General features: G+C 42.5%; 106 protein-coding genes, 1 tRNA gene and 2 pseudogenes (2 of these 109 running past the window's edge). 64 read left to right on the forward strand and 45 right to left on the reverse strand.

All coding sequences use genetic code 11. The features are described from left to right. From FHW88_RS12410 to FHW88_RS12430, 5 genes are all read left to right on the forward strand, one after another. On the forward strand, positions 1-200 hold the 3' end of the coding sequence (locus tag FHW88_RS12410; protein WP_176625739.1) for an FKBP-type peptidyl-prolyl cis-trans isomerase. Its footprint begins 256 nt before the window's first position; the window shows 200 of its 456 coding nt (coding positions 257-456); its start codon lies beyond the left edge, outside the window; its stop codon occupies positions 198-200. A 207-nt stretch (positions 201-407) separates the two neighbouring features. Continuing rightward, positions 408-1,007 carry a tRNA-(ms[2]io[6]A)-hydroxylase gene (locus tag FHW88_RS12415; protein ID WP_317171366.1) on the forward strand — a complete coding sequence of 200 codons (600 nt, stop codon included), beginning with the start codon at positions 408-410 and terminating at the stop codon, positions 1,005-1,007. Positions 1,008-1,380: 373 nt separating this feature from the next. Next, complete coding sequence (locus FHW88_RS12420; protein WP_090532092.1) at positions 1,381-2,082, forward strand: LytR/AlgR family response regulator transcription factor; 702 nt, start codon at positions 1,381-1,383, stop codon at positions 2,080-2,082. A 59-nt stretch (positions 2,083-2,141) separates the two neighbouring features. Beyond that, positions 2,142-3,083 (forward strand): acyltransferase family protein, encoded by a 942-nt coding sequence (locus FHW88_RS12425; protein WP_176625741.1) that lies wholly within the window; start codon positions 2,142-2,144, stop codon positions 3,081-3,083. 239 nt (positions 3,084-3,322) lie between these two features. After that, on the forward strand, positions 3,323-5,239 hold the full coding sequence (locus tag FHW88_RS12430) for a gliding motility-associated C-terminal domain-containing protein (protein ID WP_176625743.1): 1,917 nt from the start codon (positions 3,323-3,325) through the stop codon (positions 5,237-5,239). Positions 5,240-5,301: 62 nt separating this feature from the next. Here the strand turns inward: FHW88_RS12430 and FHW88_RS12435 are convergent, their stop codons facing one another. Continuing rightward, entirely contained in the window at positions 5,302-6,915 is a 1,614-nt protein-coding gene (locus FHW88_RS12435) for an FAD-dependent monooxygenase (RefSeq protein ID WP_176625746.1), read from the reverse strand. After that, positions 6,912-7,628: an SAM-dependent methyltransferase gene (locus FHW88_RS12440; protein WP_176625748.1), complete on the reverse strand. Its 717-nt coding sequence runs from the start codon at positions 7,626-7,628 to the stop codon at positions 6,912-6,914. Before FHW88_RS12440 ends, FHW88_RS12435 begins: the two co-directional genes overlap by 4 nt. Positions 7,629-7,682: 54 nt before the next feature. Here FHW88_RS12440 and FHW88_RS12445 point away from each other — a divergent pair, with 54 nt between their 5' ends. From FHW88_RS12445 to FHW88_RS12470, 6 genes are all read left to right on the forward strand, one after another. Then, entirely contained in the window at positions 7,683-8,399 is a 717-nt protein-coding gene (locus FHW88_RS12445) for a hypothetical protein (protein WP_176625750.1), read from the forward strand. Positions 8,400-8,836: 437 nt separating this feature from the next. After that, a complete protein-coding gene (locus FHW88_RS12450; RefSeq protein WP_176625752.1) occupies positions 8,837-10,741 on the forward strand; it encodes a glycoside hydrolase family 97 protein in 1,905 nt (634 codons plus the stop codon). Between the two features lie 18 nt (positions 10,742-10,759). Continuing rightward, on the forward strand, positions 10,760-11,683 hold the full coding sequence (locus FHW88_RS12455) for an ROK family protein (RefSeq protein ID WP_176625754.1): 924 nt from the start codon (positions 10,760-10,762) through the stop codon (positions 11,681-11,683). Positions 11,684-11,696: 13 nt separating this feature from the next. Then, a complete protein-coding gene (fucP, locus tag FHW88_RS12460; RefSeq protein ID WP_176625756.1) occupies positions 11,697-12,929 on the forward strand; it encodes an L-fucose:H+ symporter permease in 1,233 nt (410 codons plus the stop codon). Then, positions 12,929-13,093, forward strand: a complete 165-nt coding sequence (locus tag FHW88_RS12465; RefSeq protein ID WP_175490065.1) for a hypothetical protein — start codon at positions 12,929-12,931, stop codon at positions 13,091-13,093. The genes fucP and FHW88_RS12465 overlap by 1 nt, the downstream gene beginning before the upstream one ends. Before the next feature lie 4 nt (positions 13,094-13,097). Continuing rightward, a complete protein-coding gene (locus FHW88_RS12470; protein WP_218117188.1) occupies positions 13,098-14,750 on the forward strand; it encodes a hypothetical protein in 1,653 nt (550 codons plus the stop codon). A 216-nt stretch (positions 14,751-14,966) separates the two neighbouring features. Here the strand turns inward: FHW88_RS12470 and FHW88_RS12475 are convergent, their stop codons facing one another. Continuing rightward, positions 14,967-16,946 carry a thiamine pyrophosphate-dependent enzyme gene (locus FHW88_RS12475; protein WP_176625758.1) on the reverse strand — a complete coding sequence of 660 codons (1,980 nt, stop codon included), beginning with the start codon at positions 16,944-16,946 and terminating at the stop codon, positions 14,967-14,969. 59 nt (positions 16,947-17,005) lie between these two features. On the opposite strand from FHW88_RS12475, the gene FHW88_RS12480 reads away from it, so the two are divergent. Next, positions 17,006-17,857, forward strand: coding sequence for a DUF4198 domain-containing protein (locus FHW88_RS12480; protein WP_176625760.1), 852 nt, complete (start codon positions 17,006-17,008; stop codon positions 17,855-17,857). Positions 17,858-17,959: 102 nt separating this feature from the next. On the opposite strand, the gene rsmA is transcribed toward FHW88_RS12480, so the two are convergent. Then, the gene (rsmA, locus tag FHW88_RS12485) at positions 17,960-18,739 is read right to left on the reverse strand and encodes a 16S rRNA (adenine(1518)-N(6)/adenine(1519)-N(6))-dimethyltransferase RsmA (protein WP_091167303.1); all 780 of its coding nucleotides are present in this window, start codon (positions 18,737-18,739) and stop codon (positions 17,960-17,962) included. Positions 18,740-18,976: 237 nt separating this feature from the next. Here rsmA and pdxA point away from each other — a divergent pair, with 237 nt between their 5' ends. Both pdxA and FHW88_RS12495 read left to right on the forward strand, forming a co-directional pair. Then, positions 18,977-20,032 carry a 4-hydroxythreonine-4-phosphate dehydrogenase PdxA gene (gene pdxA / locus FHW88_RS12490; RefSeq protein ID WP_176625762.1) on the forward strand — a complete coding sequence of 352 codons (1,056 nt, stop codon included), beginning with the start codon at positions 18,977-18,979 and terminating at the stop codon, positions 20,030-20,032. An 82-nt stretch (positions 20,033-20,114) separates the two neighbouring features. Continuing rightward, entirely contained in the window at positions 20,115-21,302 is a 1,188-nt protein-coding gene (locus tag FHW88_RS12495; RefSeq protein ID WP_176625764.1) for a DUF5009 domain-containing protein, read from the forward strand. Positions 21,303-21,311: 9 nt separating this feature from the next. On the opposite strand, the gene FHW88_RS12500 is transcribed toward FHW88_RS12495, so the two are convergent. Further along, positions 21,312-23,222, reverse strand: coding sequence for a DUF4153 domain-containing protein (locus FHW88_RS12500; RefSeq protein ID WP_176625766.1), 1,911 nt, complete (start codon positions 23,220-23,222; stop codon positions 21,312-21,314). 189 nt (positions 23,223-23,411) lie between these two features. Here FHW88_RS12500 and FHW88_RS12505 point away from each other — a divergent pair, with 189 nt between their 5' ends. Next, positions 23,412-24,395 (forward strand): pyruvate dehydrogenase complex E1 component subunit beta, encoded by a 984-nt coding sequence (locus tag FHW88_RS12505; RefSeq protein ID WP_090532123.1) that lies wholly within the window; start codon positions 23,412-23,414, stop codon positions 24,393-24,395. Positions 24,396-24,563: 168 nt separating this feature from the next. Next, positions 24,564-25,052, forward strand: coding sequence for a hypothetical protein (locus FHW88_RS12510; protein ID WP_176625768.1), 489 nt, complete (start codon positions 24,564-24,566; stop codon positions 25,050-25,052). Positions 25,053-25,138: 86 nt separating this feature from the next. Here the strand turns inward: FHW88_RS12510 and FHW88_RS12515 are convergent, their stop codons facing one another. After that, positions 25,139-25,795 carry a metal-dependent transcriptional regulator gene (locus tag FHW88_RS12515; RefSeq protein ID WP_090532127.1) on the reverse strand — a complete coding sequence of 219 codons (657 nt, stop codon included), beginning with the start codon at positions 25,793-25,795 and terminating at the stop codon, positions 25,139-25,141. A gap of 137 nt (positions 25,796-25,932) precedes the next feature. Here FHW88_RS12515 and FHW88_RS12520 point away from each other — a divergent pair, with 137 nt between their 5' ends. Continuing rightward, positions 25,933-26,370 (forward strand): DUF5990 family protein, encoded by a 438-nt coding sequence (locus tag FHW88_RS12520; protein ID WP_176625769.1) that lies wholly within the window; start codon positions 25,933-25,935, stop codon positions 26,368-26,370. Between the two features lie 87 nt (positions 26,371-26,457). On the opposite strand, the gene FHW88_RS12525 is transcribed toward FHW88_RS12520, so the two are convergent. The 5 genes from FHW88_RS12525 to FHW88_RS12545 all read right to left on the reverse strand — a co-directional run bounded on the left by FHW88_RS12525 (position 26,458) and on the right by FHW88_RS12545 (position 31,168). Continuing rightward, on the reverse strand, positions 26,458-27,000 hold the full coding sequence (locus FHW88_RS12525) for a hypothetical protein (protein WP_217633192.1): 543 nt from the start codon (positions 26,998-27,000) through the stop codon (positions 26,458-26,460). Between the two features lie 373 nt (positions 27,001-27,373). Beyond that, on the reverse strand, positions 27,374-28,249 hold the full coding sequence (locus tag FHW88_RS12530) for a flagellar motor protein MotB (protein WP_090532131.1): 876 nt from the start codon (positions 28,247-28,249) through the stop codon (positions 27,374-27,376). A 252-nt stretch (positions 28,250-28,501) separates the two neighbouring features. Beyond that, on the reverse strand, positions 28,502-29,008 hold the full coding sequence (locus FHW88_RS12535; protein WP_176625771.1) for a hypothetical protein: 507 nt from the start codon (positions 29,006-29,008) through the stop codon (positions 28,502-28,504). A 129-nt stretch (positions 29,009-29,137) separates the two neighbouring features. Continuing rightward, a complete protein-coding gene (locus FHW88_RS12540; RefSeq protein ID WP_317171367.1) occupies positions 29,138-30,889 on the reverse strand; it encodes a S41 family peptidase in 1,752 nt (583 codons plus the stop codon). A 63-nt stretch (positions 30,890-30,952) separates the two neighbouring features. Next, complete coding sequence (locus FHW88_RS12545; RefSeq protein WP_090532134.1) at positions 30,953-31,168, reverse strand: hypothetical protein; 216 nt, start codon at positions 31,166-31,168, stop codon at positions 30,953-30,955. A 192-nt stretch (positions 31,169-31,360) separates the two neighbouring features. On the opposite strand from FHW88_RS12545, the gene FHW88_RS12550 reads away from it, so the two are divergent. Further along, a complete protein-coding gene (locus FHW88_RS12550; RefSeq protein ID WP_176625773.1) occupies positions 31,361-31,933 on the forward strand; it encodes a porin family protein in 573 nt (190 codons plus the stop codon). Between the two features lie 185 nt (positions 31,934-32,118). Here FHW88_RS12550 and FHW88_RS12555 read toward each other — a convergent pair whose 3' ends face one another. Together FHW88_RS12555 and FHW88_RS12560 are read right to left on the reverse strand one after the other, a co-directional pair. Then, positions 32,119-35,541: a ThuA domain-containing protein gene (locus FHW88_RS12555; protein ID WP_176625775.1), complete on the reverse strand. Its 3,423-nt coding sequence runs from the start codon at positions 35,539-35,541 to the stop codon at positions 32,119-32,121. Between the two features lie 584 nt (positions 35,542-36,125). Continuing rightward, positions 36,126-36,237, reverse strand: a tRNA-Asp gene (locus FHW88_RS12560). Positions 36,238-36,388: 151 nt separating this feature from the next. On the opposite strand from FHW88_RS12560, the gene FHW88_RS12565 reads away from it, so the two are divergent. The 11 genes from FHW88_RS12565 to FHW88_RS12615 all read left to right on the forward strand — a co-directional run bounded on the left by FHW88_RS12565 (position 36,389) and on the right by FHW88_RS12615 (position 46,054). Continuing rightward, the gene (locus FHW88_RS12565) at positions 36,389-36,865 is read left to right on the forward strand and encodes an Lrp/AsnC ligand binding domain-containing protein (RefSeq protein WP_090532141.1); all 477 of its coding nucleotides are present in this window, start codon (positions 36,389-36,391) and stop codon (positions 36,863-36,865) included. Between the two features lie 503 nt (positions 36,866-37,368). Continuing rightward, the gene (locus FHW88_RS12570; protein WP_176625777.1) at positions 37,369-38,307 is read left to right on the forward strand and encodes an FAD:protein FMN transferase; all 939 of its coding nucleotides are present in this window, start codon (positions 37,369-37,371) and stop codon (positions 38,305-38,307) included. A gap of 186 nt (positions 38,308-38,493) precedes the next feature. Next, complete coding sequence (locus FHW88_RS12575; RefSeq protein ID WP_176625779.1) at positions 38,494-38,835, forward strand: hypothetical protein; 342 nt, start codon at positions 38,494-38,496, stop codon at positions 38,833-38,835. Further along, positions 38,825-39,733 carry a hypothetical protein gene (locus FHW88_RS12580; protein ID WP_139160022.1) on the forward strand — a complete coding sequence of 303 codons (909 nt, stop codon included), beginning with the start codon at positions 38,825-38,827 and terminating at the stop codon, positions 39,731-39,733. The genes FHW88_RS12575 and FHW88_RS12580 overlap by 11 nt, the downstream gene beginning before the upstream one ends. Positions 39,734-39,742: 9 nt before the next feature. Further along, positions 39,743-40,426, forward strand: coding sequence for a response regulator transcription factor (locus tag FHW88_RS12585; protein ID WP_090532151.1), 684 nt, complete (start codon positions 39,743-39,745; stop codon positions 40,424-40,426). Positions 40,427-40,430: 4 nt separating this feature from the next. Then, a complete protein-coding gene (locus FHW88_RS12590) occupies positions 40,431-41,765 on the forward strand; it encodes a sensor histidine kinase (RefSeq protein ID WP_176625781.1) in 1,335 nt (444 codons plus the stop codon). Positions 41,766-42,021: 256 nt separating this feature from the next. Then, positions 42,022-42,702, forward strand: coding sequence for an OmpA family protein (locus FHW88_RS12595; RefSeq protein WP_090532155.1), 681 nt, complete (start codon positions 42,022-42,024; stop codon positions 42,700-42,702). Between the two features lie 173 nt (positions 42,703-42,875). Beyond that, positions 42,876-43,265: an HYC_CC_PP family protein gene (locus FHW88_RS12600; protein ID WP_090532157.1), complete on the forward strand. Its 390-nt coding sequence runs from the start codon at positions 42,876-42,878 to the stop codon at positions 43,263-43,265. Between the two features lie 69 nt (positions 43,266-43,334). Then, the gene (locus tag FHW88_RS12605) at positions 43,335-43,835 is read left to right on the forward strand and encodes a heavy-metal-associated domain-containing protein (RefSeq protein ID WP_090532159.1); all 501 of its coding nucleotides are present in this window, start codon (positions 43,335-43,337) and stop codon (positions 43,833-43,835) included. Between the two features lie 24 nt (positions 43,836-43,859). Then, positions 43,860-44,660 carry a hypothetical protein gene (locus FHW88_RS12610; protein WP_176625783.1) on the forward strand — a complete coding sequence of 267 codons (801 nt, stop codon included), beginning with the start codon at positions 43,860-43,862 and terminating at the stop codon, positions 44,658-44,660. A gap of 11 nt (positions 44,661-44,671) precedes the next feature. After that, entirely contained in the window at positions 44,672-46,054 is a 1,383-nt protein-coding gene (locus tag FHW88_RS12615) for a hypothetical protein (protein WP_176625785.1), read from the forward strand. A 189-nt stretch (positions 46,055-46,243) separates the two neighbouring features. On the opposite strand, the gene FHW88_RS12620 is transcribed toward FHW88_RS12615, so the two are convergent. Beyond that, positions 46,244-47,161: a hypothetical protein gene (locus FHW88_RS12620; RefSeq protein WP_176625787.1), complete on the reverse strand. Its 918-nt coding sequence runs from the start codon at positions 47,159-47,161 to the stop codon at positions 46,244-46,246. Positions 47,162-47,498: 337 nt separating this feature from the next. Between FHW88_RS12620 and FHW88_RS12625 the strand changes: the two genes are divergently transcribed. Beyond that, entirely contained in the window at positions 47,499-49,061 is a 1,563-nt protein-coding gene (locus FHW88_RS12625; RefSeq protein ID WP_176625789.1) for a glycoside hydrolase family 10 protein, read from the forward strand. 150 nt (positions 49,062-49,211) lie between these two features. Here FHW88_RS12625 and FHW88_RS12630 read toward each other — a convergent pair whose 3' ends face one another. The 3 genes from FHW88_RS12630 to FHW88_RS12640 all read right to left on the reverse strand — a co-directional run bounded on the left by FHW88_RS12630 (position 49,212) and on the right by FHW88_RS12640 (position 52,046). After that, positions 49,212-50,000 (reverse strand): DUF1835 domain-containing protein, encoded by a 789-nt coding sequence (locus FHW88_RS12630; RefSeq protein ID WP_176625791.1) that lies wholly within the window; start codon positions 49,998-50,000, stop codon positions 49,212-49,214. Between the two features lie 110 nt (positions 50,001-50,110). Beyond that, a complete protein-coding gene (locus FHW88_RS12635) occupies positions 50,111-50,617 on the reverse strand; it encodes a DUF4440 domain-containing protein (protein WP_112656106.1) in 507 nt (168 codons plus the stop codon). Positions 50,618-50,741: 124 nt separating this feature from the next. Then, entirely contained in the window at positions 50,742-52,046 is a 1,305-nt protein-coding gene (locus tag FHW88_RS12640) for an amidohydrolase (protein WP_176625793.1), read from the reverse strand. A 454-nt stretch (positions 52,047-52,500) separates the two neighbouring features. On the opposite strand from FHW88_RS12640, the gene FHW88_RS12645 reads away from it, so the two are divergent. Both FHW88_RS12645 and FHW88_RS12650 read left to right on the forward strand, forming a co-directional pair. Further along, on the forward strand, positions 52,501-52,908 hold the full coding sequence (locus FHW88_RS12645) for a DoxX family protein (RefSeq protein ID WP_176625795.1): 408 nt from the start codon (positions 52,501-52,503) through the stop codon (positions 52,906-52,908). Positions 52,909-53,038: 130 nt separating this feature from the next. Next, positions 53,039-53,872, forward strand: coding sequence for a hypothetical protein (locus tag FHW88_RS12650; protein ID WP_176625797.1), 834 nt, complete (start codon positions 53,039-53,041; stop codon positions 53,870-53,872). Positions 53,873-54,216: 344 nt separating this feature from the next. On the opposite strand, the gene FHW88_RS12655 is transcribed toward FHW88_RS12650, so the two are convergent. The 3 genes from FHW88_RS12655 to FHW88_RS12665 are packed head-to-tail and all read right to left on the reverse strand — an operon-like array spanning position 54,217 to position 59,812. Beyond that, on the reverse strand, positions 54,217-55,173 hold the full coding sequence (locus FHW88_RS12655) for a DUF1735 domain-containing protein (RefSeq protein ID WP_176625799.1): 957 nt from the start codon (positions 55,171-55,173) through the stop codon (positions 54,217-54,219). A 16-nt stretch (positions 55,174-55,189) separates the two neighbouring features. Continuing rightward, positions 55,190-56,638: a SusD/RagB family nutrient-binding outer membrane lipoprotein gene (locus FHW88_RS12660; protein ID WP_176625801.1), complete on the reverse strand. Its 1,449-nt coding sequence runs from the start codon at positions 56,636-56,638 to the stop codon at positions 55,190-55,192. Between the two features lie 21 nt (positions 56,639-56,659). Further along, positions 56,660-59,812: a SusC/RagA family TonB-linked outer membrane protein gene (locus FHW88_RS12665; protein WP_176625803.1), complete on the reverse strand. Its 3,153-nt coding sequence runs from the start codon at positions 59,810-59,812 to the stop codon at positions 56,660-56,662. A gap of 228 nt (positions 59,813-60,040) precedes the next feature. Here FHW88_RS12665 and FHW88_RS12670 point away from each other — a divergent pair, with 228 nt between their 5' ends. The 3 genes from FHW88_RS12670 to FHW88_RS12680 all read left to right on the forward strand — a co-directional run bounded on the left by FHW88_RS12670 (position 60,041) and on the right by FHW88_RS12680 (position 65,061). Next, positions 60,041-60,373, forward strand: coding sequence for a PadR family transcriptional regulator (locus FHW88_RS12670; RefSeq protein ID WP_090532189.1), 333 nt, complete (start codon positions 60,041-60,043; stop codon positions 60,371-60,373). Positions 60,374-60,398: 25 nt separating this feature from the next. Next, a complete protein-coding gene (locus tag FHW88_RS12675) occupies positions 60,399-62,081 on the forward strand; it encodes a PspC domain-containing protein (protein WP_176625805.1) in 1,683 nt (560 codons plus the stop codon). A 532-nt stretch (positions 62,082-62,613) separates the two neighbouring features. After that, positions 62,614-65,061 (forward strand): outer membrane beta-barrel family protein, encoded by a 2,448-nt coding sequence (locus FHW88_RS12680; protein ID WP_176625807.1) that lies wholly within the window; start codon positions 62,614-62,616, stop codon positions 65,059-65,061. Positions 65,062-65,210: 149 nt separating this feature from the next. Here FHW88_RS12680 and FHW88_RS12685 read toward each other — a convergent pair whose 3' ends face one another. Then, complete coding sequence (locus tag FHW88_RS12685; protein WP_176625809.1) at positions 65,211-67,718, reverse strand: M14 metallopeptidase family protein; 2,508 nt, start codon at positions 67,716-67,718, stop codon at positions 65,211-65,213. A 236-nt stretch (positions 67,719-67,954) separates the two neighbouring features. Here FHW88_RS12685 and recQ point away from each other — a divergent pair, with 236 nt between their 5' ends. Continuing rightward, entirely contained in the window at positions 67,955-70,132 is a 2,178-nt protein-coding gene (gene recQ / locus FHW88_RS12690; protein WP_176625811.1) for a DNA helicase RecQ, read from the forward strand. A 173-nt stretch (positions 70,133-70,305) separates the two neighbouring features. Then, positions 70,306-71,661 (forward strand): UDP-N-acetylmuramoyl-tripeptide--D-alanyl-D-alanine ligase, encoded by a 1,356-nt coding sequence (locus FHW88_RS12695; protein ID WP_176625813.1) that lies wholly within the window; start codon positions 70,306-70,308, stop codon positions 71,659-71,661. A gap of 5 nt (positions 71,662-71,666) precedes the next feature. On the opposite strand, the gene FHW88_RS12700 is transcribed toward FHW88_RS12695, so the two are convergent. Next, positions 71,667-72,614, reverse strand: coding sequence for a hypothetical protein (locus FHW88_RS12700; protein WP_176625815.1), 948 nt, complete (start codon positions 72,612-72,614; stop codon positions 71,667-71,669). Positions 72,615-72,856: 242 nt separating this feature from the next. Here FHW88_RS12700 and FHW88_RS30405 point away from each other — a divergent pair, with 242 nt between their 5' ends. Then, a complete protein-coding gene (locus tag FHW88_RS30405; RefSeq protein ID WP_223266147.1) occupies positions 72,857-72,919 on the forward strand; it encodes a YSIRK-type signal peptide-containing protein in 63 nt (20 codons plus the stop codon). Here FHW88_RS30405 and FHW88_RS12705 read toward each other — a convergent pair. The 5 genes and pseudogenes from FHW88_RS12705 to FHW88_RS12725 form a co-directional block, all read right to left on the reverse strand. Continuing rightward, positions 72,913-75,225 (reverse strand): annotated as a pseudogene (locus FHW88_RS12705) (ABC transporter permease); the annotation flags it as partial. The gene FHW88_RS30405 and the pseudogene FHW88_RS12705 sit on opposite strands and share 7 nt — an antisense overlap. Before the next feature lie 139 nt (positions 75,226-75,364). After that, complete coding sequence (locus tag FHW88_RS12710) at positions 75,365-77,731, reverse strand: ABC transporter permease (RefSeq protein ID WP_176625819.1); 2,367 nt, start codon at positions 77,729-77,731, stop codon at positions 75,365-75,367. Positions 77,732-78,067: 336 nt separating this feature from the next. Next, the gene (locus FHW88_RS12715; protein ID WP_176625821.1) at positions 78,068-78,343 is read right to left on the reverse strand and encodes a hypothetical protein; all 276 of its coding nucleotides are present in this window, start codon (positions 78,341-78,343) and stop codon (positions 78,068-78,070) included. A gap of 4 nt (positions 78,344-78,347) precedes the next feature. Then, positions 78,348-79,139 (reverse strand): SDR family NAD(P)-dependent oxidoreductase, encoded by a 792-nt coding sequence (locus FHW88_RS12720; RefSeq protein ID WP_176625823.1) that lies wholly within the window; start codon positions 79,137-79,139, stop codon positions 78,348-78,350. A gap of 2 nt (positions 79,140-79,141) precedes the next feature. Then, positions 79,142-80,122: an NAD-dependent epimerase/dehydratase family protein gene (locus FHW88_RS12725; protein ID WP_176625825.1), complete on the reverse strand. Its 981-nt coding sequence runs from the start codon at positions 80,120-80,122 to the stop codon at positions 79,142-79,144. A gap of 79 nt (positions 80,123-80,201) precedes the next feature. On the opposite strand from FHW88_RS12725, the gene FHW88_RS12730 reads away from it, so the two are divergent. The 4 genes from FHW88_RS12730 (at position 80,202) to FHW88_RS12745 (ending at position 82,953) form a co-directional block, all read left to right on the forward strand. After that, positions 80,202-80,615, forward strand: coding sequence for a TM2 domain-containing protein (locus FHW88_RS12730; RefSeq protein WP_255485324.1), 414 nt, complete (start codon positions 80,202-80,204; stop codon positions 80,613-80,615). A gap of 32 nt (positions 80,616-80,647) precedes the next feature. Beyond that, complete coding sequence (locus FHW88_RS12735; protein ID WP_176625827.1) at positions 80,648-81,745, forward strand: Nif3-like dinuclear metal center hexameric protein; 1,098 nt, start codon at positions 80,648-80,650, stop codon at positions 81,743-81,745. Continuing rightward, complete coding sequence (locus FHW88_RS12740; RefSeq protein WP_090532210.1) at positions 81,745-82,488, forward strand: zinc ribbon domain-containing protein; 744 nt, start codon at positions 81,745-81,747, stop codon at positions 82,486-82,488. The genes FHW88_RS12735 and FHW88_RS12740 overlap by 1 nt, the downstream gene beginning before the upstream one ends. 81 nt (positions 82,489-82,569) lie before the next feature. Further along, positions 82,570-82,953 carry a DUF2809 domain-containing protein gene (locus tag FHW88_RS12745; RefSeq protein ID WP_176625829.1) on the forward strand — a complete coding sequence of 128 codons (384 nt, stop codon included), beginning with the start codon at positions 82,570-82,572 and terminating at the stop codon, positions 82,951-82,953. Here the strand turns inward: FHW88_RS12745 and FHW88_RS30410 are convergent. The 6 genes from FHW88_RS30410 to FHW88_RS12775 form a co-directional block, all read right to left on the reverse strand. Beyond that, positions 82,934-83,227: a PIN domain-containing protein gene (locus tag FHW88_RS30410; protein WP_176625831.1), complete on the reverse strand. Its 294-nt coding sequence runs from the start codon at positions 83,225-83,227 to the stop codon at positions 82,934-82,936. The genes FHW88_RS12745 and FHW88_RS30410 overlap by 20 nt on opposite strands. Before the next feature lie 39 nt (positions 83,228-83,266). After that, positions 83,267-83,452: a hypothetical protein gene (locus FHW88_RS12755; RefSeq protein WP_176625833.1), complete on the reverse strand. Its 186-nt coding sequence runs from the start codon at positions 83,450-83,452 to the stop codon at positions 83,267-83,269. Between the two features lie 48 nt (positions 83,453-83,500). Then, the gene (locus FHW88_RS12760; protein ID WP_176625835.1) at positions 83,501-84,571 is read right to left on the reverse strand and encodes a PA0069 family radical SAM protein; all 1,071 of its coding nucleotides are present in this window, start codon (positions 84,569-84,571) and stop codon (positions 83,501-83,503) included. Positions 84,572-84,600: 29 nt separating this feature from the next. Further along, positions 84,601-85,242, reverse strand: coding sequence for a response regulator transcription factor (locus FHW88_RS12765; protein ID WP_176625837.1), 642 nt, complete (start codon positions 85,240-85,242; stop codon positions 84,601-84,603). Beyond that, on the reverse strand, positions 85,208-86,038 hold the full coding sequence (locus FHW88_RS12770; protein WP_176625839.1) for a sensor histidine kinase: 831 nt from the start codon (positions 86,036-86,038) through the stop codon (positions 85,208-85,210). Before FHW88_RS12770 ends, FHW88_RS12765 begins: the two co-directional genes overlap by 35 nt. A gap of 667 nt (positions 86,039-86,705) precedes the next feature. After that, positions 86,706-87,077 carry a hypothetical protein gene (locus tag FHW88_RS12775; RefSeq protein WP_176625840.1) on the reverse strand — a complete coding sequence of 124 codons (372 nt, stop codon included), beginning with the start codon at positions 87,075-87,077 and terminating at the stop codon, positions 86,706-86,708. Between the two features lie 150 nt (positions 87,078-87,227). On the opposite strand from FHW88_RS12775, the gene FHW88_RS12780 reads away from it, so the two are divergent. Next, complete coding sequence (locus FHW88_RS12780) at positions 87,228-88,313, forward strand: metallophosphoesterase (protein ID WP_176625842.1); 1,086 nt, start codon at positions 87,228-87,230, stop codon at positions 88,311-88,313. 118 nt (positions 88,314-88,431) lie between these two features. Here FHW88_RS12780 and FHW88_RS12785 read toward each other — a convergent pair whose 3' ends face one another. From FHW88_RS12785 to rsfS, 3 genes are all read right to left on the reverse strand, one after another. Beyond that, positions 88,432-89,070 (reverse strand): lactate utilization protein C, encoded by a 639-nt coding sequence (locus FHW88_RS12785; RefSeq protein WP_176625844.1) that lies wholly within the window; start codon positions 89,068-89,070, stop codon positions 88,432-88,434. A 56-nt stretch (positions 89,071-89,126) separates the two neighbouring features. Then, entirely contained in the window at positions 89,127-91,238 is a 2,112-nt protein-coding gene (gene ftsH / locus FHW88_RS12790; RefSeq protein WP_176625846.1) for an ATP-dependent zinc metalloprotease FtsH, read from the reverse strand. A 90-nt stretch (positions 91,239-91,328) separates the two neighbouring features. Further along, positions 91,329-91,703 carry a ribosome silencing factor gene (gene rsfS / locus FHW88_RS12795; protein ID WP_176625848.1) on the reverse strand — a complete coding sequence of 125 codons (375 nt, stop codon included), beginning with the start codon at positions 91,701-91,703 and terminating at the stop codon, positions 91,329-91,331. A 47-nt stretch (positions 91,704-91,750) separates the two neighbouring features. Here rsfS and FHW88_RS12800 point away from each other — a divergent pair, with 47 nt between their 5' ends. The 4 genes from FHW88_RS12800 (at position 91,751) to pfkA (ending at position 95,896) form a co-directional block, all read left to right on the forward strand. Next, positions 91,751-92,524 carry a biotin--[acetyl-CoA-carboxylase] ligase gene (locus tag FHW88_RS12800; protein ID WP_176625850.1) on the forward strand — a complete coding sequence of 258 codons (774 nt, stop codon included), beginning with the start codon at positions 91,751-91,753 and terminating at the stop codon, positions 92,522-92,524. A gap of 15 nt (positions 92,525-92,539) precedes the next feature. Next, positions 92,540-92,992: a protein-disulfide reductase DsbD domain-containing protein gene (locus tag FHW88_RS12805; protein ID WP_176625852.1), complete on the forward strand. Its 453-nt coding sequence runs from the start codon at positions 92,540-92,542 to the stop codon at positions 92,990-92,992. 23 nt (positions 92,993-93,015) lie between these two features. Then, on the forward strand, positions 93,016-94,773 hold the full coding sequence (locus FHW88_RS12810; protein WP_176625853.1) for a protein-disulfide reductase DsbD family protein: 1,758 nt from the start codon (positions 93,016-93,018) through the stop codon (positions 94,771-94,773). Between the two features lie 145 nt (positions 94,774-94,918). Beyond that, on the forward strand, positions 94,919-95,896 hold the full coding sequence (pfkA, locus tag FHW88_RS12815; RefSeq protein WP_090532241.1) for a 6-phosphofructokinase: 978 nt from the start codon (positions 94,919-94,921) through the stop codon (positions 95,894-95,896). A gap of 55 nt (positions 95,897-95,951) precedes the next feature. Here pfkA and FHW88_RS12820 read toward each other — a convergent pair whose 3' ends face one another. Together FHW88_RS12820 and FHW88_RS12825 are read right to left on the reverse strand one after the other, a co-directional pair. Beyond that, on the reverse strand, positions 95,952-97,304 hold the full coding sequence (locus FHW88_RS12820) for a PAS domain S-box protein (RefSeq protein ID WP_176625855.1): 1,353 nt from the start codon (positions 97,302-97,304) through the stop codon (positions 95,952-95,954). Positions 97,305-97,358: 54 nt separating this feature from the next. Then, positions 97,359-97,895, reverse strand: coding sequence for a 5' nucleotidase, NT5C type (locus tag FHW88_RS12825; RefSeq protein WP_129568986.1), 537 nt, complete (start codon positions 97,893-97,895; stop codon positions 97,359-97,361). Between the two features lie 231 nt (positions 97,896-98,126). Here FHW88_RS12825 and FHW88_RS12830 point away from each other — a divergent pair, with 231 nt between their 5' ends. From FHW88_RS12830 to trmD, 8 genes are all read left to right on the forward strand, one after another. Next, positions 98,127-98,648, forward strand: coding sequence for a 30S ribosomal protein S16 (locus FHW88_RS12830; RefSeq protein WP_090532249.1), 522 nt, complete (start codon positions 98,127-98,129; stop codon positions 98,646-98,648). 123 nt (positions 98,649-98,771) lie between these two features. After that, positions 98,772-99,299: a ribosome maturation factor RimM gene (gene rimM / locus FHW88_RS12835; RefSeq protein ID WP_176625857.1), complete on the forward strand. Its 528-nt coding sequence runs from the start codon at positions 98,772-98,774 to the stop codon at positions 99,297-99,299. Between the two features lie 154 nt (positions 99,300-99,453). Continuing rightward, on the forward strand, positions 99,454-99,888 hold the full coding sequence (locus FHW88_RS12840) for a hypothetical protein (protein WP_090532254.1): 435 nt from the start codon (positions 99,454-99,456) through the stop codon (positions 99,886-99,888). A 68-nt stretch (positions 99,889-99,956) separates the two neighbouring features. After that, positions 99,957-100,394 (forward strand): hypothetical protein, encoded by a 438-nt coding sequence (locus FHW88_RS12845; protein WP_176625859.1) that lies wholly within the window; start codon positions 99,957-99,959, stop codon positions 100,392-100,394. Further along, the gene (locus tag FHW88_RS12850; protein ID WP_176625861.1) at positions 100,391-100,591 is read left to right on the forward strand and encodes a helix-turn-helix transcriptional regulator; all 201 of its coding nucleotides are present in this window, start codon (positions 100,391-100,393) and stop codon (positions 100,589-100,591) included. The genes FHW88_RS12845 and FHW88_RS12850 overlap by 4 nt, the downstream gene beginning before the upstream one ends. A 16-nt stretch (positions 100,592-100,607) precedes the next feature. Next, complete coding sequence (locus FHW88_RS12855; RefSeq protein WP_176625863.1) at positions 100,608-100,997, forward strand: VOC family protein; 390 nt, start codon at positions 100,608-100,610, stop codon at positions 100,995-100,997. 52 nt (positions 100,998-101,049) lie between these two features. Next, a complete protein-coding gene (locus FHW88_RS12860) occupies positions 101,050-101,421 on the forward strand; it encodes a VOC family protein (RefSeq protein WP_176625865.1) in 372 nt (123 codons plus the stop codon). A gap of 106 nt (positions 101,422-101,527) precedes the next feature. Further along, positions 101,528-102,208: a tRNA (guanosine(37)-N1)-methyltransferase TrmD gene (trmD, locus tag FHW88_RS12865; RefSeq protein WP_091167128.1), complete on the forward strand. Its 681-nt coding sequence runs from the start codon at positions 101,528-101,530 to the stop codon at positions 102,206-102,208. Here the strand turns inward: trmD and FHW88_RS12870 are convergent. Further along, positions 102,205-103,500 (reverse strand): ArnT family glycosyltransferase, encoded by a 1,296-nt coding sequence (locus FHW88_RS12870; protein WP_176625867.1) that lies wholly within the window; start codon positions 103,498-103,500, stop codon positions 102,205-102,207. The genes trmD and FHW88_RS12870 overlap by 4 nt on opposite strands. A gap of 912 nt (positions 103,501-104,412) precedes the next feature. Between FHW88_RS12870 and rplS the strand changes: the two genes are divergently transcribed. Next, a complete protein-coding gene (gene rplS, locus FHW88_RS12875) occupies positions 104,413-104,760 on the forward strand; it encodes a 50S ribosomal protein L19 (protein ID WP_090532282.1) in 348 nt (115 codons plus the stop codon). A 720-nt stretch (positions 104,761-105,480) separates the two neighbouring features. On the opposite strand, the pseudogene FHW88_RS12880 reads toward rplS, so the two are convergent. The 4 genes and pseudogenes from FHW88_RS12880 to FHW88_RS12895 all read right to left on the reverse strand — a co-directional run. Continuing rightward, positions 105,481-106,134 (reverse strand): annotated as a pseudogene (locus FHW88_RS12880) (phosphatidylserine decarboxylase family protein); the annotation flags it as partial. Between the two features lie 26 nt (positions 106,135-106,160). Then, a complete protein-coding gene (locus tag FHW88_RS12885; protein ID WP_090532284.1) occupies positions 106,161-106,967 on the reverse strand; it encodes a phosphatidate cytidylyltransferase in 807 nt (268 codons plus the stop codon). Beyond that, positions 106,964-107,176: a DUF2007 domain-containing protein gene (locus FHW88_RS12890; protein ID WP_090532286.1), complete on the reverse strand. Its 213-nt coding sequence runs from the start codon at positions 107,174-107,176 to the stop codon at positions 106,964-106,966. Before FHW88_RS12890 ends, FHW88_RS12885 begins: the two co-directional genes overlap by 4 nt. Further along, the gene (locus FHW88_RS12895) at positions 107,177-108,121 is read right to left on the reverse strand and encodes a CPBP family intramembrane glutamic endopeptidase (RefSeq protein ID WP_176625869.1); all 945 of its coding nucleotides are present in this window, start codon (positions 108,119-108,121) and stop codon (positions 107,177-107,179) included. A gap of 39 nt (positions 108,122-108,160) precedes the next feature. On the opposite strand from FHW88_RS12895, the gene dusB reads away from it, so the two are divergent. Both dusB and apaG read left to right on the forward strand, forming a co-directional pair. Further along, a complete protein-coding gene (gene dusB, locus FHW88_RS12900) occupies positions 108,161-109,153 on the forward strand; it encodes a tRNA dihydrouridine synthase DusB (protein WP_176625871.1) in 993 nt (330 codons plus the stop codon). A 45-nt stretch (positions 109,154-109,198) separates the two neighbouring features. Further along, positions 109,199-109,585 (forward strand): Co2+/Mg2+ efflux protein ApaG, encoded by a 387-nt coding sequence (gene apaG, locus FHW88_RS12905; protein ID WP_090532292.1) that lies wholly within the window; start codon positions 109,199-109,201, stop codon positions 109,583-109,585. 134 nt (positions 109,586-109,719) lie between these two features. Here apaG and FHW88_RS12910 read toward each other — a convergent pair whose 3' ends face one another. After that, a complete protein-coding gene (locus tag FHW88_RS12910) occupies positions 109,720-110,661 on the reverse strand; it encodes a YXWGXW repeat-containing protein (RefSeq protein WP_218117189.1) in 942 nt (313 codons plus the stop codon). Positions 110,662-110,868: 207 nt separating this feature from the next. Then, on the reverse strand, positions 110,869-111,597 hold the full coding sequence (locus tag FHW88_RS12915) for a zinc metallopeptidase (protein WP_176625873.1): 729 nt from the start codon (positions 111,595-111,597) through the stop codon (positions 110,869-110,871). Between the two features lie 150 nt (positions 111,598-111,747). Here FHW88_RS12915 and FHW88_RS12920 point away from each other — a divergent pair, with 150 nt between their 5' ends. The 6 genes from FHW88_RS12920 to FHW88_RS12945 form a co-directional block, all read left to right on the forward strand. After that, the gene (locus tag FHW88_RS12920; protein ID WP_176625875.1) at positions 111,748-112,890 is read left to right on the forward strand and encodes an NAD(P)/FAD-dependent oxidoreductase; all 1,143 of its coding nucleotides are present in this window, start codon (positions 111,748-111,750) and stop codon (positions 112,888-112,890) included. Positions 112,891-113,192: 302 nt separating this feature from the next. Continuing rightward, a complete protein-coding gene (rpmB, locus tag FHW88_RS12925; RefSeq protein WP_022830076.1) occupies positions 113,193-113,426 on the forward strand; it encodes a 50S ribosomal protein L28 in 234 nt (77 codons plus the stop codon). Positions 113,427-113,507: 81 nt separating this feature from the next. After that, positions 113,508-113,690, forward strand: coding sequence for a 50S ribosomal protein L33 (rpmG, locus tag FHW88_RS12930; RefSeq protein ID WP_022830075.1), 183 nt, complete (start codon positions 113,508-113,510; stop codon positions 113,688-113,690). Between the two features lie 83 nt (positions 113,691-113,773). Next, entirely contained in the window at positions 113,774-113,938 is a 165-nt protein-coding gene (locus FHW88_RS12935; RefSeq protein WP_090532298.1) for a DUF4295 domain-containing protein, read from the forward strand. Between the two features lie 206 nt (positions 113,939-114,144). Further along, positions 114,145-115,110 (forward strand): signal recognition particle-docking protein FtsY, encoded by a 966-nt coding sequence (gene ftsY, locus FHW88_RS12940; RefSeq protein WP_176625877.1) that lies wholly within the window; start codon positions 114,145-114,147, stop codon positions 115,108-115,110. A gap of 41 nt (positions 115,111-115,151) precedes the next feature. Continuing rightward, a protein-coding gene (locus FHW88_RS12945) for a GxxExxY protein (RefSeq protein WP_090532301.1) crosses the window boundary here: on the forward strand, positions 115,152-115,343 show its 5' portion. It continues 186 nt past the right edge of the window; the window shows 192 of its 378 coding nt (coding positions 1-192); its start codon is at positions 115,152-115,154; the stop codon falls past the right edge of the window.

Consider the following 115,343-nt stretch of genomic DNA (forward strand, 5'->3'; position numbering starts at 1 on the left):
CTACATTTGACTCGGGCACCATTAACCAAAGCCTGCAGGGCCTTATCAAGGGTTGGCAATCGGGCCTGCCGTATGTAAAAACCGGCGGTCGGATTATTTTGTTGATTCCCTCAAGAGAAGGCTACGGCAATAGTGCGGCCGGAAGCATCCCTGCAAATTCGGTTTTGGTATTTACAATTGATCTGCTTAGTTTTAGTTGATTTAATTGATGGTATAGAAAAACTTAACTGTTATGGTTTTTACTGCCGGCATGATGTGCTAAACACGGCAACCGGTACTCATACCGGATCAAGCGCTAATAACGAAGACTATCCCACAAAGATGGTCTTCATTTTTTTATCTCCACGGTAAAAATACCTTTTACCTTTCGCCTTTAACCTTTCACCTCCAAAAACTATCTTTGTGCTGTGAGTGAGAAAACCATCCTAAAACTGCAGTTGCCTACCGATCCGCTTTGGGTTAAAAACGTGGTAGAGAGCAATATTGAAGAAATTTTGACCGACCATGCTTTTTGTGAACAAAAGGCAGCCAGCAATGCCATTACGCTTATTGTTCAAAATCCCAACCTGAGCGAATTGGTACAGGAAATGGCCCTGCTGGTGCAGGAAGAAATGGATCATTTTAAACGCGTACATGATATTATATTGAAACGCGGTTATATTCTCGGCCGCGAGCGGAAGGACAACTATGTGAACGAGCTCAGAAAATTTATCATCACAGGCGGTGGCCGCGAAGCTCAGCTGATTGACAGGCTGCTATTTTCGGCTATGATAGAAGCCAGGAGCTGTGAACGCTTCAAAGTGCTGTCCGAAAATATTAATGATGAACAACTGGCAACTTTTTACCACGAACTAATGGTAAGCGAAGCAACCCACTACTCTATGTTTATTCGGCTGGCCAAAAAATACGCTGAAGAAATTGATGTTGAAGCCCGCTGGAAACAATTTCTGGAGTATGAAGCCCAGGTAATTCAGAACTACGGTAAAGGTGAAACTATTCATGGGTAAGTTTTGAGTCTGAATCGAAGCTTTGACGTGTTGACCTGTACGCTTCACTTACTACTTAAACTACAGACTTTTAACTTAAGACTGTTCATGGCCTTTCCGCTGTTTTTTTAAATACCCGGGGCCAGTGCAAATATGGCGTAAGCAAGCGCGAACCTGCTGCTATTGATATTAGAATTAATATTAATGAGCGCAATATTTCATTTTACTGCAAAAACCGGGTTTTTGGTTTACGGAAAAGTGATTACCAGCATACCGGCATCGGCATAAACAACACCAAACAGCGCCTGGACATTGATATCCTGGCAGGCATTTGTTCAATATAAGCAGCCTGAATAATGAGTATATTGTTCAACTTACTTTACAAACTTAAATTATGGTGCTTAAATGTATAGCCATTGATGATGAACCGCTGGCCTTAAGGCTTATAAGCGAATATGTATCACGCTTCCCGGCATTGCAAATGGTTAATACTTTTGAAGATGCTATAACCGGCGCCGAATTTTTAAAAAACACCCCAATAGATCTTCTTTTTGTTGATATCAACATGCCCGATGTTACCGGTATTGACCTTGTGCGCTCTTTGCAGACTAAACCCATGGTAATATTTACTACCGCCTATAAAAAGTTTGCGTATGAGGGTTTTGAACTGGAAGCGATTGATTATATTTTAAAACCGATAGATATTAAACGCTTCACCAAAGCTGTTGAAAAGGCGTTTGATTACTACAAGTACAAAAACAAGCCCACCGACGACGAAACTGACGAAAGCCTGTATGTATACTCCGAATACCGCATGGTTAAAATAGATCTGGATACTATTGAATATATTGAAAGTATGGAGGATTATATCAAGATCCATATCACTAATGATAAAACCATCCTTACGCTGATACCCATGAAAAAGGTATTGGAGAAATTGCCCTCCGCCAAATTTCAGCGCATTCACCGCAGCTATATCGTACCTGTCAACAAGATCCGGTCTATTCAAAATCGTAAGGTGCGGCTTACAAATGTTGAGCTGCCGGTAAGCGAAAGCTATAATGATTTTGCACGCAACTGGTCGAAACAGAAGTAAAATGAACGCAATTCTCTTGATTGGCTTATCAATAAAATTAATCAACTGGCTTTTATATAATGACTTTAACAGAGAATAAAACCAGGCAACATATCCAGCAGGTTGATTATATCAGGGCAATAGCTTCATTGGCGGTAGCTTTGTTTCATCTTGGCGGCAAATCATTACCCGGCCTGCACTACGGCTGGCTGGGCGTTCAAATGTTTTTCCTGTTGTCAGGCTTTATAATTTGCTGGGCTATTCCTGAAAATTATAGCTGGGCCTTATTCCCCAAGTACATTTTAAAAAGAATAACACGCATTGAGCCGCCTTACATAGCCTCCATATTATTAACCATTTTGGCCGGGTATTTATTAAACACAAATTATCGGCCCGATATCAGTAACATATTAACCCACTTAGCTTATATCAACAATTTTACTGGTCGCCCATACCTAAACCCCGTTTACTGGACGCTGGGGATTGAGTTTCAATATTACCTGTTCATCGGCGTTTTCTTTCCAATTATTATAAAAAAATGGGGCGCCATCTCCCTGCCCCTGATTTGCTTATTGCCTTTATTTATACCCGTACCCGGATCAACACTGTTAAACGTTTTTCCTTTTTTTGCTCTTGGGATATTATATTACCTGTACCTGACAGGTAAAAGAGGGTTAACTGAAGTTTTGATATATGGCGTAGCTGTAACTGCCATTGGTTTATATGGTGCAGGGTGGCTTCCTATGGCTGCCGGCCTTACGGCACTTGCCCTTTTAATATTGCCGTTAAAACGCCACCCGGTTATTGCGTTTTTTTCCAAAATCTCTTTTTCGTTATACCTTACCCATGATGTTGTTGGGAGCAGTCTTGTAGCTTTTATGGGTATGCACCTGCCAAAAACATTTGGATTCAGGGCGTTTGAATTTTTAACAGGCATCGCTGTAAGTATCAGTTTTGCTTACCTGTTTTATCGCCTGGTAGAACTGCCCTGTTTACGGTTATCCAAACGGATCAGGTATTGATTATCCGGTTATTTACAAGCGTTTTAAACTCTTTTGCAAATCCTTTTTACATTCACCAATACAAAAGCGCTATTCATCGATACATTATTGATGAAAACCAGCTTTGTCCCAATATTTATATCATAAACCAATTATAACCCCATAAATGGTTTATTAATACCCCTTTTCATAATAGTTGCGATAGTAGCGTCTGTGTGTTAGTAGTTACATGCAGGCGCTTTTTTAAAAACAGTATTCCGTTGGAAGCAAAAAAGTTACTCCCCCTAATCAGCTTTTTTCTCATTATATTAGTTCGTAAAACAAACGCGCAAAGCCTTGGCGATCCTGTGGTGAGCATTACCTTTGGCTCAGGCAGTTCAACACATTCCGGTGCCTTGCCTGCCGATTCGGGCTCAACCAGTTATACATATAGCAGTGCCAATTTCCCAAGCGACGGCTCGTATACAATTGAAAATACTACCGCGGGTGCAGGCAACGTCTGGTGGTCGGCCACAGACCATACAGGCAATACAGGCGGCTATATGATGGTGGTAAATGCCAGCGTATCCAAAACCGATTATTTTTATAAGCGCGCCATTACCGGTTTATGTTCCAATACCACCTACCAGTTTTCGGCCTGGGTAGTGAATTTGTTAAGGAGCAATGATATCAGCCCGCCTAACATCACTTTCGCCATCGAAAAAACTGACGGAACAATTATTCAAAGCTTTAATACCGGCACCATTGCCCGCACAAGCAACAATTATGAATGGGTGCAGGAGTCGTTCAATTTTACGCTACCGGCTGGTGTCGGCGATGTGGTGATCAAAATGATCAATAACAGCGCCGGCGGTGCCCCTGCCAATGACCTTGCCATTGATGATATTGTTTTCAGACCTTATGGCCCTGTGATAGAGGCCAGCTTCAGCACTTCAAACTCAGCCAATACAGCATCGGCCTGTTCAGATGTTCCGCAAACCTATACACTCAATACGACCATCCCCAATGGCTATATCGTTTTATGGCAATACAAAAACGGCGGTGGGGCCTGGACGGATCTTACCGGAGCAAATAACACCAGTTCAAATTACCAGATAACATCGCCATCAGTGGCTGGTACTTATTACTACCGGGCAGTAACGGCGCAGGCGGGTAATATTAATTCGGCCCTTTGCCGGTCTGCATCAAATGTGCTTACACTTACGGTTGGCGCACCGCCTCAATCAACAGCAACGGCCAATACACCGGTTTGCGCAGGCACAACGTTAACGCTAAGTGCATCAACCGGGGTGAGCTATCAATGGACAGGGCCAAATGGTTTTACATCGGCCATTCAAAGCCCAACTATCAGCAATGTGACCGCTGCTGCTGCAGGAACATATCATGTTACGGTTAAATCATCCTCTAACTGCGAGGTTGTGGTGCCAGTGACAGTGGTAGTAAACGCCCAGCCCGTTGCGGCTGTTGATGCGGTTGAGCCAATTTGCGAGGGGAGTTCGGTTACATTAAATGCCAGCGGAGGCTCAACCTATTCATGGTTGCCGGCAACGGGCCTTTCAGATGCCAGTATCGCTAACCCGGTAGCCAGCCCAACAGATAATACACTTTATACTGTAACAGTAAGTAACGGCACTTGTACCTCGACAGCCACAGTACAAGTAGATATTATAAAAAAGCCTGTGGCCAATGCCGGGCCCAACAGGTACATTACCCAGGGCCAGTCAACAACACTTAACGGCAGCACCAAAGGAACCAACGTAAGCTATTACTGGACACCGACCGATAACCTGAGCAGCAGCCTTGAGCTTACGCCTACAGCTTCACCAATGGAAGATATCACCTACACCCTGCACGTGGCATCAAACTCGGGCTGCGGTGACGAAGCAACCGACCAGGTATTTGTGCGTGTTTATAAAAAAGTAGTTATCCCCAATACTTTTACACCCAATGGTGACGGGGTTAATGATACCTGGGCGATAGAGGCGTTGAATACTTACCAAACCTCGACAACGCAGGTATTTAACCGCTATGGCGGACTGGTGTTTAAAAGCACAGGCTATCCTGAAGCCTGGGATGGCAGATCTAACGGCCAGGATATTCCGTCAGGAACATATTATTATGTGATAGATTTAAAGAATGGCAATGTAATGAGCGGCTGGGTGATGGTGGTTCGTTAGTTCATGGTTGATGGTTCATGGCGAAAATACGCAGGCAGGAACAATTCGCAGGCAACCATGATCTATGAACCATGAACTATGATCGGCTTCACCCCCACTACATTCAGCAAATAATTATCCATCATATCAACATCCACCACATCATTTAAAAAACCGATATGCATATCCGGGCGGATGATGAGGGCTTTCTTTTGGTTTTCTTTGATGGCGAAAGCATCGAAAATGTGTTGATTTCTTGCTGATGGCGGCAGGTAAAAAAAGTTGAGACTGGCCCCATAGTTTTGGGTGATCCATTTGGCGATGGTAAACAGGTCGAGCTCTTTGAGCTTGCCTAAACAGATGAGCGTAAAACCCGGTTTATTGCACCATTCATGCAGGTCAGTTTCCACCTCCCGTTTTTCGTCGAACACTTTGAGGTAAGGCAGCCTGTCGCCTGCTTTGATTTGGCCGGCATGGCTTAAGTTAAGGTTTATGGTGCTGTCGCGATAGGAGATACCGGTTTGCGATACCCGTTTAAAAAAGGCTTCGCGAAGGCTGGGTTTCCTCCATACCCATTTTAAAACAACAGGCAGCAAATATTTCTTTAGTAAGTTAATGAACCAGTTACGCGACAGGATCATTTTAAAGATCCGGTCGGTAGTATTGAGCAATTCTTTTGCTACAGGCATCCTTTCCCGCGCATAGGTATCTAACACCGATACCTTAAGCTGGTTATTAATTACACCTGCCAGTTTCCAGGCCAGGTTATAGGCATCCTGCAAACCGGTATTCATCCCCTGTCCGCCAACCGGCGAGTGGATATGCGCGGCATCGCCAATTAAAAAGCAGCGCTGCTCCCTGAATTTATCGGCCATTCGGTGATGCAGGCGGTAGGTAGTGAACCAGTTGGTATGTTCAACAATGATTTGTTGTTGGGTTACATCCCGCAAATGTGGTAACACCTCTTCAATTTGAAGCTCGTCTTTTTTATCAAACTTATCGGGCAGGTTGCCTACCACACGATAACTCCGTTCATCGGGCATGGGGAAAAAGCCCGCGAAACCTTTTTTTGAGAGGAACAGGTTAACCTTATCGCCAAAGTTGGCATCTATTTTAATATCTGCTAAATAAAACTGGTGTTGGTAGGTATCGCCATTAAAAGGAATGCTCAGTTGCTTGCGCACAGTGCTGTGAGCGCCATCAGCCGCAACCAGCCAGTCGCAGGTAATGGTTTGTTTATCCTCGCCGCTTTGCAGCTTCAATGTTACCTTACCGGTATCCTGGCTTAGTGACAGCAGCGATGTGTTCCAGTATACCGGGCAGCAGTTGAGGGTAATAAAATCCAATAATAACCGCTCATTTTTGCTCTGCGGGTACATCTGGATAAATGGAAAAACCGTTTGCGTTTCGCCAACATTGGCAAGCGAAAGACTGGCAACCTCTTCACCGTCCTGGTTAAACTGTACACCTCCTCCCCGTTTACCATCATTGAGCACTTTATCGACAATGCCCATCTGCCGGTAAATCTCCATAGATCGTGCCTGAACGGCAAGCGCCTTTGAACGTGTGGTTGGCCCCTGCCTGCTATCAACAATTACCGGCTGCACACCATAGCGTAAAAGCTGGGCGGCCATCATCAAACCTGACGGACCGGCGCCCACTATTACAACTGGGGTATGCTGCTGGCTTATGGTCATTTATTGCCGTGATAGAGTAAAAAGATGGTTGGGCGCTTGTGCAGATCAGGCACTTTCTTTTGCCATTCGGCAATGGTTTTAGTTTGCACAAACTCGGTTGGGGAGGTTAGGTCGCAGGCTATACAAAGCTTGGTTTTGGGATTGCCTGTTTTCAGGATCTCCTCCAGCATGGGGTTATTGCGGAAAGGTGTTTCGATAAATAGCTGGGTTTGATCAAGCTTTATGGCTGTGCTTTCCAGCTCTTTGATCTTTTTAGCACGAAGCACTTTATCAATAGGCAGATAGCCGTGAAATGCAAAACTTTGTCCGCTGAAGCCTGAAGCCATCAGCGCCAGCAAAATAGAACTTGGGCCAACCAGGGGTACAACCTTAATGCCCATGCGGTGGGCTTTATCCACAATCTCGGCACCGGGATCGGCAACACCGGGACAGCCGGCTTCGCTCATCAGCCCAACATCATTACCTGCTTGCAGGCCTTTAAAAAAATCGGCCTTACCCATGTCGCGATTATGCTTGCCATAATCATGGATCAAAAGCTCGCTTTGCGGGGTTTTCAAGCCAGCCTCTTTTAAAAAGCGACGGGCGGTTTTTTCATTCTCCACGATGTACTCTTTGATACTGTTTATGGTATCAGTAAGGTAGGGCGTAAATGATTTTGCGGCCGCGTCATCGGCCAGCGGTACGGGAATTAAATAAAGGGTTCCATAGGGCATATTGCAAAGTTGGTGTTTTTTGTTTAATTTAAGCTATCAAAAGGAGGCTGAAAAATGAGGCAATTAGGCGCAAACTGGTTTATTGAAGGTCATATTGATTTTGAATACAAAAAATATATCCTGTTAAGCTACCTGCAGGAAATTAACAGTCACTTTGATAACAGCCGGTTATATCCCAACCTGGCCGACCTGATATTTCATTATAACAACCTCATCGATTTTAAAAAAAATAAATCGCTGCTACAGCAGGCCTTTCCGCAACGCTTAACACAGGCTGATATCGACGCAGTAAAGCTTACCTATCAAAAGATCATTATGGATGATCAAAGCATGCGGGAGATAGAGCAGATCATTACCTATGCCTTAGGCAAAATGGACCCGGCTATAAAAACCGGCAGGGACATTTATGATTTTGTAGAAAGCCATGTGAATATCGATCCCGTAGGCATTATCCCTTTAATGCCCTATCACGGTTATTTTTCGTTACAGAATGGCAAAGAACGCACCAACCGGATCTACGAGTACCAGATCACTATTTTTGAAGGTAAGGATGATAAATACCGGGGCATTAACGTAGCTTTTGTTGATGCCTACGAACAAAGTATCACCAATACCCCCGAAAGTATTAAACTGCATCTCATAAACCGGAACAAGTTTATGCCCAACCCCGCGGTTTACTATGTACACAGCGATATCACTTTTCCGCTTGAACAAACACTGCTGCCGGTGGCCAAAAGAAGCCTGGTGAAGTATATTTCGAATGCTGCGTAAGTGCTTATCAAATTATTTTTATTCAGGAAGCAAGGGTGGCACTGTTGCCCATTACGTTTACCTATCGGGCAAACCTTGAATCGTGCATGAAACAACGCTCCTCCCGGTTAGGCTTTTGCAACGTTAAGAGCTTATGGCAAGCCCGGGCATTTAAGATGAGAGTTTGATGAACTCTCCGGAAGGAGAATCATACCATGGGCCGAAATTCAACCTTGAAGGCTGCCAATGGGCGGTTAAAAGTGGCCGGTTCAATTTGCACATGCTCGCACAGGTCAGGCTCTCACTTTTTTAGCTCCTATTTACCTACCCTTACCTATCTGCAATATACTATCTATCAGTAAGATCCAAATCCTCTTTATAATTATTACTGCTAATTGCTTTTCATATGATTATAAATCGCGAAATTATTTGTCTTACCTGGATAAATACTATCTGACATGAAAAAAAACGCAATAATATTGATTACGGGTTTATGGTTAAGCTGCTTTATCAGTGTGGTTCGGGGACAGGGAATAAAAGATTCTGTACTTAGCCTTCGGTCGCCGGATAAAAATATAACATTCAGGTTCCGTCAAAAAGTTGAGGCCGGGAAGCGTGCCATGTACTATAGCGTGGATTATAAAAACAAACCGGTAATTCTGGAGTCGGTCCTCGATCTGCAACTGGATAATAACCTTTCAGAAAAAGCAATGGCGCTGAAGGTAGATCAGCATAAAAACTGGTGCGAAAACCTGTTGACCACTGGCGTTGATTCCTCCCGGCATGATACCACATGGGCACCAGTTACCGGAGAGCGGGCTATGATCAGGGATCATTACAACGCAATGAATATTACGCTGGTAAAGGATGACAATCCCATTTATGTAATGCAGGTTCAGGTAAGGGTTTATAACGAAGGGGTAGCGCTCCGGTATTATTTCCCCGAAAACCCTAAAGGAACCTACTACAACATCACTGCGGAAAACACCGAGTTTCACCTGCCTGAAGGCACCCAGGCCTGGTTTGCCAATTGGGCACAAGCGCCATATTACAAACTGCCGCTAAAAAACTGGCCCGGCGAAAGCGAACGGCCGTTAACCATCGAATTGCCTAACGGCCTTTTTGCAGCGCTGGGGGAAGCACAACTAACTGATTATGCACGCACCAAATTTAAGCTGAGTGCCGATAAGCCATCCACCCTGGTAACCTCTATGTTTGGCGGGGCGCAGCTCATCTCGCCTGTAGGCACGCCATGGCGGGCAATCATGATAGCTGAAAAACCGGGTGACCTGATTGAACATAATTACATGATGTTGAATCTTAATGAGCCATCGGCAATAGCTAACACCAATTGGATTAAACCCGGTAAGATCATGCGGGTAATGGCCATGACAACAAATGAGGCAAAAACAACTATTGATTTCGCGGTAAAGCATAACCTGCAATATATTCTGTTTGATTGGAAATGGTACGGACCGGCGTTTAGCTTTAGCTCGGATGCTACCAAGGTTGCTATACCTGATTTTGACCTGCCCGGTATAATCAAATATGGCAATGATAAAGGCGTTGGCGTTTGGTTGTATGTTAATCAGCAAGGTTTATTGGCCCAAAGTGATAGTTTATTTGCTGTTTATCATAAATGGGGAGTTAAAGGCGTAAAGTTTGGTTTTGTGCAGCAGGGCTCTCACCGCTGGACAACCTGGGTGGAAAAAGCAATTCAACAGGCGGCCGCTGCCCAAATCATGGTAAACATTCATGACGACTGGCGGCCAACCGGCGAGCAACGTACCTGGCCAAACCTGATGTCGGCCGAAGGGATCCGTGGTAACGAGGAAATGCCCGATGCCACGCACAATACTGTACTGCCTTTTACGCGGTATATTGCCGGAGCAGCCGATTATACCTTCTGTTATTTTAATAAACGTATTAAAACTACCCATGCCCATCAATTGGCGCTGGCCGCGATTTATTACAGCCCGCTGCAAACCCTGTATTGGTATGACAAGCCGTCGGCGGAGCATAATGAGCCCGAACTGGAATTTTGGGACAAGATCCCAACCACATGGGACGAAACAAAAATAGTGCAGGGAATACCCGGCGAATACATTTCTACAGCCCGCAGGAGCAGAAAAGATTGGTTTGTAGGTACTATCACCAACAATGATGCTCGTGAAATTAAACTTGATCTGAATTTTTTAGAACCCGGTAAAAAGTATAAAGCGACTATTTACAGCGATGACCCGTCGGTGAATACTGAGACGCATGTTAGGGTCAGCAGTAAAAGTGTTAATAGTAAAACAGTATTAAAATTCACACTGCTGCCATCAGGCGGAGAGGCGGTGTACCTCACTCCGGAAAAATAATCCATATATATATCATACATGAGTCAACAGCGTAAAAATAATTATGTAATCAGTGCAGATATCGGCGGTACGCATATTACAGCAGCGGTCATTGATCTGGAAAAAAAAATGATCATTGGAGATACCCGTACCCGGTTAACTGTGGACTCCCATGGAACGGCAACTGAAATACTTAAAACCTGGGCGGAAGCATTAACACAGGCTTATGAAAAATTCGGATCTCCGGCTCAGCAGGTTGCCCTGGCCATGCCTGGCCCATTTGATTATGAAAATGGGATTTCACTGATCAAAGACCTGCATAAGTATGAGGCCATTTATGGTTTAAATATTAAGTTATACTTGTCGGAACAGCTCGGGATAGATGCTGCAGATATCCTGTTCCGAAATGATGCCGAAGCATTTTTACAAGGGGAAGTTGTAGCGGGAGCAGGCACCGGCTCCCGTAAGGTTCTTGGGCTTACGCTGGGCACAGGGTTTGGTTCAGCTTTGAGCATTGATGGCATTGTGAAAGATTTAAACCTGGGCGGCGGACCTTATAAAGATAGCATTGCAGATGATTATTTCTCTACAAGATGGTTCTTACGGCGATATCATGAAACAACCGGACTGTCCGCTACCGGAGTGAGCTCGTTGATATCAATGTCCAAACACAGCGCTGTGGTCAGGAACATCTTTGATGAGTTTGCGGTCAACCTGTCGTTATTCCTCCGGGATATTATCCAAACCGAAGGTCCTGATGTGATTGTTATTGGTGGCAATATCGCAAAAGCGTCGGGCATGTTTCTGGATGAACTTACCGCCAGGTTAACAGCATATGCTGAAAGTTTAAAAATAAAATTAGCTTTATTGGGAGAAGACGCGGCGCTGATGGGTGCTGCTGCGGCTTTTGATAGCAGGCGAGGACTTAATATCTTATTTAACGCCAATCATCCAGGTAATTAATTTTAACAACAATATGACCAATAAACCAGCTTTTACCGAGAAAAAATTCATCGTAACCTTTGTATTTGTTACCTCCCTGTTTTTGATGTGGGGATTGCTGCACTCCATGAGCGATGTGCTGAACAAGCATTTTCAAAATGTGCTTAATCTCTCCAAATCTCAATCCGGCTTAATCCAGTTCTCCGTGTTTGGGGCTTATTTTATTATGAGTATCCCCGCAGGATATTTTCTAAAGAAGTTTGGTTATAAACCGGGCGTAATCCTGGGCCTGATTTTATTTGCCCTGGGTTTATTTCTTTTTGTCCCTGCAGCCAACGCGGCTTCATTTACTTTTTTCAGGATAGCCTTATTTATTATGGGCTGCGGTATGGCTACTTTAGAAACTGTTGCGCATCCCTTTGCAGCCGCCCTGGGCGATCAGCGCCGGAGCGACCAGCGTGTAAACTTCGCGCAAACATTTAACGCGGTAGGTACCATGATCGGTCCGGCCATCGGTTCTTATTTCCTTTTAGGTTCGGACACGGTGCGTTCAACCGATCTTACCTCTGTAAAAACGCTGTATGTGGCCATTGGTTGCGTGATTATACTTATAGCGGTTGCTTTTATGTTTTTGAAAATTCCGGTTTTAACAGATCCTCATGCAGAAACTACGGCCATCGATCCTGATGCGGTTAACGTGGACGTGGAGCCATCAAAAAAACTATATCAGCATTCGCATTTTGTATGGGCAGTTGCGGCACAGTTTTTTAACGTGGCGGCACAGGCCGGCACCTGGGCATATTTTATCAACTACGGTGTGGATATTATGCATTTCAGTAATGAAAAGGCCGGTTACTTTATGATTATTTTTATGGGGATGATGGCGCTGGGACGTATTGTGGGCACTTCATTAATGACTTATATAGCGCCCAATAAATTATTAGCGGCATTTGCCTGCGGCAGCATCTTAATGTGCCTGATAGTTGCACAGAGCCTGGGCTGGACGTCATACATCGCCCTGCTCATGATCAACTTCTTTTTTAGCATTATGTTCCCCACCATTTTTAGTTTGGGGATCAAAAACCTGGGCAGTCATACACAACAGGCTTCATCTTTTATAGCGATGGGGGTAGTAGGAGGCGCGGTATTTCCAATGATAATGGGGCAGATAGCCAATCATAGTGTCGCTCACGCTTATTACCTTCCGATCATCTGCTACGCGGTGATCTTTTTATTCGGCGCTAAATTTTATAAAGTTAAACACTAATGAAAAGTGCCCGGAGAAACATATCAACCCACATATTGCCTGCACACCATACTATCACACTCAATAATGTAACGATAAAAGCCGAGCCGGTAAACCAGGGCTTCAATAAACAATGGTGTTTTAATATGCCGGCAAGCGCCGATGCTGAAATTGTATTGAATTAAAATTATGAGAAGGTATTGTCTCTATTTTATTTTTTTAAGCTCGCTGATGTTGGTAGATCTGCCGGTAGCACAAGCGGCTGTTTGGCAATGGTCTGTGGCGGTTAAGCCTGCTGGTACCAAGCGGGATCCGTCAAGGGCTTTTTTATGGATATCGCCGAATTGTAAGCAAGTGAAGGCGGTCATATTCGCCCAGAACAATATGGAGGAGCAATCCATATTGGAAGATCCTCAATTCAGAAAGGAAATGGGCAAGTTGGGTGTTGCGGAGATTTGGGTTAGCCCGGCTTTCAATCTTAAGTTTTTGTTTAATGAGGGCGCCGGAGATCAGTTTAACACGTTGATCAATGACCTCGCTGATATTTCAGGTTATAGCGAATTGAAAACAGCGCCGGTGATCCCTATCGGGCATTCGGCAGCGGCAAGCGCACCTTATTATTTTGGTGCATGGAACCCTTCGCGTACGCTTGCTTGCATCTCGGTAAGCGGGCAATGGCCATATGTAAGAAACGTTTTTGCTCCCGATATCTGGCGTAAAGATCAAAGCCTGGACTATATCCCTTGTTTGGAAACAATGGGCGAATACGAAGCTGCCAACACCTGGAGCGATGAAGGATTAAAAGAAAGACAGGAACATCCGTTGCTGCCGTTGAGTATGCTATCCAACCCTGCACAGGGGCATTTCGCTGCCACGCCTGAAAAAACCGGTTACCTGGCCTTCTACATTAAAAAAGCCATGCAGTACCGCTTGCCAAAAAATGTACCTCTGGGTACCGTTCCGAAATTGATTGATATCGATCCGACAAAAACCGGCTGGCTGGTTGATAAATGGCGCTATAATGAATTGCCCGCCGCGGATGCAGCACCGGTAGGCAGGTATAATGGCGATGCTTCAAAAGCCTTTTGGTATTTTGATGAAGAAACAGCACGGGCAACAATAACCTACCAGGCAAAACATCGTAATCAAAAACCACAGCTCATAGGTTATGTACAGCATGGCGGGATGGTTGAACAGCGTAATACGCACCAGCAAGTAAACCTGAAATTTGAACCTGAAGCCGATGGCATCACTTTTAAACTCCATGCTGCATTTTATGATACGGTGCCCGGGGGCAGTCCCCGCTTACCTGTTTGGGCTGGCATGCCGGTTGGTTCCGCTATAGGGCATGCTGCCGGGAATATTCCTATTGCTATTAACCGCATTACAGGCCCGGTTATCAAGATAAATGATTCCACTTTCAGATTGAGCCGGCAGGCCGGTTTTTGGGAGAACCCGCATAGTTATGAGTTGTGGTTTGCTGCTACCCATGCTGGAGATGCTGAGTATAAACCGGCCGTACAGCAATCACAAATGCTTGTGCCACCACACAATACAGCAGGGAGGGAACAGCATATTACATTTTTACCGGTCCCTAACCAAAAGGCACATGCAAAGGGAATAAAATTGGATGCCAGCTCAGATGCACAGGTGCCTGTAGGGTTTTATATATTAGAAGGCCCGGCGGAGTTATCAGGCAATACATTAAATATTACAGCTATCCCCCCGTGCAGCCGTTTCCCGGTAAAAGTTACCGTGGTAGCCTGGCAATATGGCAACAATCGTGAGCCTAAACTGCAAACAGCAATACCCGTTGAACAATCCTTTTTTATTGAAAAATAATTGAAACACTTAAAATATTAACCATGGTTATGCTTCTTCTAAAAACTCAAGTGTTTTACTTAAACCCAAAGGCAATTAGATAAGCAGTATAGTCTTTTATTATACCCGAATTGATCACCAATAATCAGTTAAGATCAAGAGTTAACGAAATATTTAACGGTGCTGCCCAGCGCTACATGAAACCTAAAGGAATAGAAGTATAGCTCGGGGGCCCTGCTAATAAGCCAGCAGCCGTTCCATGCTTTCTTCCAATCGCGCCTTGGCCAAAAACTGATCTTCCAAAGCTTTGTTCATGGGGATGGCTGTATCGAGGCTACCACAACGCATTACAGGAGCATCAAGATATTTAAAGCAATGTTCGGCCAAATGGGCCGCAATTTCGGCGCCGAAACCATTGGTAAGCGTATCTTCATGCAAAATCAGCACCCGGCCTGTTTTCTTAACGCTGGTTTCCACCGGTTCCTGATCCCAGGGTTGCAGACTGCGCAGATCGATGATCTCTATGGATTGATCGGGATGTTTGTCTGCATACTCCAATGCCCAGTGTACACCAAGACCAAATGTAATTATACTGGCCTTTTCGCCTTGCCTAATCACATTAGCCTTGCCTATCTCTATCATTACATCATTATCGGGCACATCGGCGCTGATACTGCGGTACAGGTATTTATGTTCGAAATAAATTACCGGGTTAGGATCGTCAATGGCAGCAAGCAGGAGTCCCTTGGCATCTGCCGGGAAAGCCGGGTAAACCACTTTTAAGCCGGGAGTTTTGGTAAACCAGGCTTCATTGCTTTGCGAATGGAAGGGGCCTGCCCCGGTACCTGCACCCGCAGGCATCCGTATTACCACATCAACGCTCTGCCCCCAGCGATAATGCGTTTTTGCCAGGTTGTTAATAACCTGGTTAAAGCCGCAGGTAACAAAATCGGCAAATTGCATTTCAACCACAGCTTTGTAACCGTTAAGGGCAAGCCCCATGCCTGCACCAACAATTGCTGATTCGCAAATGGGCGTATTGCGTACACGGGCCTTACCAAACTCCTCAACAAAGCCCTGGGTAATTTTAAAAGCGCCGCCGTATTCGGCAATGTCCTGCCCCATGATCACCAGGTTGGGGTGTTTGCGCATAGCTTGTTTAAGCCCGTCGCTAATGGCATCTATATAGCGCTTACTGGTAGCCGGCGATGATATTGGCTGTACAGCAGGAAAGCTATAAGGCTTGTACATATCCTGCACTTCGGTGGCCACATCCGGTATAAGATCTGTTTCGGCATAAGCCTTTTCAATTTCGGTTTCAATAAGGGCGGCGAACTCCTTACGGATAATAGTGATCATGTCTTTAAACAAAACCCCTTCGGTAATCAGGTACTTTTCAAAGTTTGTAACCGGGTCCTTTCCTGCCCACCATTCAAATAAATTAGTGGGAACATATTTGGTGCCTGATGCTTCCTCATGGCCACGCATCCTGAAGGTCATACATTCCAGCAAAACAGGGCGCGGATTTTCACGAATAGCTTTATTAAGTGAGGTTATGGTGTTATAAACTTCAAGCAGGTTATTGCCGTCAATACGGCGGCCTTCAATACCGTAGCCTACGGCTTTATCAACCAGTTCGCGGCAATTATATTGTTCGCTGGTTGGGGTTGAAAGGGCGTAGCCATTATTTTCGATCAGAAATATTACCGGCAGTTTCCAAACAGAGGCTATGTTAAGTGCTTCGTGAAAATCCCCTTCACTGGTAGCACCCTCGCCGGTAAAAACAAGGGTTGATTTTTTTTTACCCGATAATACATCCGCTAAGGCAATGCCATCGGCCAGGGCAAGCTGCGGACCGAGATGGGATATCATCCCAATGATCTTATACTCCTGGGTACCGAAGTGGAAGGAGCGGTCGCGCCCTTTAGTAAAGCCCGAGGGTTTGCCCTGCCATTGCGCCATTAACCGCGACAAGGGGATATTTCTCGATGTAAAAACACCGAGATTACGATGCATAGGCAAAATATATTCGTCGGCATTCATAGCAAGGGCGCTGCCAACTGCTATGGCTTCCTGGCCGATACCCGAAAACCATTTGCCAATGCGGCCCTGCCTCAGCAGGATCAGCATCTTCTCTTCAACCATGCGCGGAAACAGCATTTTTTTATAAAATGCCAGCAAAGTATCATTATCGAGGTTTTTCCTGTCAAAAATCATAACGTAAAACTACTGAAGTTTTTAAAACTTTGTATGTTTGGTGATACTATCCAAAAACTATGAAGCGCACCTCTATTTTCATCATTATATTACTGCTCATGATCGACTTTGCGGCCAGTTCGCAGGATTTTTTCTTATTGCCACATAATTTTTACGTTCACAAAGGCGATAAGCTTAACCTGCATTTGTTGAGCGGCAACGAGTTTAAACCCGAAAATGAATTTAAGTTTGCCACAGCAAAGGCAACTAAATTTATGCTGTATGAAGGCTCAAAGAAAACAGATCTTTCAAAAGTCAGTAACTCCGCCGATAGCAGTCTGCTTACTTATGAGCTGCAAAACTCTGGGCTTGCACTTTTTGAACTGGTAAGGGATGATGAAACAGAATCGGAAAGGAATAAATTTATCAGGGCGCTTGAAAGTGAAGGCCTTGATAAAATGGCCGAAGAAGCCCGGGCCAGTAGTCAGCAATACTTTGTTGAAAAGTATCACCAGTCAAGCAAAACCCTTATTTCTGTTGATAAAGCTAACGGTAAGGACTTTGATAAACCCCTGGGTGAGGAATATGAAATTGTAATACAACAAAATCCCTATAAATCAAGTTATGGCGATGATGTTACCGCTCAAGTGCTTTTTAGAGGTAAACCTATGAAGGATGCTGTGGTGATGCAATATGTACGTACTTTGAACGGCACCATCGTTCCGCAAAAATTATTGAGCGACAGCAACGGCCTGGTATTTTTTAAGCTGAGCCGTGAGGGGGTATATATGGTCAGTTCAACCCATGTTGAACCATCGCAGGATAAAAAAGCCGATTATGAAAACTGGAGCACTACTTTCACCTTTGCCTTCAGCAATACCGATGATGTGCCAAATTCATACAGGGAATTTGGATTTGGAAATAAGCATTGATTTTTTAGCAGCATTTGCAGGTTTTAGTAGCGGGTTAAAAATATAGAGACCTCATTTCTTCCCTTTTGTCGGTGATTGGGAGGGGACTGAAACCTTAATTACCTACCTGCTCGCTGAAACCGCGTTAGTAAGTTTTACAAAATCCTCTACACTCAATCTTTCCGCACGAAGATCGAGGACAGGTTCATCAGTCAATTTTTCTTTGTTGATGAGTGATGATATGGCGTTGCGCAGGGTTTTGCGGCGCTGATTAAAACCCGCTTTTACTATCTGCCAAAATAGCTTCTCGTCGCAATCAAGTGTTTGTTTATCGTTGCGTGTAAGCCTGATCACTGCCGAAAGCACCTTGGGCGGAGGATTAAATACACCGGCCTTCACCGTAAACAGGTATTCCACTTTATAATAGGCTTGTAAAAACACGCTGAGTATACCATATTCCTTGCTGCCTGGTTTGGCGGCACAGCGTTCAGCAACCTCTTTCTGGAACATGCCCACTACTTCAACCACCTGCTGGCGGTTGTCAAGCACCTTAAAAAGTATTTGCGATGAGATGTTATAGGGGAAATTACCGATAATGGCAAAATTTTCCGGAAAAATACTTTTAAAATCAAGCTCCAGAAAATCGGCATTGATAAGGCGGGTACCTAATTGCGGGTATTTTTTTTTCAGAAAATCGTACGATTCGGTATCAATATCAATGAGTGATGTTTCGTACTCGCTTTTTTGCAGCAGAAAATCAGACAGTACACCCATGCCCGGCCCCACCTCAAGCACATGGCCGAAACGCCCTTCGGGTTTCAGGCTGTCAACTATCTTTGCTGCTATGTTTTTATCAGTAAGAAAATGTTGCCCTAAATGTTTTTTTGCCCTTACCAATGTCATTATTAATCAAATATTTGAGCAAATTAAATCATATTTGTGCTTTTATCAGGAACTATAAGCTTAAAATCTTTTATTTGCAGGTGTAAAGATAGGTTAAAGGCGAAAAGTTAAAGGTAAAAGGTTTGCTTTAAGTACTGAGCTTTTATAAACCATTAATAATCATCACTGTTAAAATTCTGTGTAATCATTGGGCAATCGGTGAAATCACGAACTAAACGGTGAAATCAATATATAAAAATGAGCGATAAATTAAAAATTGGGATCAGCATTGGCGATGTAAACGGCATCGGTTTAGAGATAATTATTAAAACTTTGGCCGATAGTAAGATTTATGATTATTGTACGCCTATTGTTTACGGGCATACCAAAGTGGCTTCGTTCCACCGTCGCGCAACCCAGGTTAATGAGCTCAATTTTTTGGTGATCAATGATCCTTCACAAACTCATTTCCGCAAACCTAACATGATCAACTGTTGGGAGGAAGATGTAAAGATTGATATAGGGCAGGTTACGGAAGCAGGAGGCAAGTACGCTTTTAAATCATTGGAGCGCGCTGTTTATGACCTGAAAGAAGGTTATATAGATGCATTGGTTACCGCTCCCATCAATAAAGACAATATCCAAAGTGAGCAGTTTCACTTTCCCGGCCATACCGAATATTTACAGCAATACGATGGAGCCGCCGAATCGCTGATGTTTTTAGTGAGCGATACATTACGTGTTGGCGTGGTTACAGGTCATATACCGGTATCAAAAATTGCCGAAAGCATTACCGCCGAAAAAATATTGGCCAAGTTGAAGCTAATGAACACAAGCTTGCAAAATGATTTCTGGGTGCGCAAGCCAAAAATTGCGGTATTGGGGCTTAACCCGCATGCCGGCGATAACGGCCTTATCGGCAGCGAAGAAAAAGATATCATTATACCCGCTATTGAAGAAGCCCGTTCAAACAATATCCTGGCATTTGGCCCGTACTCGGCCGATGGCTTTTTTGCCAACGGCACTTACCTTCAGTTTGATGCCGTACTGGCTATGTATCACGACCAGGGCCTGATCCCTTTTAAACAGATCGCCTTTGAAACAGGTGTTAATTTTACAGCCGGGCTAAACTTTGTGCGCACTTCGCCCGATCATGGCACAGCGTATGATATAGCGGGAAAAAACCAGGCTTCTGAGGTCTCCTTCCGCGAAGCGCTGTTTACAGCTATCCACATTGTCAAGAACCGCAGGGAAGGACTCGAACTTAATGAAAATCCACTTTTATTCAGCAAGCTAAGCCGCGACAGAGATTAAAAAAGCCTTGTAATAGTAATGTTTCAATTTAATTACCGTTAAATTAAAACATTTACGCTGCTTGTTGCATTTACATGACTGAATGAATAATTTTCTTAGCCGCATACGTTCAATAGATGCATTCCGCGCTGTAACAATGTTCCTCATGATATTTGTGAATGACCTGGATGGCATTCCGAATACCCCAACATGGCTTAAACACGCGGGCTCAAATGTTGATGCGCTGGGTTTGGCAGATACTATTTTCCCCGCGTTTTTATTTATAGTCGGGCTTTCAATTCCCTTTGCTTTTCAAAACAGGTTAAAGCAGGGCGACAATTTCAAGCTACTATCACGAATAGTGAGCCGCTCGTTCGCGCTCATTTTTATAGGTTTTTTTCATGCTAACATGGAAACCTACAATGAAGCTGCCACCTTGTTACCCAAACCCGTTTGGGAAAGCCTGGTTACATTCAGTTTCTTCTTCATTTTTTTAGATTACGGCAAGGATACGTCAGCCACTAAACGCTATATGTTACAGGGCTTCGGTATATTGTTGCTTGCAGGCATGGCAGCCCTCTATCGTACCAGCGACCCCGGGCATACCTGGCTTCACTTTACCTGGTGGGGTATTTTAGGCCTGATAGGCTGGTCATACATGCTTTGCGCGCTTATCTATTACTATTCCGACGGGCATTTATGGGTACAGCTGGCGGCCTGGATGTTCTTCATTTTCTTTAACCTGGATGTGCACTTCGGCTTTCTCGATTTTATCGACAAGCTGCAGGGCTATATCTGGATTGCGGGTAATGGCGCTATGCAGTCGTTCACCATGGCAGGGGTATTTATTTCTGTCTTATACATGCGCCTCAAGGCCAATAACGAAATGAAGATGCTTTGGGTGGCCATGATCCTGATTGCTATAATCCTGTTTAACCTCGGCTTTATAGTACGCTATTTTAGCGGAGGCATTTCCAAAGAACGCGACACCCCTTCATGGGTGCTCATTTGCACCGGGATAAGCCTGGTGGTATACGCCTTCTTTATTTTCCTGGTTGATGTTAAAAACAAATACAACTGGTTTAAGGTGATAGAACCCGCCGGCACCAACACCTTTACCTGTTACATAGTGCCCTTCCTGTTTTATCCCATATACGAAATGAGCAGGATAGGCTACCCCGAATATCTGAGCCAGGGCACCGGTGGGCTTATTAAATGCATTGTATTTGCTTTTGTAATGGTATGGCTTACGGGGTTATTGGATAAAATCAATATCAGGATTAAGATATAAGCTGACTGTTTACTTTATTTTGATGAGATATGTTCCACTAAAGTTTTTTATATCTGGGTTTCCTTTTTTTGAACGATCAAAGTAAATACTGCTGAATTGAAATACTACAGTATAACCGGGCGTTTGTCTGGTTACCTGCATCAGATTTGCTGGCAGCTCATAGCCTTTTGGCATATAAAGGTTATCTTTATTCTTTTTGCTACGATATTTTTCGAGCGTAGTAGTATCGGTCATCATTTTATTCACAATCTCAATGGGATCAAATTTAACTATATCGTTATTAAGCATTAAGCTGCACCTGTGTGTTTCGGCAAAATAAACTTGCTTTATAGTGATGCCATTATAGTTATTAATCACAGTATCTGCCCCCAGGTTGCTTGAAAGTTCAATATCGTATCCTTTAACAACCGTGATATTTTCTTTTTGACTAAACACATAGCTTTCGCTCTCTGAAAAATCGGTTGTTGTCTCAGCAAAGGGATAATAATAATCACTGAAACGGCCTAGGCCCAATTGTTTTTTTGCCCATTGATATTTTAAAGTCCTTAACCCCTCCCTGTCAACCAGCAGGTTGTTGTACTCCCCCTTTTGTTTTGCTAATGAATCAGCAACTATGTTTAAATCTCTTTTAAAATAGGGTTGCAAGCCCTTTAGGTCGTAATGATAAATGAAATAGCTGAGCCTGCTTGCGCCGAGGCTTCCTTCCTTCATGTTGATTTTTGTGCTATCAACAAGTGTCAGCTTTCCATCTTTAAATCCATTATGCTTTTTAAAAAAGCTAATCACCATACCCCTTTGCGAATACATACTCATGGTAAATGCACTTTGTGGCCCATAAATACTAAGCAGGGTTAGTATACAGAGTGAGATTGGAATGATTTTAATATTCTGCTTTTTAAATAATAAAAAATAAAGCGAAATGAACAGCAGCCACAAAGCGAGTGCTATCAAAAAATACCTAAACTCTGTAACGCCATAACTAAATACTCTTGTACCAACAGCCACAAATAGCAATATCTGTAAAGGAATGAGCAAAAAGTAGAAACTACGGGTATAGGTTTTAAGCCATTTATTTTCGTTTTGCTCGCGGATGGGGTATACCAACAGGAGCGATAATATGCCAAATACGGCATAACCTAATATCAGGTTTGATACAAGGCCTTTAGGGAGTTTCCATTCGATAAGGATTTTAACCTCATAAGCCAGCAAAATAATTACATATACTGTCGAAAGCGGTATAAGCACATATTGGGTGAAGATCTTTAGGCCTTTGGGGTAGCTTTCATCTTCATTAAGCGCGCGAGTGTTTGTTGGTACTCCCGCTAAAAAGAAGGTAGTAGTGAACATCCCTGTGATCCATACCCATAAAATCTGATAAGTATCCCACTCAAACTTAAAATTAAATAGAAAGTTGGTAGCTCCTATTGCTGCGGCCAGCCCAGCAAACAATACTACGCCATACAGCATACATGCCAAAAAGCGTAAAAAAAGAGTTTTATTAAACTGCCAAAACCCTTGTATCTGGCCTTTGCCGGTAAAGGCAGCAAAAGAAACCATTAAATGAAAAGCCAGGCTAAGCAGAAAGAACCGGGTATAATCTGCCTGTCGTTCGGGGGGATTAATAATAAATATGAACAGTACAGCTATCACAGCCGCTGCAATTTTTGCTAATACTATTTTGGTTGTTTTCCATCCTTTGCTTTGCGTGTACAGCGTAGCTGAAAGACTAAGCAGGAAACCAAGGTTGGCTATCATGATAGTGCGCATGCACCAGTTTTCGCTTATACGGTTAAGGTGATTAAGTTCGATCTCTATAGTAGCTGCTATGGTGCCAGCTAAGGCAAAAAGTGTTTCAAACGGATAACGTTTAATGGTATTTACCGCGCTTTGTAACAGGTTTTTTAATGACGGGAATTTCATTTGTGTGAGGTTTAGGAACTAATGTAGTATTTATTTGTGTTTTTGAGGTTCGGTTTGAGGTTTTACTTCTTGCAGAATGATGAAAAATGTAAAATATATGTATTAAAAATCAAACCAATACCACGGTTAATTGCATTTAACACATTAGTGTTTATATTTGCGTTCGCAAAAAAACATCATTTTACTATAATGAGAGAAATACAATTCAGAGAAGCGCTAAGAGAGGCCATGGTCGAAGAAATGCGCAGCGACGAGAATATATACCTGATGGGTGAAGAGGTTGCCGAATATAACGGCGCGTACAAAGTAAGCCAGGGAATGCTGGACGAATTTGGCGCAAAGCGTGTTATAGATACGCCCATCTCTGAATTGGGTTTCGCCGGTATCGGCATCGGCTCGGCAATGAACGGCTTACGCCCTATCATCGAGTTCATGACTTTCAACTTTTCACTGGTAGCTATCGACCAGATCATCAATGGCGCTGCCAAAATGATGTCAATGAGCGGCGGCCAGTTTTCGGTGCCGATTGTTTTCCGCGGCCCTACCGGTAATGCAGGTATGCTTAGCTCACAGCACAGCCAGTGCTTTGAAAACTGGTATGCCAACTGCCCTGGCTTAAAAGTGGTTGTACCATCAAACCCATACGATGCTAAAGGTTTATTAAAATCAGCCATCCTTGATCCTGATCCGGTTATTTTTATGGAGTCGGAATTAATGTATGGCGATAAAGGTGAAGTGCCTGAAGAAACTTACTATATCCCATTGGGTAAAGCAAAAGTTGTTAAAGAAGGTACTGACGTTACTTTAGTTGGCTTTGGCAAGATCATGAAAGTGGTTATCGCTGCTGCTGCCGAACTTGAAAAAGAAGGTATCCACGCTGAGGTGATCGACCTGCGTACTGTACGCCCTATCGATTATGCTACAGTTATTGAATCGGTAAAGAAAACAAACCGCCTGGTAATTATTGAAGAGAGCTGGCCGTTAGGTTCAATTGCTACCGAGGTTGCTTTCAAAGTTCAAAAAGATGCGTTCGATTACCTTGACGCTCCTATCCTGCGTATCATGGGTGGCGATGTTCCGCTTCCTTACGCTCCAACTTTGATCCAGGAGTACCTGCCAAACCCTGAAAGGGTGATCAAAGCGGTTAAAGAAGTAATGTACGTTACCAAGTAATTGTTTTCTTAAACAAAATATTCAATTGGGCCCGGTATTTCATACCGGGCTCTTTGTTTTTAGAAACTTTATTTTAGTTGCCCGCTTTGCCACATTTCAATCATCTTAATAGCTATTATTGGGGGATTTGTAAAAAATGCCTACTTTTAAAAATTAACATTTTTGAACATGCGATACACCTACTTTAAAGCATTTAAACCCTTATTTTTTATTGTATCGGCGCTGGTATTCACCGGCAATGTTGCCTTGGCACAAACCCAGGCGGCAACTCCGGCCGCGGCTCCGGTAACCGGGGTACAAACCTTTATTGATAAGTTTTTTAAAGAATACGACAAGCAAGGCACGGCCCGTGCAGTGATTGACATTTTTAAAAGCAACAAGCAGATGGATTCAACCCGGCTTACCGGGATTATTGTCAAAATAGATTCCATGCGAAGTGTAATAGGCAAATATCTCGGCAAGGACCTGATCATGCAACGCAAGGCTTCAAATAGCCTGGTTCTGTACAGCTATCTGCTTAAACACGAAGGCCAACCGGCCCGCATGACGTTTATGTTTTACAAACCCAAAAATGAATGGGAGATCTACCGCCTCTACTTTGATGTAGACGTTGATGGTGAACTTGCCGAATCATCAAGAGTAACGGGGAAACCATAAAAGAGGTAAAAGGCGAAAGGCAAAAGGCTTTTTTTGTAAAGATTAACTGAACCTTTCATCTTTATCCTTTCGCCTTTAACCTAAAATTAGTCCACCAATATATTCTCGCCAAACTTTTGCGAAACCGTGGTATCCCCGCGGTTTTCAATTTTTATCACCAGCGAACTGTCGTACGGAATTTTTTCAATCAACTGAATTTTTGTTCCTATCCCTATGTTCAGCCGTTGAAGGTATTGCAAAAATGAACTGCTGGTGTCACGCACGGCGGCAACATGGCTTTGGGCACCAGGTTTAAGCTCAGAAAGGCTTACGGAATAGGATTTAGGCACTTTACCGTTCGCCTTTGGTATAGGGTCGCCATGCGGGTCATATTCAGGAAATCCCAGGAATTTATCCAGCCTGTCGGCAAGGGTGGCGTCGTTAATGTGTTCCAGTTCTTCGGCAATATCGTGGATCTCATCCCAGTGATAGCCTAATTTCTCCAGTAAAAAAACTTCCCAAAGGCGATGGCGGCGTACAATTAATGTAGCATCCTTTAAGCCCTGCTGGGTTAACCTTACACCATTCTTTTTATCATATTCTATCAATTGTTTTTCGGTAAGCTTACGGATCATATCTACCACCGAGGCCGGGTTATTGCTGAGCGATTCGGCAATGGCGGTGGGCGTTATTTTAAAATCCTTCCCTTGTAATGCAAGGCGATAAATAGCTTTTAAATAGTTTTCTTCCGAAAGCGTATACATCAGTAATCAATTTGATAAAACACAAACATAAGCAAAAGTAAAGCGCTTATTACATCCTGAACGTTAGGTAGTGCCTCAGCTTAAAAGAAAATACTCCGGATAAAACTTTTGAAGATTGGTTTTAATTATAATTGTATATGGATATTCAACTTTGTATTATTCTGCAAAATCCTCCGGCGGGGGTAGATTTCGGAATTCAAAAGGGCAGCGGAGACAGATATGAAACCATTCAGACACAACGATCCGATGGGCTGGATATCCAATTTAATCTGACGATCCAATTAAAAAGCGATCCGCAGAAGATCAATGATCCTCGATTTTCGGGGCCGTTTGTACAGGGACAGCCCGCAAGTCAATTCCTTTATATTGACGTTGGTGAATATGCAGGCCAGGTGGGAGGCTGGAGCCGCAGAGTTAAAGTTCCGCTTTCCGGAGTAACCTGGGACATGATAACCCAGCTTGGCCACCATTCGACTGCATTCCTTATAACGAGCTTTCCGGGAACAGCAAAAGACGGCAGTCCCATTTGTGCTACGGTCAAACCATTTGAAGGCTGGAAGGTAAATATGCCTTAAACTGAGCCTCAATGACCTTATAGATATGCCTTAGAAACAAAATAGGCCTCCTTGTCAGGAAGCCTATTTGCTATATAATAATGTTTATTAGTGATGCCCGTGACCACCACCGTGACCATGTCCGCCGTCACCACCGTGCCCGCCACCATGACCATGATCACCGCCGCCGTGCCATCCGCCTCTGTTTGGGTTACCGCCATGCCATCCGCGATCGCCGCCGCGCCAGTGATTGGCATATCTTACATCACGGCTGTTACGGATGATCACCTGATCATGACGGCCGCGATAGCCGGAATAATGATCCCTGTAGTATGCGTTGCGTATCCATGGGTTACGCTCATTTACCACAACTTTATATCCATTGTAAACATTATAGTTACGATACCTTACAGGTAAATACCTGCGGTGTACCCATACGTTGTTTTCATAGTAAATATAATTATGGGTTGGCACATCGTAGTAAGCATCAATATCAGGCATGTAATAATAGTCAACATGATCATAGCCTACAGGCCCCCAATCGGGCTGGCTGCCTATGTTGATCCCTAAACCAATACTAACCTGTGCAGAAGCTATTTTTGCAGTAAAGCAGCTTAACAAAATAACTGCCGATAAAATCATCTTTTTCATAACGCGTGTAATAAGTTATATTTATATGACTACGGTTAAAGCCCATGGTTTAACCTGTCTCAATATCTGTTGCTCCATTTATTCAAAACAAATGCCATTGTAATGGCAACCTTAGTGTAATGAAGCAAGCTCAATTAATTGTAACACAGCAAATGTTAGTTATTTTCCGTCTTAATTAAATGAGCAATATTCCAAATTAAAAAAATTGTATTTTGTTATCATTCGGTTAATAATTGTATGGAAAATAAAAGCTTTCCGGCCCTCCCGGCGCCCTGCTTCAGCCCTTGCAATACTGTCTGCAAAAACATACGAAAATAGCCGCACAAAAAAGCCACCCCAACCGGGTGGCTTGAAATTGATAGCTAAACTACAATTATTGTTTAGGCGGCGCGGGCTGATCGGCCGGTGCTTTGCCTATCAGGTCCATAAATTGATCCAATTTTGGTGTTATGATAATTTGAGTACGCCTGTTTTGTGCTTTACCACTCGGGGTTGAGTTATCCGCGATAGGATTATACTCACCACGGCCACCGGCAGTTAAACGTTTAGGATCAACCTGGTAAGTGGTTTGCAGGGCCTGCACTACTGATGAGGCACGTAAAGCACTTAAATCCCAGTTGTTGCGGATGTTTTTCTGCGAGATAGGAACATTATCCGTATTACCTTCAATCAGCACATCATAATTGCTATAGTCCATAATGATCTTGGCTATCTTGCTTAAAGTAGCGCCAGCCTTATCAGATATTTCATAACTACCTGATTTATATAACATATTATCAGATAATGAAATGTAAACCACTCCCTTCAATACCTTTACATCAACATCCTGGGTTTCCTGCGGAGTTAATGAGCGGGTAAGGTTGTTGGTCAACACCATGTTAAGCGAATCGCTTTTGTTTTTAGCGTTAACCAACTGCTGTATATAGCGGTTTGAAGCATTGATCTCATCAACCAGCTTTGATATATTCACATTGCCCTGGCTGCTTGAGTTTAAACATTTGTTCAAGGCATCCTGCAAAGCGGTTACATTTGTTTTTTGCTGCTCAATTTGCTCTTCAAGGCTTTTGTTACGGCCACGTGCCACGGCAAGGGCCTGTTCGCTGGTTTGGTATTTAATGCTCAGGTCTTTGGTGCTGTTCTGCAATTGTGTGTAATTAGCATCCAGCTCTTTGTATTTTTTGCTGCTTACACAGCTTTGGCCTAATACTGCTGTTACAAGCAGGGCCAAAATGGATATTCGATATTTCATAGTGTAATTTGATTTAAATCGTTTAACAATAAATCGGTTAGCTAAGTAACGAATATAATGTCCGTTTATAGCTAACCTATACAGGTAAACTATTAAAGTTAACCGGAATGTGACATAAAGGGGCAACTTTTGTGCCGAAGGCCAACTATGCCCCTTAAGGGAAGATATAAGGGGAATTGCAAGAAAAAAGGGCTGTCCTTTTTGGGGGACAGTCCTTCATAAAAACAATCAAAATTATAACAATACAAAAACTTAATCGCGGTGGCCATTGCCGTGATTGTCGTGACCATCATGTCCGCGTTTATTACCGTTTGATTTTTGTTTTACGTCAACCCTGCGTATGGTTTTACGTTCAACCCAATGGTTACGGTATTTTTCATCGTGGCTATCACGAATTACAACCTGATCATGACGGCCTTTGTACGAGGCATATTTATGTTTGTAAACATCATTCCTAACCCAAGGGGTGCGCTCGTTAACTACTACCTTGTAGTTGCGGTAAACATCAAAGTTGCCAAAGCGTGGCGGCAACATAGCCCCATGAACCCAAACATTATTATCAAAATAAACATACTGATGGGCATTAATATCGTAATAAGCGTCAATATCGGGCAGGTAATAATAATCTACATGGTCATAACCTACAGGCCCCCATGCCGGCTGACTGCCTATGTTGATATTTAAGCTTATTTGCGCGCCGGCTATTTTTACGGTTAAGCTGCTTAATAATATGGCAGCTGTTAAAATTATCTTTTTCATTTGGTGTTATTGTTTGCTTGTAAGTATATGACAATAACAGGCCATAAAAGTTTAACTCCCTTACCTATTGCAAGGGGTAACTAATTGGATACAATGTGTGTTTTGAATTGACACAGACTGGTGTTCAGCCTATTCGTCGTCGTCATCTTTATCGGCTGCTTTTTTAGCTGCCATGGCCAATACAGGTTTTCCAATAACTTTATAGCTGCCTTCGCCTTTTAATATTGATGCCAGCTGGGCTTTATCCTGCATGGTTTTTACGCTCTGTGCAAGTTCCTTATCGTATTTAAAGTTGGTTTCGTAACGGCCTTTTTCATAGTAATAGCGTGACGCTATTTCGTTTTCAAGTACTTGTTTTATTTCGTCCTTGTGTTGAATGAGGTCATTCTTTTTGCTGGCAATAAGTTTGGTTTTCAAGCCTTCATACTCGGCCTGGATATCGTTGAACTGTTTATCCTTGGTGGCTTCAACTTTTAAGGAGCTTAACAATTTTTCGGATGCGGTGGTGTAGCTATAGTTTTTATCGGCCAGGTATTTTATAAAGTCATTGTATTCACCGTCAGATAGCGTAAACGAACGGGCATCAGCAATTTTAACGTGCTTATCGTGGTAAACGGTGGCATAATCAAATATCAGCAGTTTGCCCACCAATGCCTGGGTAACATTGGCAAATTTTTCCTGTTTGATAAACAGGTCCGGGTAAATACCGCTGCCGTCATAAACAGAACGGCCGTTTTTTGTTTTAAATTCATGGATCAGCGAATCGGCCACTTTTACCACACTGCCATCATCCTTACGGTGGGTATAATCCAGCTCCTGGATACAACGGCCCGAAGGCACATAGTATTTGGCAATGGTAATTTTTACCAGGCTATTGTATGGTAAATTGAAAGTTTGCTGTACCAGGCCTTTGCCATAACTGCGCTGCCCGATAATCACCGCGCGGTCGAGGTCCTGCAGGGCGCCGGCAACAATTTCACTTGCCGATGCCGAATGGCTGTTTACCAATACCACCAAAGGCAAATCGGGTTCGAGCGGTGCGCTGATGGTGCTGTAAGTAAAGTTCTTTTCCTTTATCTTCCCTTTTTGCGATACGATCTCCACATCTTTCTGCACAAAAAGGTTCACTATTTTTACGGCTTCCTGTAATATGCCGCCGCCGTTTGAGCGAAGATCAAGAATGATACCGTTGGGATTTTTCTTTTTTAGCTCGACGAGCGCATTGGTAACTTCGGCAGCGGAATTTTCAAGGAATTTATCCAGTTTAATATACCCCATGTTGCCATCAACCATGCCAAAGTACGATACATTGGGCTGTTTGATCTCGTCACGAACCAGGTTCTTTTCAAATGGCTGAGGTGTATTATCCCGTTTTATGAACAATTTTATGGCCGCGCCCTTTGAGCCTTTCAGCAGCTGGCTCACCTGGTCATTATTTTTGCCGTTAAGGTCAACATCGTTTATCTTCAGGAGCTGATCTCCGGGGTGTACATCTCCTTTTTGGGCCGGGAAGCCCGCAAACACTTCCGATACAAATACTTTACCGTTACGCAAAAAAATACTGGCGCCAATGCCGCCATATTGGGTACTTACGTAATGCAGCTTATAGTCTTCAATTTCAGATTCGGGTACAAACTCAGTGTAAGGGTCAAGGCCATCGAGCATGGCATCAACACCGGTTTTTACCAGCTTGGCCGAATTGATATCATCAACATAATTGATATTAACCTCTTTATAAACAGAGGCAAAAACATCAAGGTTCTTCGAGATCTGGAACAGGTCGTCATTAAAACCCACTATGCCCGCGGCCAGCAATGCAATACCTGCAAATAAGCCTGCTCTTTTGTATTCTTTTTTGAACACTAAACCCTGTTTCATCATTTATCCTCGAAAAAAATAAAAATACAAAAAAGCTATCCAGTTTGTATAACCGCAGTGTCTATTTTACAGTCGGTTGGTATCAATATTAACCAGGGCCTTTTTTAGGGTAAAAACCACATATTTGCGATCTCGGTTTACCAGGTCCATCAGTTTGGTAATCAAGCTTTCTTCCTGTCCTTCGCTGTATTTTAACTGCTCGTCTGTAAGGTGGTTGTATTTACGTTGAATCTTAATTTTTACGCGTTCCCAATCCTTGTTGGTAATACTGATTTCAGCCATGTTCAATTTATTTTCAGCAAAAATATAAAAAATACCAAGTTGCTACTGCTAATTGTTTGGCTCGTGTATTGATAATACGTAATACGGTTCAAATATGGGCCGGATTATAACCAAAGTAAATTAATAGCGTAGGGCCGTATACAATTTAAAGGATAACGTGCGTTTATGGCTTTACATTTAACATCGAAAATCATGAAAAAGTATCTATTAAGTGCAGTATTGCTGATAGCTGTAAGCATCAGTGCAAAAGCACAATTTTCTTTAGGCGTAAAGGGGGGTGTCAATTTTTCAAAAATTGGCTCCGATAATTTTAACGACAAAAACCTGACCGGCTACCAGGCTGGTTTATTTGCCCGCGTAGGCAACGGCGTTTACTTACAGCCAGAGCTTTACCTGAGCGGCACCGGCGGTAAATTTGAATCAAATGATAACAACACTGCTTTTAGCGGTAAAGTGAGGTTCACTAACCTCAATGTGCCGTTATTGGTTGGTAAATCATTTGGCGAAAAAGATTTGAACTTCCGCATTATGGCAGGTCCTATTTATACTTACACGCTTGATCAAAGCACCAGCGTAAGTAATAACGTAGGTAATGCATTCAATGATTTTAATAAAAGCAATATTGGTTTCCAGGCCGGGGCCGGTGTTGATATAGGTTCAATCACTGCCGATTTGCGTTACGAGGGCGGCTTAACCAAAGTGAGCGACAGTTTTGCTAAACGCCAAAACCTTTGGGCACTGAGTGTGGGCTTCAAGATTTTTTAAGTTTGAAGTTAGTGAGGACTTGTTAATTGACATTCGTGAGGACACGAACGTTGGAAACGTAAAACGCCCCTGCAGGTTAACCTGCAGGGGCGTTTTACGTTAAGCCTCACCAAACCGTCTCCTTTGGAGATGGCTTGGCTTTTTTTGAAGTCTCCCCTTCCGGGGGAGATTTAGAGGGGGCTGGGTTACTTCGCACTAAACACAACTGATGTTACCCCTGCTGTCATAGCGGCTTTACTTGCCGGTTTGTATATGAAGAACAGCTTGTGCATTTTACCGTCAGTAACCGGCGTAATTACCAGGTGAACAGCGCCGCCTTTAGCATCCTTAGCAGGCACAGGCATACTTCCTTTGCCTGCAAGTGTACCTGTTTCCGAATCAAGTCTTACTTCAAAATTAAGCGGAGCAGTCGGTGGCCCTTGCCAGAAATTGGTAAGGTTAATGGAATGTACCCCGGTAAGATCGATGTTATCCAGCTCAAACCAGCCTTCACCTGGAGGATAGATCATCAGGTTAATGCCATTGTATTTAAAGGCGGTAAACCCGTTGAATTTCTCGGTGCCTTTAAACTGGTAAGTACTGCTGTTTAATGATACAATGGCACTTCCGGTCAACTTCTTAATGTCATTACCGCCATCATCGGTGTATTTAGCCGATAATACCAGCGCGGCCGCTTGTTGTTTTTCAGGCGGAGCAGGCATAATAGTGCCCGATGCCGCTAACGATGGCTTTTGATTGCTGTTATCGAGCGAAAGTACCCAGTTAATGATCTGATCAAGGTCGCCTTGCTTAATGTTCGGATGGGCAGACATTGCGGTTTCACCCCAAGCACCGGCACCACCTTTAATTACCTTTTGGGTGAGTTTGGCCATGGCATTAGGATCTTTTTTGTATCTGGCCGCCACCTGAACAAATGACGGGCCTATGGATTTGCCATCTTCTTTGTGGCAGCTTTTGCAATCCATAGTGAGCATGAGGGTTTTGCCACGATTTTCGGGCTCGCCCTGCTCATGCTGCGTGGCTGATTGTGCTTTATCGAAGCCTTCGATATAATCAAGCCCAACATAAATGCGTTTTGGATCTATCGCTTTGGTGTCAGGTCCATCGGTTACGTTAACCGCGTATTTGAACGGCACACCAGGCAGGTAAAATGACTTATTGCCGCCTGTAATAGCGATAGTAACAGTTGGTTGCTCATTACCCGCGTAAATACTAACCGGCGCGCTTTTGCTTGCTGCACCTTTATCGTCTTTTGCTTCAACAGTAATTTTGTAATCGCCAACTGTTGTGTAAGTATAGCTAAGCGATGGGGTGGTTGTTTCTTTAGTTACACCATTACCCAGGTTCCAGGTGTAAGAAATATTATCTTTTTCCGGATCAGCGGCTTTGGCAGTCAGCTTAACAGTAAAAGGCAGCACGCCTGATGTTTTATCAGCTTTGAAAGATGAAATTTCGGGAGGACGGTTGCCTGAAATATAGTCAATGCGGAACAGGCCTGCATCCGGGTTATGCGAGAACCAGCCACTGCCGTACTCCAACCCATAAAGCCTGCCATCTGGACCAACCTCCATATCAATCATGGAGTTTACCTTCAGCTTAGGGAAGAAAGGTTCCATTTTGTCAAAATCACCTTCAGGAGTTAGCGTGATGGCCTTTATCCAGCCGCGCATCCAGTCGTATGCTAAAAACTTGCCGTTATAATAATCAGGCAGGCGGGTTTCTTCGGGGAACATATCGGTATAATAAACCGGACCAGCCATAGCGTTCCTGCCACCTGCGCCAACCTGCGGAAAATCTGCAGACGGGCCATAAGGGTACCAGATAAATGCAGGTTGTGCCGGCGGCAGATCGGTTAAACCTGTGTTATTACGCGAGTTATTAACCGGGTGCTTAGGATCAAACGCCGGGCCCGATTTGCCTGTGGTATAATCATAAAGGTGGTACGGTTTGTTATCGCCTACAAAATATGGCCAGCCAAAGTTACCCGCTTTTTTAGCCTGGTTAACCTCGTCGTATCCCATGGGGCCACGGTTGTCAAGGCTGTCATTATGCGCATCCGGACCCACTTCGCCCCAGTACAGGTAGCCGTTTTTCTGATCTACCGAAATCCGGTATGGGTTCCTGTCGCCCATTACATAAATCTCCGGGCGGGTTTTTGGCGTACCTTTCGGGAACAGGTTGCCTTCGGGGATTTCATATGTACCATCATCCTTAAGGTTGATACGCATAATTTTACCGCGAAGGTCATTGGTATTACCGGCCGAGCGGCGTGCATCAAACTGCAGGTGACCCGGCCTGTCATCAAGCGGAGCATAACCACTGCTTACATATTTCTGTCCTTTTTCATTAAACGGAGTTGAATTATCCCCGGCCGAGAAGAACAGGGTTTTATCAGGTCCCGGACCAAAGGCTATCGAGCCCCCTGTGTGGCAACAGATCTCGCGCTGTGCCTTTACCTCCAAAATAACTTTCTCGGTTTTTTTATCCAGTGTGTCGTTTTTAAACGTAAACCTTGAAAGGCGGTTTACCGAACTATCGGCAGGACTGTAATAAATGTAAATCCAGTTGTTTTTTTCAAACTCAGGGTCTTTGGCCAGGCCAAGCATCCCTTCTTCGGCATTTACATTGGGCACATGGGCTTTCCAATATACGTCAAAAAAACCAACCTGCTTTACCTTCTGGGTATCGTGCTTGTACAGCATGATCTCGCCGCGGCGCTGGATCACCATAATATCCAGGTTCGGCAATATGGTCATCTCGGTTGGCTCAAAAAATTCGCCGGTTGATAATTGTGTCTTTTTAAAGCGATCCTCATCGGGTGGCAGTTGGGTTTTAGCCTTGCTGTAATCCAATTCCTTATTTTCGCCTATGGCATATTTAATACCGGCAAGCAGCATTTTCAGGTAGCCTGTTTCTTTATAACTTTCGTCGGTATGGCCCATGGCTGTATAAAATGCACGGCCCCCGTCAAAATCATGATACCAGGTGGCAGGGTGGTTACCCATACGCTTCCCTCCTTTGTAACTGTTTTCATCAAGGGTAATGAGTACATGTACATCTGTGGCTAATGGCTTGCGGAAACTATAAAACTCATCGGTGCGTTTCCATACTTTAGGCAGATCTTTAGTTGCATCGTTGTTGGCATCAACTATATTATAAGTGCCGGGCTGTACATTCGGGTTTTTATCATGGATACCCGGGTGGTCATAAAACCAGGCGCCAACCAGGCGACCATACCACCCCCAGTCATATTCTGTATCGGCGGCGGCGTGAATGCCTACATAACCGCCTCCCGCCTGAATATAACGTTCAAAGGCCGCTTCCTGCCTGTAATCAAGTACATCGGCGGTGGTGCTTAAGAAAATAACAGTTGAATACTTTTTGAGGGTATCCTCGTTAAACATGGCCGAGTTTTTTGTAGTGTCTACCTCAAAGCCATTTTCGGCGCCAAGCTTTTTGATAGCGGCTATGCCTGCATCGATGGATGCATGGTGAAAGCCCATGGTTTTTGAAAAGATAAGCACGCGCGGTTTATTGGGGCGTGTTTTGTTACAGGATAAGTAAATGCAGCTGAATGCCACAAGAACCATCAGGACGATTTTTTTCATATCGACTTAATTGCAGATTGGGTTAATTGGTGTTCGGATCGGTTTCAGGACTTAAGGCAGCAATATACCACAATCGATTGCAATAAATTGTTGCCAACCAAATTTATAACTAAATCTTTACGAAACAATATCCAATGTGTAAAAATGACACATTATTTTTTACTGTAATTTTGACGGTTTTTGCTGCGTCCGGTCATATATAGAAAGGTTATTTCCTTTCCTGCTTTTTTCGGCAGGTGCCCGTGAAGCTATCCGGATGATGTTATGCGAATTGGCTTAGGCTGATTACAATATTTTGGAGAGTGCAAAATAAAAAAGCTGTAAAAACAGCAAAGCCCCTGATGGGCAGGGGCCTTTACTAACCAATTATAAACCTAAATTATGAGAAGAGCTGTAGGAGAAGGAGTCGAACCTTCACGGAGTGGTTATTTTTATTGCTAAAAGTTTCCCAATTTCTCCGCCACCGCGACAAGGAGGTGTGTCTGCCAAAAATTTCACCATCCTACAGTGTTGTAAGTCTTAAGTCGTTAGTCTGAAGTTCTAAGTCTTTTGACTTAAGACTTCTGACTTTGTACTTAAACTCGCTGTTGGGGAAGGATTCGAACCTTCACAGAGTGGTTAGCCCGCTTCGGGTTTTCCATGATCTCCGCCACCGGGACAAGGAGGTGTGTCTGCCAAAAATTTCACCACCCAACATTGTTTTTACTTTAAAGAACATTAAGCATTTCCCTTTTGCTTGATACAAATTTAATAGGACTATCTATTTCTTGCAAATATTTCAACAAAAATATTTTATTTTTAATCGAATTTTAATTAAACTTGTATTTCAATATAGATATTCAAATTTATGTCCCACAGAAAAGCTCAAAATTTAGAAATTGATAATCTTGACATCCAGATTTTATCAATATTAATGAAAAATGCTACCACTCCATACACCGAGATAGCTAAAGAGTTGATTGTTTCTGGCGGAACCATACACGTGCGGATGAAAAAGTTAGAGGAGATGGGTGTAATAAAAGGGGCCAGCCTTGAGGTAGATCCGCAAAAGTTAGGATATGACATCACTGCATTCCTGGGTATTTACCTCGAAAAAGGATCACAGTATAATGAAGCTGTAAAGCAATTAAAAACAATTAAAGAAATTGTCGAGTTACATTACACTACCGGCGAATGGAGCATTTTTGCTAAAATTGTATGTCATGATACCACTCACCTGCGTGAAGTTTTGAACGAGCAGATCCAGGGTGTAAGAGGCATTCAACGTACCGAAACCTTCATTTCGCTTGAAGAAAGTATCAGGAGGCAAATAACGCTGGAATAAATTTTACTCAAATTATTGAAACGCCTACAGCCTGGTTTTTACCGGGCTATAGGCGTTTGTTTTATGAAAACCTTAAATTGAATCAAAAAAACGGGCCATTAAACATTAAAAAGGAAAATTCATTGATAATTGGTCCGTAATTTTAGATAATAAAACAAGCTGATAAAACGGACATCATCAGGTTTTATATGGCCTATATTACTTTCAAGATTTTCAGCACAATGCCCGGGCTGAAAATTTATTAAATTCCAAGTTCGATCTTGCCGCAGTTTTGCCCTCTTCAGTAAGCGTTTTATCGGCTTTAACTCTTTTTATCATTTAAGTGTTAAAAAATGTCAAAATCAGTTAATTATATTAATTAAAAAGCCTTTTTCATCTCAATTTCATAAAGCACCGCTACTTTAGTTTTTGTAAAGGATTGATGTAGCGTAATTGATCAAACTCGCGTAAGGTAATTTACGGTGCATTGTGTGTTCATTTTTAGATACTTAAAAGATATTATTATGCTGGCTATAAAAACTTTAACCGATAATTTAACAGTCTACAAACGTAACATACGTTTAATGGGCGATAAATTTGAGATTAGTGTAGTGGGCAATAACCCGCTGCTGGCCGATGAGCAAATTGACATTGCCATTGATGAAATTAACAGGGTTGAAAAACTCCTTTCGGCTTTTAGCGATGACAGCAGCATCAACCACATAAACCGTAATGCCGGTGTTGCCCCGGTTAAAGCCGATGGAGAAACATTTAGGCTCATTAACAGGGCACTGCAAATATCAGAACTTACTTACGGCGCTTTTGATATTACTTACCTGGCTGATAACGCGTTTAACGAAACCACAACCGAAAACAATTCGGTAAAAACCGCCAAACGTACGCTATCACTGGCCAGCTACAAAAACATAGTGCTTGATACTGTTAAACAAACTGTTTTTCTGAAAGAAAAAGGGATGCGCATAGGCTTTGGCGCAAACGGCAAAGGCTACGCCGCCGACAGGGCTAAATATGTATTGCAAATGAACGGTGTAAGCAGCGGCGTGATCAATTTTGGCGGTGACCTGCTTGCATGGGGCCTGCAACCAAACCTGCAGCCCTGGACTGTTGCTGATGCCGACATTACTCAGCTAAACCAACCCTTTGCTGATTTGGAGATCAGTAACCTTGCTTTTGCTACATCGGTTAATGCCGAAAAATATGCAAGCATCAGCAATAAAAAATTCACCAACGTATTTAACCCTAAAAAAGGTTTTCCGGTTAGCGGTATTACAAGCGTAAGCATCCTTAGCCCCACCGCTGAATTTGCCGATGCTTTGGCCACACCGATACTCACCATAGGTGTTAACGCCGGCTTATACATGATCAATCAGCTTAACCAGGTTGCCTGCGTTATTATTGACGATCAAAACCGGGTTTATCCGTCAAAAGACATCGCTCTCTGACTTTCAAACATTCAAGTACACTCATAAACCTTTCATCATAATTGTGATCTGTTATAATTCATTTGCATCGGCATTTTTACAAGTGCTTCTGTAAATGAATTGTTATTTGTTGTACCTTTCTCATTTTGGTGTAAACATTTAAATTGACCGTTATTTGAGCCTTATTTTTACCTTTTCTTCTCCTCAATGATAAAGTGGTTTGCGTATATTGTCCTGTTATTGATATTTGCAACACGTATATCATTTGCCAATGCTCTTATAAAAAACATTGATGCACCTGCTCATACCGGTAACAAAAAGCCGGGGGTGTTGTCGTATACTTCATTAGCGGCTGATACTACTACCAAAACCAAAAAGCAACTGGAGGATGAAAAGAAAAAAATAAAAGAAATAGCCAAAGCAAAGCGGCAGGCTAAGCCGGCTACCGTTGACGACGATGCCGTACCGCCTAAGCCCAAACCAAAAAGGCAGCGCCGGCCCGAAGGCATGGAGCGCCCGCCCGAAATACCGAGGAGAAATGGCAGTTAAACCGGTTAAACAATTTACCATATTGATGAAATACCTTTGCTTACTTTTTTTTATGGCTGCAAGCGGCACCGTATTTGGTGCGGATACTGATTTGCGCCTTTTTGCCGGTAAGCATCCCTTAGTAGCCGATTCTGACACCATTATTCGTAAACGGTCAATTTCGGCCGGGGTAAGTTATGGCAGCGACGTGCTGTTTTTTGGCCGTACCGGCCCGGTAAAATATCCTTTTGTTACTGCCGATCTGATTTATAATACCAAGTCGGGTATCTTTTTATATGGGTCGGCTTTTAAGGTTTTGGGTTATGCCCCTGTTGACGAGGTTGATTTGGGCGGAGGTTATTTTTACAAATTTTCGAAGGCTTTTTCAGGCTCAGTAAGTTATACGCGGTTCTTTTTTGCCCGGGATGCCGCGCAGGTTATTAAGTCGGCCTCCTCAAATGATATCAATTTTAAAAACTCATACGATTGGCATTACCTTAAAACAAGTGCTGTGCTCGATTATCTTTTCGGAAAATCGAACGACATTTTTTTAACCATAAGCAATTCAAAATACTGGGAAAGCAGCTGGAGCATTTTTGACGACCAGGATTTTCTTTCCTTTAACCCTTCCTTTAATTTCATCCTGGGCACGCAGAATTTTGTTCAGCGCTATTCACTTGATCATCATTTCAGGGACGAGGCCGCCAATATTTCTATACAATATGACCCGCGTTATGCGAGCCGTAACCGCCGGTTCAACATGCTTAATTACAGCTTCAAAATCCCGGTGGCTTATAACCGGCCGCATTATACGTTTGAATTTTCGTACAAATATTCTATCCCTGTTAACGTAGAAGGAGTATTGCTTAACCGGCGCGAGTCATTTTATAATTTAACTTTTTACTACGTTTTTTATTAGTCATAATACATGAATGTTTTAATAATAGAAGACGAAACAGCACTTGCCCACGAACTTGAAATTTTTCTTTCAAACTATAACTATATCTGCGAGGTTTGTTTTGACGGCACTTCGGCATCCGAAAAAATTGCCACAAACCTGTATGATTTTATATTGATAGACCTGGGCCTGCCCGATTATGACGGCCTTGATCTGCTCAGGGAATCAAAAAAGACTAATTCGGAGGCGGCATGTATTATACTCACCGCCCGTGCAGAGATCAACGACCGGATCAAAGGCCTCGACCTTGGCGCCGACGATTATTTGCCTAAGCCTTTTTCGTTGCTTGAGCTGCAAAGCCGTATGCAGGCCATCATCAGGCGTAAGTTTGGGGTTAAAAATAACATTGTTGAACTGGGTGGTTTCCTGATCGACCTTACCGCACGTACTATATCCTATTATAACAGCGTTGTTAATACCATTACCAAAAAAGAATTTGACCTCATAGCCTATTTAATTTTACATAAAAACCGTACGCTTACCCGCATGCAGCTGAGCGAGCATATTTGGGGCAGCGTGGTGAATAATGACTATGACAGCAATTATATTGACGCGCATATTAAAAATATCCGTAAAAAATTAAATGCCTATGCCCCGCCCGACTGGCTGGAAACGGTACGTGGTTTGGGTTATAAAATAAAGATCAACGCCTGAGTATTTGAAATTAGGAACAAAACTTACACTTTTTAACGCCATCTCCAAGCTGGTTATCGTGATACTGTTTGTATTGCTTGTTCCTGTATTGATCAAAAATATCAGCCGTAATTATGTCGACAGCAAGCTTATCAAACAAAAAAACAAGCTGCTGCAAATTGTAAAAAGCAAGGGCATTGAAACCTACATCGAAAACGGCGAAGGCTACGGCAGCTACCTCCCGCTTAAAGAGGAATATATCAGCCTGGACGAAGTTGACCCCGATTATTTCCTGGATACTATAAAAAGAGGCAAGCGCCTTTTTAGTGAGGGGGATACTTTAGAGTATCGCATATTAAGTCACACTTTTAAGGTTAAGAACAAAAATTACCTGCTGGAAATTGGCAAAAGTGTGGATACTTTGGATGAAACCAGCGTTCCCCTGCAAAATATAGCTTTCCAGGTATTGCTGGGAATGATCTTGCTGACCGTACTGGCCGACCAGGTATATTCAACCTATGTACTTAAGCCTTTACGGCTTATTATTAAAACCAAGCTTGTAGGGCAAAAATTCCCTAATTTTCATACCTACCGGCAGGTACGTACTACCACATCAGATTTTCAGCATCTGGATATCAGTATCCATAACATGATCGAAACCATTGCCGATAAGTTTCATAAAGAGCGGGAGTTTATTTCCAACGCATCGCATGAGCTTATGACACCCATCTCTATTCTTCAGTCAAAAATCGAGAATATGTTTGAGGAGGAGGATATCAACGATGAGCTTAAAGGCAGGTTATTGGAAATGCAAAAGATCCTGAACCGGTTGAAGAGCATTACGAAAACGCTGCTACTCATTTCCCAGATAGAGAACGAACAGTTTTTAAAAGAAGACAAGGTATCGGTATCCGAACTGTTGCAAGAGGTTTATGACGAGATCTCCATTCGTCTGCAGGATAAAAACATCAGCTATGAAATGTTGATGCCAGAGAACTGGCATTTTGTCAACATCAATAAATTTTTACTCTTTAACCTGTTCTTTAATCTTATCAACAATGCCATTAAATACAATCTTGAGGGCGGCAGCATTAAGGTAACAGGCATTGCTGTAAATGATAAGTATATGATCAGTATAGCTGATACCGGCATCGGTATAGATGAAGACGCCATCCCGCTGATCTTTAACCGCTTTAAAAAATTCAGACAGTCATTACAACAAGACAGCTTTGGATTGGGCCTGCCTATTGTAAAATCAATAGCGGCCTTTCATGATATTGAAATCAATGTAATTTCTGAAAAAGATAAAGGAAGTACCTTTAAACTTATTTTCCCGGCTACACTGATAGTAATTTCCTAAAACTGCAAAAAGGCATGCCAAATTGTACTGTAGCAAAAATTTTACTGCTGCTTTGTACTAAAAATCGGGCAGTGTTGCAAAAATCAATAATCCCGTATTCTTTACTTCATTGAAATTAACTTTACTTATCATTAAAAAAATGTTGCTATGATTGATGGGAGATGTTCTTTTGATAGAAGCGGCGCATAATACTGCCATCCGCTTTTTTTGGCATCTGCTTTGTAAAAAGTACGGTATAACATAATATACAAGTACGATGAGAACGCTTAAATTAAAAGTAGCCACCCTTGGTATAGCATTAGCTACAGCAGGCATATTAGGCTCAGGATGTAATTCACTTACAAAAACACAAAAAGGTGCTGCTATTGGCGCGGGTGCCGGTGGTACAGTAGGTGCTTTTATTGGTAAAGCTGCCGGTAATACCGCTTTAGGTGCTATTATAGGTGGTGCTGTAGGTGGTACCGCGGGTGCTTTTATCGGCCGTAATATGGACAGGCAAGCTGCCGAAATTAAACAAACAGTGCCGGGCGCCACAGTAACCCGCGAAGGTGAAGGTATTTTGGTTAAATTTGATTCAGGTATTTTATTTGATACTGATAAATCAGATTTAAAATCTGCCGCTCAAACTAACCTGCAAAACCTTGCAGCGTCGTTACAAAAAAATCCGGAAACTAATATCACCATTATTGGCCATACCGATAATACCGGATCTGACAGTTATAATCAAACACTTTCAGTAAAGAGGGCGGATGCTGTAAAATCATATTTAGTTGCGGGTAATGTAGCTTCATCACGTATGACAGTGACCGGTAAAGGCGAAAGCGAACCAATTGCCGATAATACCACTGCCGATGGCCGCGCACAAAACCGCAGGGTTGAGATCACCATTGTGGCAAACGAAAAAATGAAGGAGCAGGCTAAACAAGCTGCCCAGTAACACAGTGAATTAATAATAAGATCAGTTAATAGTTTAAAGAAGAAGTCCCCGGCGCAAAGCCGGGGCTTTTTGGTATATGCCAAAATCACTATTCGCACATTTGTTAAACAATGTGTTATCCCAACTGATAAAAACATTTTGTAATCAACAAGTTAATCACCTACTTTTGCAGTATGGTAAAAAGATCAGGAGCGATATTACTCACTATGCTGTACACAGTTACGGTATTGGGCTTTGCTCTTAATTTCCATATTTGCGGCGACTACGTAGCATCTGTAAAAATTGATGCCCCGGCGGTTAACTGCAAAATGGACCAAAAAGGCGGCAAAATGAAATGCTGCAAGGATAAACAGCTTGAAGTAAAAGTAAAAGACGCTCACCAGGGCGAATCAACTTCGTTTTTAGCAAAGATGTTTGGCTTTGAACTGCCAAGCTGGTCGTTCGACAACCTATTTCCGGCCTTGCCATCTTCTTCTTCCGACAAATTTTATGACCGCAGCCCTCCCGATCCATCGGTTCAGGGCATCGCCACATTTATCCGCAACTGTATCTTCCGCATTTGATCTGTTAATTGTTAAACCCGGTAAACCTTATCAATAGTTTATTCTCTAACAATTAATTACACGATCAACATGAAAACTTTAAAAATATTCATCATCATATTTGCGCTTTCAGTAACAGCAGCTAAAGCCCAATTTACCAAAGCCGAACTCCAGGTTAGCGGCCTTACCTGCGCCCTGTGCGCCAAATCAACCGAAAAAGCATTACGCACACTGCCGTTTATTGGCGAGATCAAAACTGATCTGATCCGTAACACTTACCTCATTACCTTTAAAAATGACGTGCCGGTAAATTTCGAGCAGATCAGCAAAAAGGTTCAGGGCTCGGGATTTTCGGTTAACAGTTTAAAAGCCACTTATAATTTTGCCAATACCAAAGTTGCCGAGAATACATTTAACTACGGGGGCGATACTTACCGCCTGCTTAACGCTGCCGATAAATCATTTACCGGCGATGTGAGCTTTACCGTGGTTGACAATGGTTTCGCACCCAAATCGGTATCAAAAAAATACCTTGGCCAGGTTACCGATACTGCCCCTGCAAGTGGCCGCGTTTATCATTTAGCTATCTAAATTCTTCATTTAACATCATTTTTTATGAAGAGGATATTATTGGCTGCTTGCCTTATGGCAATGGCACGCCCTGTATTGGCGCAGGAACTGTATGTAAATACGGAACCGGCCAGCAATATGGCAACCGGCTCATTGGGCATCCGCGTGGAAAACCAGGGATACTTTAAGCCATCGTACAAAAACCGCAGTACTATTGAGGCCATGTATGGTGTTAGCCGGCATTTGATGGTGCATGGCTCGGTTTACATGTCTGATTATTATAATTCAAGCCAGCACTTTGAAGGTGGCAGCGTGTACGCCAAGTACCGGTTCCTATCTATCGATACCGTTCAGCGGCATTTTAGGGGGGCATTTTTTGCCAAACTGGCAAGCATCAACAACCCCATAGTAAACCGTGAAATTACTTTGGAAGGGGATAACAGCGGAGCACAAGGCGGGGTGGTTTTCACCCAGTTGCTGCATAAGCTGGCACTTTCAGGTTCGGCAAGCTATTTGCGGGCGTTTAATAACAGCGGGAACTATGAAATTTCAACCCATAGAGTACGTAATGCCGCGGCTTATACCTTATCTGGCGGCTATTTGCTTTTGCCGCGTAATTATCGCGACTACAAGCAGGTAAATTTAAACTTGTATTGTGAACTGCTGGGCAAAACCAACCCAGGGCATAACGAAAGTTATCTGGACGTTGCACCCGCTTTGCAACTGATATTTAACAGTACCTGCCGGCTTGATTTCTCGTACCGTACGCCTATCTATAATGATATGCAACGGAATACTAAAAACATGTACCTCATCAGGCTGGAGTACAACTTTTTTAATCTTTAACCTACACTAATATGAAAGCATATATTGTGTTAATTGCCCTAAGCCTGGCTGCCGTGGGCGCATCCGCTCAGCACCATCACGATATGAAGATGAGCGATACCACAAAAAAGAATATGCGCATGAACAGCACCAAACCTATGGTTATGGATATGGGCAATATGAAAAAGGATACGCCCATGCACCATATGATGATGACGAGCCAGTTCTCGCGCGATCTCCCCATGAACCGCGATGGTTCAGGTACTTCGTGGGTGCCTGATGAAACTCCGATGTATGCCTACATGATCCATGGTAAAAAATGGATGAGCATGGTACATGGTAGCTTTTTTGCGCGCTATAACAACCAGGACCTGTTTAATTCGGGCAAGAGAGGTGGCAGTAACAGAATTGATGTACCCAACTGGCTTATGTTCATGACCCAGCGAAAGGTAGGCAATAATGGGCTGTTCTCCATTAATACCATGTTCTCGTTCGATCCCTTTTTAGTGGGCAACGGCGGCTATCCGCTCCTGTATCAAACCGGCGAATCCTACAAAGGACAAAAATTGGTCGACAAACAGCACCCACACGATCTTTTTGCCGAGTTGAGTGTAGCTTATACCCAGCGCGTGGCTAAGGATGCTGATCTCTATCTTTCGTTCGGTTACCCGGGAGAGCCGGCTTTAGGTCCGCCGGTATTTATGCACCGCCTTTCGGCCATCAATGACCCCGATGCGCCGCTTGGTCATCATTACCAGGATGCTACACATATCACCTTTGGTGTTGCAACATTGGGCTTCCGCATAAAAAATGTCAAACTGGAGGGATCCATATTTACCGGCCGCGAGCCGGATGAGCACCGCTATGATTTTGATAAAATGCGATTTGATTCATACTCGGCACGTTTATCCTATAATCCATCCAAAGAGTGGGCCCTGCAGGTATCAGACGGATGGATCCACAGCGCGGAAGAAGCTGAGCCGGGGCAAAACGTAAACAGGTTCACTGCATCAGCCATCCATACCAAAATGTTAAGCAAAAACAGCTATGTAGCAACTACACTGGTTTACGGACAAAACCATTATTCGGACAATCATAAAACGCAGCCGTCCGTTTTATTGGAGAATACTTTACAGCTCAACAAAACCGCTGTTTATGGCAGATATGAATTTGTGCAAAAAGACGCCGAAGAACTGGACATGCACGATGCCTATCCGCTTAACCCCAACTTTAATATCAATGCTTTAACCCTGGGAGCAAACCGTATTTTAAGCAGCTTCAAAAACACCAATGTTACCGGCGGCGTACAGGCTACGCTCAATGTTTCACCATCGGCGTTAAAGCCGCTTTACGGTAGCGCACCTGTTGGCTTTGAAGTTTATTTAAGGATAAGCCCGGCATTGATGAAAATGTAATGATCCCTAATTTTTCGAATTAAGTCGAATTACACGAATTAAAAACAATTCATAATTCCGCCATCTTGCAATAACAGTTTCGTCTGAACATCAGACAAAACACAAAGAGGCCCGGATTGCAGCAGCAAACCGGGCCTCTTTGTGTGTATTCGTAAAATTCGACTTAATTCGAAAAATTAGTGCCGATGATTATTTAAGTGTAATACCTGTTTTACCCATAGTACCACCATCAGCATAAAGCATAATGGTATAAGTGCCTTTTTGGAATGGCAGGGTTGGGTTTATCCAGTCGATGGTGTATTGTGTGCCATCATCCTTAAAATCAATGGATGTTTTGTAGGTGTATTGCAGGTCCTGGCCATCGGCGCTGAAAGTTCCTGAATCAGGTGCTGTAATCAGGTTTCCGGTTGGATCAATGACGCGTACATAAATATCATGCATAGCTTTTGTAGCCAAAGTATTGCTGGCCACAGTGAAGTTGATCTTCAGTTTTTTGGCTGGGTTTGCACGGGTTACATCAACCTCTTTTCCGCTGCCTTTTATTTTATAGGCCACCACATCTGATGTTGCCAGCTTGAGTGCCTGGGCTACTTTCACCTTAGCACCAAGATCCTCATTTTGTTTGGATAGCGTATCCACCTTTTTGGCAACCGTTGCCAAATTGGTTTTTAAAGTGTCCCTTTCGGTGGTGAGCGATGTGTTCTGTTTTTTGAGCTCATCAATGTCGGCAGTATACTTGGTTACAAAATAACGGAGTTGTTTTACATCCTCCTGTACTTTGGCAAGTTCTTGTGCGGTAAGTTTACCTTTGGCCAGTTTAGCCCTCAAAACTTTAATGGTAGATTTTAACGAATCGTTTTTGGCGGTTAGTGCCGCGGTCATCTTGGCTTTGCCTGCAGTGACCTGTTCAACCTGCGATTCAAGACTGTCGAGCTCGGTTTGCAGCCTTGTTTGCTCATCATGCTGATAAACTATTTTTTTATCGGAGTTGTTTTTTTGCAGGTACAGATACACATCGGTACCCAATAAAGCAAGCACTACTACAATAAGAAAATAAATGACGTTTGAGTTTTTCTTAGGTTGTTGTTGCCCAGATTGGTTTTCCATAGCAATTAAATGTTAAGTTTTAGCATAGTTAAGCAAGTGGTATAACAAAAGCTTAGCTATAGTGTTTAGTTTTTAACGAAATATCAACTGTTAATTGATGTAAAGCGCTTTCCTGCAAGTATATACAGATGCGTTTATCCTTAATGGTTAACATATTGAACGTTAAAACACTAAAAATATGATTTTTTAAAAAATTATTACATCAATTGTTTTAGGCGTTGAGCTAAAATAACTACAAAATGTTTAAAACACAATAAGGCTTCAATTTTTATACTTCATAATAAACCTGCTACGTTATGAGTTTATATCTTTGCAACTTTCAATTTAATTCTATTTGATGCATATATACCAACGGTTCATACTCCTGATTATAATCCTGTTTACAAGTTTAACAGTTAATGCGCAGCCGGCCGATCTTGTACCGGCACCGGTTGATGTAAAAATGCAGCCTAAGCGCGAATTCAGGGGAGTATGGATAGCCACCGTGGTTAACATTGACTGGCCAACCAACTCCAAAGCTCCATCAGAAAAGCAGAAACAAGAGCTTATAGATATACTGAACTCGCACCAGGAAACCGGGATCAATGCGGTTATGCTACAGGTGCGGCCCGCTGCCGATGCATTTTATGCCAAAAGCCGTGAGCCCTGGTCGAAATATTTAACCGGTAAACAGGGCCAGGCCCCCAGCCCTAATTATGACCCGCTTGAATTTGCCATCACCGAAGCACATAAACGCGGCATGGAGCTGCACGCCTGGTTTAACCCTTACCGCGCTACTTTTGACGGCAACTTTGCAGCGCTTAGTCCGCAGCATATTACCAAAATAAAGCCTGAATGGTTCTTTACCTACGGCGGCATTAAAACTTTTAACCCCGGCCTGCCCGAAGTGCGCGACTATATTGTACAGGTAATACTGGATGTTGTGGATAATTACGACATAGACGGCGTACACATGGACGATTATTTTTATCCATATCCCATTGCCGGTCAAAAAATAAACGACGAGGAAACATTTAGAAAGTACGGTGAGGGTTACGATAATATTAAAGACTGGCGCCGTCATAATGTGGACCTGCTGATACATATGATTGCCGACAGCGTTCATGCGCATGATCCTAACGTCAAATTTGGTGTAAGTCCTTTTGGCATCTGGGCTAATAAAGCGCAAAATGAGGAAGGTTCCGAAACCAATGGCGGTTCCTCATATTATGAAAACTACGCCGATACCCGCAAGTGGGTAAAAGAAGGCTGGATAGATTATATCAATCCGCAGCTTTACTGGCAGATAGGCAACCGTGCCGCCGATTTTCAAAAGCTGCTCGACTGGTGGGGCGACAATACTTATGGCAGGCATTTGTATGTAGGCCAGGCGGCTTACCGCATCAATGAGCGCAAAGTTCAGGCTTTCAGGAGCCCGGCTCAGCTACCTCGGCAAATAGAACTTATTCGCAACAACCCAAGGGTTCAGGGCAGTGTTTACTTTAGTTCCAACTCACTCACCAGCAACCCGCTTGGCTTTACCGACTCGCTCCGCGACAATTATTACCAATACCCTGCACTGCCGCCGGTAATGCTATGGCGCGATTCGATACCGCCTAACGCCCCTCAACAGGTTACGGCCAAAGCCGTAGGTAAAAGTGTAGCAGTGAGGTGGCTTACTCCAACTTTAGCTAAAGACGAAGAGCCGGTTTACGGCTATGTGATCTACCGCTTTAACGATGGTGAAAAGATAGACATCGACAATCCTAAAAACATTCTCAAAATCAAATATGATCCCACGCTTGGATACGACGATAATACTGTTATTAAGGGTAAAACTTATTTTTATGTAGTCACAGCATTAGATAGGATGAAGAATGAGAGTGAAAGGTCGCCAACGATAGCCGTCACGGTTCCGTAATGCTTTAATATCCCGTTGTCATTTCGAAACGAGGACCGGGTGAGAGATCTTATGCACTATAAACAAGCGGGTATGCAATGCGTTTAAGCCGGGCGTATAAGATCTCGCTTTCGCCTCAATGTTCAACCCCTCTCTGCTCAGTCGAAATGATTATAACTCAATCAACCCTTTTTCCTTCAGTTTATTGAGGTAGATATCGATCTCGCTATCGCCCATGCCAAAAATACTTTCATTTTTCCAAAAAGCGTGGTAAATGGCCGTTTTGGTTTTTGCGCCGCCATTATAAATATCCAGTAGTTTTTGTTCGATATAGCTCAACCCATCCGCATTGGTTTGCATCCGTTTAAGGTGTGCCTGTAGTGCGGGCTTAAGCAGCGGGAGGCCGCCCCAAAAGGTATTTTCGTTTAGCCATTTTTCTAACCCGGCGAGGTCATTATTAACATATAGCCTCCATGCATCGGCGGCCAGCCCGAGCTCCCATTCGTTCAGGTGCTCGCGGGCATCATACAACTCTTCAAATTGTTCGCCGGTTAATTCACCGAGGCCTTTCTTATTATCAAACTGAACGCAATCGGCCAGGCAAATGAGATAAATGGCCGGGGCCGACATATCGGTTTTCAGCGAAAGCATTTCCAATACGCCCAGCAGGTTTACCTGGCAATGCAAATCAAATTCAAACCACAGGTTAATCTCGGTATACCGGCTGTTTAGTTTGCCAAGCTCATCTATCACTTTATGCTGATATTCATCTGCCGGGGCATCGAATGTTGTCCCAATCCAATCGCGGCGCGCGGTCCAGAAACTTCCTGAAAGGATATTTTCCTGTAAAGGGCCTTCAGAAAACACCTCGCGCCAAACCATAACATCGCCATCGAGACCGGTTTGATCAAAACCATCTAACGCGGCATCGCCATTTAATATATGTAGGATAGCGTTCATAAAAGCTAAGTTATAAATAAAACCGGGGCCATCTCTAAAGGGGAATTTGTCAATCTTAATTTTAAATTCAGATTGCAAAAGTAGACCAGCATATGATACAGACTGGTGTTTTACATGCCGTTGCGCGGTACCCAGGCCTGGCTTTTAATGAGCCATTTACCGCTCACTATCCTTAATACGAACGAAAAAGCCCCCTGTTCTTCAAAATGTTCGCCATTCACAAGGCCTGTATATTCAACAGGAGCTATGAGGTAAACTATTTCGTCGGTTTGCTGAAAAGTTTTGATGCGCTGCAAATCGACTTTAAAATCCCTGATCTTAAAATCCTTAACCGCTTTTTGTACCGAATTTATCCATTGCACACCGGCCAGTTGCCCGTTCCACGAAAAGGGAGGCTGTTCATCGGCTACTACGGCATTAGGAGCGTAAAGATCAGATACTGCTTCGATACTGAAAGTGCCGGAAGCTTTTATTACCGTTTCAACAACCTGGCGCACCTCGGGCTTTAATTTAGCTACCGTATCGGCGGGCAACATCATTTTTGCCGAAGCTGCAATACCAGGCAAACTGCTCATAAACATGCACAGGCATAAAAGGGGTAGTAAATGCTTTTTCATGATCTTAACGATTTCACACTATGCTATTAAAGCCGTTCAATATACGAATAAGCCGTTGTAAAAATACTTTTTGATCGCTATTGTTTCAGCAGCAATAAAAAAGAGTCATCGGGTGACATTTAACTTATCTTTTGCTGTTCATGTAATCAATAGTCATATTGCACAAAGCTTTTACACCTAAACTAAAGCCGCTTTCATCAATATAAAAATCGGGTGTATGGTGCGATGGTGCTTTCAGCGGATCGCCCCCCTTTGGCATACCGCCCAAAAATATGAACAAGCCCGGTACCTTTTCCTGGTAAAAGCTAAAATCTTCGGCGCCCGTTACAGGGGGGCGCAACAACACATTAGCGGCACCGGCAGTTTGCTGCAGGCTCGGCAGCATTTTTTGGGTCAGCTCGGGGTCGTTATAAGTAACCGGATAGTGGTTACTGTACGGAATCTTTACCGTAGCTGTTGCTCCCTGCGCTTCGGCTGTTTTGGTGGCAATTTCGGTTACCCTGGTAACCAGCATTTTTTCGTCAGCAGGGGTGAAGGAGCGGAGGGTACCCAGCATTTCAACCGATTCGGGGATAATGTTTGAGCGATTGCCTCCCTTTATGGCACCAATGGTAACTACTGCCGGGTTCTCGGTTATATTGACATTGCGGCTCACTATGGTTTGCAGGTTATTGATGATCTGGGCCGAAGTTACGATAGGGTCAACGCTCGACCATGGATAAGCCCCGTGCGCCGACCGCCCTTTTACGATGATCTGCATGTCATTAACCCCGGCCATTGTGCCGCCCGGCCGATAGGTTATTTTGCCAACCTCCGTTTGCGAATTGATGTGCAGGCCAAAAACCACGTCGACTTTTGGGTTGTCCAACACCCCTTCTTTTACCATCTCCTCGGCCCCGCCTTTCTGTCCGGGTTCAACGCCCTCTTCGGCGGGTTGAAAAATGAATTTTACGGTTCCGTGCAAGTCTGCTTTCATTGACGATAGCACCTGTGCAACCGCCATCAGTATGGCCATGTGCGAATCGTGCCCACAGGCATGCATCACGCCAACCTCCTGTCCGTTATAAGTAGTTTTTACTTTAGATGCAAACGGCACAGGCGTACGCTCAATAACCGGCAACCCGTCCATATCCGCCCTCAGAGCCACAACCGGGCCCGGATGCCCGCCTTTCAACACCCCAACCACACCGGTAGTAGCTATACCGGTTGTTACCTCAATACCCAATGATTGTAAATGCTTTGCGATAATGGCTGAGGTGCGCACCTCATGGTTACCCAATTCAGGATGTTCATGAAAATCACGCCGCCAGGTTGTTACCTGCTCCTGCAAGGCATCGGCTTTAGCATTTACATGCTGGCGCAGCGGTTTTTTTTGCGCCAATGCTTGTAACGAAAAAACACATAAGGATAAAATAAGGCTTGCTTTCATACGGGTTGTTTAGTGATAGTAATATAAGCACAATAGTTTGAATATGATAGATTGGGGAGTAATAGCTATGAGCCCCAATAAAAGTGGCAAGCGTGGTTCTTTTCGTGAGATGACAGAGCCGTTAACTTAAGCCAGCAAGGGGGTTAACAGGGTTAACACAATTTCGATTATACGAACACAAGTTATTGAAGATCAATTATTTAATAAACATATAGGGTTACCTAAATCGTCGGCAAACTGGAGCTGGGTGGCCATCAACTTAAATAAGAAAAAGCGCATAATCGCGTGGTCTCGCATAGAAGTCGGCGGGGAGGACTGTGTTTAGCAGCGATGTGAATATTGAAGCTCCATCGTTATTCCAACGCGCGCGCTCAAAAGGGGAATTATTCTCATATCTTAATACCTTCCAACATTTTTATTACCTTAAGCCCTCACATCAACAAAATATCTTTAAATGGCACTTTTAGGCAATTTAGGTAATTACAAAAACTTCGGGTTACTGATCATCCGTATCGGGTTGGGTATTATGTTCATTTATCACGGCTATCCTAAATTGATAGGCGGCACAGAAAGCTGGAAACACCTTGGCGCATCTATGAAATATGTCGGCATTCATTTTTGGCCGGTGGTTTGGGGTCTGCTTGCAGCTGTTACCGAATGTTTTGGCGGTTTCCTGCTTATCATCGGATTGGCTTTCCGGCCGGTTTGTATCCTATTATTTGTAAACATGATAGTAGCCGCCTTAATGCATTTAGGTACAAGCGGCGGCCTGGGCGATGCCGCTCATGCCATAGAAGATGCTGTTATGTTTGCCGGTTTAATATTTATTGGGCCAGGGAAATATAGCGTGGATAAAAAATAATTACATTAATTTAATATTAAAGCAACCGCTTCCGCTATTCTCAATTAAATATTTATCAAATACCGTTAAAACACCTATTGGCGGGAAATATATTGATTTATATATTTATAGAAATATATCACAAATCAATATGAAAAAACAATTATTATGGGGCGCCGCCCTATTATTAAGCGGACTTACAGCGTGTAAGAAAAATGATTTTGGCAGTAACCAAGCTAATACGTCTAAAACAATCAAAACTAATGTGGCAGCACCCAATTATGTTGAGTTACAACCCTATCCTAATGTGCCCGGAACTTATTTTGCGACTTACGGCCAGGCACCACTCGTTATTTCGGGCTTATATTATGATACAAGGCAGTATCCTACCTTTAAGGAAGGTATCCCTGCCTTTGGATCAGTAAGTATTCCTGGTCCTGATTATATGCATTCGGTTGTAACTGAAGAGGGCTATTCCACCGGCAAATCATTTGTAGTTACTGCTACTTATCAATCAGCCACAAATTATCAGGCAATCCATAATGATCTGGTTCGTTACTATAAAGCCGTTGACCAATGGATTGCTGAAAGCGCGATCATAGACATGTCTCCTCCAATTATGAGGGATTATATAAAAACGAGTTATACAGCCAGTGGTTCACAGATAGTTGCAACTTCCGGAAAACTGATTACAATAACAACCGGATCAAAATGGGCAATTGCTACCGGTGATTACAAAATACCTAAACCGATTGTAGCCGAGCATATGCTTGGAGCAGTAAATGACCCTCTAAACTCCAATATTGTTTACTATTTATATGGTTTAAACGGCAATATAACCAGGATTAGTACTAACGCGCAATCAGCCACTGGTACATATACAGCAACAGCTAATCCTAACGTTAATACTGTTACCGTGACCATAAAACGCACTAATGGAACTACATTTCAACTTACGCAACAAAATACCATCGATTTAACTTAGTCAAGTAATTATAAAGTAGAGGACAACATTATTTACTCTATGAATCTGTGTAACAACGATACATGTTAGCTGTATTAAAATTTAATAATGCTAAAAAGGCTGCACTTTTGAAGTGCAACCTTTTATTTTACAGCCCGGATGATCTTTTGCTGTCAAATAATTGATTAATCATGACAGACAACCTAAAACCATAATTTGTATTACAAAAACTTTCGCCAAATATATTTTGCGTACAGATGTTTTAAATTTATTCGTAAACCGACGTCTACGTGCTGTATTAAGAAAGAGGTGTTCTTAATTAAGAAGAACAACCTCTTTTCTAAGAGAAATCATCAAGTTAACTTCTACCTCGGGCCTTTATAAACCAAAGTATCGGTAGTAGCTCTGTTTGAAGGTCCGGTTCCCCAATAAACAGATATATAAAATGTTTTAGTTGCAGGATCATATCTATTATCGTAACCAGGTAAGTTCTTCAAAGCAGGATTTGACGACGAAGCAACAGTTATTTTATTAGTAGCAGAGTTAACTGTAATAGTAGTACCAGCAAGGCCCCCCGCAGAAGACCCATCTCGCCACGGTATTTGAAACGAAACAGCACTTGCTGAAACAGTAGCTAACGGACGAGTTACGCCTGATTTAATAATACCGGCTAATGTTCCGTCATCGCCTTCTCTCGTAACAAAACCTTTAACTGTGTAAACACCATCATACTGATTTTTAGCCTGCACATTATAAAAAACCGTTTTATACTGGCTTATTTTCTGACCGCTCGCATCAGCTATACTTATAGGCAAAGCATAGGCGGTAGATGGATTAAGCAACGTAGTATTCGGCAAAGTTACTGTCATGTAACCCAAATGTTGGTTGGCCGGCACCGTAACTTTCAAATTATCCAGCGTATAATAGTTGCTTGGTAATAATGTATAAAGCGCCGGAGGTGCGGGTTGATCAACCGTCCCGGTGTTGTCATTTTCATAGGCAAGACTGTCTATTTTGTATTGAGCTTCTGTATCGTCATTGTACTTCTTCAAAGCTGCGGCATCAACTATTAGCGTAACTGTTAAAGCAGATCCCAAAGCTTTGGGCGCGGCAACGTTTACCGGTACCTTAAACGATTGCGGTGTGTTTAGTATCGGGAAAGCTTCTGCATGAAACAGTCCTGATGCTGCAATTGGCAATTCAATAAGCGTACCCACATTTTCAAAATCTACATATCTGTTGTCCTTCAGGCACGAAGTGATTGTAGTAACCCCGGCCAACAATAACAAGGCCGTTAGTTTTGAATATATATTTTTTTTCATGTCTATCAGTTTTTAATTACTTAGCCCAGAATATCTTTGAGCCAAATGGGTTAATAGTACCTTCTTTGCCAACATTATCGGCATTTTGCTGGTATTCAGAGGTTGGATATAAAATCCTTGTTGGCAAACCAGTACCAATAGCTTTTGAATCAATTGATCGTGGAACACCGGCAGGGAAGCCTGTTCTTCTTAATTCATTGTAAGCTTCAAGGCTACCATAACCTGTTAATGAAATCCATTTTTGAGTTATTATTGCCCTTTCTTTATCAGTACTTGCTGCCCAGCTAACATTTGCAATATTTTGATTGTAATAAGTAGTTGCATTGGCGGCAGTTAATCCAACAGCTACGAATGAGGCTGTTATGCCTTGCTCATACAACGATTGAGCAGTTGCACCGGTAATTTTACCATTTTGAACTGCTTCAGCCTGTAAAAAGAACGATTCGGCAGATGACAGTAAAATACCGTCCTGAGCAGCGGATTTGAGTAGTCCCGATCCGATAGCACTTGTACCAGCATTCGGGATGGCAGTCGCATCACCAAAAATAATACCCACAATTGCACCACTTGTAATTGGTGCATAAAATTTAGATACCCTTGGGTCATTAAAGCTGTTAAGCAAGTTTACCTCGAAAGCATTAGCACGGTAATATGCATTATTACCTGTTGGGTTACCATTTTGATCAAAGCCAAAGCTTCTCCAAAATGGACTTTGCTGACCGCCAACCGCATCGCTGTTTGCATAACCGGGCTGAGTAGCCGCTTGTACACTTGCTGTAAGATAAGCAGAACCAGCAGTGGGTAATGTAGCAGAGATTCCGCTACGTAAAGATAAGCGTAATTTCAAAGTATTAGCAAACTGTTTCCACTTGGTCATATCACCTTTAAAAACGATATCAGAAACGTCGGGATTTGTTGCAGAAGTGTTAGCATCAATAAGGGCAATGGCTGCATCTATTTGCTTAATCAAATCTGCGTAAATATCAGCTCCCTTGTCATACTTTGGAAAGAAGGTAGTCGAAGCTTTAAAAGCGTCTGTATATGGAACATCATTATAGTTATCAACCAACTGCTCAAAATCATATGCTTTCATGATCTTTGCAATGGCCCTGAATTTAGCTAATGATGCATCAGCGGCACCCATCTTTTCAAGATTATCAAAGTTGGTAAGATTTGAATAGAGCGGGGCAAATACCTGGAAGTTATCCGTAGTAAACTGGTATTGTTGCAGTGTTGGACTTGGCACATAGTTACCGCTTGGCGATAACTGACCTGCCCATACACCATAATGCGGATAGTTGATGTTAACAATATCGGCTGCAATTTTCAAAGCACCCGCCAATGTGAACTGCGGGGTAGTAACCGAAGGGGTATTCGGGTTCACCTGAAGGTCTAAGAAATCTTTTTTACAACCGGAAATACCGACCGTAAGCAGACCAACCATTATATATATATATTTTTTCATTTCTTTAATATTTTAAGCTAATTAAAATGTTACGTGAAGGTCAGCACCGTAAACACGGGTTGCGGGTGTTTGAGAGGCACTGTTAGTGCCAGCATCATTACCAACAGAGTTACTGAACTCAGGGTCACCATAAGTGTTGCTTTTAGGAGTCCACAAAGCCAGGTTACGACCAGTTAAAGCGAATGATAAACCTTTAACAAAACCTGTTGTACGGATAAATTTTGTCAGGTCAAATGCCAAAGCAATTTCGCGGATTTTCCAGAATGCAGCACTTGTAACCCTTGGACCGTTCGCAGTGTTGTAAGCAGAACTTTGCCAGAAACCATAGTTGCCATCAGCAATTGAAACACTCGTATTAGGTGTATAAACACCCGGAGATGTTTGAATTACTGAATTTGGATAAATAAAGCGTTGACGGCCTGCCGCTGCTGACAAATATGATGAACCGCCAAAGTTTAAGGTAGAACCCACGCCATTGTAAATAATATAGCCACCACGATACTCACCTACACCTGATAAAGTTACAATATCATAACTCACCTGTGCATTAACGCCTAAGATATATTTGGGTGTGGTACGGCCAAAGTTTTTCTGAGTAGGGTCAACGGAAGGCAAACCAGTAACTGCGTCAACTACAGTTCTACCTTGTGGATCTTTAACAAGGTCTGTTCCTTTGTAGATTGGGAAAGGCTGACCAACTTGTGCGTAAACGTTATTACCGATTTGTAACGAGTTAATACCAGGTAATAATGACAACACTTTTGAATCGTTTATTGACAGGTTACCGCCAAGCCTTAAACCAACTTTATTTTTTGATTTGGTTAAGATGTCTCCGATCAACTCAAATTCAGTACCGGTTGATTGAATTTCACCAGCGTTAATTAACGCCGCAGAATAGCCAGTTGCCGCAGATGTGCTGATTTGCAGCGTTTGGTTTTTGCTATTCTGTTTGTAGTAAGTAGCTTTTGCAGAGATGCGGCCATCAAAAAATGAAAGCTCAGTTCCAACCTCTATCTCGTTGATTGATTCCGGTTTCAAGTTAGGGCTGTAGTTGATAGTGCTTGCAGTTAACGCGCCTAATGAACCATAAGGGAAACCAGAAGTTACGCCATAAGTATTTTGCAGCCTGTAAGCACCGATTGAGATGTTACCCACGCGGCTTACTGAACCGTAAACTTTAGCATAACTTAATACTTTGTTATTTTTCAGGAATTCAAAAGCATCTGTAGGGATGAATGAAATTTTACCTGATGGGTAGTAGAAAGAACGGTTTTTAGCATTTAGGCGAGAATCTCTTTCGTTTCTTAAAGTACCCTCTAAAAACAAGTAATCTTTGTACCCGATGTTTAAAGCACCAAAATATGCCACCTGGCGAATTTTAGTTTCAGCTTCCGAGGCGTTAACTACACCACCAATGGTGTTGATATTATAGAAATCTTTGATCAACAGGTTGTTGCTTCCGGTTGACTGTCCTTTACGATATTGCTGGCGGATAGTGTTACCTAATAATAAACTTGTTTTAAAATCCTTGAAAAAGGTTTTATGCAAGTTAATTGTCGCGTCACCTTGTAACCTTGCAAAACCATCGGCATCGCCAAAGTTTGATGTGCCATCACCGTATTGATAGTAATCACTTACTATACCAGGTGCAACACCAGTTTTAAATGTACTTTGTACACTACCTGCACCAAGTGGGTCGCTTATGCTATATGGTGTAAAGTTAACCTGGCGGCGGGTGTATTTTTCCTGATCGATACCAAAGTTTTGAGAAACGGTATAATTCAGGTCCATCCAATTATTTACCTGGTAAGACAATCTTAAGTTAGACAAGAACACGTCTCTCTGTTTATTGATCCGTGAGTTATCAGTGATCCAGTAAGGGTTGATAGCATAAGCGTCATAAAAATCACTTGGATTTGCAAATGTACCATTGTTTGAATCCTTGAAATCTTTAATGTTAAGAAACGAAGGCCATTGAATCAGGTTGGTGAACAATAATGAACCATTGTAACCGGTTCCGTAAGTGCTGATATCTGTACGGGTATACTCAACAGAGAAATCCGCTTTGAATTTACCGTAAGTTTTAGCACCGCGTACGCTCACAGATGTACGGTTGTTCTTATCACCGGGAACAACGCCTTTGCTGTAAGCATTTTGAGCCGACAAATAGAATGAATTTTTAGCATCACCCTGCGCAAAAGAGATATTATTTTGCTCAATGAAACCATTATTGAAGAAAGCTTCGATCGGATTTTTTTTCTGTGCAGTGTATGGCACCATCAATACTGGTCCATTAGGGCCGCCTGCAGGATAGCCAACCTGCACCATGTGGCCATCATATGCTGGGCCATATTGCTGGTTCTCATAAGGGGTGTAAAGTGAAAAGCCAGTTTCAGGGTCAATGTAAGGATCACCTTCGCCGCCGTAAATGCCAAATTTATTTTGGAATTTCGGAAAGTAAGCCACTTGCTGCAACTGGAACGAGTTGCTGTAGGTAATCGTTGGTTTTGAATCGCCGGTGCCACGTTTGGTAGTAATGATTAACGCACCGTTAGCAGCTTCCGACCCGTAAAGCGCTGCTGCACCTGCACCTTTAAGGATGTTGATGTCGGCAATATCATTAGGGTTAACTGATGATAATGAACCACCCGGGATAGGCACACCGTCAACTACGATTAGCGCAGTGTTATTACCTAAAGCAGAACGGTTACCACGAAGCGTAATCCTAACTTGCGGGTCAATACTGTTATCAATAGTTGATACTGCCAAACCAGCAACCTTAGCTGTTAAACCGTTAGCAACGTTTGTAACGTTTGATTGGGTAAGGTCCTTACCGCCAATTTTAGTTGATGAATAACCGGTTTCCCTTGCTGCTTTTTTAATACCCAAAGCACCTGTTACCACAACTTCGCCCAGCTGCCTGTTTGAAGATTCAAGAACGATGTTCAGTGTTCCGGACGAGCCTACTGGCCTGTCGATAGATACATAACCAATAAAGGAAAATGTAAGGGTTGAATTTGCCGGAATACTGAGAGAGAATTTACCGGCTGCGTTGGTTTGGGTACCGATTGTTGTACCCTTTACCTTTACTGTTACTCCCGGAATGGGTAGGCCGTCGTCTTTGGCCGTAACCGTACCAGTAACTGTACGGTTTTGTGCGAATACTTGCGTCATAGACAACACAAGTAAGCACAAACTTACGAGTAGAAGTTTTTTCATTTCGTTAATAATAAGATCAGTTAATAGTTAATTAATCATAAAAGTAATGTTACGTTATCAAAAAGTCAAGTAATTTCTTTGAAAACGTCATTTTTTTTTCAAAAAGCCAAGTTTTAGCTAAAAGAATAATAATTATAGTACTATGTATTGCATAATACAATCTAAAACATATATCTTTGTATTATGATCGTCGAAAACACCCAAACCCAAATGAGGAAAGGCATACTGGAGTATTGCATCCTCTCCATCATAGCTAAGGGCGAAACATATGCATCAGACATAATTGCTGAACTTAAGAAAGCCCAACTGCTTGTAGTTGAGGGTACTCTGTATCCTCTTTTAACCCGTTTAAAAAATAACGGACTGCTCACCTATAACTGGGTGGAGTCAATTTCCGGGCCGCCCCGAAAGTACTATGTGCTCTCGGACGAAGGCCGTGCCGTACTTGAACAATTAGATAAAACCTGGCAGGAGCTGGTATTTGCTGTTCAAACAGCTATCGGCGATAGAAAATAGAAAAACCTACAAACTCACTATAATCATGAACAAAACAATTATCATAAATATAAACGGCATGGTTTTTCACATTGAAGAAGATGCCTACGAAGTGTTGAAGAACTATATGACGGATGTAAAGCGTCATTTTTCTACTTCGGCCGATAGCCTGGAGATCACAACCGACATTGAAAACCGCATTGCCGAAATGTTTAACGAGATCCTGGCACGAGATGCCAAACAAGTTATTGTTGAGACCGACGTTAAGGAAGTTACAGAACAAATGGGCAGCGTACAGGATTTTGAAACTGCTGAAACCGACGCCAAAGCTGCGGGTGGCAATCCGTTTGAGTACAATACCGAACGCCGCAGGCTTTTTCGCGATCCGGACGATCACCTCATCAGTGGTGTATGCGCTGGTATTGCCAATTATTTTGACATTAACCCGGCCTGGGTAAGGTTGGCCTTTGTTATCCTGGTGCCTTTTGCCGCCATGGGCCTTGTTATATATATTATATTATGGATGGTTGTGCCGAAAGCCATAACCCGTGCCGACCGTATGGCTATGAAGGGTGAAAAGCAGGATTTGAAGGGTTTTAAAAAGAACTTTGAAGAAGAGTTGAGCACTGTACGCGAAAACCTTCAAAACTTTAAACATGAAGCCAAACCGTTCATTTACCAGGTTCGCGATCTGATCAGCGATATCTTTGAACATCTTGGCGCCTTTTTAAGGGGTACGGGCAGTTTACTTGGCAAACTATTGGCTGCAGCTGTTTTATTGGCCTGCCTTGGCATGACCATAGCGCTCATCGTTTCGCTTATCGCGCTATTTGCTGCGGGTAATATGGGCATCTATAATCTGTTTCCCTTCAACATAACTAATCACCAGGCCAACGGCATTTTTATGGCGAGCGGCTTTTTAGTACTAACTATACCTTTATTAGCCATTATTTTATCAACGATAGGCTTCCTGTTTAAAAAGGCTTCATTTAACCGCTCAATTGGTACCACCTTATTATGTATCTGGTTGGCCTCGCTGGGCGCAGTTTCATACTATGGCGTAAAAACAGCGGCCAGCTTCCGTGAGGGTGGTAAGTTTACGCAAACAGTTAAACTTAAGCCAACTACAAACAACACGTATTACCTGCAGCTGAATGACACCAAGTATTTAAGTAATGAGGATAGTACCCGCCTTAAAATAAATGAACGCTTTAAAGGCATGATCATTTTAGATGATGATTTTAATGGCGATGACATGCCAAACCGCAACGTTAACATCGATATTGAAAAGAGTGATGTGCCGCAACCGGTGCTCATCGAAACATTCAGCGCCCGCGGCAGCAATCTTGAAGAAGCCTTGATCAACGCCCGCAGCGCTTCCTATCGCTTTGAGCAAAAAGATTCGGTATTGAATTTCGATCGCCACCTGGAAATGCCTAAAGGCTTTTTATGGCGCGGGCAGGAATTACATCTAACCCTAAAAGTACCGCTTAACGCTAAGATCATTATTGATCAAAAACTCGACCGTAACATCAACTTCAATATATATGAGTGCAAAAGCGATGGTGATGGCATTACCACAGCCACCTATATCATGACCACCAATGGGCTGGAATGCAAAGTTGACCCGATAAAGGCAGCCAAATTCAAAGCAGATAGCCTAAAGGCGCTCAAACAGGAACAGGATACCTTACCGGCAAGCCCCGCCGATACAGCAAAAGCACAATAAACCATTTCCCTGTGAAAATACTTTTTAAATATATAAGCCTGCTAATTTTTAGCGGGCTTATTATACCCTTCTACCTCCTGCTTCAAACAAGCGGTAATCCGCTTTTAAACAGCAGGGTAACCAACCTCAAATCAAACATTACCCGCCAAAATGAAATGCCAATTAGCTTCCGGATTATTAAGGATATGGCAAAAAATTTGATGCCCGCATTAAAAAGTGAAAATAATCTGTAACCAACACCCCTGTTTTTGCATCTTACTATAAAAAGCAACACAGTTACCATTTCCGGGTGATCCGGCAACATAAATTTAATAATCGTTAAAAAATGACCTAAGAGCCAGGTGGGATTGTTTTGCTAAATTAAATTAGAAGCATTAACACAATGAAAACAATCGCCTATATCTCATAACTACTAAACCCTAAAAAACCGGAAAAAGCACGCCGGAAACTAAACACACTTATTTACAAATTTTAAAAAAGGAGCAATCCTTTAACGGCATTGTATTGCCCTTACTTTTAAACCGAACTAAAAATGAAAGCTATCATACACAACATATTTTATACACTGCTGCTTGTTGCTATCAGCTGTAGTGTATCCTTTGCCCAGCAGGCCGCGCCTGCCGCCAAGGTATCCGGGGCCTTACTCAATGAACAGGGCAAACCACTTGATTATGCAACTGTAAGCCTTTTGCGCGCATCTGATTCAACCGTGGTTAAAGGAGCCTTAAGTAACGATGCCGGTGTTTATGTTTTTGACAACATAAAAGCGGGCAACTATATTATTAAAGCCACTGTTGTTGGCTATCAAAAAGCTGTAAGCAAAAGCTTCACCGTGCCTGCAAATACACCGCATGTTACAGCTCCTGCTTTAAACCTGCACACAGGCAGTACCGAATTAAAGGGAGTAACTATTACTGCTACCAAACCGCTCATTGAACGTAAAATTGACCGTACGGTAATGAACGTTGAAAACAGCGTACTTGCAGCTGGCAACACAGCCATGGAAATTTTGGAACGTGCACCGGGCGTTACTGTTGATAAGGACGATAACATCAGCCTGAAAGGCAAACAAGGCGTAACTGTCATGATCAATGACAAGCTAACCTATCTTACGGCAGCGCAGCTGGCTACTTTATTACGTTCAACTGATGGCAATACCATTAAATCTATCGAGATCATTACCAACCCATCGGCAAAATATGATGCAGCAGGCAACTCAGGGATCATCAACATCAAATTAAAAAAGAATACACAATCGGGCACAAACGGCAGTATCACTGTAGGTGGTGCCAAAAGCAAATACTGGCGCGATAACAGCAGCCTAAACCTTAATCACAAACAAGGCAATCTCAATGTATTTACCTCATTAAGCAGGGGTGATAACAAACGCGGCCATGATATTGGCATTGACCGTATCATTACTGATTCGCTTGGCAATAAAACTTATTTCAACCAGAAATCAAGCCTGCCAAGCATCAACCATTACAACAACTATCGTTTAGGTGCCGATTATGACCTAACCCCAAAACATACTATCGGTTTTGTAGTAAGTGGTTATTCAAACAGCGAAAAAGACTTGAATGATAACCGCACAATTATCGGCAAACAATTTGGCGTGCCCGATTCATCGTTGCGCACTACATCAGATATCAGGCAAACCTATAAAAACTTCGCCCTTAACCTTAACGACAGGCTTAAGCTTGATACCAACGGCCAGGAGCTGAGCATTGATTTGGATTACTCTAAATTCAAAAACAACTCCAATGCCATGTACAATACCGATTATTTTTTACCTGATGGAAGTATACAGCATGAACCACAAATGCTGCGTAACCAAACACCTTCAACCATAAGCATCTACACCGGTAAGGCTGACTACACCAAACCGCTTACCAAAACCATCAAACTGGAAGCCGGGGTAAAATTCAGCAGTGTTAAAACCGATAATGACCTGCAAGCGCAGATCTTCAGCAACGGTGCTTATATTAATGATACTACACGTACCAACCGGTTTATTTATACCGAAAAAATCAACGCCGGATATTTGAACCTGAACAAACAGTTCAAAAAATTCTCGGTACAATTAGGCTTACGTGCCGAGCAAACCCGGTCTACAGGTAACCTGATTGGCAGTACACCTGTTAAGAGGAGTTATTTAAACCTGTTCCCAAGCGTATTTATTAACCAAACCATTAATGATAAAAACGAGATAAGCTTTTCATACAGCCGCCGTATCGACCGTCCGGGCTATGACGATCTGAACCCTTTTGTTTATTACCTTGACCCTTACACTTATTCGCAAGGTAATGCGTTCCTGAACCCGCAATACACTCAAAATTTTGAGCTTAATTATACTTATAATAAAACTATCAATGTAAGCCTTGGTTACAGTCACACAACCGATGCTATTACAGAGCTGATTTTAACAGAAGGCAAGCGTTCATTTGAAACACATCAAAACCTGCAAACACAAACCGGTTACAATGTCAACATCAACACACCATTCACCATTACCAAATGGTGGGAGGGCAATGTTAACGCAACCGCGTTTTACCTGGGCTTTAAGTCGGATACCCTTGCTGGTCAAAAGTTCAATGATGGGCAATGGGCTTTCCAGGGCCGTACAACACAAACATTCAAGTTTGCAGGCTACCGCTTTGAAGTAACCGGCGATTATCAATCATCATTAACCTACGGCATTTACAAGATCAGACCACGCTACTCGGTAGATATGGGTGTCAGTAAATCATTCATGGAAAAGAAATTCAACATCAAAGCTTCATGCGATGACATCTTCAACATCCGCCGCAATGACTTGAGCAGCCAGGTGGTGAACAATAACTTTGTTATCAAACAAAAAAATGATACCCGGGTAATGCGCCTTACTTTTACTTACAACTTTGGTAACAGTTCTATCAAAATGCGTCAGCACCGCAGCGGTGCCGATGATGAAAAAGGAAGGGTAAAGGGGAATAATTAGTCTCGCCCCCCGACCCCCTAAAGGGGGAGCAGCTACATCGCATTTATAATTAAAAGGCCTGTTTTCATTTTGGGAAACAGGCCTTTTGTATTTATTAAGACCATGCTAATCAAAAACTCCCCCTTTAGGGGGCTGGGGGGTGAGAGCTGCTACTGCCCCACCATAAATACGGCATTACTGAATAACAGCTTACCGTTTTCCCAGAAGCTGCGGAACAGCGGGTCATCAACCATATAAACTACCGAACCACGCCCCATGGGTTGTACGCCAAGCAGCAAGCCATTGTTGATCTTCTTTTTTGATTCCGCACCAACAAAGCCCGATACGTAGCCATCCTTTTTTATGGTGCCCACGTTCCAGCCGTCATCGCCCGAAAAAAGATCGTAGATATCGTCATTCAGCTTTAACGAATAGTAATAATCAGGCAAACCGAAGCCAAGCGGATGTGTATTATCAAGGTTCAGTTTATAAATAGCACCGGGGATGGACTCGCTAAGCGCTAACCGGTCGCGATCTCCATATAATTTAACGGTTTTATCCTTGTCCTTTTCTTTATCCTTGTCTTCTTTTTTCTCTTCCTTATGCTTAATCAGGAAGCCTTTTTTATCAACCAGTAATGATACAGCATTATCCACGGCTATCAGCTTACCGCCATCACGGATCCAGTTCTGTAATTTCTCTGAAGGAAAATCTTCATAACGCCCATCGGGACAAATCACTACGTCAAACTCGCCCAGTTTTGTGCGACTTAAATCCTGGTACCTTATTAAAGTGGCCGGATATCCAATTTGTGCCTCAAACAAATGCCAAACCTCACCCATTGCTTCGGAGTTTATACCATCTCCGGCAATCAATGCTATTTTAGGCTGATGGATATACCTTACCGCATCCGAACCGATATCCGATCCTTTATCAACAAAGCCTGTTGAAATAGGGGTGATCTCCTGATTAAGTGATGCAGCGGTTTGAGTAACCACCTGGTCAAAATCGGCCAGATCGTTGCCTGCACGGGTAACAATTAATGAACCTGCTGTGAATTGCCTGCCCCCTGCTTCAAATGGCTTTTCGGCATAACGCACTTTAATCTTCTTTTTAAGCAAAGCGGCCAAAAATTTCACATCGTTAACCGATTGCCATGCCGATACATAAGCATAGGCATGGGTATTTACCAGCGGCTTAGGTGCAGCAACACTCCACTCGGTGCTGGCAGGCTTAAATGATTCTTTTAACCCATAGGCCTTTAAACCATAAGCGTATGGAAGCGACCATGCTGTAATATCATATGTATTAGAGTCCGGGATAAAAGTTTTGGGCTCCAAAAGCACATGCAGTAATACTGCTTTAGGCTGATAGGCATTAACTACCAGATCGTTTGCGCCAACATTATATTGCTCCGTTTTTTGGGTAACATAGTTAAAGCCAGTAACGGTTTTATTAGCTAAGCCAAAACCATACTGGATGCCGTTGCGGCCCAGCATTTTTGCCAACGCGTTAATTTTATTATTGTTATCGTTTTTAATAACATAGGTTTTGTAATCGCCCGGGGGATTGGCCCGACTGTTGTCAAAAAACTTTTTATACTCATCCAAAAGCTTTTGAGTATTTAACGCGGCTATTTCAAGCGTGCTTAAACTTGTTGAATGGTGATGGGCCACACGTTGCACCAAGGTAAGGGTATCGCCACTGCGGGTAACCACAGCCAAACCGGCACTGATACCACCTTGCTCATACGTCATGCCGATAGAGCCATTGTATAAAGGATAAGTATCGCCATATGATGGGTACAGTAAATCAAACTCGTATTTTGTAAAATACATCCAGCCGTTCTGGTCAAAGTACTTGGCATTGTTTTTACCAATGGTGATCTGGAACTGGCGTTGCCATTGGGTAATATCTTTATGGTAAGGCTCGGCAGCAGGGGCAAAGTAATAAGGTGCGTTGTAACCCTGCTCATGGTAGTCAACATGAACCTGCGGCAGCCATTGGTTGTATAAGCCTACGCGGGCCTGGGTTTCTTTTTGCTGCTGCCAGGCCCAATCACGGTTAAGGTCAAAATAAAAATGGTTTACCCTGCCTCCCGGCCATGGTTCAACGTGCTCGCGCGATGTTGGGCTGGGATCTGGCGCAGCGCCAACTACCGAATTATAAAAATTAACATAGCGGTCGCGCCCATCGGGGTTTAAACAAGGATCGATAACAACAACCATATTTTTAAGCCAGGCTTTAGTAGCAGCATTTGCCGGATCAACCATGTCAAACAAAGTCCACATCGAAGCTTCGCTTGATGCAGGCTCGTTACCATGTACATTATAGCTTAGCCAGGTAACAACAGGCATGGCAGTGCTGCCGCCACCGCTTTCAATCCCGGCCAGTTTAAGGTTATTATGACGGATCTCTTCCAGCCTGCCAATATTTTCATCAGAAGCGATGAACATCGCCAGTAAAGGCCGGCCCTCGTTGGTAGTACCAAACTGCTGAAGTTTTACATTTTTTGAAACCGACGCAACGTATCTAAAATATTCGGCGATACGATAATGTGGAGTAAAATGCTCACCCAGTTTATAACCCAGGAACTCCTGCGGCGATTGGATCTTTTGCGCAAAGGCCGGGCAAAAAAAACTTACAAATACAAAAAGGAGTAAATGTTTTTTTATCATAAATAAATAATAGATATATAGGAGAAAAGAGATAAGCTAATATGCAGAAAAATATTGGCAAATTGTTAGATGTGCAAATTTCAGATGTGCAGATATGTAAATGATTAGAAAATACACTGAATTTATTTATAAAAACACAAAACAAATAGGATGCGCATTATCTAAAATTTGCACATCTGAAATCCGCACATTTATAATCTGAAATCTGCACATTTGCATATCTGCAATTAACAAACATGACACCTATCCAGGCCCTGCAAAAATACTTTGGTTATAGTACCTTCAGGCATGAGCAGGAGGCTATCATTCAAAATATACTTAAGGGGCAGGATGTAATGGCGCTGATGCCTACCGGTGGCGGCAAATCATTGTGCTACCAGTTACCTGCTGTTCTGCTCGATGGGCTGACCATTGTAATATCACCGCTTATTGCGCTGATGAAAGACCAGGTAGATAGCCTGAACGTTAACGGCATCCCTGCGGCTTTCCTCAATTCGTCGTTAAATCCCGAGGAAACGAGGGTGCTTGTAAACCGGCTCCGAAACAATGAGATCAAACTACTTTACCTTGCCCCCGAACGTTTGTTCAGTGCCGAAAGCAAAGAAAATAAAGAAAGTAAGCTTATTCCTTTTTTAAAAACGCTGAAAGTTGCACAGATAGCTATTGACGAGGCACATTGTATCTCCTCTTGGGGACATGATTTCAGGCCTGAGTATTTAATGCTTGCCGGGCTTAAGGAAGAGTTTCCGTCGGTGCCGGTTATAGCACTTACGGCTACAGCCGATAAGCTTACGCAAAAAGATATCCTTGAAAAGCTCAACCTTCATAAGCCGGCAATATTTGTATCCTCATTTAACAGGGCAAATATTACTTACCGCGTGGCGCCTAAAAAGAACAGCTTTAAACAGCTCATCGCCTTTTTAAATGAACATAAGGATGAGTCGGGGATTATTTATTGCCTATCCCGCAAATCTACCGAGGCATTGGCCGAGGATTTAAAAGATGAAGGCTTTGCTGCAGAAGCCTACCATGCCGGGTTAAGTAACGAAATAAAAGCCCGTAATCAGGAAGCATTTTTGCGAGATGACCTGAAGATCATTGTGGCAACCATCGCTTTCGGCATGGGCATCAACAAATCAAACGTGCGCTATGTGGTGCATGTCGATCTGCCAAAAAACATTGAAGGTTACTATCAGGAAACCGGCAGGGCAGGACGCGATGGGCTTCCGTCGGAAGCATTGTTGCTTTACTCGCCCGGCGATGCAATGAAATTGCAGGCTTTTGCCAAAGTAGAAGGCAATGAGCAGCAAAGCCGCATCATGCTTAATAAGCTTAATGATATGGTTAAATATTGCCAGCTGCTATCGTGCCGCAGGCAATACCTGATGAAATACTTCGACGAAGAATTCCCGGCCAAATGCGGCTCATGCGATGTTTGCTTAACCGAATATAAACGTTTTGATGGCACGCTGATCGCTCAAAAAGCGCTCTCGGCGGTAGCCCGGTTAAATGAACGTTTCGGGGCTAACTATGTAATAGATTTTTTGCGGGGATCAAAAAGCGATAAGATCCGTGAAGAACATAAGCAGTTAAAAACCTACGGTATCGGTGCAGATATCAGCAAGGCCGACTGGCAGCACCACATCCGCGAGTTGATTAGTATGGGCTATCTGCAAACCGCCGGCGATGAATACCCGGTATTAAAACTTACCGCGCAGAGCACCGACGTATTAAAGGGCGGGCAAAAGGTTGAGTTTATTGAGATAGAAAAAGTTGAAGAGGTTCACCATGAAGAAAACCTGCCTTATGAGATTCCGTTATTCAACCGGTTAAGGGAAGTTAGGCGGGGCATTGCCGAGGGTGAAAATGTACCGGCTTATGTTATTGTATCCGATGCTACACTGCAGGAAATGGCTACCTACCTACCGCAAAGTTTGGATGAACTGCGAATGATTTCTGGTTTTGGCGATATTAAACTGGCCCGTTATGGTCGCGAACTGCTTGAACCGGTTAAGATTTATTGTGCTGAAAAAGGCCTCGGCTCAAAAATAAAACAGAAATCGCCTAAACGGGAGCGGAAGGCGAAATCACCGGGGCAAACCAAATCTTCTTCGCGAAGCAATGATACTAAAGCCGAAACGTTTAACCTATATCGCTCCGGAAAAACCGTTGCCGAAATAGCTGCTGAGCGCGGGTTCACTACAGCTACCATAGAAACACACCTGAGTTATTATGTACAAAACGGCGATCTGGATATCACCGAAATAGTTCCGCAGAAAAAGATCGCTGTTATTGCCGACGCCGTTGAAAGTTATGGAACTGAAAGACTATCGCCCTTAAAAGAAGTTTTAGGCGATGATTACAGCTACGGTGAAATCAAAGCTGTAATTGGCTGGATGAACAAGGGGGAATAATTTTTGTTAAGTTTGAAAGAACAATCTTGCGCTCGTTTGCAACGAGCGCTTAAAATGGGCTTGCGTTTAAAACGCAAGCCCGGCGATACAATCGCCGAGCCACGTTAAGCACTCGTTGCAAACGTGCGCAAGCTAATGATGACATATTTTTGAATTGCATTTGTTCAACACACATGACTACCACAACCCAACTGTACGATATATACCTCAAACACCCCGTAATTAGCACCGACACCCGGAAGATCGTGCCTGACAGTCTGTTCTTTGCGCTCAAAGGCGATAAGTTTGACGCCAACACTTTTGCACAAAAAGCAGTTGAGGCCGGTGCAGCTTACGCGGTAATTGACAACGCCGAATATCAACTGGGCGAACAGTATTTATTGGTTGAGGATGTTTTAACTACCTTGCAGGATTTAGCGCGTTATCATCGCCGTCAGCTTGACATCCCGGTTATCGGACTTACAGGTACCAACGGAAAAACCACCACCAAAGAACTGATCAATGCCGTATTATCGCAACATTTTAAAACCCAGGCTACCCAAGGCAATTTAAATAACCATATTGGTGTACCACTTACCATTTTAACCATTGATGCCAGCCACGAGGTGGCCGTTATTGAAATGGGGGCCAATCACCAAAAAGAGATCGAGCTGCTTTGCAGTATTGCTCAACCATCGCTTGGCTTAATTACCAATGTTGGTAAAGCGCATCTGGAAGGTTTTGGCGGAGTTGAAGGAGTGAAGAAGGGTAAAGGGGAGTTGTATGATTATTTTGCCCCCCTGCCCCCTAAAGGGGGAGTAAGCAAAACAGATGGTGCTGTCTTTGTCAATAGCGATGATACTGTTTTAATGGAGATGGCTGCTGTCCGTCGTTTACCTCACGTGGAGTATTACGGAACCGATGCTATTGACAATCTCATCAGCGGTGAACTGTTGGAAAATTCTCCGTTGCTCACTTTAAGTTGGACCAATAATAAAACCGGCGACAGCTATCAAGTTAAAACCCAGCTAACGGGTACTTATAACCTGCCCAATATTTTAGTAGCCATATGTATAGGCACCTATCTCGGTTTACCGGCTAATGAAATCAACGCCGGTATCGAGGGTTATCAGCCTAAAAATAACCGCTCGCAAATTGTACAAACAGCTACTAATACGCTCATTTGCGATTATTACAATGCCAACCCAAGCAGCATGTTTGTAGCCATTGAAAACGTGGGCAAAATTGAAGCAAAAAGGAAGGTACTTATTTTGGGCGATATGTTTGAAATGGGGCCGGAAGCGGCTGTTGAACATGCATCTGTTATCCGCAAAGCTATGGATACCGCTGTTGATGAACGCATCTTTATCGGAAAGGATTTTTTGGGTGCTTCGCAGTCCATGGATCATGGACCATTGACCATGGACAAGTTTTATGAAACTGCCGAAGGTGCCATTGCTGCTTTGAAAGCACAGCCTATTACCAATTCAACTATCCTGATCAAAGGATCAAGAGGAATGGCTTTAGAGCGGTTGGTGGAATTGTTTTAAACTAATCACTTAATCTTTATCGACTCTACTGTTTTTTTAAACTTAACAAGGTAATTGCTTGTATTGCTGTAAGCACTTCCCATAAAAAGAAGACTGGAATTTTCACCTACCAATGCTACCTGGTACATTACGCCAGCCGTTCCGTTAAGTGTTGTTTTAGTATTTAAAACATAGGCAGTATAATTACCTATTTTGGTTTTGCTTATTGTTTTATTGTCAAGCTTGATACCCTTTTTTTCGTATCGCCAAAGCATATCATTGGCAAACTCATTCGCTTTCTCTTCCGTAACTTTAGGGAGTGACGCAATGATAAAAGAATTGGCCAGTGAGTTGTTCCCATCAGCTTTACCATTTTCATTATACATAAACATATTTGAAGCGGTCATAGCATATTGAAAATTGGTGATGGAATGATCAAATTCAAAATTAGCCAATTCCAGCGGATCTGATTTCAATTCCTTGTCATAGTAAACTGATCTCAAGATATCTAATAACTCCTTTTTTCCTTGTCCGTCTGCTGTTTTACAAACGCCCGCAATCAAGGTAACAAATGTTTCGTCACCAAAAACTAACATCACTTTTATTTCGTCGGGATATTTGGAAGGTCCATCGCCAAAAATGCCGTCAAACTGATTTAATTTAATGCCTTTTACAACATCAATTTTTGCCCCTTTGGCTTCAATTGCTTCCCTCGTAAAACCAGTCTTGGCATTATTAAAATTTGCAGCAGTTGATTCAACAACTTGTATATACAACTTATCATTTTTTTGATAGCGGGCCAACTCTTTTATATACTGATAATCTTTAGGTATCTGCATATAAACCTTAGTTCCGGTTATTCTTACAAGCTTACCGGACTTAACTGTATGTATTTGATTGGGAAATTCACTCTCAGTTTGAGCAAATGAATTAACTGCAAAAAGGGTAAGGATCAGGCTAAAGAATATTTTCATAAAAACGCCATGTTGGAATAGCGCTTTAAAATTAAAGCAAAATATCAAGAGCAAAAAATATTTAATAAGTGGAGTGCCCAACAGTCCAAAGGATCAAGAGGAATGGCTTTAGAGTGGTTGGTGGAATTGTTTTAAGTTTCAAAGTAAAGACGCGTCACATGCGTCTCCCATGAGGACAGGTAAGCAATCAGCGCAAAACCAGTCATTCGGGAGACGCATGTGATGCGTCTCTACGTTTCTAAATCAATCTTTATTCCCTCCGCAAACTATCAACCGGGTTAGCCAGCGCGGCCTTAACCGATTGAAAACTGATAGTGATAAAGGCAATCAATAGGGCAATCACGGCAGCTAATACAAAGGCTGTCCAGCTTATGCCAACTCGGTAAGCAAATTCATCAAGCCAGTGGCTCATGGCCAGCCAGGCAATCGGGAAAGCCACAACGATAGCAATAAGCACCAGCTTAATAAAATCTTTTGCTAAGAGGGCAACAACATTTGTTACGGTAGCACCCAAAACTTTCCGCACACCAATTTCGCGGGTACGCACCTGGGCGGTATACGCTGCTAAACCAAGCAAGCCAAGGCAGGAGATTAAAATCGCGATCCCTGCAAAATAGTTAAATAAAGTACCTTCGCGCTGCTCGCCCTGATAAAGTTTGTTAAATATATCGTCCAAAAAAGTATAACCAAACGGAAACTGGCCATTGTATTGCTTAAACTCTTTTTCGGCGGCCGCTATAGCCTTTGGAGCACCGTCGCCGGCTGTTTTAATATATATGGAAGCATACGTATCCGGGGCGTAGAAAAATACCATCGGGCCTATCTTTTCACGCATACTCGCGAAGTGAAAATCTTTAACCACACCTATAATAGTACCTTCTGTTTTACGCAACCTGAAACGCTTCCCTATCGGATCTTTCATCCCTAATTCCTTTATTGCCGCTTCGTTCAGGATATAATGTGCCGAATCACTCACCGAGCCATCAAAACCGCGACCTGCAGCCATTTTTATCTTGAAAAAAGAAATAAAATCTTTATCAATTCCTTGGGGATGTACAATAAACGTTTGACCGGTGGCTTTACCATCCCAATCGTTATCGCCGGAAATACCACCATTATTAACAATATTGCCGCTTGAACGCGTTACGGCTTCAACACCCGGTTGTTTCAAAAGTTCGGCTTTAACAGCATCATAATGATCTTTCATATCGCGCATCCAAAAAGCAAACACGTGACTTTTATCATAGCCTAAATTTTTTGACCGGATGTAATTAAGCTGGCTGGTGATCACAATGGTACTGATGATCAATACTACTGAAAAGGTAAACTGCACCACTACCAGGATCTTACGGAAAAGCACATCTCCAATACCATTGGAGATTTTACCCTTGAGTGCTTTTAATGGTTCAAAAGATGAAAGCAGTAGCGCCGGGTAAATACTGGACAATACAAGTGTAGCAGTGATGGTACCCGCAATAACCAACCAGATATGGTAGTTGGAAAGATTAAATACCAGTTGCTTACCCGCAATTTCATTAAATACAGGAATTACGTTATAAATTACCAACACTGCTAAAACCGACGAAAGGATAAACAGCAAAGCTGTTTCTACCACAAACTGCATAAACAATTGTGTTTTTGCCGCGCCGATGATCTTTCGCATGCTTATTTCCTTGGCGCGCAGCATGGCCCGCGCGGTTGAAAGGTTAACATAGTTGATACAGGCAATCACTAATATTACTAAGGCGATAATGATAAAGATATGTACAGTGCTGATCCCCCGGTCGGTACCGTCCGCATTATAAAGATGCATTTTAGTTGCGGGCAGCAAGAGGTAATCGGCATCGGTATCTTCAGGCTTCCGTTTCAGGTGAACTTTATTCAAATCGGCCGATAGCTTTTTTAAAGAAGTGCCCGGTTTCAACAACAAATAGGTTTCATAAGCGTAATTGCTGAAATCATGGTTCAGATCAACCTTATTGTTGGTAAACATATATTTGATATGATAGCTCATGGACATGATCATATCATAATTAATGCTTGAGTTAAGCGGGAAATCATCAATAACGCCCGATACAGTAAAATTCTCTTTATTATCGGCCACAATAACTTTTCCTAAAGCATCTTCATTACCGAAATATTTTTTTGCCGTTCTTTTTGTAATCACTACGGAATTATCGTTCGTAAAAGGCTTTGCCTTGTTACCTTCAATCAGCGGAAAATCAAAAACAGTAAACAGGGAGGGATCAGCAAAGCCTACCGCCTGCTCGTTAAAAATTTTATCCTGGTATTTAAATAATGAGAAAAACCAGTTATTGGTTATGCGCACCTGATCTTGCACAACGGGCAGTTCCTGTTTAGCCAGCGGCCCCATCGGTGCCACTGTTGTTTGCCAGATCTGCTTGCTGGCCCCTGTACCGCCAAAAAGCTCTACCCGGTAAATATTTGATGCGTTTTTATGAAAGCTATCAAAGCTAAATTCGTCCTGCACCCAAAGCAGGATCAGGATCCCAATGGCGAGGCCCAGGGTTAACCCGGCAATATTGATCACCGAATAAAACTTATTGCGGACAAGGTTCCGCCAGGCGGTTTTGATATAGTTTTTCAGCATAATAACAACGGCTTTATCAGGCAACACCTAATTAAAATGATGCCAATATCATAAATAGCTAATTATCAGAAAATTACACACAGCAACTATACACTATCGTTCGGAAACGGACAGCCGGGTGTTCATTTATGTAACGATCTCATTCGGTCCTCAAACTTTTAATAGGATTAACACTTGCCGCTTTAATAGATTCATAACTAACCGTAAGCCAGGCAATCCCCAAAGCTCCGGCCGATGCCACAAAAAATATCAGCCAGCTAATATTGATATGATAAGCAAAGCCCGACAACCAAACATTTGCTGCATACCAGGAAACCGGAAGCGCTATACATATGGCTATCAGGATGAGCCTCGTGATTCCGGATGATAACAGATATACAAGATTAAATACCGATGCACCCAACACTTTGCGCACACCTATTTCTTTGGTGCGCTGTTCGGCAATAAAGGCTGATAAACCATATAAGCCGATGCAGGATATAAAAATTCCCATCGCGGCAAACAGCTTAAAAATATCGCCCATTTGCTGCTCGCCGCGGTAAAGGGCTGCCATTTGCTGGTCAACAAAATTGAAACTAAAAGGATAGGCAGGACTAATTTCTTTGCTTATTTTTTCCAAAGCTTTAATAGTTGCCGCGGTTGCTCCGGGTTTGGTTCGCATAACAACTGTGCCACTGCCACCTGTTAAAGCAATGATCAACGGCTCAATAGCCGACTGGGCCGGTTTAAAATTAAAATCTTTAACCACACCAATAATGACGCTTGGTTTGTTGTGCAATGCCATCGGCTTTCCGATAGCTGCCGCCGCATTGGCAAACCCCATCAGGCCCAGCAGCTTTTGGTTGATGACACAGTTATTGGAGTCGGTTTTGATCGATTCAGAGAAGAAGCGGCCTGCCAATAATTTCAATCCGAATAAATGGGCAAAATTTTCGCTCACGTAAATTCCCGGCGTTGGGTTTCCGAGCGTTTTGGGATCTTTGCCCGGCCATGAAACGTTTGCGCCGGCTCCCACATCTATAGGAAGTTCGTTGGTAATAGCAAAATCACTGGTGAGCGGATTTTGCCGTAGCTCATTTCTCAGCAAAGCTTCTTTATCTACCATATCACCGTTCATGTCCATATATAAAAGACTGGATTTGTTAAAGCCGGGATTTCTTTCTCGTACAAACTTAAGTTGCTGGTAAATAACTATCGTACCTATCAGTAAAACCACCGAAACAACAAACTGGGTCACCACCAAAGCATGGCGAAAAATTAAATTACCGCCCATTGATTTCACATTCCCCTTAAGCACTTTAACGGGATTAAAACCCGATAAAAACAGTGCCGGGTAACTTCCCGATATCATCCCTGTTAATAACGCGATACATAACAGACCAAGCCAAAGCTTCGCATCGGCAAAATCAATGGTAAGTTGTTTACCAATCAGCTGATTAAACATCGGCAGGACTAAAACTACTATCCAAAGTGCAAGTAGCAGCGATAAAAAAGCAGTGAACACGGCTTCGCTTAAAAACTGAAATATCAGTTGAAACCTTTGCGCCCCAGCTACTTTGCGCAAGCCAATTTCCTTTGCCCGTCGGGCCGAACGCGCAGTAGCCAGGTTCATGAAATTGATACAGGCAACGGCAAGTATTAAAATAGCTACAACAAAAAACATTTTTAGGTATAGCGCATTACCGTGCCCGGGTAAATCCATCCCTATCGCCGGGGCCATGTGAATTTGGGTAACGGGTTGAAGATGGAACGCACTTTTCATTTGCGGTTCGTATTTATGATAGATCTGGAAAATCTGACTTTCCAATTTTTTTAAATTGGCAGGGCTTGGGTCAAAATTTTTATCTAACTGAACATAAGTATGAAAATACGGCGCTTCCCATTGATATTTTTCAACCTTTGGGTTAGCTCTGTACAATGCTGCTGTTGGCATTACAAAATCAAATTGCATGTGCGAGTTAGCAGGGATGTTGGCTAAAACCCCGGTCACTACCACGTTTTCACTATTGTCTTTTTTCAGAAACTTGCCAACGGGATTTTCATTACCAAAATATTTCACGGCTGTAGCTTCCGTTATTAAAACGCCATCTATTTGCTTTAGAGCTTCTGCACGATCACCTTTTACAAGCGGGAATGAAAATACATCCAGAAAATTGGGATCGGCATAAATTACCCTGTCTTCTATAAACCTTTTGTCGTTGGCTTCAAACAAGTAACTCTTCGGGTTTATACGTACTGCATTTTTCACAGTCGGTAATTGCGCTTTTACCGAGCCGGCCATTGCAGTGGGTGTGCCGGCCATGGTTAAGCCATCAACATCCCAGTTTATACGATATAGTTGTGCCGCATTTTTATGAAACATATCGTAACTCAGTTCGTTTTGTACCCAAAGCAATATCAGGATACTTGCTGCGAGGCCAATTGCCAAACCAGATATATTAATAACGGAATAGGTTTTGTCTTTAATTAAATTGCGGTAAGCGAGTTTAAAGTACGTTCTGATCATGGTTATGTAGGTTTAAGTTTTACTAACGAAAAGAACAATTTTATTCATCAATACCCAGTCCCCAACAGCGTTATGCTATTATACTCACAGATATGTCCCAATAATCTTTTTCAGCACATATTTAAACTAATCAGGCATCGCATTTGTAATATGGGTACAGGTACCATAATATGATGTTAAATTTCATGCCACAATATAAATAACTTACAATGAACACATTGAAAGGCAATAAAGGACAATATTGTTCGGAAACGTTACAGCCAGTGTACGACTTTAAACGGTTAGTTTTGTTTTTTAAACAATTACTTAATTGATTTGACGGGATAGCGGGAATGCTTAACCTTCAAAAACCGAAGTTATGATATTATGGTTCACCAGGATCCGCATCAGCATCTCGACTGAGAAATCGCGGGTAATATCAATGCTGATATAATCCTTGTCGCCGGTCTTAACCTCGCAGGCATCCCGGTCAAAATACAATACCAACCCGCGCATACTGCCCGAGATAATAACAATACGTTCGTTATTAATAAGCTTAAAACTATTGCGCGTGCGCTTGAAAAAGCTGCACAGGTTTTTGATATGCCGGTAGGTAAGTAATGAAATGATCATGCCGTCAGCTTTTAATAATGGTGGCCAGTCGCTGCCTTATAATGATGTCTTTAACAGCGGCAGGCAGCAAACTGTTTAATAAAACAAGCATCTTGTTTATCATACCGGGAATGATCTCTTTTTTTCCTTTCAGCAAGCCATCCACCGCTATACGTGCTACGTGCCCGGGCTCCATAATGGTTGCCTTTGATAGGCCTTTGAGCTTATTATTCATTACCAGCAGCTCGGGCTTGGTGTTAATGCCTCCGGGGCTAAGCAGGCTGATTTTCACATTTGAGCCATGAAGTTCAAGCTGCAAACATTTGGTGAAATACCTGATAAATGATTTGGTAGCACCGTAAACCTGCTTTTTAGGCACTACAAACAAGCCGCCCAAGCTACCTACATTTAATATGTATGAAGTAACAGCAGCATCCGCCTGGGCCAGGAATAGGCGTGTAAGCAGTACAGGTGTAATCACGTTCAGTTCAATTTGCTTTTTATAAAACCCAATGTTCAGATCTTCAAACCACGACCAGTTACCTAAACCCGCATTATTGATGAGCAGGTGGGCCGTAATTTGCTCATCACTAAGGTAATTAAAAATTGCCGGGTAACTTTCGGCAAGAGTTAAATCAATTTCAAGATAATTTACTTTAACCTCAAAGTTTTTGCGGATAAACGATGCCAGTTCGGGCAGACCTGAACCCGGCAATGAAACCAGAACCAGGTTTATACGGCGTGATGCCAGTTCAATGGCAAATGATTTGCCCAACCCTTCGCTGGCGCCGGTTATGATGGCGGTTTGGTTGGTCATGTTCAGGCTTGTTTAAGATAGTTAACTGTTTTGTGCATCCCTTCGGCAAAGGGGGTTATCCTATAACCCAATTGGGTTATAGCCTTATTGCTGCTATACTTTTGATCATACTTTAACCGTTCGGCAAACTCAGGTAAAAAAAAGGGCCGTAACCCGGTAAGCTGTGCTTTCAGCTTTTCAATGTGACTATAAAATTCAATCGCTTTTAAAGGCAGATGGATAAGCCGGTGCCGTTTACCGGATACCTCATATACTGTATTAAAAAACTCGTTAAAACTGATATCCTCTCCGCCTAAAATATAGCGTTCGCCGCTGGTTCCATTATCCATAGCCGCCAAATGTCCATCAACCACATCGGTTAAAAAAGCATAATTGGCTACCTGTTCGCCGTTGCCGGGTATAAAGCGCCATTTGCCGCGTAAATAGGCCGAAACCATTTTGCCAACAGTATTGCTTTCGGTAACAGGCCCTTCGCCATATACGCGTGATGGGTTTACTGTAACTATGTGCATCCCCTGTTTTGCGAAGTTTTGTACCTCAAGCTCTGCCAGGTATTTGGTGCGTTCATAGGCAATTGGAAAACCGGCTATCCGGGGATCGTTCTCATTCATGGGATGTTTAACCGTTGGGCCCCATACGCCGCAGGTTGATGTATAAACTATTTTTTGTACACCGCCGTTACCCGCTACTTCCAGTACATTGCGGGTGCCTGTAACATTGGTTTCATGGTAATCATCGGGGTTACGGCACCACATTTTGGCCAGGGCGGCGGTATGGTAAACTTGTCCGCAGCCCTGCATAGCCCTCCCCAGGCTTTGCCGGTACAGAATATTGCCGGTAACCGGTTCAATATTTTTATGCTTTATTAAATATGGATGATCGGTATTGCGGCATAAGGCCTTAACATCATAACCCTGCATAGCCAGCGACAACGTGAGCTGCCTGCCAATAAACCCTGTTGCCCCGGTTACTAAAACTTTCATACAGGTATTACAATCAGATATTGGTTTACCCCTATACGTTATAGCTAAATTTTTTCGGCACAATTAGCCATTAGGTTTAATGGCAGAATTATTTAAATTTGAAATAACTATCAAACAAGCCTTACCTAAAATGAACATGTACCAGGACCCACATAGCACATTTGCCGGTTTTTCGCCGGAAGAGTTGGGATTTCTACAACACGCCACCCCCGATTTGACAGAAAGCCAGAAAAAATATTTTTACATGGTTTACAGCAACAAGCGAAAAAACTCACAGGATATATTGTTATTTACCTTGCTTGGTTTTGTAGGTTTTGCCGGCATTCAGCGCTTTGTATTAGGCCAGATTGGGATGGGTATTGTTTATTTGCTAACAGTAGGCTTTTGCTGGATTGGCACTATTGTGGATCTGATCAACAATAAGTCGATAACTTTGGAGTATAATAAAAACATGGCTTACGAAAGCTACCAAATGGCTAAAATGAGCAGCTAAACAAAGCCATTATTTATCTCTAAAAAAACTTAATGAAACTATCTGCCTTAACCGCTTACCTTGAAAGCCTCGCGCCACTCAACTATCAGGAAGATTATGACAATTCTGGCCTGATAGTTGGCAACCCAGAGCAGGAGGTAAGCCAGGCCCTGATCTCGCTTGACTGTACCGAAGCTGTGGTTGATGAGGCTATTGCTACCGGCTGCCAGGTGATCATATCGCACCACCCTATCGTTTTTAAGGGGTTAAAAAAATTCAACGGCAAAACCTATGTGGAACGGGTGGTTGAAAAAGCTATCCGTAAAGGTATTGCTATATACGCTATTCACACCAATTTGGATAGCATCATGACCGGCGTTAATGCCCGCATTTGTGAAACTTTAGGTTTAAAAAACAGCCGCATACTGCTGCCCAAACATAACCTGATCAAAAAACTGGTTACTTACGTTCCGCTAAACCATGCCGACACTGTACGCGATGCTTTGTTTGCAGCAGGAGCAGGCAACATTGGCAATTACAGCGAGACCAGCTTTAATGCCGAAGGTACCGGAACATTCAAGGGTAATGAAGCCGCTAACCCTTATGTTGGTGAAGCGGGCAAACGCCACAAGGAAAATGAAGTAAGGATAGAAACCGTATATCCGGCCAATTTGGAGAGCAAGATCCTGATGGCTTTGATCCTGGCCCATCCGTATGAAGAAGTTGCCTATGATCTTTTCAATTTAACCAACCAGCACCAGCAGGTAGGCTCGGGTATGATAGGCGAGTTGGAAATGCCGCTTAATGAAGAAAGTTTCCTGTTTCATGTAAAGGATAAGATGCGCACGCATGTGATACGGCATACTAAATTATTGGGCAAACACGTTAAAAAAGTAGCTGTGTGCGGCGGTTCGGGGGGCTTTTTGCTAAAGCATGCCATAGCCGCAGGAGCCGACGTTTTTATCACGGCCGATTACAAGTATCATGAGTTTTTTGATGCCGAAGGAAAGATAGTTATTGCAGATATCGGACACTTTGAGAGTGAACAATTTACGCAGCAATTATTGTATGAAATAATTAGAAAAAAATTCCCTATCTTTGCCGTCCGTTTAACAGAAGTAAATACAAACCCCGTCAAATATTTTATTTAATGGAACAAACCGTAGAACAAAAGCTTAAAGCTTTATACGAGCTACAAACTATCCACACCAAGATTGACAGGATCCGCCAGGTAAGGGGCGAATTGCCAATGGAAGTTGCCGACCTTGAGGACGACGTTGCAGGCCTTGAAACCCGCATCCAAAAGATCAAAGGTGAACTTGACGATGTGGAAGATGACATAGTTACCCGTAAAAACCTGATCAAAGAAGCTCAGGCGAACATCAAAAAATACGAAGGCCAGCTTAACGAGGTTAAAAACAACCGCGAATATGATGCTATCTCAAAAGAAATTGAGATCCAGGGCTTAGATATACAGGTGAGTGAAAAGAAGATCCGTGAATACGGTTTCGAAATCACCAACAAAACCCAGGTTTACGAAAAAGCATTGGCGGATCTGGAAGCCCGTCAGGCCGACCTTGACGCCAAGAAAGAAGAATTAGGCACCATTACTGCCGAAACTGAAAAAGAAGAAACCGAGTTGAATGCCCAGGCTGCAAAAGCTATGGATAACATCGAAGAGCGTTTATTAACTGCTTACACCCGTTTACGTCAAAACGCAAAAAACGGTCTTGCAGTTGTAACTATCCAACGTGATTCATGCTCTGGTTGCTTTAACCAGATCCCTCCTCAGCGCCAGTCAGACATCCGTCAGCGTAAAAAGATCATCGTTTGCGAGCATTGCGGACGGATCCTTGTTGACGAGCAAATGGCTTTGGAAGCTGAAGAAGCATAAACAACCATTTATAAAGTTAAATATATCAAAGGCACCCACGGGGTGCCTTTTTTGTTCGTTTATTTAGCCGATATTTATTCCATGCCTAAAAGCCGGATAACCTATTTGATATTAACAATAGCAACCATTATCCTCGGTTTGTTATCCCGCCATTTTAAATTTATCCCTTTATTCATAGGCGACATCTTATGGGCTACGATGGTTTACTTTATCATGAGATTTCTGTTTATTACCAAAACTATCAGGTTCAATGTTATTGCGGCTTTGCTGTTTTGCTTTGCGATAGAGTTTAGCCAGCTTTATAAAGCGCCATGGATAAATGACATCAGGCACACACTGTTTGGCAGGCTGGTTTTGGGTGAGGGCTTTTTGTGGAGTGATTTATTGTGTTATGTGATTGGAGTGGGGATAGGGGTTGGAGTTGACAGCTTAGGGTTAAAAAATTTCAAATCTCATAAGAAATAAGTTTTAGCTTATTTATAGTTCTGAATTGTTTGTCAGATGTTATAAACGGCAGATTGAATGCAATGGCTGTTGCCGCTATGATAGCATCTGGTAGTTTTAAACTATATTTTTTTCTTATTGTTACATATTGTTCTTTCAATTTATTATTCATCTGAATAATTGAACAATCACTTAATAAGCCGTGTATTTGTTTTTCATCGCGTTCTGAAAGGTTTTTAAATCCTATTAGTTCCAGTTCGGTTATAAATGAAATATAGATCTGCTTACCCTGCAATAACTTTTCCCATCCAGCAAGTACAATATAATGTTCATATCAACTAATATCTCTTTCCCACTCATCTCTTAATTTAGTTTGAATGGTCAATGGATCTTCTTTTAATGGTACTTTTCCATTGTATTTTTTTGCGTCGAAACCCATAGATGGGGCTTCCTTATAAAGCGCCTTTTCAATAGCCTCTATATCCTTTTTGGATGCTCCCTTTTTTAATACCAATACCATATCAATCCTTTCATAACAAATTTAATGTTTTTTACATAAATATCCTCTTCAAAACATACTCGTCTGTTTCCCTTTTCTCGGCACAAATAAGCTATAGTCATATTCTGGCATCTGCCTATCGCTCATAAAGCGTTTGCAAGCCATTTTAAACATCTGGTGAATGGATTCGGCTACCTTGCCCTCGCCACTCATCCGGCGACCGTAATCGCTATCATTCAACTTGCCGTCATGTGTCGAGCGGATCATATTCAATACCTTTTCGGCGCGATCTGGAAAAGCCTTATAGATCCAGTCGCTAAAGATTTCGGCGATGCTGCCGTTGAGCCTCACCATGGTAAAACCGGCGGCTAAAGCGCCCCTATCGGCAGCGGCTTTGATGATGTTGGGGACTTCATTACTATTCAATCCGGGAATAATAGGAGCGGCCATTACACGCACCGGGATGCCTCTTTCTGATAGCTTCTGCACCACCGCCAGCCTGCCTGTTGCAGTTACTGTACGCGGTTCCAGTTTTTGGCGCAACTGCTCGTTAAGCGAGGTAATAGATACGTTTACGTGCACCAGGTTTAACTTAGCCATATCAGCAAGCAGGTCGATATCGCGCAGTATCACATTATTTTTAGTGATAATGCTTACCGGATTTTTATACTTCCAGAAAACTTCCAGCAGGGCCTGAGTTATTTTAAGCTTGCGTTCCACAGGCTGATAGCAATCGGTATTGCCTGAGAGCATAATGCAAACCGGTCTGTAATTTTTTTTGTTGAAATATTGTTCAAGCAGCTCGGGCGCATTGGGTTTAATGATGATCTTCCGTTCAAAATCGAGCCCGGCGCTAAAACCGTAATATTCATGGCTATTGCGGGCATAACAGTAAATACAACCATGCTCGCAACCCTGGTAGGGGTTTATGGAGTACATATGGCTCAGATCGGGACTGTTGGATTCGCTTACTATTTTTTTGGGCGTTTCTTCAAAAAGCTGCGTGTTTGAATTTTCAAGCAAAGGCTCGTCAATGCCTTCGATATGATCAAGTACATACTTGTTTTTCAGAAACTTATTGTGCGTATTTACCTGTGCGCCGCGTCCCTTAAAAAAATCCGGATTTTCCTCATGTGACATTGAACAAATTTGCTAAATTTATTAGCAAATCACAATTCAATCAGTTTATTTTTTATGCTGTATAAAACCAGCCCCACGCGGCTTTTGATCTGGAGCTTTTCAAAAAGCTGGTCGCGGTAACTATCAACCGTACGTACACTGATATTCATAGCTTCAGCAATTTCCTTATAAGTAAGCTCGGTACCGGTAAGGCGCAGAAACTCTATCTCGCGCGGGTTAAGTTTGATATTCTCTAATTTGCTGTTAAAATTGGTGATCAGGTGACGGGTTACAAACTCGGGGTAATAAAGCTCTCCCTGCGCAACTTTCAAAAGGGCGTCTTCAACTTCATGCGGCTCCGAATCTTTAAGCAGGTAGCCTTTAACACCCATTTTTACCATGATCAGCACCTTTTCGGCATCTTCGAACATGGATAAAATAATAATCCTGACACCGGGATGTTTGGCCCGCAGCACCTGTGCAGCTTCAACCCCATCCATAACCGGCATGCTGATATCCAGCAATACAATATCCGGAACAGTGCCGTTGTTTATGGTATTTATCAGTTCCTGCCCGTTTGCGGCCTCAAATAGTATGTTGTATCTTTTAAAATTGGTGACAAGAGCAGCCATACCGCTCCTGAAGAGTTTATGATCATCAACTAAGGCTATTTGAATGGGTTCCTTTAGCATAAATTTGTTGTACCAGGGGATTGAACGACAATTTTATCTGGCAACCCTTACCAGGCGAGCTGGCAATAATTACGTCCGCGCCTACTAAAGCTGCCCTGTTTTCAATGTTCCGCAATCCCGAACCGCCCTTATTATCAACCTTTTCAGCATTGAAACCAGCACCATCATCTTCGATGAGCAAATTAAACATTTGTGCAGTATAATACAAACCGATTTTAAGGTTAGCTGCCTTAGCGTATTTCAAAGTATTATTTACCGCTTCCTGGAAGATCCGAAATATCACCAGTTCGCGCTGCTCTCCTAAACTATATACATCACCTTCAACATCAAAAATAACATTGATGATGCCGCTGCGGGTTAAACGTTCGGTTTCGGTTTCGAGGGTTTTTATAAGCCCCTGTGAGCTGATATGCTCAAAGCTCATGCTTTTTGAAAGGTGCCTCAAATCATTAATGGTTTGCGAAACCAGTTCGCGGTTCTCATTTACACGGGCTTTTTTTTCGTCATCAAGGCTATTGTTAAGCAGGCCCAGGTTCAATTTTACAAATGATAAAACCTGTGTAATGTTATCATGGATCTCACGGCTTATATCGTTAAGCGTTTGCTCCTGAATCTCTATCTGCGTTTTAAGCATTTCCTGCTTAAATGAGGCCTTTAGGTTTTCGCGCTCAAGCAGGTTTTTGTTCTGCTTTTTTTGGTACATGAGCATAAAGCTAACCATGAACACCCCTAACAGAAGCAATAAAGCAGTACCCGCTATTATTATGAGGATAAATTGTTCTTCCTGAAAAAGCATATAAAGGAAAATGAAAATAGACCGTATAGCATTAATGAGTTAAGATCTAACAATGTTATTGCTATCAGATAAAAATGATAATTGTTTTTATACACCATGAAGCTGAAACAAGAGTAATAAAATGTCATTGCCAAATAATAGAAAAAAATCCCCGTTATCGCCAAAAACGGGGGGTGTGATATTAATTCTATGTATTCGTCATTATCATCATTCAATAATCTATAGTAATAATCACAAACAAGCCAAAGGCCAAATATATTCTGTATAACTATCGCGATAGTTGCTCTATGCCAGAAACCCTGAATGAAAAATATATCAATAAGTGTTAACCCAACAATAACACCCGCAGCTATATATACAAACTTTTTTCGTTTTGTCCGATCATCAAATGACATGATGAACATTGTATAACAAATAAACTCCAGTATATCATTGAAGTTATTACACCAAGCGTTGGTATGGTTAATAATAAGCAGTTGAAAAATAGCCGGATAATTATAAAATACCCCAAAAGCTAAGAAAGGCAAAAACCATTTAAAATTTTTGTCAAGCGACTTATATGTGAATATACAACATATAAAAGCCACTACAAACATCACATAATAAAGGGAATCAAGCATGAACGCTAAAATAATATATAATAGCATTCATGCAGCTTACAAATTTATCAGGATTGACATGTCGGCGGGCAATCCTTGCTTGATTTTAAAGCAGCTAACCCACTTACCGCCAGGCTTGCCACATCATCACTCTGTATAGCATCTATATGCTGATCCACACCTTTCCCTGCCACTGTACCAACTATGGCAACCGATGTTTGATGCGGTGCATTTTTATGATCCGCATCATGCACTCCAAAATGTATCCTCACTCCAGTAGCTTCCGGCGGCAGATTATTAATAAACTCCTTCAGTTTGTCTATCGGGAGCCATGTAGATTCGGTATCATTAACCTCATGATGTTTGTCAATAACCGCTTTTCGGGTTTGCTTATAGCGGGCTACCATTTCCCTGGCTGTTTTTAAGTCAATAGGTTCCATATAATTTAGGGTGTCTTTAAATCAGGCCTAATCTAACTAATTATAATAAAACAACCTATCCGTTATTTCACTGTATTATATCCCGTTTAAACACGGTAAAAGTAACTGTCAACTTACAACACAATACACTATATCATACGTTAAAAAGTCATGCGCAAGTTTTTACAAAAACTGTTAACTAAGCCAGTTGCCCGGTTGGCCGACAGGCTCTCGTCACGACCGGATAAGAAGCGGGTTAACGGATCATTGAACCGGTTATACAAAAACCTGCTAACCGGGTCGGGTAAAAAAGGCCTTTTAATACCCTTTGATGCAGAAAAAGGTAAATTCATTATCTTTTCTGATCAACACAAGGGGGCGCGTGACGATATGGATATCTTCGCCCTTGCCGAGAAGAACTACCTTACAGCACTTGATTATTACTACAGCCAACAATTTTTCTACATCAATCTTGGCGACAGCGAGGAGCTTTGGGAAAACTTATTCATCACCATAAAAAAGCACAACAAAGCCACATTTGAAAGCGAAAAACGGTTCATACAACGTAAAGAATTCATGAAAATATTTGGCAATCATGATCTGTTTTGGGACAATGACCCTTTAGCGGCAGTTGGATTAAAGCAAATTTATGATGAAGTAATTAAGATCTATGAAGGAGCTGTACTACAAACAACAGTTAATGGTAAACCACTAAATATATTCATGACGCATGGCCACCAGGGCGATTTGCAAAGCGATGGCAACTGGTTCAGTAAATGGTTTGTATCCAATGTATGGGCACCTTTCCAGGCATATCTGAAGGTTAATATTAATACCCCGGCAAATAACGACTTGCTCAAAACAGATCATAACCGCATTATGTATGAATGGAGCCAGAGGCAAAAAAACACGCTGCTAATAACCGGGCACACACATCAACCGGTATTCAGGTCATTAACCCATCTCGAAAAACTGTATAACGATATCGCGAAAGCAAGGAAAGCCGGAGACGATAACCTGGCCGATGAACTAAATAAACAGATCGTTAATCGGCAAGTGAAGGGTGATGTGGCTCCCGATTTTAGCGCATGCGACCCAAGCTATTTCAATAGCGGCTGCTGTTGTTACGATGATGGCGATATAACAGGCATTGAAATTGCCGATGGCCAAATCCGCCTCGTAAAATGGGAATATAACGCACAAAACCAAAGTGAAAGGATAATACTGGAGGAGTGCAGGCTGGAAGAGCTATTTTAAGACCGAGGTAAAAGGCGAAAGACAACAGGCTAACCTCAATCGGAGAAATCAAAAAATCAATCGGTGTAATCCTAAAAAGAAAAAATCAACGAAATCATCGTAATCAAAAAATCAACGGTCACCCTTCCAGCATAAAAACAAAAAGCTCTTTAGGGCCGTGGGCGCCTAATACCAGTGTTTTTTCAATGTCAGCCGTACGGCTTGGGCCGGTTACCGTGCTGATCATAGATGGCAGCTGGTTGCCATATTTGGTTTTGATGAGTTTAAAACCATCTTTCAAGTCCATAACCATTTGCGAAGTGTAAGCCAGTACAATATGCACCGATGGATAGATGCTTAACCTTCTGCCAGCCATGTTACCGTTAGACAGCAAAATACTGCCATTACGGGCAATCAAAGCCTCGCACAGGGTAAAACCTACTTCGGCTTGTTCAAAATCTTTATCAGTTTCGTAGTGCGGATATTCAAACTGGTTCAGGATCTCCTGCAACTTAGGTTCCCAGCAGTAAATTTTGTGCCATTTACGTTCTTCGGCAAGGGTAAGCAGGTTTTCAATAAATTGCAGCTCATCCTCACAAAAAACAAACTGGCCTGATACGTTGGTAAACTGTTCGGCGAAGACCACCTCGGGCATTTCATCAGTTGCAGGATAAAGGGGCTGGTCTTCCAGCTGAGGGTATGGGTTATCCCTTTTCTCCAAAAGCGCTTTCCTGATTTTTTTAAGCAGTTTTTCTTTTGATGTAGTGATATCCCTCATAACTAAAAAAGCAAAGCCACCAGCTTTGCCGGTGGCTTTGTGTTATAATTTAAAAATTAAAGTTTCGGATCTTCGCTTTCTATTCTTGAAAGTTCAGGATTAGTCAGCGAGTCTGGAATAGCATTGTTATCCACATCCGGATTTAACGCGGCTTCACCGTTTACAAACTTATCATAAGTTGTGCGCTCGTCAAACGGACGCTTACCCAAAATTTCTTCCAGATCACTTTGGAAAAGAACTTCTTTTTCCAATAGTTTCTGAGCTATCTTTTCAAGGCCATCACGTTTAGCATTCAGCAAGTCTTTGGTTTTTTGATAAACCACATCAACCAGCTTTCGTACTTCAGCGTCAATCATTTCGGCAGTAGTATCTGAGTATGGTTTGTTAAACTGGTACTCGCCCTGCGGATCATAGAATGATACATTACCAACACTATCGTTCATACCATAAATTTTGGTCATGGCATAAGCAAGTTTTGTGATACGCTCCAAATCGCTCAGTGCACCGGTAGAAATTTTACCGAAAACGATGTCCTCGGCAACACGACCGCCCATAGATACACTCATTTCGTCAAGCAATTGCTCGGTAGTGTACAAAAACTGCTCTTTTGGCAGATATTGGGCATAACCTAACGCAGCGACGCCACGAGGCACAATTGATACCTTAACCAAAGGATCGGCATGTTCAAGGAACCAGCCTGCAATAGCGTGACCAGCTTCGTGGTAAGCAACAATGCGTTTCTCTTCAGGAGAGATGATTTTGTTTTTCTTCTCTAAACCACCAATAACACGGTCGATAGCATCCTGGAAATCGGTCATATCAACCGCCTCTTTGTTTTTACGGGCAGCAATCAGCGCAGCTTCGTTACAAACGTTAGCAATTTCAGCGCCCGCGAAACCCGGGGTTTGTGCCGATAATTTTTTGGCATCTACACCATCAGATAGTTTGATAGGTTTCAGGTGAACTTTGAAAATTTGCTCACGACCAATCAAATCCGGTTTATCGATAGATACCTGCCTGTCGAAACGTCCCGGACGCAATAAAGCTGAATCCAGTACATCAGGGCGGTTGGTAGCAGCCAAGATGATGATACCTGAGTCGGTACCGAAACCATCCATCTCAACCAATAACTGGTTCAGGGTGTTTTCGCGCTCATCATTACCACCTACTATATTGTTTTTACCACGGGCACGGCCAATAGCGTCGATCTCATCGATAAAGATGATACACGGCGCTTTATCTTTAGCCTGGCGGAACAGATCACGTACGCGTGATGCACCCACACCTACAAACATCTCCACAAAGTCTGATCCTGAAAGGGAGAAGAAAGGCACCTGAGCTTCGCCTGCAACAGCTTTGGCCAATAAGGTTTTACCGGTACCCGGCGAGCCTACCAACAGCGCGCCTTTAGGAATTTTACCACCCAGGTTAGTATACTTCTTAGGGTTTTTAAGGAAATCGACAATTTCCATTACCTCTTGCTTGGCTTCTTCCAAACCGGCAACATCGTTAAATGTAACGGTTACCTGGGCTTCTTTATCAAACAGGGTAGCTTTTGACTTACCGATGTTAAAGATTTGGCCGCCCGGACCACCGCCCGAACCACCGCTCATGCGGCGCATGATAAAGATCCATACACCGGCAAATAATATCACCATGATAACGCCCTGTACCAGCCAGTTTGATAACAGGCTTTCATGTCCCTGTTCAAATTGTAAAGATACTTTTTGGTCATCAGGTACATCTTTTTGAGCATCGGCAATAGACTTTTTCAGGCTTTCATAAGAAGCATCTGTAAAAGTAAACTGTGGACCGCTATTGGTACTGGTATTAAAAAAGTTTTTGTCTTTAGATACGTTACTGGCAAAATATGGCTTTGACAAGCTTTGTTGTTTGATGTAAACATCTGCCATTACCAGATCGCCGCTTTTATAAGCTACAATTTTTTGAACATCATTTGTACGAAGCATGTTTGCCTCAAATTCCTGGAAAGTAACCGGTTTGCCCGATCCGCCGTTTAACAAGGCCGGAATCAGTAAAAAGGCCAAAATAACAATACCATATAGCCACATGATATTGAACTTGGGCGGTTTTGGCGAGGGCTTCTTGTTCACAATTTTACGGATAGGTCTTGGATTTTCTGATTTAGAATCTTTAATATCTTTCATTTCTTTTTACGAGCTCAAACTTACAATCTATAATTTAAATTTTACGCGGTAACAGTAAGACTATGCGTTGAGCCTTTTTGTGACGGATGTTTATGCACTTTTATAATATTTAATATCTGCATCGCCCCACAAATCTTCCACTCCATAAAACTCACGTTTATCGGTCCTGAACACATGGATCACAACATCCACATAATCAAGCAATATCCACTCGCCATGCTCAATTCCCTCTTTGCGCCAGGGCTCGGCTTGGGTGGCTTTGAAAATTTCATCCTCAATGCTATTTGCTATAGCTTTTACCTGTGTCGACGAATCAGCATGACAGATCACGAAATAATCTGATACCGAACTGAATATATTACGAAGGTCTAACCTAATAATATCATTGCCTTTTTTTTCCTGGATACCATGTATTGCCAACTCTGAAATATAGGCAGATTCACTTAACACTTTGTTTTTTACCATCAAAAAGAATTAGTTTTGAACGTTTTTGAGTATAAAATTATTACACTTTGCAAAATAACATATTTTCAGGATTATTTGTTGGTCAAAATTTAGTAACAATTAAACAAGTTGACTCAACAAATAGTTTTCTTAAAAATCTACTGTCAAATTCCAAGCCAGTACCCGAAGGTACGGTCATTATGGCAGAAGAGCAATACGCCGGCCGGGGCCAGCAACAAAATACCTGGCATAGCGAACCCGGAAAAAACCTTACGTTCAGCCTTTTATTAAAACCCCATTTTTTACCTGTTGATGCCCAGTTTGATTTGAACCGCGCGGTAAGTTTAGGGGTGTATGATGCCCTGCATCTATTATTAGGTGATGAGCTAAAAATAAAATGGCCTAATGACATTTACTATGCCGACAGGAAACTGGGTGGCATGCTCATCGAAAATACTATACAGGGCGGGCAGCTCAAAGACTCGGTTATTGGCATAGGATTGAACATAAACCAGGAAAATTTTCCGCCCGGCGCCTCAAATGCCACCTCTGTAAAACAAATCTTACAAAAGGATTATGATTTAACACTGTTATTATCGGAAATTTGCAAAAAGCTTGAAGTATACTACCTGAAACTGAAGGCCGGACAAATTGATTTTGTAAGGAATACTTACTTAAGCCGACTATACTGGTTAAACGAGGTTAAAAGTTTTGAGTCAAACAGCGAGCAGTTCAATGGCATTGTAAAAAATGTACTGCCAAATGGCTTGCTGGTTATTGAAGATACTAACGGACAGCAATTAGAGTTTAACCTTAAAGAATTGAAATTTTTAAATAAATAATAAAGTAAAGCACAAATGAAGAAACTATTGGTATTGGTAACCGCGCTTATCATCAGCGTTGGCGCTTACGCTCAGATCGAATCGCCGGTGAGGTGGTCATACGCGGCAAAAAAGATAAATGACAAAGAAGCTGTAGTATTTTTAAAAGCAACGATACAAAGCGGCTGGCACATTTACTCACAAACCGTAAAAGACGGCGGCCCAATAAAAACTTCATTTGATTTTACCCCATCAAAATTATATGCTGCCGTTGGCAAAACTACCGAGCCTACGCCGGTAACCAAATACGAAAAATCATTCAGCATGAATGTAAGCTATTTTGAAAAGGAAGTTGTTTTTAGCCAAAAAATCAGTTTAAAATCGCCCAAAGCAACAGCAGTTACTGGCAAACTAACCTACATGACCTGTAACGATATGAAATGCCTGCCACCGGAAGATGTTGATTTCACTATCCCTTTAGGTAAATAATTCAGCACACCTTAACAGTAGTCATGAAATTATTAAATAAAGGTGCTTACCTGCGCGCCGGGCTTATCACATTCGTCTCTATTATCATCTTTAACATAGCCGGAGCAAACCCGGCTTATGCTGTGCAAAAAAAAGCAGCTGACACTTCTGTGTCAGCTGCCGATGTTACATTTACGGATATTCTCACTGCTGCCGATAGCTTAGCTATCAGGAAAAAGCAAGCCGATTCGGTAAAAAAGGCAGAAGCGGCAAAGGCATCAAAAGCGCCTGCTGCTGCTTCAAAAACAGCAGAAAAGCCAAAATCACTTTGGCAAATCTTTATTGAGGGGTTACTTGGCGGTTTCACCGCGGTAATTTTGCCATGTATTTATCCTTTACTGCCCTTAACCGTAAGCTTTTTCACCAAAAAAAGCGGCAGCAAGAGCAAAGCTGTTATGCAATCGCTCATTTATGGGGTATCAATCATTGTAATTTATGTTACATTGGGCTTGCTGATCTCCATCATTTTTGGCTCGGACGCGCTTAATGAACTGGCCACGAATGGCATATTTAATATATTCTTCTTTCTGCTGCTCATTGTTTTTGGTATTTCCTTTTTGGGCGCGTTTGAAATCACATTACCAAGTTCGCTGGCCAATAAGCTGGATGCAAATTCGGATAAAGGTGGCCTTGCAGGCATCTTCTTTATGGCTTCAACATTGGTTGTTGTTTCGTTTTCCTGTACAGGCCCTATTATAGGAACATTGCTGGTTGATGCAGCCTCAAAAGGTGATCGCCTTGGCCCGGCAATGGGCATGTTCGGCTTTTCTCTGGCTTTAGCACTGCCCTTTACCATATTCGCTTTATTCCCTTCGGCACTGAAAACCCTGCCTAAATCGGGCGGATGGCTTAATAGCGTTAAAGTTGTATTGGGTTTCCTTGAACTGGCATTTGCTTTGAAGTTTTTATCAAACGTTGATTTGGCTTATCACTGGAACTGGTTTGACCGGGAAATATTTTTATCGTTGTGGATAGCCATTGGCTTACTGATCGGGCTTTACCTGATTGGCAAGATCAAGTTTTCGCATGATAGCGATGTAAAATTCCTTACTATTCCGCGCACGTTCCTGGCTATAATCGTATTTGCGTTTGTTATTTATATGATCCCGGGCTTGTGGGGTGCGCCTTTAAAATCTATTAGTGCGTTTTTACCTCCGGAGGCTACCCAGGATTTTAACCTGTCAGCTATTCCTGATGGTTCTGGTTCATCAACAGCAAGTCCATCAGCGGCCATACCCGCGAGCATTGGCGAACGCAAGTATGCCGCCAACTATACCCGCATCAAAACCAAAGGGTTGGATGCATGGTATGATTATGATCAAGCTTTACAGGTATCAAAGGCCCTGCATAAACCGATACTCATTGACTTTACTGGCTTTAACTGTGTTAACTGCCGTAAAATGGAAGCTAACGTATGGTCAGATCCGCAGGTGTTTAGCCGCTTGAAAAATGATTTTATATTGCTGCAGCTGGTTGTTGACGATAAAGCCGAATTACCTGTTGCCGAACAGTTTGTATCAGATTACAGCGGTAAAAAGATCACAACGCTTGGCGGTAAATGGAGCAACCTGGAGGCACAGCGCTTCAACTCCAATTCGCAGCCATTATATGTTATGCTTAATAGTGATGGTAACTTGCTTAAAGATGCGTCGGGTGCCGAGATCCCTACATCACCTGCAAATTATGACATAGCCAGCTATCTTAAATTTTTGGATAGTGGCATAGCTGCTTACAAAAAATAGGGATCGGGTTAAAAAAATAAGTGTAAATTCGCGCAAAATTCAAATTCCGCGTTTTATTGGTTAGGCGCAGCGTTTGAATAATGAACAATATTTACAACCCTAATTAGTTATGAATAGGTTAGCCTGTTCATAACAAAACAAAAAAATGACTCAGATCAAAAATATCGGCGTTTTTACTTCAGGTGGTGATGCCCCCGGAATGAATGCTGCCATAAGGGCGGTGGTACGTGCCGCCATGTATTACGGAATTGAAGTCACGGGGATCCGCCGTGGTTACGACGGCATGGGCAAAGGTGATTTTTTTACCATGAACCGTAAATCCGTTTCAAACATTATCCAGCGTGGTGGTACAATTCTTAAAACTGCAAGGTGTGATGAGTTCAGAACCCCCGAAGGTCGTAAGGCAGCATATGAGCACCTGGTAAAAAATAAAGTTGACGCATTGGTAGCCATTGGCGGCGATGGTACTTTTACCGGCGCTAAAGTTTTTGGCAGCGAATATGATATTCCGGTGGTTGGCCTACCAGGTACAATTGACAATGACCTTGTAGGCACCGATTTTACCATTGGTTACGATACCGCCATTAACACTGTTGTTGACGCTGTTGACAAGATCAGGGATACTGCAGAATCACACGACCGTTTATTTATTGTTGAAGTAATGGGCCGCGACTCGGGCCTTATCGCTTTACGTACCGGTATTGCTACCGGTGCCGAGGCTATCCTGATCCCCGAAAGCAAGACCGGGCTCGAAGGTTTGTTAAACCGCCTTGAATTTGGCCGTAAAGATAAAACATCGCGTATAGTAATTGTTGCCGAGGGTGAAGATGCGGGGGGCGCGTTTGAAGTGGGCAGGTTAGTGCAGGAAAAGTTCCCTAATTATGATACCCGGATCTCTATTTTAGGTCACATACAACGCGGCGGTGCGCCAAGCTGTATGGACAGGGTATTGGCAAGCCGTGTCGGCGCTGCCGCAGTTGAAGCTTTAAGAGATGGGCACCGCAACGAAATGATAGGCCTTATCAATGGTGAAATTGCTTATACCCCATTTGAGCATGCTATTAAACACCACCAGGGCATCGATCCAAACATGATTAAACTGGTTGAAATGCTTTCTATGTAATTTAAGCTAAAACGATAAATAAAAACAGCCCCGCCTTAATCAAGCCGGGGCTATTTTATTTGGCAATAGTACTGTCAACAACAAGCCTTATCGCGGTATCAATTTCAGCACTCACAGTAAACAGGTGCGCTATGATCTCCTTGTTTTCGGGGTTAAAAAAATCTTCATGGTCCATTAAGCTGATAAGCCCAAGCATACTTGCCACAGGCCGGCGCAGCTCGTGCGAGCTTAAAGAAGCAACATTTCTTAAACGATCGTTCTGGCTCACGAGTTCTTTCTGTATTTTGAGCCTTTCGGTAATATCATGACCAAAACAACCTGCACCTATTATATCGCCTGCAGCGGTGTAAATAGGATTAAAATTAACTTCATAATACAAACGCTGTCCATTTACCGGATCGATGCTTTCACTGATAATATCATACCTTTCTCCGCTTAAAGCACGGTTATAGTAAACAGTCCAATCGTCAATTAATTGCTTGCCAAAGCCCTGATGTTTATAGGAGTATTCACCTTTAAAAGGTTTTTGGCCCGTTAAATGAGTCACCTGCTCAACATAGGCTTGGTTCATGTACAAATAACGCAACTCCTTATCAACCGACCAGATATGGTCACGGGTATTATTGATCAATGCTTCAAGGCTGTCTTTCATATGCAAAGCCTCTTCCCGCATTTGCATTTGAGATGTAATGTCCCTGCCTATGCCCTGTATTTCAACTACCATTCCGTTATCGTCGGCGATGGATACAAACTCCCATTCGGTATCATGCAGGTTCCCATTTTTAGCAGGCTTTTTGTGAGCGAGCCTGACGATCTTGCCGGGATTATTAATACATTCCACAAAAGCCTCCTGGCACAGCTGCGCATCTTCCGGAATGGTTGTTTTTGAAAAGTGATGACCTACTATGTCAGCCTCATCATAACCGAAGGTTTTAAAAAACCTGCGGTTAGCAAAGCTAAATCTGCCATTAATATCTATCCGTACCAGGAAATTTGTTTGCGAATCAATAAGCGAATTGAGGAACTGCTCGCTCAGCCCGGGTTTGATAAAAGGGATCGGGGTACGCACACCTTCCAGGGCAGAGGTGATGTTACTTAATATGATTTTATGACCGGTGAGCCCATCAGTAGCAAGTGTCCGTTTTTCGGTTAGCTGCTTTTGGCTGGCCTCCAGGTGATACGTTATTTGGATTGACTCGTTCATCACAAGCCCCTCAGTAAGCTGCTTTATGCCGTCAAAAATTTGGGGCTCTACCAATTCTCTCAAAAAATCAGCATTTTGATGAAGATGAGCAGTATCAACCTCAAAAAGACTATAAAAGTTTTCGCTTACAAACAGGTATTTCTGTTCATCGATATCAAAAACAATTGTACAATTTCCGGTTGCAGCCGGGTTTGGGTTAAACATATAAACAAGCTGTGAATACTTAAAGATATGGCTATTTACATGATAAACAAACAACTACAATAATTTCGCTGCAACTTCCTTCCAGGTATTTACCCGCTCATAGTCGGTAAGCAGCATGTTATGCGGTGAGGTATACAGGATCTTCCGGCCATTAAACGTGGTGAAGTTTTTGATCCGGTCATCTATCATGATATCCACGTCCAAAATCTTGTGCCCGCAAAAAATAATGTTTGTCCACGAAATAAATGGAAAATGTTCTTCCAGCCATTCCTGCTTATCCTCCAGCGAGTACTTGAACTCCATAGCGGCCGATGCTATGTACACATCGTACTTTTCGTGCAGGGCCTTCACTACTTCCTGCGCATCCGGCATTACCGGGATATCCCTGAAAAAGCCCCGTTCATTAATATAAACCCGCAAGGTTTCGCTTAAGTGCGGTGGCAGGATTTCCCTAAACTCCTTACCTTCCATATTGCCCAGGCTTATTTCTTCGCCATGCCTTTCTTTATACATGCTGATGAATTTGCCAATGGTATCGGCAATAACTTCATCCATATCAATAGCTATCCGTATTTTTCTGTTAATGCTCATGGCGGGTAAGTTCCGATTTTTTTAAATTATTGCAATGTTAAGTTTAAAAAACAGCTAAATAAACCAAACTATGTCCTACAAAAACAACCATTCACCAGTCAACCCAATCAGCCATTCACTTCAACCATAAATAATTAATTATCAACCATTTTTAATTATGATAAAAATTAATACCTTTGCATCCCCGCAGAAAGAACTCCGGGGATAATGTTGAATACATAAAAATTTACAATGGCAACTAAGATCAGACTACAAAGACACGGTAAAAAAGGCAAACCTTTTTATTATATCGTAGTAGCAGACTCACGCGCTCCACGTGATGGACGCTTCATTGAGCGTTTAGGTTCATACAACCCAAACACCAACCCCGCAACTATTGACATCAATTTCGACAAAACTTTGGATTGGGTTAACAACGGTGCCCAGCCTACCGATACTTGTCGTGCTATCCTTTCATACAAAGGTGTGCTGTACAAAAAACACTTACAAGGCGGTGTTAAAAAAGGCGCTTTAACCGAAGAGCAACTTGAAACCAAATTTGCTGAGTGGCTTGACCAGAAAGACAGCAAAATCACCGGTAAAAAAACCAGCCTTAATGTTGCTAAAGACGAAGCCCGCAAAGCTGCTTTAGCTGCTGAAGCTAAAAAGAGCGAAGAAAAAGCTGCTGCTATTGCTGCTAAAAACGCTCCTGTTGCCGAAGAAGAAGCTCCTGCAGAAGATGCAGCAACTGAAGAAACTGAAAGCGCAGAATAATTTTGAAAAAAGCGTACAGAACGCAGGAAAAGTAATTTATCTTGAATCTATACGTTTGATTTCTTAAATCCGAATAATGGCGAGGCAAACAGCTTCGCCATTATTGTTTAATTATATTTTTAAATGAAAACCGAAGAGCATTTCAGGATAGGCAGCGTCCTAAAAACCAAAGGCTTAAAGGGCGAGCTACAGATCTACGTTGATTTTGATGGCATTGAAGCCATTAAATTTAACGCGGTGTTTATTGATATTGCAGGGAAAATGATCCCTTATTTTGTATCATCAATAAAGTACCTGCAAAAAAACAACGCCTACTTAAACCTGGAAGATGTTGATACCATTGAAAAAGCATCAACCCTGGTAAAGCGGGATATCTACCTGCCCGGTAAGCTAAAGCCAAAAAAGAAAAAGAGCGAATTTACCCTGAATGACGTGGAAGGCTTTATCGCTATAGATGAAACCCACGGTGAACTGGGCGAAATATTATCGGTGCAGGAATATCCGCAGCAATTAATAGCCACAGTTCAGTACAAAAATAAGGAAGTACTTTTCCCGCTTAACTTAGAGATCATTAAAGGTATTGATGTTGAAGGCGGTGAGATTTACATTGACTTGCCCGAAGGGTTGCTGGAGATTTACCTGGAAGGTTAAGTTTGAGAGTAAAGACTTTAGATTAAAGAAATAAGATTCCCTCATGCCCGTCTCACGGGCATTTTTATTTAACAGGATTTTAAAAAAATATTTGTCAAATATATTTGACATTTGTAAAGTTTATTTTACTTTTGGTAAGCCAAACTTTACAATTATGAAATCACGCTTTTTATTTCCGCATTATTGTCGACTAATCGGTTACTTGTGTTTTGTCATAGATATATTAAAAGCCGTTGCTTTAAAATTTATTTATCCCCAGGGCTTCGCCCAAACAGGAGATACTCCCAATATCTGGATGAATATCACAAACGACTTTAATATTATCATCGTTATCATCGGATTATTGCTTATAGCTTTCTCCAAAGAAAAAGATGAAGATGAGCATATTTCACAGCTGCGATTGGACTCATTACAATGGGCGATATATGTAAACTATTGCCTTTTTCTGATCTTAGTCGTTTTGATACATGGCTTTAAATTTCTCGAAATTGTAGCCTACAATGTCATTACTCCTTTGATATTCTTTATCATCCGGTTTAGATGGAAGGTTTTTTTATTAAATAGAAGCCTCGCAAAAGAATCAAATTAAACTATACTTGATCCAATAAGAAAAATTCAGAATACAGCCATCCTGTGTTTCGAGCAAACTTTACAATCATGAAATCACACTTCTTATTTCCGCACTGGTTTAGATATTTGGGACTTGCACTTTTCCTGATCCATATCCCCATCGTAATGTTTAAAAAAGAGATGGGCTTTAGCATGCATGAAGAACCTGTAAGCGACGACCTGTTTAACAGCCATCATATCTTTTTTATGACTACCACACTGCTCATGGCCATAGGATTATTCTTTATCGCTTTCGCAAAAGAACGCATTGAAGACGAACAGATCTTTAAACTCAGGCTCGACTCATTGCAATGGGCCATTTACGTAAATTATATACTTTTGGTAGTGAGTTTAATATTAAGTAAAGATACCGAACATATTTTGTTTTTAAATTTATTGGTACCCCTTGTGTTTTTTATTGTACGTTTCAGGTGGAAAATTTTTCAGAACAACCGTCTCATCAATAAGGAAGAGGGGCAGGTATGAAAAACAACATCAGGGTTGAGCGCGCCATCAAAAACATAACCCAGGCCGAGCTTGCAGAGCTTATCGGGGTATCGCGGCAAACTATTAATACCATCGAAAGCAACAGGTACGTACCGTCAACCGTGCTGGCCCTTAAAATAGCCCGTGTATTTGGCAAACCTGTAGAAGATGTTTTTTCCTTAGATGAAGAGGATTAATTAAACCAATATAACCATGGCAACAAAACCAAGCTTCGCACCACAGTTAGCCATTCCGCATGGTGTAACCGATATCAGCTTTTACATTAAAGCTTTGGGCGCGGTAGAACTCAGGCGTTTTAGTAATGATGATGGCAGCATCCATGTAGCGGAGCTTTCGATAGACGGAACCATCTTTCACCTGCACGAAGAAACCGAGCGAACGGCTGTGCTTTGCCCCGATACTACAAAGGCTACCAGCGTTACCATCGGTCTTTTTGTTGATGATGTGCATGCGGTGATGGAAGCTGCAAAACAAGCCGGTGCAAAGATAGCTTCTGAAGTAACGGACTGGGACTATGGTTACCGCCAGGGTGACTTTATTGACCCTTTCGGGCATCGATGGATGATTGAGAAGGCGATATAGTTGATATAGAAGCAGGTAACAAGAATCAAGAGACAAGATAAAAAGCACCATTATGGCAAAGCAACCCACCTACGGCAACGGCAAAATATGCTATATCGAGATTCCAGCTACTGATATCAGCATATCCTCAAAGTTTTTTGAAACTGTTTTCGGCTGGCACATCCGTACGGATAATCACGGCTCCGCCTCGTTTGATGACGGCGTAGGTGAAGTAAGCGGCATGTGGATAACCGGTCGCGAACCAATGGGCAAAGCAGGGTTACTGATCTCCATTATGGTTGATGATGCAGAAGCAACACTTAAGCTGATAGAGGCTAACGGAGGTATCATTGTTCAACCCATTGGTAAAGACTTTCCTGAGATTACCGCACATTTTACTGATCCGGCGGGTAATTTATGGGGAATTTATCAGCATAGAGGATAGTCATAGAAGCAAGATTGCAAGACTCAGGAATCAAGACAATTTCGGAGAGAGGACATTTTTCAGTAATCTTGCATCCTGATTCTTTTATCCTGAATCTGAAGAAAATATGCGTTTCGATATCATCTCTGTATTGCCCGGTTTGCTTGAAAGCCCTTTTGCACATTCTATTTTGCAGCGTGCGCAGAAAAAAGGGATTTCCGAAATTGTTGTTCATAACCTAAGGGATTATGCCACCAATAAGCAAAAAAGCGTGGATGATTATCCTTACGGTGGCGGCAGCGGTATGGTGATGACCATTCCACCTTTTGCGGCATGTATTGAAAAACTAAAATCAGAGCGTGATTATGACGAGATCATCTTCATGTCGCCCGATGGCGAAACACTCAATCAGGCTATCGCTAACCAGCTTTCCATCAAAAAAAACATCATTATCCTTTGCGGTCATTACAAAGGTATCGATCAACGCATCCGCGACATTTATGTAACCCGCGAGATCTCTATAGGCGATTACGTACTTTCGGGCGGGGAACTGCCTGCCGCCGTATTGGTTGATGCCGTGGTAAGACTTATCCCCGGCGTATTGAGCGATGAAACATCGGCACTGTCTGATTCGTTCCAGGACGACCTGCTGGATGCCCCTGTTTATACCCGTCCGGCCGACTGGAACGGGCACAAGGTCCCCGAAATACTTTTAGGAGGCAACACACCCGAAATAGAAAAATGGCGCCACGAGCAAGCGTTGGAGCGTACAAAAGCACGACGGCCGGATCTTTTGGACAAAGATTAAACAGCCGTTTCTTTAAACTTAAGGCTCATTTTTGGAAGTTTATCAATAGTACAGGCTATCCAAAAAAGCAGTATCGGCACCACAACATCCAATTGCCGCACGTAAGCACTTGCAAAGCCGCTAAGCAAAAAGTAAACCGTAAAAAGCAGCATTGTTAGTTTAACCGGATAGATGATCTGCTTTCGGTTAACTACACTTATGACCAAACAAATAACGGAAGCCCACAAAAGCAAGGATCCTGTAATAATGTTGCTTATTGTTTGAGTAACCTGATAGGTATATGAATAAGGAAAATCAAAAAGCATTCGCGAGATGTTGTAGAAGTAATTTTTTACAAATTTTTTAGGGGCGGATTTAATATTCCTGATTGCCGCTTTTTTAAAAAGTTCATCCTGCTCAACACCTTGATGCGCCATGATAAAAGATATCTCTTTGGCATGATTTGCTTGCAGCAGCGAATCGCCTTCGGTTGATTTAAATGGCATCGGGAGTATTGAGTTAGACAGATAGGGAGCCTTCCAGTCGCCATATTCCAAATCATAAGGCGAACTCATCCAGTACAAACTCATCCCTCCGGAATTTCCCCAGTAAAAAATTTTTCCGGTAAGGTGTTGGGTATAGGAAAGATAGGGCACCGTGGTAAGCAAGGCTATAGCGAAGATATATACCGCATTAATACAAGATGTTCTTATCGCTTTTATGGTACTTAACAGCAAACAGATAATCAAACAAAGCAATATTACATAACCAAAAATGATTTTGGTTAAGGCCAGGAAACCAATCAGAAAACCTGAAAGTACAAGGTATATTATTTTATGCTTCAAATAATACAAGGTGACGCTGTATACAATACTTACTATTAAAAATGAAGTAAAAACTTCAGTATAAATAGCGGGCAAAAACTGGTAAAGATTAATATAAAATGCCCATATAATGGCAAATAACATGGCAAGCTTTTCCTTAACCAGATAGCGCAGGGCTTGATACAAAAACACGACCGACAGGTAAAAGAAAAGCGCGTTTAATAAGGGATACCAAATAACCGGTAAATGCAAAGCGGCACAAGGCATAAGTACAATAGGATAACCCGGACCGCTCCACAAATTAATATCAGGCGCGGGGGGCGAGTAAAAACCATGAATTAAGTTGGATGCAAAACCAACGTACCTGGGCTCATCGCCATATAACACAGGATATTTAAATTTCAATACACGATAAACGTAATAAACAAGGAACGGTAAAAATAAGAAATAGGGGCTTTGCTTTACATTAAAACGCATATGATATGGCATATATCAATGATACCAATTTATGGCCTATCTCCGGATATAATTATTCAAAATTCAACGCTTTGTTAAAAGGCAACCATAAACACTCGCACTCTGCAGCGATACGCTCATCAATTTTGCATTTAACCTGCTTTTAATTGGACTGATCTACACACTTATAGCTTACTTCACCGAGAAGAGACCCGTGCTGGGAATTATTGAAAAATAAAAAGCCGATTTATGGCATTACGAAATATACGATGATTCGAAATGCCTTATCAATCTTAACCCTTTTACGCTGCAAACAAGAAAAGCAGCAGGATAAACGATCATCAATGCGCCGAAGGACGGCGCGCTGAAAAACCTAACCAGATAGCTAACAATAAAAATTGCATTGACAATTATTGAGAAAACCCACCCAACCGGGTTGAGGACATTGTCTGTGTTAGTCGTCTGTCGACAGTAAATATATTGCAATGCTATACCAGATAACATTAAGCTTAGGACTATCCAATCGTAAGTATTTCTAAAAGAGTTTTGTTCCAACTTATTAAAGGTGATAAAAATAACGCCTCCCGCAATAACTGTTGGTATAAGGTTGATAAAGAATAACCACCTGGCAATATTGGAGGCTCTTGCAATAGTTGAATCAATTGAGTTGCGCATGTCAGGCTTGGTTAGCATTGGCAATTTAAGCAAAAACATGAGTTTAATAACATCGCCAAAGCGGCAATAGGTTTAACATTGCTGTCCAATTTTAAAAAGAGGTAGTTAACCCACGCAAACATCCCCTTATCTTTGCTAAAACCACAACCTACTGTTAATAAAAAAACTAAATGTGGAAATTTTTAAATTTGGCTTTCTTTTATTGAAAATAATCCCTATACTTGCAATCCGATTTTTACGGGCTAAAAATCGCATTAAGAGCTTAAAATCATGGATTTAGTAAAATTTGTTGAAGAGCAATCAGTAGAAAAAAAGCAGCTTCCATCCTTCAAAGCTGGTGATACTGTAAGTGTTCACTATAAAATCAGAGAAGGAAATAAAGAACGCGTTCAGGTTTACCAAGGTGTTGTTATTCAGCGTAACAGCGTTGGTGTAAGCGAAACTTTTACTGTGCGTAAAGTATCAAATGGCATTGGCGTTGAGCGTATCTTCCCTGTTAACTCTCCAAACATCGACAAGATCGAAGTTAACAGCGTTGGTAAAGTTCGTCGTTCTAAACTATACTACCTGCGTGCCCTTACTGGTAAAGCAGCTCGTATCAAATCAAAACGCGTTTAATTTACCCAGCCGCTTAGCGGTTTATAGAATATAAAAGGCCTTTCTGAAGTAATTTCGGTAAGGCCTTTTGCTATGTGATGGTTTTTGAAAAACGGTCCTCTTAATCTGTTGATTTTCAAATACGAAGGCAAAGGCAAGCTATCAAAGTAAACTACCGCGGGTTTGTAACCCGTGGTGAACCATAGCTTAAGCTTTCAGTTTCAACGATATCGAATCACAGATTACGCTGCCACTAAACCTGCGACAGTGCAACACCCATAAAAACCACGTCAATTGCGAGGTACGAAGCAATCCCCAACTTTACAGAGCGAATTTGCATAGCCGCTATACTAATAGAGGATTGCTTCTTACCTCGCAATGACGCATTTAAATAGCTTTTCGAAAAAGCACAAAAAAAGCAGATGAGTTCCCCATCTGCCTTTCTTTATATAAAACGTACGCTAATTATTCGCTATCCGCTTCCTTTGCCGCATCACCACTATCAACTTTTTTAGCTTTTGATGCTGTTTTTTTCTTAACAGGTTTCTCTGCGGCGCTTTCTTCCACTGCCGGATTTTCAGCTGTCTCAGGATGATCAACTACCAGTGACGGAGCAGGAGTAATACTGTTCATAGTAGGTGTTTCCTCTACCAAAACGGCTGGCTCAACTGGAGCAGCAGGCGGCTCAGGAACAACAATTGCATCAGGCTTTGCAGCTTCTTTTACAGGCTCCGGATCAACCAGCTCAGCCAAAACCGTACGACCGCCTTTTACTACATCGCCAATATTTACCAGGATCTTAGTACCCAGCGGCAGGAAAACATCCACTCTCGAGCCAAACTTAATAAAACCGAACTGTTGGCCCTGCTCAACAATATCCCCTTGTTTAACATACCAAACTATGCGGCGGGCCAGTGCACCGGCTATCTGTCTGAACAATACAGTTACACCTTTGCTGTTTTCAATAGCTATAGTTGTACGTTCGTTCTCGGTTGATGATTTAGGATGCCAGGCCACCAGGTATTTACCTTTATGGTATTTAAAATAACTTACCACACCTGCAATAGGGTTACGGTTCACGTGCACATTAACCGGCGACATGAAAACCGATAATTGAATACGTTTATCTTTTAAAAATTCGGTTTCTTCAGTTTCTTCAATTACTACAACCTTACCATCGGCAGGGCAAAGGATAGTATTTTCGGCGGTTTCAATATCAAAGAATGGACTGCGGAAAAACTGCAGGATGATCAAAAATAAAGCACCCGAAAAAATATAAACTATCCATTTCAGCGTATGCGCAGTTGGCATGTAAAACTGGATGAGCGCATTTAAAACAAAAATGAACAGGATAGTAATAGCGAGTGAGGTATAGCCTTCTTTATGTATGGTCATTATTTATTGTGTTTAATACAAAACTACTAATTTGAAATTAAGTACAGGTATGCATATACAATTGGCGCGGCCATCAGCAGGCCGTCAAACCTATCAAGCAGGCCGCCATGGCCTGGTAATATGCCCCCCGAATCTTTTACGTTGAGGCTGCGCTTGAACATGGATTCAACCAGATCGCCCATGGTACCAAAGTTTGAGATGATAAGCGACATAATGATCCAGTCGAAACAATTGTATTCTGTATAAAAACGGCTCAAAATATATGCCGCCAAAGCGCAGATCAGGATGCCCCCGATAAAGCCTTCCCATGATTTTTTAGGCGAATGTCTTTCAAACAACTTGTTACGGCCAAATTTGCTGCCCACCAGGTAAGCCCCGGTATCATTGCTCCACAGCATAATTAAAAAGCCAAGCGGCACGTGAAAGTTAAAAACACCATCTCCCCGCGTAAAAGCCATGGCATGAAAAAACATAAATGGAACAACGGCCATAAGCAAACCCAGGTAAGTGAAACCGATATTAGTGAATGGTGCGGTAGATTTTTTATATAACTCGCCTATGGGAATAAAGCTAAGTAGTATGGGTAGCAGTATAATGTATTTATATGCCGGGAAATAGCAGTTAGCCGCAAAAAAGAAGAACATGATTACGCCGGCAAGTGCCCCGGTAAAACGCTCGGGCTGCATACCGCCCTGTTTAACCAGTTTGTAAAACTCCAGCAAGCAAAACAGGCTCAATAGCAGGTAAAAAACACTAAATACATAAGGGCCTAATAAATTAGACCCAATCATTACGATAATAAAAAATAAGCCAGTGATGGCGCGTTGTTTCATATATTAATTTGATTGAGGATCATGATCTCAATAGCCTTACTAAAATCCTCCTGGTGAATGTAAACTTCTATTTCGCCAAAGCTCCGGTGCGATGAATCCTGTTTATTCAGCAAAACGGTATCAATATGATTCCCGGTAAGCATTTGCTTAACAATTTCTGATTGGTAAAAATTAGTTGAAGTAAAAATTTTGACCCAGTTTTTTTCCATTTAACTCAACAGCGGGCTTTTTCCTTTAGCGGTATTTCTGTACATAAAAAGCAAAATTAAAATAATTATCAGGCTTAACGCATAGCTCTGATAATTAAAAACGTGCTGATCGTTAGGATCAAGCGTAATGCGCTTTTGCGAATACAGGTACAGGATCACCACCTGGGTGGCATTGTTTAAAAAATGCGCCCAAACGCTTGTCCAGATACTGCCGCTCCACATTACAAAATAGCCAAAAAACACGCCCAGCGCCACACGCGGTAAAAAGGTAAAAAACTCCATATGAAAAGCACTGAAAAGGATAGCCGTGATCCAGATAGCTGCATGCGGATTTCCTGTCCACCGGATCATGATGGTTTGCAAACACCCCCTGAATAAAAACTCTTCGGCGATGGCAGTTAACAACCCAACTACTAAAACCGCAAAAAGCATGTCGGATATGGTCTTCATTTGAAGCATGGCTTCGGTGGCTTTTTGGGCCTGGGCCTCCATTGCGCGCAACGCATCTTCCAAACTTTTTAATGGGGCCGGCAAAACCAGTTTCTGGTTAACATTTACTAATACCTCCATAACCGGGGATGAACAGATCATGATAGAGAGGATCAGCAATAACAGCACCGGTGGAAATTTGGGGGTAATCTTCAAATAATCTACAGGTTCCCTTACTATAAAGCGCGCAAAAATTACAGGGGCAAGATATAAGGGCAACGTAGTACTGATGATTTGCAACGTCCATAAAGCGGCGCCAACATTCGGATTTCGGGTATTAAAAGTAAATGTATCCGTAAGTGTTTGTGATCCGAATATTACCCCGATAATTCCGGCGGCTATTAAACCGCACACAATCAGCATCCCTATAGTTAGCGCAATCAGTATTATAAATTGTAAAAACGGCGTTATTTGACTTCCCTGTGGCTGAGGGCTTTGATATGAGGCTTTTATCATTCGATGTAAAATTCGTATTTTTGCAGGCTAAAGATAAGGATGTCTGTACAAATAGGAAATATTGATTTAGGGGAGTTCCCGCTGCTGCTGGCGCCGATGGAGGATGTGAGTGATCCGCCCTTCCGCTATGTGTGTAAGCAAAACGGCGCGGATATGATGTATACAGAGTTTATTTCAAGCGAAGGCTTGATCCGCGATGCGGCAAAAAGCAGGCAAAAGCTGGATATTTTTGAATACGAAAGACCTATCGGCATCCAGATCTTCGGCAGTGATATTGACCACATGCGCGAAGCTACCGAAATAGCTACGCTGGCCAATCCCGATTTAATGGATATTAATTATGGCTGCCCGGTAAAACAGGTGGCCTGCCGCGGTGCCGGTGCAAGTTTATTGCAGGATATCGATAAAATGGTTGCCATGACCAAAGCGGTTGTTGATGCAACACATTTGCCGGTAACCGTAAAAACCCGCCTGGGCTGGGACGATAACACTAAAAATGTTTACGAAGTTGCCGAACGCCTGCAGGATGTGGGGATCAAGGCACTTACCATACACGGCCGTACCCGCTCGCAGATGTATAAAGGCGAAGCCGATTGGTCGTTGATCAGGGATATCAAAAAAAACCCGCGGATAAAAATCCCCATTTTCGGCAATGGCGACATCGATTCGCCCGAAAAGGCTGCCGCATGGCGTATGGAATATGAGGTTGACGGCATGATGATCGGTCGTGCGGCGATTGGTTATCCATGGATTTTCCGTGAAATAAAGCATTATTTTAAAACCGGCGAATACCTGGATAAGCCAACAATTGCCGAACGTGTGGCAGCCTGCCGGGCCCATTTATACAAATCAATAGAGTGGAAAGGCCCTAAAACGGGCATTTTCGAGATGCGCAGGCATTACTCTAACTACTTTAAAGGGATAGATCATTTCAAGGAGTTCAGGATGCGTTTTGTTACCGCCCCTGATCTTGAAGCAGTTGACCAGATTTTGGCCGAGATCGAAGAAAAATATGCCATCGAAATGGCTTAATATTTGCTCCCTTTCCATATATTTGAAATAAACGATACTTGTCACATGGTTACCACTATAACTGAGGGTGTTAAGGTTTCCATCGAAACCATATATCAGCCGGAGTATTCAAACCCGGCAAACGATCATTTTATGTTTGCCTACAAGGTAAGCATCGAAAACATGACCAACTACGCCATCAGGTTGATGAGCCGTCACTGGTATATATTTGACTCAAACGGTGCAAAGCGCGAAGTGGAAGGCGAAGGTGTAGTAGGCCAGCAGCCTGTTATTGAGCCGGGCCATACCCATGAGTATGTATCAGGCTGTAACCTTAAAACCGACATGGGCAACATGAAAGGCGAATACCACATGATCCGCCTGTTGGATAACGCCAACTTCAATGTACAAATCCCGGAGTTTTATCTGATAGCGCCATACAGGCTGAATTAGTTGCTCCCACGCCCCCTAAAGGGGGAGTTTAAGAAATAAATTTCATGATACAAAAAAGCCGAATGATTTTTCACTCGGCTTTTTCTGTTCAAAGTACCCGCCATTGTTCCCCCTTTAGGGGGTTAGGGGGCCAGCTATCGTTGTCTTTCCCTATGCGGTTTTTCTTCGCGCAGAGCCAAAGCTTGCCTGCGGGGAGCTCTGTTGCTATGCTGAGCGGCAGCCCTTGCGGCACCATTATTTACTGCCGCGACATTTGTCCTCCTGGCTGGAGAATGGCTGTTAGCGGAATTGTCGGCAGATGGTGCAGCATTACCAGCATGAGCCGGATTAGCTGCTGCATTTGCTCTTACTGAGGGTTGTGCCCTGCTTCCTTCCGGTGTAAAACGGCTTCCGTTGACCTTGTTCATGGCAGCGGTTGCCGGATGCCCGTTATTATTTTTTGCAAATTGGCTTGGGTCTTTTACCGCAACCTGCCGGTGGGTAATTTGATCAGCAGTAGGCTGTATGTGATTTTCCTTTTCGGCAGCCTGCTCTTGCGGCTGTGGTTTTGCGGTCACACCACCCGGCCCGTTAAAACTGTTATTATTAACGGTAACATTATTATTGATAACAGTTTTGTTGACATAGGTATTATGCACAACCGTGTTATTAACATTCACAACAGCGGTATTGTACTGAAATGAATTGCCGGCCCAGCGTCCGCCAACATAACCGGTTCCAACATAACCGTAGCCGTAGTTTACCCCGCCATAAAATCCGATGTGCGGGCCCCAGTAGCCTTCATGAAAAACGTATACTGCACCATCGTATCCCCAGTAACCAGGCGTCCACAAATAACCCACCCTGGGTGGACTCACCCACACTCCCGGAACCCAGTAATATCCGCCATCCTGGTCATAAGCCCAATAACCGGGTGTCCATAAATACCCGTCAACGGGGCAGGGCGGCTGGGTATAGGTTGGCAATACAGGCGGCGCTATATTTACAGAAACACCTATACTGATTTGTGCATAGGTTTTAACGGATGCTGCTGACACTATCAAAAGCACCATAAATACACTTGCTATTTTTTTCATGATATATGATTTTACCCAAACCTACCCGTGTAACATGAACATTACATTAAGTTTCGGCCTGTTAAATGAACGGATCATGAAGATTAAAAGCCCCCCGGCCCCCTAAAGGGGGAGTGCAAGTGTCATTTTAAAACACAAAGGCCTGTTTCCGAATGAAACAGGCCTTTATAATTACAACAATCCTTCCCCCTTTAGGGGGTTAGGGGGTTAATTCCTCCTGTTAAATAAAAACGATGCATAGTAAACCAGCGTAGCCAGAGCGCTCAACGCGGCAACTACATAGGTCATGGCAGCCCACCAGAGGGCATCTTTTGCCATTCCATGTTCTTGTCCGGTTTGTACCACAGCATAATTGTTATCCAGCCACGCCAACGCCCGGCGACTTGCATCAAACTCAACCGGCAGGGTTATAAAGCTAAAAAATGTAACCAGTGCAAGCGCGGCAACACCAACTGCCAAAACATAAGGGCTACCTGAAAAGAATAACAGCATAATGCCGATGAACAAAGTCCACTGGGTAATAGTTGATGCCACGTTGATAACGGGCACCATAGCCGATCTGAAACTTAACCAGCCGTAAGCTTCGGCATGTTGCACAGCATGGCCGCATTCATGTGCGGCGACAGCGGCAGCGGCGATACTGCGGCTGTAAAAAACATCGGTACTCAGGTTAACTGTTTTCGTTTCGGGGTTATAATGATCGGTAAGCTGTCCTTCAACACAAATTACCTGTACATCAAAGATACCATGGGCGCGCAGCATCTTCACGGCTACTTCCTGTCCCGATAAGCCAGACATTAAGCCAATTTCAGAATACTGCTTAATTTTACTCCTGAACCGCCATTGTACAATAAAGCTTACCAGGGCAACAATAATCATCAGGAACCAGGCCGAGTTCGGCGCGATGTATCCCATAATTAATGATATGTGATTCATATGATATTGATAAATATAAGTTAAAACTAAGTAGGTTGAAACCTTACAAACGTTACAGCGCTTGTTCAAAAACTATTCCGCTTTGAGCAAAAAGTTTAAAAGCATTAGGTTACCTCAAAGTTTTTGCTTCCCGAATAGCTATTTTTGAACATGTTGGAGCCATCATTTTCATACTGGGAGCGTACAGCCTTTACCGATAACGCCGATGTTATCATTATTGGCAGCGGACTTGTTGGCCTTAGCGCCGCCCTTCAGTTAAAAAAACAGCAACCAACCTTAAAAGTTTTAGTGTTGGAACGCGGCTTCTTACCATCAGGCGCCAGTACTAAAAACGCTGGTTTTGCCTGTTTTGGTACAGTTTCGGAGCAAATTGAAGCAATAAATCATTCATCAGAAACGGAGGCCATGCACCTGGTAGCTTACAAGTGGAAAGGACTGCAACGTTTAAGGGAAAATTTGGGTGATGCTAACATCGATTATTATCAATATGGCGGGCATGAACTGTTTATGGATCATGAGGAAAGCCGCGCACGTGAGTGTATTGATCAAATAGATCACCTTAACAAATTATTAAAACATGCTATAGGCCATGCTGACATTTATTCAGTAGCCGATGAAAAAATTGCAGGTTTTGGCTTCAATAAAGTGAAGCATATCATATACAACCCTTTTGAAGGACAGATTCACACCGGCAAAATGATGCGTGCTCTATTATATAAAGCATACCAACTCGGCGTATTGGTACTTAATAATTGTGGCATTTCCGTTATCGGGCAGGAAGATCAGCACATCAGGCTAAGTACCTCGCAAGGTATTTTTAAAGCGGGCAAAGTGATCCTGGCTACAAATGCTTTTGCAAGCCAGCTATATCCTCAGCTTGATGTAGTACCCGGCCGCGGACAGGTAATGGTTACCAAGCCGGTTTCCGGTTTAAAACTTAAAGGCACTTATCATTTTAACCAGGGTTATTACTACTTCCGCAATATTGATGGGCGGGTGTTGTTTGGCGGCGGCCGCAACCTCAATTATAAAGCTGAAGAAACCTGGAATTTTGGCCATACCGATGAAGTTAAACAGCAATTGATAAACTATCTGAACCAGGTGATCCTCCCCGGCCAAAATGTAGAGATTGATTATTGGTGGAGCGGCATCATGGGTTTCGGGCAGGAGATCAGCCCGATAGTAAAACAAGTGCAGCCTGATATTTTCTGTGCTGTGAGATGCAATGGCATGGGCGTGGCCATGGGGAGTTTGGTGGGCGAGGAAGTGGCAGAGTTGTTACTTAATTCGTAAGTAATTGATTTTCAAGAACCCGGTAAATTACTCGCCGATTTTGTCTGAACTCGAATTTATGAAATTAAAAGAATTCATCGAATTTGCTTAGCATTCTGTTAATTGATCAAATTCCATCAATTCGAGTTCAGACGACAGCAACACAGGTAAGAATAACTTGTTATTAGCTAAATAGATAAGCGCCTGGCACTACTGCAAATCTTTTTTGAAATTTTTTTTAATCACTGTTGAATATTTGATTTAAAAGTCTGATATTTGCAAACTCTTTTTGGATAAAGGGTTGATAATTAAAAATATTTGTCATGTCAAGAATTTGTGATCTAACAGGAAAAGGATCTATCGTAGGTAACAACGTTTCAAACTCAAACGTTAAAACAAAACGCAGGTTTCATCCTAACTTGAAACTTAAAAAGTTTTATATTCCTGAAGAAGATAAATGGATTACCTTAAAGGTATCTACTTCTGCTGTAAAAACTATCAGCAAAAACGGTATTACCGCCTGCATCAATAAATTTGTTAAAAAAGGCTACATTTAGTAGTTGACTTTCAAGTTTAGCAGTATAATAAATTGAAAAATTACGTAAGCCGTGAGGTGACACGTACAACATAAAAAGAAAATGGCAAAAAAAGGCAACAGGGTTCAGGTGATTTTAGAGTGCACCGAACACAAAACAAGCGGTATGCCAGGCATGTCTCGCTATATCACCACTAAGAACAAAAAAAATACAACTGAAAGATTAGAGTTGAAAAAATTCAACCCTGTTTTGAGGAAAGTAACCGTTCACAAAGAGATTAAATAATTAGTTGACCGGATTGATTGGCTCATTAAGTTTTATCTTGATATAGCCAACTCAATAATTCACTAAATCAATAATTAAACAACATGGCAAAGAAAGTAGTTGCAACGCTGAAAGTAGCAGGTAAAGGCAAAGAATATTCAAAAGTGATCACCATGAATAAATCACCTAAAACTGGTGCTTATTCATTCAAAGAGCAAATTGTCCCTAACGATTTAGTTAAGGATGCAATTGCAGGTAAAACTATATAATCACTCTTTGATTAAAATATTGAAGCCGTCTTGTTTTAACGAGAGGGCTTTTTTTGTTGAATGAAATTAGATGTGCAAATTTCAGGTGTGCAAATGCGCAGATGAAGAAAGGTGATTTGATATGGCAACATATTTGAATACTGAAATTAGTACATTGAACAAACAATCTGCACATCTGAAATTAGCACATTTGCATATCAACGAACATGGGATTATTTGATTTTTTTAAGAAAAAGGAAAACACGCAGCAGGAACAGCAGGCGCTTGATACCGGTTTGGAAAAAACCAAGGATAACTTTTTTTCAAAGATCACCAAAGCCATCGCCGGTAAATCAACCGTTGATGATGATGTGTTGGATGAGCTGGAAGAGATCCTGGTTACATCCGACGTTGGCGTAAGCACTACGCTCAAGATCATTGACAGGATCCAGGCACGTGTTGCCCGCGATAAATACGTAAGCACCAACGAGCTGAACGCCCTGTTAAAAGATGAAATTCAGCAACTGCTTGCCGAAAACAACAGTAACGACTTCCGCAATTTTGAATATGGCGATCATAAGCCATACGTAATTATGGTGGTTGGCGTTAACGGCGTAGGTAAAACCACTACTATAGGCAAGCTGGCCCATAAACTAAAACAGGCTGGCAACCAGGTTGTTTTAGGTGCTGCCGATACCTTTCGCGCAGCCGCGGTTGACCAGATTAAACTTTGGGGCGAACGTGTTGGGGTAAAAGTTGTTGCCCAGGCTATGGGATCCGATCCGGCTTCGGTTGCTTATGATACCCTTCGTTCGGCTGTGGCCAATGGCGATGATGTGGCTATTATAGATACTGCCGGCCGTTTGCACAATAAAGTTGGTTTGATGAACGAGCTAACCAAAATCAAGAACGTGATGCAAAAGGTGATCCCCGGTGCCCCGCATGAGATTTTGCTGGTGTTGGATGCCTCAACCGGGCAAAACGCCATTGAGCAATGCAAGCAATTTACCGAAGCCACCAATGTTAACGCGCTGGCGCTAACCAAATTGGATGGTACAGCTAAAGGTGGTGTAGTTATAGGAATATCAGATCAGTTTAAGATCCCGGTTAAATATATAGGTGTTGGCGAGGGAATGGATCACCTGCAGCTGTTTGACAGGCAGGCGTTTGTAGATAGCTTGTTTAAAGCTTGATTTTTTGATTTCAGTGATTTTTTTGATTTCACCGATTACCCATGGCAAGTTATGAAAACGATTCATTAACAGAGAGAATAATAGGCTGTTGCTTTGAAGTTCATAAACATTTAGGGCCAGGGTTTATCGAAAAAGTATACTCAAAAGCTTTACAACATCAGTTACAAATAGAAGGTTTAGCTTTCGAAACAGAAAAGAAATTCGAATTATATTTTAAGGAAAAGTGTGTTGGA

This window comes from Mucilaginibacter sp. SG538B (genome assembly GCF_013376065.1).
GTDB lineage: Bacteria > Bacteroidota > Bacteroidia > Sphingobacteriales > Sphingobacteriaceae > Mucilaginibacter > Mucilaginibacter rubeus.

Bases quoted from the DNA above. Each gene is read 5' to 3' on its own strand.
- FHW88_RS12520 (WP_176625769.1), top strand. From the start codon at position 25,933: ATGGATATTCAACTTTGTATTATTCTGCAAAATCCTCCGGCGGGGGTA.
- FHW88_RS12710 (WP_176625819.1), bottom strand. From the start codon at position 77,731: ATGATCAGAACGTACTTTAAACTCGCTTACCGCAATTTAATTAAAGAC.
- FHW88_RS12450 (WP_176625752.1), top strand. From the start codon at position 8,837: ATGAAAAAAAACGCAATAATATTGATTACGGGTTTATGGTTAAGCTGC.
- FHW88_RS12595 (WP_090532155.1), top strand. From the start codon at position 42,022: ATGAGAACGCTTAAATTAAAAGTAGCCACCCTTGGTATAGCATTAGCT.
- FHW88_RS12780 (WP_176625842.1), top strand. From the start codon at position 87,228: ATGCGCAAGTTTTTACAAAAACTGTTAACTAAGCCAGTTGCCCGGTTG.
- FHW88_RS12570 (WP_176625777.1), top strand. From the start codon at position 37,369: ATGCTGGCTATAAAAACTTTAACCGATAATTTAACAGTCTACAAACGT.
- FHW88_RS12715 (WP_176625821.1), bottom strand. From the start codon at position 78,343: ATGATCATTTCATTACTTACCTACCGGCATATCAAAAACCTGTGCAGC.
- FHW88_RS12470 (WP_218117188.1), top strand. From the start codon at position 13,098: ATGAGAAGGTATTGTCTCTATTTTATTTTTTTAAGCTCGCTGATGTTG.
- FHW88_RS12580 (WP_139160022.1), top strand. From the start codon at position 38,825: ATGGCAGTTAAACCGGTTAAACAATTTACCATATTGATGAAATACCTT.
- ftsH (WP_176625846.1), bottom strand. From the start codon at position 91,238: ATGAAAGATATTAAAGATTCTAAATCAGAAAATCCAAGACCTATCCGT.
- FHW88_RS12890 (WP_090532286.1), bottom strand. From the start codon at position 107,176: ATGGAAAAAAACTGGGTCAAAATTTTTACTTCAACTAATTTTTACCAA.
- FHW88_RS12915 (WP_176625873.1), bottom strand. From the start codon at position 111,597: ATGAATCACATATCATTAATTATGGGATACATCGCGCCGAACTCGGCC.
- rsfS (WP_176625848.1), bottom strand. From the start codon at position 91,703: ATGGTAAAAAACAAAGTGTTAAGTGAATCTGCCTATATTTCAGAGTTG.
- rpmB (WP_022830076.1), top strand. From the start codon at position 113,193: ATGTCAAGAATTTGTGATCTAACAGGAAAAGGATCTATCGTAGGTAAC.
- FHW88_RS12870 (WP_176625867.1), bottom strand. From the start codon at position 103,500: ATGCCATATCATATGCGTTTTAATGTAAAGCAAAGCCCCTATTTCTTA.
- FHW88_RS12920 (WP_176625875.1), top strand. From the start codon at position 111,748: ATGTTGGAGCCATCATTTTCATACTGGGAGCGTACAGCCTTTACCGAT.
- FHW88_RS12625 (WP_176625789.1), top strand. From the start codon at position 47,499: ATGCATATATACCAACGGTTCATACTCCTGATTATAATCCTGTTTACA.
- rsmA (WP_091167303.1), bottom strand. From the start codon at position 18,739: ATGACATTGGTAAGGGCAAAAAAACATTTAGGGCAACATTTTCTTACT.
- FHW88_RS12585 (WP_090532151.1), top strand. From the start codon at position 39,743: ATGAATGTTTTAATAATAGAAGACGAAACAGCACTTGCCCACGAACTT.
- FHW88_RS12825 (WP_129568986.1), bottom strand. From the start codon at position 97,895: ATGAGCATTAACAGAAAAATACGGATAGCTATTGATATGGATGAAGTT.
- FHW88_RS12680 (WP_176625807.1), top strand. From the start codon at position 62,614: ATGAAAGCTATCATACACAACATATTTTATACACTGCTGCTTGTTGCT.
- FHW88_RS12735 (WP_176625827.1), top strand. From the start codon at position 80,648: ATGAAACTATCTGCCTTAACCGCTTACCTTGAAAGCCTCGCGCCACTC.
- FHW88_RS12770 (WP_176625839.1), bottom strand. From the start codon at position 86,038: ATGCTTTTTCAGGAAGAACAATTTATCCTCATAATAATAGCGGGTACT.
- FHW88_RS12830 (WP_090532249.1), top strand. From the start codon at position 98,127: ATGGCAACTAAGATCAGACTACAAAGACACGGTAAAAAAGGCAAACCT.
- FHW88_RS12645 (WP_176625795.1), top strand. From the start codon at position 52,501: ATGGCACTTTTAGGCAATTTAGGTAATTACAAAAACTTCGGGTTACTG.
- FHW88_RS12480 (WP_176625760.1), top strand. From the start codon at position 17,006: ATGAAGCGCACCTCTATTTTCATCATTATATTACTGCTCATGATCGAC.
- FHW88_RS12655 (WP_176625799.1), bottom strand. From the start codon at position 55,173: ATGAAAAAAAATATATATTCAAAACTAACGGCCTTGTTATTGTTGGCC.
- FHW88_RS12720 (WP_176625823.1), bottom strand. From the start codon at position 79,139: ATGACCAACCAAACCGCCATCATAACCGGCGCCAGCGAAGGGTTGGGC.
- FHW88_RS12425 (WP_176625741.1), top strand. From the start codon at position 2,142: ATGACTTTAACAGAGAATAAAACCAGGCAACATATCCAGCAGGTTGAT.
- FHW88_RS12465 (WP_175490065.1), top strand. From the start codon at position 12,929: ATGAAAAGTGCCCGGAGAAACATATCAACCCACATATTGCCTGCACAC.
- FHW88_RS12730 (WP_255485324.1), top strand. From the start codon at position 80,202: ATGGCAGAATTATTTAAATTTGAAATAACTATCAAACAAGCCTTACCT.
- rimM (WP_176625857.1), top strand. From the start codon at position 98,772: ATGAAAACCGAAGAGCATTTCAGGATAGGCAGCGTCCTAAAAACCAAA.
- FHW88_RS12675 (WP_176625805.1), top strand. From the start codon at position 60,399: ATGAACAAAACAATTATCATAAATATAAACGGCATGGTTTTTCACATT.
- FHW88_RS12510 (WP_176625768.1), top strand. From the start codon at position 24,564: ATGCGATACACCTACTTTAAAGCATTTAAACCCTTATTTTTTATTGTA.
- FHW88_RS12820 (WP_176625855.1), bottom strand. From the start codon at position 97,304: ATGTTTAACCCAAACCCGGCTGCAACCGGAAATTGTACAATTGTTTTT.
- FHW88_RS12515 (WP_090532127.1), bottom strand. From the start codon at position 25,795: ATGTATACGCTTTCGGAAGAAAACTATTTAAAAGCTATTTATCGCCTT.
- FHW88_RS12550 (WP_176625773.1), top strand. From the start codon at position 31,361: ATGAAAAAGTATCTATTAAGTGCAGTATTGCTGATAGCTGTAAGCATC.
- FHW88_RS12845 (WP_176625859.1), top strand. From the start codon at position 99,957: ATGAAATCACACTTCTTATTTCCGCACTGGTTTAGATATTTGGGACTT.
- FHW88_RS12420 (WP_090532092.1), top strand. From the start codon at position 1,381: ATGGTGCTTAAATGTATAGCCATTGATGATGAACCGCTGGCCTTAAGG.
- FHW88_RS12445 (WP_176625750.1), top strand. From the start codon at position 7,683: ATGAGGCAATTAGGCGCAAACTGGTTTATTGAAGGTCATATTGATTTT.
- FHW88_RS12805 (WP_176625852.1), top strand. From the start codon at position 92,540: ATGAAGAAACTATTGGTATTGGTAACCGCGCTTATCATCAGCGTTGGC.
- FHW88_RS12685 (WP_176625809.1), bottom strand. From the start codon at position 67,718: ATGATAAAAAAACATTTACTCCTTTTTGTATTTGTAAGTTTTTTTTGC.
- FHW88_RS12530 (WP_090532131.1), bottom strand. From the start codon at position 28,249: ATGAAATATCGAATATCCATTTTGGCCCTGCTTGTAACAGCAGTATTA.
- FHW88_RS12885 (WP_090532284.1), bottom strand. From the start codon at position 106,967: ATGAAACAACGCGCCATCACTGGCTTATTTTTTATTATCGTAATGATT.
- FHW88_RS12785 (WP_176625844.1), bottom strand. From the start codon at position 89,070: ATGAGGGATATCACTACATCAAAAGAAAAACTGCTTAAAAAAATCAGG.
- FHW88_RS12615 (WP_176625785.1), top strand. From the start codon at position 44,672: ATGAAAGCATATATTGTGTTAATTGCCCTAAGCCTGGCTGCCGTGGGC.
- FHW88_RS12935 (WP_090532298.1), top strand. From the start codon at position 113,774: ATGGCAAAGAAAGTAGTTGCAACGCTGAAAGTAGCAGGTAAAGGCAAA.
- FHW88_RS12670 (WP_090532189.1), top strand. From the start codon at position 60,041: ATGATCGTCGAAAACACCCAAACCCAAATGAGGAAAGGCATACTGGAG.
- FHW88_RS12555 (WP_176625775.1), bottom strand. From the start codon at position 35,541: ATGAAAAAAATCGTCCTGATGGTTCTTGTGGCATTCAGCTGCATTTAC.
- rplS (WP_090532282.1), top strand. From the start codon at position 104,413: ATGGATTTAGTAAAATTTGTTGAAGAGCAATCAGTAGAAAAAAAGCAG.
- FHW88_RS12860 (WP_176625865.1), top strand. From the start codon at position 101,050: ATGGCAAAGCAACCCACCTACGGCAACGGCAAAATATGCTATATCGAG.
- rpmG (WP_022830075.1), top strand. From the start codon at position 113,508: ATGGCAAAAAAAGGCAACAGGGTTCAGGTGATTTTAGAGTGCACCGAA.
- FHW88_RS12840 (WP_090532254.1), top strand. From the start codon at position 99,454: ATGAAATCACGCTTTTTATTTCCGCATTATTGTCGACTAATCGGTTAC.
- FHW88_RS12545 (WP_090532134.1), bottom strand. From the start codon at position 31,168: ATGGCTGAAATCAGTATTACCAACAAGGATTGGGAACGCGTAAAAATT.
- FHW88_RS12565 (WP_090532141.1), top strand. From the start codon at position 36,389: ATGTCCCACAGAAAAGCTCAAAATTTAGAAATTGATAATCTTGACATC.
- FHW88_RS12695 (WP_176625813.1), top strand. From the start codon at position 70,306: ATGACTACCACAACCCAACTGTACGATATATACCTCAAACACCCCGTA.
- FHW88_RS12640 (WP_176625793.1), bottom strand. From the start codon at position 52,046: ATGAAAGCAAGCCTTATTTTATCCTTATGTGTTTTTTCGTTACAAGCA.
- FHW88_RS12635 (WP_112656106.1), bottom strand. From the start codon at position 50,617: ATGAAAAAGCATTTACTACCCCTTTTATGCCTGTGCATGTTTATGAGC.
- FHW88_RS12455 (WP_176625754.1), top strand. From the start codon at position 10,760: ATGAGTCAACAGCGTAAAAATAATTATGTAATCAGTGCAGATATCGGC.
- FHW88_RS12765 (WP_176625837.1), bottom strand. From the start codon at position 85,242: ATGCTAAAGGAACCCATTCAAATAGCCTTAGTTGATGATCATAAACTC.
- apaG (WP_090532292.1), top strand. From the start codon at position 109,199: ATGGTTACCACTATAACTGAGGGTGTTAAGGTTTCCATCGAAACCATA.
- FHW88_RS12910 (WP_218117189.1), bottom strand. From the start codon at position 110,661: ATGAAAAAAATAGCAAGTGTATTTATGGTGCTTTTGATAGTGTCAGCA.
- FHW88_RS12665 (WP_176625803.1), bottom strand. From the start codon at position 59,812: ATGACGCAAGTATTCGCACAAAACCGTACAGTTACTGGTACGGTTACG.
- FHW88_RS12505 (WP_090532123.1), top strand. From the start codon at position 23,412: ATGAGAGAAATACAATTCAGAGAAGCGCTAAGAGAGGCCATGGTCGAA.
- FHW88_RS12760 (WP_176625835.1), bottom strand. From the start codon at position 84,571: ATGTCACATGAGGAAAATCCGGATTTTTTTAAGGGACGCGGCGCACAG.
- FHW88_RS12435 (WP_176625746.1), bottom strand. From the start codon at position 6,915: ATGACCATAAGCCAGCAGCATACCCCAGTTGTAATAGTGGGCGCCGGT.
- FHW88_RS12600 (WP_090532157.1), top strand. From the start codon at position 42,876: ATGGTAAAAAGATCAGGAGCGATATTACTCACTATGCTGTACACAGTT.
- FHW88_RS12500 (WP_176625766.1), bottom strand. From the start codon at position 23,222: ATGAAATTCCCGTCATTAAAAAACCTGTTACAAAGCGCGGTAAATACC.
- FHW88_RS12620 (WP_176625787.1), bottom strand. From the start codon at position 47,161: ATGGAAAACCAATCTGGGCAACAACAACCTAAGAAAAACTCAAACGTC.
- dusB (WP_176625871.1), top strand. From the start codon at position 108,161: ATGTCTGTACAAATAGGAAATATTGATTTAGGGGAGTTCCCGCTGCTG.
- FHW88_RS12535 (WP_176625771.1), bottom strand. From the start codon at position 29,008: ATGAAAAAGATAATTTTAACAGCTGCCATATTATTAAGCAGCTTAACC.
- FHW88_RS12610 (WP_176625783.1), top strand. From the start codon at position 43,860: ATGAAGAGGATATTATTGGCTGCTTGCCTTATGGCAATGGCACGCCCT.
- FHW88_RS12725 (WP_176625825.1), bottom strand. From the start codon at position 80,122: ATGAAAGTTTTAGTAACCGGGGCAACAGGGTTTATTGGCAGGCAGCTC.
- FHW88_RS12440 (WP_176625748.1), bottom strand. From the start codon at position 7,628: ATGCCCTATGGAACCCTTTATTTAATTCCCGTACCGCTGGCCGATGAC.
- FHW88_RS12575 (WP_176625779.1), top strand. From the start codon at position 38,494: ATGATAAAGTGGTTTGCGTATATTGTCCTGTTATTGATATTTGCAACA.
- FHW88_RS12855 (WP_176625863.1), top strand. From the start codon at position 100,608: ATGGCAACAAAACCAAGCTTCGCACCACAGTTAGCCATTCCGCATGGT.
- fucP (WP_176625756.1), top strand. From the start codon at position 11,697: ATGACCAATAAACCAGCTTTTACCGAGAAAAAATTCATCGTAACCTTT.
- FHW88_RS12525 (WP_217633192.1), bottom strand. From the start codon at position 27,000: ATGAAAAAGATGATTTTATCGGCAGTTATTTTGTTAAGCTGCTTTACT.
- FHW88_RS12810 (WP_176625853.1), top strand. From the start codon at position 93,016: ATGAAATTATTAAATAAAGGTGCTTACCTGCGCGCCGGGCTTATCACA.
- FHW88_RS12775 (WP_176625840.1), bottom strand. From the start codon at position 87,077: ATGGAACCTATTGACTTAAAAACAGCCAGGGAAATGGTAGCCCGCTAT.
- FHW88_RS12755 (WP_176625833.1), bottom strand. From the start codon at position 83,452: ATGGTATTGGTATTAAAAAAGGGAGCATCCAAAAAGGATATAGAGGCT.
- FHW88_RS12495 (WP_176625764.1), top strand. From the start codon at position 20,115: ATGAATAATTTTCTTAGCCGCATACGTTCAATAGATGCATTCCGCGCT.
- FHW88_RS12540 (WP_317171367.1), bottom strand. From the start codon at position 30,889: ATGATGAAACAGGGTTTAGTGTTCAAAAAAGAATACAAAAGAGCAGGC.
- FHW88_RS12475 (WP_176625758.1), bottom strand. From the start codon at position 16,946: ATGATTTTTGACAGGAAAAACCTCGATAATGATACTTTGCTGGCATTT.
- FHW88_RS12850 (WP_176625861.1), top strand. From the start codon at position 100,391: ATGAAAAACAACATCAGGGTTGAGCGCGCCATCAAAAACATAACCCAG.
- FHW88_RS12630 (WP_176625791.1), bottom strand. From the start codon at position 50,000: ATGAACGCTATCCTACATATATTAAATGGCGATGCCGCGTTAGATGGT.
- FHW88_RS12895 (WP_176625869.1), bottom strand. From the start codon at position 108,121: ATGATAAAAGCCTCATATCAAAGCCCTCAGCCACAGGGAAGTCAAATA.
- FHW88_RS12745 (WP_176625829.1), top strand. From the start codon at position 82,570: ATGCCTAAAAGCCGGATAACCTATTTGATATTAACAATAGCAACCATT.
- pdxA (WP_176625762.1), top strand. From the start codon at position 18,977: ATGAGCGATAAATTAAAAATTGGGATCAGCATTGGCGATGTAAACGGC.
- FHW88_RS12605 (WP_090532159.1), top strand. From the start codon at position 43,335: ATGAAAACTTTAAAAATATTCATCATCATATTTGCGCTTTCAGTAACA.
- pfkA (WP_090532241.1), top strand. From the start codon at position 94,919: ATGACTCAGATCAAAAATATCGGCGTTTTTACTTCAGGTGGTGATGCC.
- FHW88_RS12740 (WP_090532210.1), top strand. From the start codon at position 81,745: ATGGAACAAACCGTAGAACAAAAGCTTAAAGCTTTATACGAGCTACAA.
- ftsY (WP_176625877.1), top strand. From the start codon at position 114,145: ATGGGATTATTTGATTTTTTTAAGAAAAAGGAAAACACGCAGCAGGAA.
- FHW88_RS12700 (WP_176625815.1), bottom strand. From the start codon at position 72,614: ATGAAAATATTCTTTAGCCTGATCCTTACCCTTTTTGCAGTTAATTCA.
- trmD (WP_091167128.1), top strand. From the start codon at position 101,528: ATGCGTTTCGATATCATCTCTGTATTGCCCGGTTTGCTTGAAAGCCCT.
- FHW88_RS12650 (WP_176625797.1), top strand. From the start codon at position 53,039: ATGAAAAAACAATTATTATGGGGCGCCGCCCTATTATTAAGCGGACTT.
- FHW88_RS12660 (WP_176625801.1), bottom strand. From the start codon at position 56,638: ATGAAAAAATATATATATATAATGGTTGGTCTGCTTACGGTCGGTATT.
- recQ (WP_176625811.1), top strand. From the start codon at position 67,955: ATGACACCTATCCAGGCCCTGCAAAAATACTTTGGTTATAGTACCTTC.